The 100,471-nt window shown below is 58.3% G+C and carries 75 protein-coding genes and 3 pseudogenes; 33 read left to right on the top strand and 45 right to left on the bottom strand.

Annotated elements, in window-relative coordinates; genetic code table 11:
- Positions 1–1,126 precede the first annotated feature (1,126 nt).
- Genes BLS41_RS39465 through BLS41_RS37560 form a run of 5 tightly spaced genes read right to left on the bottom strand, consistent with a single transcriptional unit; the run spans position 1,127 to position 8,111 of the window.
- The gene (locus BLS41_RS39465; protein WP_216350665.1) at positions 1,127–2,770 is read right to left on the bottom strand and encodes a hypothetical protein; all 1,644 of its coding nucleotides are present in this window, start codon (positions 2,768–2,770) and stop codon (positions 1,127–1,129) included.
- Complete coding sequence (locus BLS41_RS40350; RefSeq protein WP_143026514.1) at positions 2,767–3,867, bottom strand: lysozyme inhibitor LprI family protein; 1,101 nt, start codon at positions 3,865–3,867, stop codon at positions 2,767–2,769. Before BLS41_RS40350 ends, BLS41_RS39465 begins: the two co-directional genes overlap by 4 nt.
- Positions 3,821–5,260, bottom strand: a complete 1,440-nt coding sequence (locus BLS41_RS37550; protein WP_074774673.1) for an ATP-binding protein — start codon at positions 5,258–5,260, stop codon at positions 3,821–3,823. Before BLS41_RS37550 ends, BLS41_RS40350 begins: the two co-directional genes overlap by 47 nt.
- A gap of 2 nt (positions 5,261–5,262) precedes the next feature.
- On the bottom strand, positions 5,263–7,752 hold the full coding sequence (locus BLS41_RS37555) for an Hsp70 family protein (RefSeq protein ID WP_074774676.1): 2,490 nt from the start codon (positions 7,750–7,752) through the stop codon (positions 5,263–5,265).
- Complete coding sequence (locus BLS41_RS37560; RefSeq protein WP_074774679.1) at positions 7,749–8,111, bottom strand: hypothetical protein; 363 nt, start codon at positions 8,109–8,111, stop codon at positions 7,749–7,751. The genes BLS41_RS37555 and BLS41_RS37560 overlap by 4 nt, the downstream gene beginning before the upstream one ends.
- A gap of 1,289 nt (positions 8,112–9,400) precedes the next feature.
- Between BLS41_RS37560 and BLS41_RS37570 the strand changes: the two genes are divergently transcribed.
- The 10 genes and pseudogenes from BLS41_RS37570 (at position 9,401) to BLS41_RS37610 (ending at position 18,739) form a co-directional block, all read left to right on the top strand.
- Entirely contained in the window at positions 9,401–10,561 is a 1,161-nt protein-coding gene (locus BLS41_RS37570; RefSeq protein ID WP_074774971.1) for an IS30 family transposase, read from the top strand.
- A 173-nt stretch (positions 10,562–10,734) separates the two neighbouring features.
- On the top strand, positions 10,735–11,634 hold the full coding sequence (locus BLS41_RS37575) for a hypothetical protein (protein ID WP_074774685.1): 900 nt from the start codon (positions 10,735–10,737) through the stop codon (positions 11,632–11,634).
- A 228-nt stretch (positions 11,635–11,862) separates the two neighbouring features.
- Positions 11,863–12,126: a hypothetical protein gene (locus BLS41_RS37580; protein ID WP_074774688.1), complete on the top strand. Its 264-nt coding sequence runs from the start codon at positions 11,863–11,865 to the stop codon at positions 12,124–12,126.
- Positions 12,127–12,159: 33 nt separating this feature from the next.
- Entirely contained in the window at positions 12,160–12,549 is a 390-nt protein-coding gene (locus tag BLS41_RS37585; RefSeq protein WP_253189940.1) for a helix-turn-helix domain-containing protein, read from the top strand.
- Positions 12,549–13,901, top strand: a complete 1,353-nt coding sequence (locus BLS41_RS37590; RefSeq protein ID WP_083380297.1) for a type II toxin-antitoxin system HipA family toxin — start codon at positions 12,549–12,551, stop codon at positions 13,899–13,901. The genes BLS41_RS37585 and BLS41_RS37590 overlap by 1 nt, the downstream gene beginning before the upstream one ends.
- A 522-nt stretch (positions 13,902–14,423) precedes the next feature.
- Positions 14,424–14,798 (top strand): IS66-like element accessory protein TnpA, encoded by a 375-nt coding sequence (tnpA, locus tag BLS41_RS37595; protein ID WP_083379920.1) that lies wholly within the window; start codon positions 14,424–14,426, stop codon positions 14,796–14,798.
- On the top strand, positions 14,795–15,133 hold the full coding sequence (gene tnpB, locus BLS41_RS37600; protein ID WP_074762618.1) for an IS66 family insertion sequence element accessory protein TnpB: 339 nt from the start codon (positions 14,795–14,797) through the stop codon (positions 15,131–15,133). Before tnpA ends, tnpB begins: the two co-directional genes overlap by 4 nt.
- Positions 15,134–15,196: 63 nt before the next feature.
- On the top strand, positions 15,197–16,777 hold the full coding sequence (tnpC, locus tag BLS41_RS37605; protein WP_074762619.1) for an IS66 family transposase: 1,581 nt from the start codon (positions 15,197–15,199) through the stop codon (positions 16,775–16,777).
- 60 nt (positions 16,778–16,837) lie between these two features.
- A pseudogene (locus BLS41_RS40355) lies at positions 16,838–17,128 on the top strand (hypothetical protein); the annotation flags it as partial.
- Between the two features lie 453 nt (positions 17,129–17,581).
- The gene (locus BLS41_RS37610) at positions 17,582–18,739 is read left to right on the top strand and encodes a hypothetical protein (protein WP_366487253.1); all 1,158 of its coding nucleotides are present in this window, start codon (positions 17,582–17,584) and stop codon (positions 18,737–18,739) included.
- 187 nt (positions 18,740–18,926) lie between these two features.
- On the opposite strand, the gene BLS41_RS37615 is transcribed toward BLS41_RS37610, so the two are convergent.
- Positions 18,927–20,084, bottom strand: a complete 1,158-nt coding sequence (locus tag BLS41_RS37615) for a PDDEXK nuclease domain-containing protein (RefSeq protein ID WP_074774697.1) — start codon at positions 20,082–20,084, stop codon at positions 18,927–18,929.
- Positions 20,085–20,798: 714 nt separating this feature from the next.
- Positions 20,799–21,830: a DNA-binding protein gene (locus BLS41_RS37625; RefSeq protein WP_074774699.1), complete on the bottom strand. Its 1,032-nt coding sequence runs from the start codon at positions 21,828–21,830 to the stop codon at positions 20,799–20,801.
- Between the two features lie 822 nt (positions 21,831–22,652).
- On the opposite strand from BLS41_RS37625, the gene BLS41_RS37630 reads away from it, so the two are divergent.
- A complete protein-coding gene (locus BLS41_RS37630; RefSeq protein WP_253189941.1) occupies positions 22,653–23,006 on the top strand; it encodes a hypothetical protein in 354 nt (117 codons plus the stop codon).
- Between the two features lie 478 nt (positions 23,007–23,484).
- Here the strand turns inward: BLS41_RS37630 and BLS41_RS37635 are convergent, their stop codons facing one another.
- From BLS41_RS37635 to BLS41_RS37655, 5 genes are all read right to left on the bottom strand, one after another.
- Complete coding sequence (locus BLS41_RS37635) at positions 23,485–23,916, bottom strand: hypothetical protein (RefSeq protein WP_143026515.1); 432 nt, start codon at positions 23,914–23,916, stop codon at positions 23,485–23,487.
- The gene (locus tag BLS41_RS37640; RefSeq protein WP_074774709.1) at positions 23,909–25,444 is read right to left on the bottom strand and encodes an efflux transporter outer membrane subunit; all 1,536 of its coding nucleotides are present in this window, start codon (positions 25,442–25,444) and stop codon (positions 23,909–23,911) included. The genes BLS41_RS37635 and BLS41_RS37640 overlap by 8 nt, the downstream gene beginning before the upstream one ends.
- The gene (locus BLS41_RS37645; RefSeq protein WP_074774712.1) at positions 25,441–26,499 is read right to left on the bottom strand and encodes an HlyD family secretion protein; all 1,059 of its coding nucleotides are present in this window, start codon (positions 26,497–26,499) and stop codon (positions 25,441–25,443) included. The genes BLS41_RS37640 and BLS41_RS37645 overlap by 4 nt, the downstream gene beginning before the upstream one ends.
- Before the next feature lie 41 nt (positions 26,500–26,540).
- Complete coding sequence (locus tag BLS41_RS37650; RefSeq protein WP_074774715.1) at positions 26,541–28,148, bottom strand: MFS transporter; 1,608 nt, start codon at positions 28,146–28,148, stop codon at positions 26,541–26,543.
- A gap of 193 nt (positions 28,149–28,341) precedes the next feature.
- On the bottom strand, positions 28,342–29,238 hold the full coding sequence (locus BLS41_RS37655) for a LysR family transcriptional regulator (protein WP_074774718.1): 897 nt from the start codon (positions 29,236–29,238) through the stop codon (positions 28,342–28,344).
- Positions 29,239–29,639: 401 nt separating this feature from the next.
- On the opposite strand from BLS41_RS37655, the gene BLS41_RS38855 reads away from it, so the two are divergent.
- Both BLS41_RS38855 and BLS41_RS37660 read left to right on the top strand, forming a co-directional pair.
- Positions 29,640–29,987: a hypothetical protein gene (locus BLS41_RS38855; protein ID WP_143026516.1), complete on the top strand. Its 348-nt coding sequence runs from the start codon at positions 29,640–29,642 to the stop codon at positions 29,985–29,987.
- 646 nt (positions 29,988–30,633) lie between these two features.
- Positions 30,634–30,933 (top strand): hypothetical protein, encoded by a 300-nt coding sequence (locus BLS41_RS37660; RefSeq protein ID WP_074774721.1) that lies wholly within the window; start codon positions 30,634–30,636, stop codon positions 30,931–30,933.
- 749 nt (positions 30,934–31,682) lie between these two features.
- On the opposite strand, the gene BLS41_RS39335 is transcribed toward BLS41_RS37660, so the two are convergent.
- Entirely contained in the window at positions 31,683–31,985 is a 303-nt protein-coding gene (locus tag BLS41_RS39335; protein ID WP_171910401.1) for a hypothetical protein, read from the bottom strand.
- A 786-nt stretch (positions 31,986–32,771) separates the two neighbouring features.
- Between BLS41_RS39335 and BLS41_RS37670 the strand changes: the two genes are divergently transcribed.
- The 5 genes from BLS41_RS37670 (at position 32,772) to BLS41_RS37690 (ending at position 44,422) form a co-directional block, all read left to right on the top strand.
- Positions 32,772–34,595, top strand: a complete 1,824-nt coding sequence (locus BLS41_RS37670; RefSeq protein ID WP_074774728.1) for an AAA family ATPase — start codon at positions 32,772–32,774, stop codon at positions 34,593–34,595.
- A gap of 3 nt (positions 34,596–34,598) precedes the next feature.
- On the top strand, positions 34,599–35,243 hold the full coding sequence (locus BLS41_RS37675; RefSeq protein WP_074774731.1) for a 4Fe-4S single cluster domain-containing protein: 645 nt from the start codon (positions 34,599–34,601) through the stop codon (positions 35,241–35,243).
- Positions 35,244–35,260: 17 nt separating this feature from the next.
- Entirely contained in the window at positions 35,261–41,572 is a 6,312-nt protein-coding gene (locus BLS41_RS37680; protein WP_074774734.1) for an AAA domain-containing protein, read from the top strand.
- Positions 41,569–42,915, top strand: a complete 1,347-nt coding sequence (locus BLS41_RS37685; RefSeq protein WP_074774738.1) for a hypothetical protein — start codon at positions 41,569–41,571, stop codon at positions 42,913–42,915. The genes BLS41_RS37680 and BLS41_RS37685 overlap by 4 nt, the downstream gene beginning before the upstream one ends.
- 508 nt (positions 42,916–43,423) lie before the next feature.
- Positions 43,424–44,422 carry an ABC transporter substrate-binding protein gene (locus BLS41_RS37690; RefSeq protein WP_074774741.1) on the top strand — a complete coding sequence of 333 codons (999 nt, stop codon included), beginning with the start codon at positions 43,424–43,426 and terminating at the stop codon, positions 44,420–44,422.
- A 277-nt stretch (positions 44,423–44,699) separates the two neighbouring features.
- Here the strand turns inward: BLS41_RS37690 and BLS41_RS40265 are convergent, their stop codons facing one another.
- Positions 44,700–45,263, bottom strand: coding sequence for a MarR family winged helix-turn-helix transcriptional regulator (locus tag BLS41_RS40265; RefSeq protein WP_083380298.1), 564 nt, complete (start codon positions 45,261–45,263; stop codon positions 44,700–44,702).
- 192 nt (positions 45,264–45,455) lie between these two features.
- On the opposite strand from BLS41_RS40265, the gene BLS41_RS37700 reads away from it, so the two are divergent.
- The 4 genes from BLS41_RS37700 (at position 45,456) to sseA (ending at position 49,908) form a co-directional block, all read left to right on the top strand.
- Positions 45,456–46,727: a porin gene (locus BLS41_RS37700; protein WP_253189943.1), complete on the top strand. Its 1,272-nt coding sequence runs from the start codon at positions 45,456–45,458 to the stop codon at positions 46,725–46,727.
- Positions 46,728–46,781: 54 nt separating this feature from the next.
- On the top strand, positions 46,782–48,107 hold the full coding sequence (locus tag BLS41_RS37705; RefSeq protein ID WP_143026517.1) for an LLM class flavin-dependent oxidoreductase: 1,326 nt from the start codon (positions 46,782–46,784) through the stop codon (positions 48,105–48,107).
- A gap of 99 nt (positions 48,108–48,206) precedes the next feature.
- The gene (locus BLS41_RS37710; protein ID WP_083380299.1) at positions 48,207–49,007 is read left to right on the top strand and encodes an alpha/beta fold hydrolase; all 801 of its coding nucleotides are present in this window, start codon (positions 48,207–48,209) and stop codon (positions 49,005–49,007) included.
- Between the two features lie 43 nt (positions 49,008–49,050).
- Positions 49,051–49,908: a 3-mercaptopyruvate sulfurtransferase gene (sseA, locus tag BLS41_RS37715; RefSeq protein WP_074774748.1), complete on the top strand. Its 858-nt coding sequence runs from the start codon at positions 49,051–49,053 to the stop codon at positions 49,906–49,908.
- Between the two features lie 600 nt (positions 49,909–50,508).
- Here the strand turns inward: sseA and BLS41_RS37720 are convergent.
- Together BLS41_RS37720 and BLS41_RS37725 are read right to left on the bottom strand one after the other, a co-directional pair.
- Positions 50,509–50,964 (bottom strand): nuclear transport factor 2 family protein, encoded by a 456-nt coding sequence (locus BLS41_RS37720; protein ID WP_171910402.1) that lies wholly within the window; start codon positions 50,962–50,964, stop codon positions 50,509–50,511.
- A gap of 332 nt (positions 50,965–51,296) precedes the next feature.
- A complete protein-coding gene (locus BLS41_RS37725; RefSeq protein WP_074774751.1) occupies positions 51,297–52,703 on the bottom strand; it encodes an MFS transporter in 1,407 nt (468 codons plus the stop codon).
- A 500-nt stretch (positions 52,704–53,203) separates the two neighbouring features.
- Between BLS41_RS37725 and BLS41_RS37730 the strand changes: the two genes are divergently transcribed.
- Positions 53,204–53,473 carry a DUF4148 domain-containing protein gene (locus tag BLS41_RS37730; protein WP_074774754.1) on the top strand — a complete coding sequence of 90 codons (270 nt, stop codon included), beginning with the start codon at positions 53,204–53,206 and terminating at the stop codon, positions 53,471–53,473.
- A 55-nt stretch (positions 53,474–53,528) separates the two neighbouring features.
- Here BLS41_RS37730 and BLS41_RS37735 read toward each other — a convergent pair whose 3' ends face one another.
- The 3 genes from BLS41_RS37735 to BLS41_RS37745 form a co-directional block, all read right to left on the bottom strand.
- Positions 53,529–53,825: a DUF4148 domain-containing protein gene (locus BLS41_RS37735; protein ID WP_074774757.1), complete on the bottom strand. Its 297-nt coding sequence runs from the start codon at positions 53,823–53,825 to the stop codon at positions 53,529–53,531.
- A 229-nt stretch (positions 53,826–54,054) separates the two neighbouring features.
- A complete protein-coding gene (locus BLS41_RS37740) occupies positions 54,055–55,254 on the bottom strand; it encodes a porin (protein WP_074774760.1) in 1,200 nt (399 codons plus the stop codon).
- 294 nt (positions 55,255–55,548) lie between these two features.
- The gene (locus BLS41_RS37745; RefSeq protein WP_253189944.1) at positions 55,549–56,385 is read right to left on the bottom strand and encodes an ABC transporter substrate-binding protein; all 837 of its coding nucleotides are present in this window, start codon (positions 56,383–56,385) and stop codon (positions 55,549–55,551) included.
- A 247-nt stretch (positions 56,386–56,632) separates the two neighbouring features.
- On the opposite strand from BLS41_RS37745, the gene BLS41_RS37750 reads away from it, so the two are divergent.
- The 3 genes from BLS41_RS37750 to BLS41_RS37760 all read left to right on the top strand — a co-directional run bounded on the left by BLS41_RS37750 (position 56,633) and on the right by BLS41_RS37760 (position 61,081).
- Entirely contained in the window at positions 56,633–57,553 is a 921-nt protein-coding gene (locus tag BLS41_RS37750; protein ID WP_171910403.1) for a LysR substrate-binding domain-containing protein, read from the top strand.
- A 277-nt stretch (positions 57,554–57,830) separates the two neighbouring features.
- The gene (locus BLS41_RS37755; protein ID WP_074774770.1) at positions 57,831–59,492 is read left to right on the top strand and encodes a thiamine pyrophosphate-binding protein; all 1,662 of its coding nucleotides are present in this window, start codon (positions 57,831–57,833) and stop codon (positions 59,490–59,492) included.
- Positions 59,493–59,500: 8 nt separating this feature from the next.
- The gene (locus tag BLS41_RS37760; RefSeq protein WP_074774773.1) at positions 59,501–61,081 is read left to right on the top strand and encodes an aldehyde dehydrogenase (NADP(+)); all 1,581 of its coding nucleotides are present in this window, start codon (positions 59,501–59,503) and stop codon (positions 61,079–61,081) included.
- Between the two features lie 172 nt (positions 61,082–61,253).
- On the opposite strand, the gene BLS41_RS37765 is transcribed toward BLS41_RS37760, so the two are convergent.
- From BLS41_RS37765 to BLS41_RS37820, 13 genes and pseudogenes are all read right to left on the bottom strand, one after another.
- A complete protein-coding gene (locus tag BLS41_RS37765; RefSeq protein ID WP_253189946.1) occupies positions 61,254–61,550 on the bottom strand; it encodes a DUF4148 domain-containing protein in 297 nt (98 codons plus the stop codon).
- Between the two features lie 157 nt (positions 61,551–61,707).
- Positions 61,708–62,892 (bottom strand): twin-arginine translocation signal domain-containing protein, encoded by a 1,185-nt coding sequence (locus BLS41_RS37770; protein ID WP_074774780.1) that lies wholly within the window; start codon positions 62,890–62,892, stop codon positions 61,708–61,710.
- Positions 62,893–62,969: 77 nt separating this feature from the next.
- Positions 62,970–63,608, bottom strand: coding sequence for a 3-isopropylmalate dehydratase small subunit (gene leuD / locus BLS41_RS37775; RefSeq protein ID WP_074774783.1), 639 nt, complete (start codon positions 63,606–63,608; stop codon positions 62,970–62,972).
- A 3-nt stretch (positions 63,609–63,611) separates the two neighbouring features.
- Positions 63,612–65,051: a 3-isopropylmalate dehydratase large subunit gene (locus tag BLS41_RS37780; RefSeq protein WP_074774786.1), complete on the bottom strand. Its 1,440-nt coding sequence runs from the start codon at positions 65,049–65,051 to the stop codon at positions 63,612–63,614.
- A gap of 89 nt (positions 65,052–65,140) precedes the next feature.
- Entirely contained in the window at positions 65,141–66,061 is a 921-nt protein-coding gene (locus BLS41_RS37785; RefSeq protein ID WP_074774789.1) for a substrate-binding domain-containing protein, read from the bottom strand.
- A 5-nt stretch (positions 66,062–66,066) separates the two neighbouring features.
- Positions 66,067–67,557 (bottom strand): MFS transporter, encoded by a 1,491-nt coding sequence (locus BLS41_RS37790; protein WP_083380301.1) that lies wholly within the window; start codon positions 67,555–67,557, stop codon positions 66,067–66,069.
- 432 nt (positions 67,558–67,989) lie between these two features.
- Positions 67,990–68,793 (bottom strand): annotated as a pseudogene (locus BLS41_RS39915) (IS5/IS1182 family transposase); the annotation flags it as partial.
- Positions 68,794–68,887: 94 nt separating this feature from the next.
- Entirely contained in the window at positions 68,888–69,733 is an 846-nt protein-coding gene (locus BLS41_RS37795) for an NAD(P)-dependent oxidoreductase (RefSeq protein WP_074774792.1), read from the bottom strand.
- Between the two features lie 94 nt (positions 69,734–69,827).
- Positions 69,828–70,601 carry a formylglycine-generating enzyme family protein gene (locus BLS41_RS37800; RefSeq protein WP_171910404.1) on the bottom strand — a complete coding sequence of 258 codons (774 nt, stop codon included), beginning with the start codon at positions 70,599–70,601 and terminating at the stop codon, positions 69,828–69,830.
- 84 nt (positions 70,602–70,685) lie between these two features.
- On the bottom strand, positions 70,686–71,168 hold the full coding sequence (locus tag BLS41_RS37805; RefSeq protein WP_074774798.1) for a YybH family protein: 483 nt from the start codon (positions 71,166–71,168) through the stop codon (positions 70,686–70,688).
- A gap of 40 nt (positions 71,169–71,208) precedes the next feature.
- Positions 71,209–71,988 carry an SDR family NAD(P)-dependent oxidoreductase gene (locus BLS41_RS37810; RefSeq protein WP_074774800.1) on the bottom strand — a complete coding sequence of 260 codons (780 nt, stop codon included), beginning with the start codon at positions 71,986–71,988 and terminating at the stop codon, positions 71,209–71,211.
- 44 nt (positions 71,989–72,032) lie between these two features.
- Positions 72,033–73,253 (bottom strand): MFS transporter, encoded by a 1,221-nt coding sequence (locus BLS41_RS37815; RefSeq protein ID WP_253189948.1) that lies wholly within the window; start codon positions 73,251–73,253, stop codon positions 72,033–72,035.
- Positions 73,254–73,678: 425 nt separating this feature from the next.
- On the bottom strand, positions 73,679–74,146 hold the full coding sequence (locus BLS41_RS37820; RefSeq protein ID WP_253189949.1) for a winged helix-turn-helix transcriptional regulator: 468 nt from the start codon (positions 74,144–74,146) through the stop codon (positions 73,679–73,681).
- 77 nt (positions 74,147–74,223) lie between these two features.
- Here BLS41_RS37820 and BLS41_RS37825 point away from each other — a divergent pair, with 77 nt between their 5' ends.
- A complete protein-coding gene (locus tag BLS41_RS37825) occupies positions 74,224–75,096 on the top strand; it encodes an SDR family oxidoreductase (protein ID WP_074774806.1) in 873 nt (290 codons plus the stop codon).
- 412 nt (positions 75,097–75,508) lie between these two features.
- On the opposite strand, the gene BLS41_RS37835 is transcribed toward BLS41_RS37825, so the two are convergent.
- Positions 75,509–76,510, bottom strand: a complete 1,002-nt coding sequence (locus BLS41_RS37835) for a LacI family DNA-binding transcriptional regulator (protein ID WP_074774813.1) — start codon at positions 76,508–76,510, stop codon at positions 75,509–75,511.
- A 251-nt stretch (positions 76,511–76,761) separates the two neighbouring features.
- Between BLS41_RS37835 and BLS41_RS37840 the strand changes: the two genes are divergently transcribed.
- The 5 genes from BLS41_RS37840 to BLS41_RS37860 all read left to right on the top strand — a co-directional run bounded on the left by BLS41_RS37840 (position 76,762) and on the right by BLS41_RS37860 (position 83,268).
- The gene (locus tag BLS41_RS37840; RefSeq protein ID WP_216350666.1) at positions 76,762–77,490 is read left to right on the top strand and encodes a gluconate 2-dehydrogenase subunit 3 family protein; all 729 of its coding nucleotides are present in this window, start codon (positions 76,762–76,764) and stop codon (positions 77,488–77,490) included.
- Between the two features lie 60 nt (positions 77,491–77,550).
- Positions 77,551–79,323, top strand: a complete 1,773-nt coding sequence (locus BLS41_RS37845) for a GMC family oxidoreductase (RefSeq protein WP_074774818.1) — start codon at positions 77,551–77,553, stop codon at positions 79,321–79,323.
- Positions 79,324–79,333: 10 nt separating this feature from the next.
- Complete coding sequence (locus BLS41_RS37850; protein ID WP_074774825.1) at positions 79,334–80,629, top strand: cytochrome c; 1,296 nt, start codon at positions 79,334–79,336, stop codon at positions 80,627–80,629.
- Positions 80,630–81,976, top strand: a complete 1,347-nt coding sequence (locus tag BLS41_RS37855; RefSeq protein ID WP_083380304.1) for a carbohydrate porin — start codon at positions 80,630–80,632, stop codon at positions 81,974–81,976.
- Positions 81,977–82,050: 74 nt separating this feature from the next.
- Positions 82,051–83,268, top strand: a complete 1,218-nt coding sequence (locus BLS41_RS37860; RefSeq protein ID WP_074775007.1) for an MFS transporter — start codon at positions 82,051–82,053, stop codon at positions 83,266–83,268.
- An 88-nt stretch (positions 83,269–83,356) separates the two neighbouring features.
- Here BLS41_RS37860 and BLS41_RS39920 read toward each other — a convergent pair whose 3' ends face one another.
- The 4 genes and pseudogenes from BLS41_RS39920 to BLS41_RS37885 form a co-directional block, all read right to left on the bottom strand.
- Positions 83,357–84,550, bottom strand: coding sequence for an efflux RND transporter periplasmic adaptor subunit (locus tag BLS41_RS39920; RefSeq protein WP_253189956.1), 1,194 nt, complete (start codon positions 84,548–84,550; stop codon positions 83,357–83,359).
- Between the two features lie 42 nt (positions 84,551–84,592).
- A pseudogene (locus BLS41_RS37870) lies at positions 84,593–87,787 on the bottom strand (efflux RND transporter permease subunit); the annotation flags it as partial.
- A gap of 874 nt (positions 87,788–88,661) precedes the next feature.
- The gene (locus BLS41_RS37880; protein WP_074774828.1) at positions 88,662–90,095 is read right to left on the bottom strand and encodes a heavy metal sensor histidine kinase; all 1,434 of its coding nucleotides are present in this window, start codon (positions 90,093–90,095) and stop codon (positions 88,662–88,664) included.
- Entirely contained in the window at positions 90,092–90,775 is a 684-nt protein-coding gene (locus BLS41_RS37885) for a response regulator (RefSeq protein WP_074774832.1), read from the bottom strand. Before BLS41_RS37885 ends, BLS41_RS37880 begins: the two co-directional genes overlap by 4 nt.
- A 469-nt stretch (positions 90,776–91,244) precedes the next feature.
- Here BLS41_RS37885 and BLS41_RS37890 point away from each other — a divergent pair, with 469 nt between their 5' ends.
- Positions 91,245–91,811 carry a helix-turn-helix domain-containing protein gene (locus BLS41_RS37890; RefSeq protein ID WP_074774835.1) on the top strand — a complete coding sequence of 189 codons (567 nt, stop codon included), beginning with the start codon at positions 91,245–91,247 and terminating at the stop codon, positions 91,809–91,811.
- Positions 91,812–92,879: 1,068 nt separating this feature from the next.
- Here the strand turns inward: BLS41_RS37890 and BLS41_RS40270 are convergent.
- From BLS41_RS40270 to BLS41_RS37930, 8 genes are all read right to left on the bottom strand, one after another.
- Positions 92,880–93,149 carry a DUF1488 family protein gene (locus BLS41_RS40270; RefSeq protein ID WP_074774838.1) on the bottom strand — a complete coding sequence of 90 codons (270 nt, stop codon included), beginning with the start codon at positions 93,147–93,149 and terminating at the stop codon, positions 92,880–92,882.
- Positions 93,150–93,218: 69 nt separating this feature from the next.
- Positions 93,219–93,608, bottom strand: coding sequence for a RidA family protein (locus tag BLS41_RS37900; RefSeq protein ID WP_074774841.1), 390 nt, complete (start codon positions 93,606–93,608; stop codon positions 93,219–93,221).
- 123 nt (positions 93,609–93,731) lie between these two features.
- Positions 93,732–94,694, bottom strand: a complete 963-nt coding sequence (locus BLS41_RS37905; RefSeq protein WP_074774844.1) for a VOC family protein — start codon at positions 94,692–94,694, stop codon at positions 93,732–93,734.
- An 18-nt stretch (positions 94,695–94,712) separates the two neighbouring features.
- Positions 94,713–96,203, bottom strand: a complete 1,491-nt coding sequence (locus tag BLS41_RS37910) for an aldehyde dehydrogenase (RefSeq protein ID WP_074770844.1) — start codon at positions 96,201–96,203, stop codon at positions 94,713–94,715.
- A 44-nt stretch (positions 96,204–96,247) separates the two neighbouring features.
- Positions 96,248–97,078: an aspartate dehydrogenase gene (locus BLS41_RS37915; protein ID WP_074770845.1), complete on the bottom strand. Its 831-nt coding sequence runs from the start codon at positions 97,076–97,078 to the stop codon at positions 96,248–96,250.
- Positions 97,071–98,729, bottom strand: a complete 1,659-nt coding sequence (locus tag BLS41_RS37920; protein ID WP_074775013.1) for a thiamine pyrophosphate-binding protein — start codon at positions 98,727–98,729, stop codon at positions 97,071–97,073. Before BLS41_RS37920 ends, BLS41_RS37915 begins: the two co-directional genes overlap by 8 nt.
- Positions 98,722–99,528, bottom strand: a complete 807-nt coding sequence (locus BLS41_RS37925; protein ID WP_074774847.1) for an SDR family oxidoreductase — start codon at positions 99,526–99,528, stop codon at positions 98,722–98,724. The genes BLS41_RS37920 and BLS41_RS37925 overlap by 8 nt, the downstream gene beginning before the upstream one ends.
- The gene (locus BLS41_RS37930; RefSeq protein ID WP_074774850.1) at positions 99,528–100,385 is read right to left on the bottom strand and encodes an IclR family transcriptional regulator; all 858 of its coding nucleotides are present in this window, start codon (positions 100,383–100,385) and stop codon (positions 99,528–99,530) included. Before BLS41_RS37930 ends, BLS41_RS37925 begins: the two co-directional genes overlap by 1 nt.
- Between the last annotated feature and the right edge of the window lie 86 nt (positions 100,386–100,471).

Raw genomic sequence — 100,471 nt, forward strand, 5'->3', positions numbered from 1 at the left:
ATTGAGGTATTCGAGGAACCCGACGATTTGTTCGCCCTAAATTTTCATTGCCGCAGAAATCACAGACGTTCTACGTTGCACGGGCTGTGTATGCTTCTCTTCGTAGACGGAATGACGCAGTCTTCCCTTACTGGACGCCGATACTCCAATTGCGTCAGCATGGAGCACGATCATGACGACGCGCTAAGGTACCGGCTAGCAAGCGCCCTCGTTGATCGGCGGTGTACATAGCCAGGAATCTTGTTCTATTGGTGCCGCGTCTTCTTGAACAAATCTGTAACTCACTGCAGTCGGCTGATACGGCAGGCCAATCAGCCTGTTTGCCAGGGAAGAGACTGGCGAATTGCGCTAAGGCGTTGCACTCTACAACTGACTTTTTTGCTTCGGTAACCCGAGTGTGTAAGGCAGTAATGGTCGCAAGCAGAGCGACGGCAGCGCTTTGCATAGTTTTGAGCGCGCTCGTAGGAACGTTTTAATTGCCGTAGACCTGATACCGTCAAAGGCAGCCAGTTCTCCGCTAATGGTGAAATCAAGTGAGTTTGCGGCCGGACAAGAAGGCCGGCCGCAAACGGTCAACTGCATGGGCGCCAGTCTTCCGGGGTGTCATAGATCTCGCCGTTTAATTTCATTTGCGGGTCTCCGTCGGTGGTCAATATTTTCAGTCATACCGCCAAGCGTTGTGGACCGAATCGAATTGATGCGGATCCGGATCGTGGTAGGTGTCGTGGTCTCTGTAAAGCCGCCTATAAGATGGCTCGCTTGAGCGCCCTGCCCGTACATCAGCCGGCCGAACCTGGTGCCCAGAACCACTCGACTGATCCCTTGGTCCGTCAGGCATATCTAGTTGCCAACAACGCGGTCCTGTTCGATCGTAGCGGTATTTGCTGACTGAGATTCAGTCGCTGTTTCTCGATGACCTGGAGATGAGCATTACGGGCGTAACCTCTCGCTCGGAGATCGCTGCGAGTAACGCATTACGGGCCGCAAGCTCGCCTTCATAGGCGAGCCGTGTTTCCCGACAACCTAGCGACTTCCTCGACAAGGGCGAGTCCCTTGCTGAGATGCAATTCTACTTCCGTATGGACCGCGCCCCGTATATCTATTGGAGCGAACGCGAGGCCGCTCGCTACCCATTCAAAAGAACGATTAACATTAGGCCAAGAAAGACGCCAATATGCCATTTATCGAATGCCCGCAACTTGGCCTTCCCCAGGAATCTATACCCACGACCAGAGGAAATTACGCGGTACCGGGCAATTGGCCAGATCGGAATGAAAAAGAACACAAAATAGTAGGTTGCCATATACGATCCCCCAGGCTTTGAATCGGTTTTCCCGTAAAGAGCAAAGCCAATCCCGTTAATCGTACGTAGCGATGGCGCGCTCCCGATCGGCTCAAGGTCTCCAAAGTTATCGGAGTTCCCTTTGGCGATAACCAGATTGTCGCTAATTCTCTTTCGAAGGTTTGTATCCGAAGCAAGTTCCAGAGCCCTTTGCAGAAGGGAGACGCAAGGAGCCCATTGCGAAGTTTTATTTCCAAAAGCTATGGCACATTGCATCGCACCGGCTGCGATTATGTCTTTTCCTTCACAATACGTCGCAGATTCCGCCTTGATGGGTGACGCATCTAGAAGAGCCATACCTTCGATTAACAAACGCTCTCCATCGGCGCTTGCCGTGTCAGGACTGAGTTCGATACTTTTCAATACTTCCTCGACAAGATCCCTCACGGGATTGATCGCTTCCGCTTCATTTCGACGTTGCTGAATATCCGTGAGGACCTCGGAATCCTCGCTCACGCGATCAGAAACATCCGGCACTTCCGAAAAAAGTTCTTGAATCAGGCTTGTGAGTCGCTGAGACTGCTTCAACATGTCGTGACCGTTGAAGATATCAACCGCCAAGCTGCGAATGGCCCACCCTAATTCACGGCTCGGTTCGTGATCAATACCGCGAGCTTTGGAGCTAAGTTGAATTGGCTGTGCAACGTTGTCCCAATTCCGCACCACGGCCTCAAGCTTGTCCACATAAGGTTTGACGGCAGATTCGCCAGCGCCAGCTGCATCACGGACTGCTTTGATCAGCTTGCGGACGATTTCGGCTTCGCTCTGAAGAAAACCTTGAGCTTCCACCTCATAGCTATCGACAAGATCATCAATCAATTCAGGAGCGTGATTCTCACCGCCGGCTGTAACCCGATTGACAACGTCCGTCATGACCTGAACGAGTGCCATTGTCGGCAAGCTATCAAGTGCGCTTTTGATGACGCTGCAGTAGTAGCGCTTGCGCTCTGCAAGTTCGATTTCTATCTGATCGACGGATCGTACTTCCGGGAAGCCGGAGACGGCGCGATCTTCATTGATGTCCCGCAGAATAGCTTCCGAATTAAGGTTATCGGCGAGATACGCAATCTCCTCTATGAAGCCAACCAAGTCGTCCGCGTTGTATTCTCCGTTCACCGGTTCGAGCGCAGCAGCCAGCAGATTCAGGTGTGGGAGCGTAGGCAGTCCCGACTCCTGCCTTACCGCCATTCGCTTGCTAAGCAAGCTTTCGAGTGCCTGGGTCGCTTTACGTGGAGAAACGCCGGGAAACCACGCGATTTCCGCGATCAGTCTGTTCCGCGGACTTGTCAGGTCGGAACGCGCCTTCTGGCAAACGTCGGGATCCAACTCCAAAGACATCTCTTCCGCTACCGCGACTATGCGTCTGCGGTCATCGCGAGTCGTTACGCCTAATATGGCAAAAGGCGACATATGTAGCGTTGTCTTCATTTGGAAGTTACATCCCCAGTCTGCGAAATTTTGGTCAGAACGTCTATTTGATAGGCATACCATGCAGCAACGCACTGCTTGTCGCGGCAATGCTTTTCCCTATAGTTCCATTGCTTGCGTGTTCTGTCTGCAAAGGCCTTCTGATCGTAAGCAGCCGCTTTCGCCTGTTGGTAGATAGCGGACAACTCCACGTCGTCCGCGGCTAACTCGGGGTCGTGGCAGATAAGGTTTTCAGGAATCGAGCGCGCTTTCGTGCAATCAAAACTTGTGGGATATGTCGCTTCGGTACTTTCCATGGTTACGGGAGCCGAGTTGAGACTGGAATTAGCGTCAAGCTGACCTCCGTTCGCAAGCGAGGTTGTGGCCGGCGCTGGAGAGAAGCGCATCATCCCTTCGACGCGAAGCTGGTTTCGGTACGGCTCGATATCTCGCCGAGCACTTTCCAGCGCACTATTTCGGTAGCGGAAATTCCCACAACGGTTGTTGTAATCGCCCACCATTGCATTGAACCTGTCCACGTCGTCGTCACTGTAATTGTTGAGAGCGGATTTCGCTCCGTCCATGCGGATGTTCTCTGCCATGCAATACCGGATTTGCTCCGTCGAAAAGACGAGAGCTTGGCCGATCGGGGGCATCGACTCAGCCGGACGTGAAGGCATCTGCTGAGATTCAGAAGAAGGCGAATAACTGGGCGTCTCTGTCTGCGCAGGGGGCGAGTATGTGGGAGCCGGTGGTGGAGCAGTCTTATCAAGTATGCCAATGAGCGCCGACACCCCGACCACAGCGACGATTGCAATTACCCATTTTCCACCGGATGAACCGCCTCCGGATTGTTTCGTCGCTGTGTAAGGCCGCTGTGGGATGGATTGCGGCGCGGGGGGCGTTGGCTGGGAAGCCGGAAATTTAGCGTCCGAGTCTGCTTCAGAGCGGCCACTAGCTACCCTCTGTCTAGCAGGCGAAAGCGTCGTATCCACGTCGGATACAAGTTCATTCAGACCCCCGAAGCCTTTGCCCAGCTTCTTATCGTTTTTATCCACTGCCACGAGTCTCCTAAATGAACCCGATTCGATGAGTTGCGATGCTACTTTGGTGATCACGCACAGGTGCCAGTTCGAGCGCAGCGAGAAGACTGGGCTGATCTAACTTGTCCTTTCCGGACCGGGCGGCAAGACGAGCACCTTCGCGAACAACAAAAGTGACATCAGACAAGGGTCTGCCAGTTAGCTCTTTTGCCAGCGGTTTGGAATCCACGCACGACTGCTTCGGCAAAGCGGAGAGCAACTTTTCTAGTAGTTCCTGCACTTCGACTTCACTGGCGAAGTCCACCTTGATGACGTGATCGAAGCGTCCCCGGCGCTGGATCGCTGTGTCGATCATTTCGATTCTGTTCGTCATGGCGATGATCAACACGTCTCGCTGCACAGCCTCCGGAATACGGCGCAGAAACTCGGCTACTTCCTCGACACGGTGATGGCCTGTCCCCATCTCCCGATCTGCAAGGAACGCCTCCATCTCGTCGATCACGAGGACAGATGGCGCGTTCGCCATCGCGTTATCAAACACCTGCGCTACCTTCTTGCTGGTCTCGTGGATGTAGGGACTGGCAACGCTCGACGCGTCGATCTGGAAACTCGGCCAGCCAAGGAAATCCACTAGCTGGTCGACAGCAAAGGTTTTGCCGCAGCCCGGGGGGCCGTGCAGAATCACTGCGGACGGGAACTCGATGCCAAACGCCTTGTAGCGGTCGCGGTGCACGACGATGTCTACGACGTGCTCGTTGAAGAAGGCCGCGAGTTCCGGACGACCTGCCAACTCGAACACCTTGTTCGGCTCTGGGCTGGTGCGTCTGGCTTCCACCTTTTCGTCGGCGGGAGACGCTTCGGTTTTCTCGGACGGCGTCCCAGTCTCGCGTTCGAGCGGAATGATCTCGCCGACCTCGAAACCTGCTGCCTGCACGACATCCTTCAAGTGACTCGCGCCGAGCCAGCTCATAGTCTGGCGCAGGCGTCGGAACGAGGTTGCCGGAATACTTGTGCCTCCCGTCAGCCAGTAACCGAGCACAACGTCGTCTCCAATTCTGGAACTGATGCTGTAGGTAGGCAACAAGCGGGTGATTTTCTCGACGTAGATCGCATCTTGAAGTGGCGATTCCGCATCGATGTCGCGCGTCGCTTTCAATCCCAAAGCAAACGACAACGCCTCGGATTTGCTGTCCGGAGACTTTCCTTCACTAACCGGGCAGAGTGTCTGACTTGGTGCGCAGGAAATCACCCGAAGCTGGAGCGCGCCGAACTGGAAAACGTCCAGCGTCCCTTCAGCGACCAAGCCCGACTGCAGCCAACGTTGCGCCAGAGAGTCGTGTACCACCAGCGCGCGACCACCTCCCATCGTCTCGTAAATCTGCCAGTCTGTGCCTTCGAACAATGCGATCCGTACCTTCGCGCCATCAGGCAACATAAGCCCGACAGGCAGCCACGATTCCACGGCCATGGTCAGCTCCGCACGATGTTTGCGCCCGCCATCATGTCGGCTTCGCCCGCGGAACCGATGCGGATAGAATCGAGATGAGCAACGGCGGTACGCAGTTTGTCGATGTCGTTGGCTTTCAGAGCCTCTGCACCGACAGCGACCAACTGTGCGTGCTCGCGCAGGTCGGCGAAGAGGTGGGTCCCCTGTGCCAGCCATTTGAAACGATCGATCACGAACCAGTCCTGACGCCACAGGATCATAAAGCTCCGACCGCGTAAATCGTCCAGATGCGATTCAAAGTCACCGCTTGGATTTGGAATAGCGCGCTGCGCCGTTTTCACCAGGTTGTCGAACGACGTGATTTCGGTCACGCCCGCGTGTTGACGCACATTCTTCTCAAAGAAGTCGACGGACTTGTCCAAATCAAGCTGGCGAATCTCTTTCAGATTCTCTTTGCGACTCAACGCCAACAGACGCTTGGCGTCCTGAACGTTGTCCATAGCCTGCTTGGCCGTTTCAGGATCAGTCTCGCCAGGTTTAATTCCGCTCGCCTTCTGCAACTTCTCACGGGCCTGTTCCAGACGCGAGTCGTCCAGCTCGGATGCCATCTCTTCAAGACGCCCCAACGTAATCGCCGACTGCTCCTTAATGTTCTTGGCCTGACTGGTGTAGTCAATCTTGCCTTCCTGACTGGAGTAGTAGTTGTGCCCGCTCTGAAACGAACCGCTGATGGAAGGCACTGAGACTTCCAATCGGATATTGCCGGAGTCGAGCACTTCAAACTCACAGATCAGTTCTGCGCCAGCGGTGATTACACCGTCGTCGAAGTCTGTACCCTTAATCTCGAACATGCCGATGAAGCGGTTGTCATTGATGGAATCGGAGATTTCGCCTTCCCACAGCTTGAACTTGAGCGAGCCAGCGCTTCCGGCTTTGAGCGACTCGCCCGCCTTGAAGGTTTTTTTGCCCTTCTTCGGCAATTGCTCGCCCTCGCGCACGAGGTAGTCCAGCAACAAGCGGCCGCCGACTTTGTCACGAACTTCGACGCTGACGGTGTGGGATGCTGGAATCGCATCGACGCTGACGGCGGTACGGGCGATAACGATCTTGTCTTCGCGCAAGTCAACAGGTGCGCCGTTCGAGTCGAACACGAACACCTTGAAGACGTTATCACCGGGTTTGGTCAAGCTGAGTTCGATGCTTGCGCCATCCTTCAGCGCGACGCGCCCAGACGACCAGCCTGTGTCGAGACTGTCGATCTGAAGCTCGACGCCGGTATGAGCACGCAATAGCCTGGCGACGATCTTGGCCCTGGGCTCCGGCGTGCGGGCAATATAGTTAAACGAAAGGTCGAGTGCGCCACCAGCGCTGAGTGCACCACGGGAACTCTTGCGCCCACGACTCTGCGAGTCCCAGTCGATGGACTCGGCAAACACGGCCGCACCTTCGGCGACCGCTGTCATCGGGTTCGCCTCGGTCGACGACGCAATACCAAGCTCAAAGGCGACCTTGTCTCGCAAGTTTTTGTATTGAGCAGGGCCGCCCACAAAGACCAGCCGCTCCACATCATGAGGGCTCAACCCAGCCTTTTCGAGACTCTCTCGGGTAGCCTGGATGGATTCATCGAGTTTTGATGCAATCAAACCGTCGTACTGGTTTCGATCGATGGGAATATCAAGGTAAACCTCCTCACCGGCCAAGTCACGCGCTCCAAGCTCGCTTTCGGCAAGGCTGATAACAGCCTCATCATTTTGCGACAACGCGATTTTTGCTCTTTCGGCAGCCCACGTCGCAATGGTACGCAGTGACCTGTACTTTGGATCGGATGCCAAATCTACTGGCAGGTCAAAGTTTTCAAGCAACCACGGCTTGACGACGTTATCAAAAAGAATTCGGTCAAAATCTCGTCCACCACACATGGCTATACCGCCATGTGACAACAGATTGACTCGGCCAGAGATGCTCTCGGCAATGGCAACATCTAGAGTTCCGCCACCGATGTCGTACACGATAAAAACACCGTCGTTCTTTCGCTGGCGCATGATGCTCATCACGGCTGCCACTGGCTCCTGCATCAAAGCAACGCGCCCGAGGCCAGCCATATCGGCAGCGGACATCGTGGAGTCTTTCTGCATTTGGTTAAATGCGGCAGGAACTGTGATGACCGTACCTGTGTTGCCATCAGCGCGGATTTCTTCCGGCAAGTAGCCGAACAAAGTGCGGAGTACCTCGGCGGAGCATTCTTCAGGCGTCAAGGTAAGGTCGACCGCGGGCATCTTCACCGGTGTGCTGGTGCCCATAAGTCGCTTGAACAACGTCGCAGCGCTATCCGGATTGCGCGAAGCATTGTTGTAAGCACGGGAACCCACGTACTTGTTGCCACGACGATCGATAAAGATCGCAGAAGGAGTGACGTCGTACTGCTCTGGGCTTTTATGTAGGCGAATTGACTCGCCATCGAATGAACAAATGGCACTGTTGGTCGTGCCGAGGTCGATTCCTACGTATTTCATGCGCCCACCTTTTTCAACATCACTGTGCCCTCTTTGCGTAAGCCATCTCGGCACATGATGATCGGCTCCAGCATTTGATCTACCAGCAAGAGATCTTCGGCACCGAAGTCGCCTAGATTCAAGGCGGAGGCGGCCATCCCGGGATCGTAAGGGTGTCCCTCGACGTTGACCAGTTTGAGATCGTTGGCGTCGAGGATTTCGTCAACCTTCTTCTGGAAATAGCGAAGTTGATTCAGGTAGCGAGTGGATTCGCCTGCGTCGAGTTTGCTGACTACTCGCGCAAAAAGGCGGGAAAAACGCCAGCCTTCTACTGCCATGTCGATTAAAGACTGCTCCGCTTGGTTATCCCCGTTCTTCATCACCGAAATCCCCTATTTGAATAACTTCTATTGTCATGCCCGACATAAGTTCGTGGAAACGCGGCATCTGACGAACAGTTTTTTGATGTTTGCTATTTTTTTGAGCTATCGCCAAGTTCAACGTCGGAGTGAGTCGGAATGCAGTTCCTCGCTGTACCCTCGTGTAACCGACATATGGCCTGCGCTCTTCTGATCGACGTTACATATGCTTACAATATAGTAACATGCGAGGCTATGCACGAGGGGGTCGGTGATGCATTCGCGTCGCCGACCCCACGAATGCATCCTATCTTCCTGCTCATTTGAGTACACCGTCACGTTCAACAAGTGCCGACAGGGGGAAATGAGCGAACAGAAAGGAGGGTTGGAGAGTCGTCTGGTAGCTGATTTGAAGGGTGACGGGCGGCGCAAGCACGAAGAGCGAATGGAGCGCGAGCTGATACAGGATGTCTTAAGCCGGGCTTATCGACAGCGCGTACCGAGATGGATCACGGTATCAGTCCAAGCCTCGTGCGGACCCGGATTTCGCAGTACCAACGCGAGTGGAACCGGGTCGGAATTGCCGGGCCTGCGAGTGAGCCTGTCAGTCGGGCCCAGACCGAGATTGTTCCCGTCGCGCAGTCGGATGACCCGGTCTTCGTCCAGATGGAGACTCCTTGCCAGCCGCTGGCACGGGCACCAATCGAATGAGCGCCGGCGTTCCTGTTGATTGCCGCATTGCCAAACGGCGTCCGCCTCGAGGTTGGCCCAGCAGTCCTAGATGAGTTGGAGAGGGTAGTCCTGATGCCAGGGAGGCTGCCGTGCTCCGGTTCGACGAAGGGCTGGTCAGGATCTTGTGAAAATCAACAGATACCGTGCAATTATCTTGTCCACGCACAGTGTTCCCCGCTCTCTCTCGTTCGCCGGGTCCATACATGCACGGAAAAGATGATCATCCCAATTTGGCCGAATCCGGAAGATCGCGCGGATCGATGCGAGATGGATTGGGTTGCGTCGTCACCTTCCGCAGGCGACCCGATCCAGCCTTCCGACCAAGTGCGACCGCAGTGGCTGTTTGCAAGGTACAAGAGCCATCGGCGCGGGCACGCCGGTCGACAACTGCCGTTGATGTTCACGCAGAACTGACCTACTGGGGATACGGACAAAATCTTGGACTACTTTGGAGGTAGTCCATGTATTCATACGAAGACCGCGTTCGGGCGGTCGAGCTGTACCTGAAACTCGGGAAGCGCATCAAGGCGACAATCTGCCACACACTGAAGACTGCGCAAGCAGTGGGAGTGTTGCAGATGAAACAGCGACGCCGGATTTATTACAGCGATACGCAGAAAGCGCTGATGTGGGAGCGCTGGCAGAAGGGCGAATCGCTTCAGCATATTGCCCAGCTTTTTGATCGAAACCACTCCTCTGTGCAACGGATTCTGGCCGAAACGGGCGGCATCCGGCCAGCGCAGCGACATCGATCGCGGCTGGCGCTAACATTAGCCGAACGCGAGGAGATATCGAGGGCGCTTGTTGCTGGCGATTCGATCCAGTCCATTGCCGTGCGGCTTTCACGCGCGCCCTCCACCATCTGTCGTGAGATCCAACGTAACAGTGACGCAGACGGCTATCCGGCAAGCCGTGCCGACCAGCTTGCCTGGGATCGGGCACAGCGGCCCAAAGTCTGTAAGCTGGTTGAACACTGGATGTTGGCACGCATCGTGGCAGACAAACTCCAACTGGAGTGGTCACCCCAGCAGATCGCCGGATGGCTGAAACGTGCGTACCCGGGCAACGAGGATTACCAGGTGTCACACGAGACCATCTATCGCAGTCTGTTCATCCAGGCCCGTGGTGCCCTGAAGAAGGAGTTGCTGGAACATTTGAGGCGCACCCGCGCCATGCGCCGCTCGCGCCATCACACGCAGAAGACGGATGATCACGGCAGGATTCGCGACACGGTGTCGATCAGCGAACGCCCAGCCACCGTTGAGGACCGCGCGGTACCGGGCCACTGGGAAGGGGATCTGCTGTGCGGCAGCGGGAGCAGTCAGATTGCGACGCTCGTTGAGCGCCAGACACGCTATGTGATGCTGGTGAAGATAGCTACCAGGGACAGCGAGACGGTCATTAATGCGCTTATCAAACATGCCTGCAAGTTGCCGCAGGAACTCTACAAATCGCTAACCTGGGATCGGGGAACGGAGATGGCAGAACACAAGCGCTTCACCGTCGCCACTGACATTGCCGTCTACTTCTGCGACCCGCAACATCCATGGCAGCGCGGATCGAATGAGAACACGAACGGACTGCTGAGGCAGTACTTCCCGAAAGGTACTGATCTGTCGGTGTATTCGCAGGCCAAACTCAACGCCGTGGCAAGGCGCCTGAACGAGCGTCCCAGGAAGACGCTGAATTACGAAACGCCAGCTGAACGGTTCCAGCAAACTTTTGCATCCACCGGTTGAATCCGCCAGGTTGAATGGTCATCCGCGCCTCTGCGCTGGCCGAGGGCCGGCTAGCGCCCCTGACTTTCAAAGCCAGGCATCTATTTTCCGGAGCCCAGTTGGCTCCGCATCGAATATGAGCGATATGACACAATGCGATTGCAAAACAATCCCTTGAACTCGGCTTGAATGACATGAATCTGCCCTCGCTCACAGAAGAACAGCTCGCCATATTTCGTTGGATTCACGAACGTTTCGGTGACGATGTTCTCCTGCCATCCGCCGACGACCACTTGAAGATGACGGATACGGACGTCTGGATCCGGGTAGTGAGTCAGGTCGTTGTGGTTGGAAAAGCGGAGCCTGCTAAGAGACTCAAAGATACGGACATCCGAGCGAAGTTGGACTACAGCTTTCTATGTTCGATTTCGAAGGCCGAGGCGGCGAAAGAGATCGGGAAAGTATTATCCGAGATCAAGGCTCGATACGTCCCCGATCTCAATCCGGAGTCGTCCCCGAAGGTTGTAGCCCTAATCAAGAACCTGGCCGTCCTCAAGGCTTACAAAGGCGGCCCGAGTGGTTTTATTCGCGACGTCGCGGCATTGGAGACTTCGGAGCAACGCTGGAATTACGTCGCGAAACACTTGTCCTACATAAAGAACAAGGGAGCACGCGATTTTCTTACGACCGGGTTTGGCTTGGCGACGGATCGGATCGCCCTGGACAGCCGCGTAATGGGCGTGGTGAGCCAAATCGTGCCGGAGTTACCCGCCAAGGTTCCGCCGGCCGCATACGCCGCTATCGAGGAGTTTCTTGTTAAGGGCGTATGCAAACCCCTCAAGATCACACCCGCGCATTTGGACCAACTACTCTTCAAGTATCAGCCCCAGATCCTCGCGGAACTCGGCTCGATGGCGCCGGCTAGGGATCTGACTTCCGTAAGCAATGAAGCGTTGCTACGCCAGCACGGCCAGATACTCGCGGAGCTCAAGCGCCGCGAAGTCCTGCGGGCGGAAAACGATCCGACCGGCAACTACGCCAAATGGCTCGCTGCTCAGAAGCCATTCAGTCCAGACTGTGGTGACCAGTCGTAGACCGACTTCGGTGGAAGGAAATCCTCTCAACTTCACCGTAGCGTGACACGCCCGCTACCTACGACGGTGTTGGCCGTTTTGCGCCATCCCTAATCGGCTTTGGAGTGGTGGTTTTGCGGGTAAACCGGACGCCCGAACGTCTCCGCAGGGAAGGTACCGAACGACTCTTCATGGCCGAGATGGAATGGACACCGGAAGTCAGCAATCAAGCAGTGGCAGACTAGCCTGATGTTTCCTCGAACTGCTGAAGTCGTATCGCTGGCGTCGTTCGCAGCACTGCGCGCCGACTATGTCGCGATATACGCCAGCGCATCCATCCCCCTTCAGCGTCTCGTCTGTCACCAAACGCGATGCATCAAGGACGGGGTGAAAATGTCCTCGCTCCGGCGCATCGGGCACTTTTCCGGCGGGACCGTTGCCAGCACCAGAACAGCCTTGATGCTCGATAAATCGAACACTATGGCGTTAATGCTCGATTTATCGAGCATTTGAATTCACGCTGGTTACCGACCATGTGCTACACTGATGCTCGATAAATCGATCCTTAAGCCGGTACGGCTCGTTTTAACGATCATGAAAAGCAAACAGAGCGTCATCGTCAGCCCCGCGATCCTCAAACAAACTCAGCGCTTGGGTCAGTCGCTCGCGCGACTTCGCGTCGCGCGACATGTTCAGCAAAGTGAAGCCGCCGTGCGCGCGGGACTCTCGCGCAATACCGCGTACCGGCTCGAAACCGGCGATCCTGGGGTCGCGATCGGTCAATGGCTACGCTACCTCGAAGCCATTGCACCTGGACTCACCCTGCTCGATCTGATTACTGCCCGGGACCCTGCGCTAAAAGCGCAGACGGAGCGCGAGCGCACCCAGCGCGTGCGCAACCTTTCAACCGAAGAACTTGATGATCTGGATTTTTGATGTCCGCGTCAGAAAAACGCCTTTATGTGTTCGCGTCTCTCTCCGATGGCGAATGGGCTCCGGCCGGCCAGCTCCTCATGACGGAGGACGATGCAGATCTGCAGGCGTCCAGCTTTGCATATGGACTGCGCTATATCGATCGCGCTGACGCGATTGAGATCGACCCGGTCAGCCTGAGTTTGTCTGATAAGGACGCTGTCCGCGCAAAGCGCCTCTTCCCCGCGAACGGGCTGACGCTTTTTGGCGGCATTCGTGACGCTGCGCCGGACGCCTGGGGCCGGCGAGTGATTGAAGCGAAGCTGAAGGTGAAGGCAAATACGCTTCCAGAATCGACGTATTTGCTTCATGCGGGCACGCAGCGCATCGGCGCGCTCCACGTCAATGGAGATCTCGCGTGGCGCCCTGACGATGCTGGCGGCGCGGGTGTCGACTCACTTCAGTATCTCGTTGAATCCGCCGATCGCATCGAAGAAGGCATTCCAGTACCCGCGACCCTCGAGGCGATTTTCGTACAGGGAAGCGGACTGGGTGGCGCGCGGCCAAAAGCGACCGTACGCGATGACGCAGGGGTCCTGTGGCTCGCGAAATTTCCGAGCAAGACCGACCGAATGGCCGTGACCGCGATCGAGGAGGCCACGCTTCGACTCGCAGCTGACTGCGGCATTCGCGTGCCCCCGACCCGGATAGTGTCCCTCGGCAAGCGCCAGGTCATGCTGATCCGCCGGTTCGACCGCTACTGGAGCAACCCGGAATTCGCCACCAGCGTCGGCGACGACGGATTGTATCTCGCACCAGGCAAAGGCACGCAGGAGCGCCGGGTGCCGTTCGCGAGCGCCCTCACCCTGGTCGGCTGCTCAGAGGTCGAGTCGATCACGAAAAGCTACCAGGACATCGCAGACTCCATCCGCAAGTATGTGCATGTCGGTATGGTCCGTGCGGATTTGCGCGAACTCTTCAAGCGCATGATCTTCAACATTTTCGTGAGCAACGACGACGATCATCTGCGCAACCACGGGTTCATCTGGGATGCGAGACTGCCGGGCTGGCGGCTTAGCCCGCTCTATGACGTCATGCCGCGCCCCAGCAGCGCATATGAGCGCACGTTGCATCTCGGTATCGGCCAGCAGGGACGCGCCGCCACGCTCGACAACGCATTGCCGGGTGCTGGCGCCTTCGGACTCTATGGAGCAGATGTGCTCGAGGCGATCAGCGAGGTCTGGACAAAGGTGCGTGAGTGGAAAGTCTTTTTTGAGGGCCATGGCGTAGCAGCAAACGAGATGGACAACATCCAGCCTGCTTTCCGGCACATCGACGATGTATCGACTGCTGAGCTCCGCAAAAAGCTCCCCTGAAGATAGGTGATCCCACGTACGTCAGTGCGAGACAAAAGATATTCAGCCGCCGCGCATCGGCGCGCGAGTCGTCTACGCGCAGCCCCGTAAATACGGTTTCAAGCCTTCTCGCACAGAGCAAGGACTTGTTCATAGTAGTTGCTTTGGCCTTCCTGTCATGTAGCAACAGGAGCGTCGCGCGATACCTACAAAGGAAACGCGGGCATTCAAAGCCTGACCAGCGAGCCGCTCGCACCTGAACGCGCGCTCGAGCGTACGTCAACAAGCGCTCAGATTTATGGCGCCGGTCCTTCGATGACGCGTCGTCAAACGGCGGGTCTTCCGTTATCAAGAGACATTCATTGTGTGTTGGCCGCAGGCCGCTTGATCCGCTGGCTAGCAGAGAACGTCAGCGAATGAGTCAGCAGCGGGAGCCAACGACAGTAAGCGCCCGGTCATCTCATCTTGAGTTGCGCTGAAAGTCGTGGGAGCATCGTGTGCACTTAAATAGGTGGACACGTGAACACTATTGAAGAAGGAGTAGTGCCTGGCCGTCGACGACGCCGGCGCTACAGTATCGAGTTCAAGGCTCAGGTTGTGGCAGCTTGCCAGGGGCCGGGGGTGTCGCTCGCGGCTATCGCGTTGCACCACAAGCTGAACGCCAATCTGCTTCGACGCTGGGTCGAGCAGGCCGAAACGAACGATTGTGTGCTTGTGGCCCGTAGCGACCTGACAGCGCCCCCATCAGCGGCGCGGACACCGACACCGGAATTTGTACCGCTGCCACTTGAGATGCGAAACACGCGTACAGCTGAGATTCGCGTCGAGGTGCGTCGCGCGGACCTGTCGATAACGGTGAGCTGGCCAACCTCAGAGGCAGCGCAATGCGCCGCCTGGCTGCGCGAGTGGCTCGCATGATCCGTATTGATCAGGTGTGGCTGGCAGTTGACCCGCTGGACATGCGGGCCGGATTCGATACGGCACTGGGTCGGGTGATCAACGTGTTCGGCGCCGCGCATCCACACCATGCGTACCTGTTCGCCAACCGGCGGGCCAACCGCCTGAAGGTCCTGGTTCACGATGGGATTGGCATCTGGCTGGCCGCGCGACGGCTGAATGAGGGCCAATTCGTCTGGCCGCGCGCCGGTAGCGAGCCCAGGCAATACGCGCTCACGCAGGAACAGCTCGAAGGTCTGGTAGTGGGTTTGCCGTGGCAGCGCATCGGCGCGAACGGTGTGATCCGTGTCATTTGAAGACGCCAGGGACGTAAACAGTCGCGCTTTCGCGCTCTCCGGGGTTCTGGCAGACTCGTCTGCATGGACCTGCCAGCCGACCTCAATGCTCTTAGCCCGGAACAGTTGCGTGCGCTCGCCACACAATTGATTGCGCGCGTCGAAGACAGGGACCGGGAGATCGAGGAGAAGACCCGCGAGGTCGGTGAGAAAGAGCGGGAGCTACGCTACCGGCAGACCCGGATCGACCAGTTGACCCACGAGATATCGATTCTCAGACGTTATCAGTTCGGCAAGCGCAGCGAGCAGGTCAGCCGCGATCAGATGAATCTGCTGGATGAGGCGATTGACGCGGATCTCGCCGCCATTGAAGTTGAGCTCGAGCAACTTCAGCCACAAGACACCACCGGGCCGCTACCCCAACAGCCGAAGCGTGCCGCGCTGCCGGCGCAATTGCCACGCACAGAGATTCGCCACGAACCGCAGAGCACCGTATGCCAGTGTGGCTGCGAGCGAGTGCGCATCGGCGAAGACATCAGCGAGAAGCTGGACTACACGCCGGGCGTGTTCACCGTGGAGCGGCATATCCGTGGGAAGTGGGTGTGCAGACACTGCGAAACACTGATTCAGGCTGCGGTGCCAGCGCACGTCATCGACAAGGGCATCCCGACCGCGGGACTGCTGGCGTCAGTGCTGGTTGCCAAGTACGCCGACCACCTTCCGCTGTACCGTCAGGAGCAGATCTTTGGGCGAGCAGGCGTCGCGATTCCGCGCTCGACATTGGGCGCATGGGTCGGCACGTGCGGCGTGCAGCTAGAACCGCTGGTCGACGCGCTGCACCAGGAAATCCTGCAGCAGGGTGTGCTGCATGCGGATGAGACGCCGGTACAGATGCTCAGTCCGGGCAAAGGCAAGACACATCGCGCGTATCTGTGGGCATATACGCCGACGCATTACAGTGAACTGCGCGCCGTGGTCTACGACTTCGCCGACAGCCGTGCAGGCGAACATGCCCGCGCGTTCCTCGCTGGCTGGCAAGGCAAACTGGTATGCGACGACTACAGTGGGTACAAGGCTGGATTCCAGCAGGGCATCACTGAAATCGGATGTGCGGCGCACGCGAGACGCAAGTTCTTCGATCTGCACACTAATCACAGCAGTCAGATCGCCGCGCAGGCGCTGCCGTTCTTCGCTGCGCTTTACGACATCGAGCGTGATGCCGTAACACTGCAAGCTGAGGAACGCTACACCCTCCGGCAAAGTCGGGCCAAACCGGTTTGCGACGCACTTCACGAATGGATGACGGCGCAGCGCAAGCTGGTGTCGGAAGGCTCGGCAATTGCCAAAGCGCTGGATTACAGTCTTAAACGATGGGATGCGCTGACCCGCTATCTCGATGATGGTCACGTGCCTATCGACAATAACTGGGTTGAGAACCAGATACGCCCTTGGGCTATTGGCAGGTCGAACTGGTTGTTCGCTGGTTCACTTCGAGCCGGAAAACGAGCCGCAGCCATCATGAGTCTGCTACGTTCAGCGCAACTGAATGGGCACGAACCACACGCCTATCTGAAAGACGTCCTCACACAGCTGCCAACCCACAGGGCCAGCGATATCGCGACATTACTGCCTCATCGCTGGCAACCAGCGGACCCTGTTCGATAATTCAATTCGTCAAGGCGGGTTTGCCGGTCGCTTACATTTCATCAACGGAGAGCCCACTTTATGAGTCAGCCACGCGGCCGATATCCGGGATCTCGGGACTACGGAGGGCGTCCTTCGCGCCAGCCCTCAACGACATCCCACCGTCAAAACAAACCGTACGCAAAATCTCGTCCCACGCGCGAAGCGGCGCAGACCGCGTCCATTTTCAAAACGCGTTCATTCAAGTGGCTGGTCGATGCAGTGGGCGCAGAGAACATCGCGCTCGGCCTCGACTCGAACCTGTCGCGGGTGGCCGAACTGATCAACGGCGAGAGATTCACGCCCGAGACGGCCTTTCATATTGAAACCACGCATTGGGAAGACGGTCATTCGATTGCCGCACCAGGCCACCGACTGCACTCAGCCACATTGCTGACCTTACAGTCGGCCCGTCCTAGTGTCGGCAAAGGCCGACGAGCGGCCTCCCCCCCGCGTCAACCGACTGCTGAATTAGAAAGGCGCGTCGCGTCCGGTCGCCATTCCAACCGCGTTTGTGACGCGTCATCCGATTGGGCAGTTTGCCTCCCTGCCCCTCGCTTATAATCCCCGCATTGATAGTGATTTCACCAATGGAGAGCCCACTTGATGAGTCAGCCACGTGGCCGATATCCGGGATCTCGGGATAAGGGGGGGCGTCCAACCCGCCAGCCCTCAACGACATCTCACCGACAAAACAAGCCGTACGTAAAGTCTCCACCCGCTCGCGAGCCGGGCCAGACCGCATCCATTTTCAAAACGCGTTCATTCAAATGGCTGGTCGATGCAGTGGGTGCGGAGAACATCGCGCTCGGCCTCGACTCGAACCTGTCGCGCGTGGCCGAACTGATCAACGGCGAGAGATTCACTCCCGAGACCGCCTTTCATATTGAAACGACGCTTGGACTGCCTGACGGTTTTTTCGATCAGCCCAACCCTGCCCTCCCATCAGAGACCATCAGTCGTCTGAAGGCGCCGCTCGATTTCATCCACGCCAATGTCGAACCCGAAGCGGCGGACGAGCATGTACCTTTAACGCTTGCGAACCATCGCACGCCTGCTGACCGTTTGCCCAAGGAACCGGAAATGCCCAAGAAAACTGATGGCGGCTCGCCACAGACCATCGCGAAGAACAAACCTGCCGCGGATAAGTCAGTTACAGCGCCGTCGCCGAAACCGGCAGCGACGAAAACCAGGGCACACATGAAGCGCGGGGCTCAGCAATCGCTGCCGCTGAACGACGAGGCCGCGCTGCAGAAAATCCGTCGCGCCAACCTGCACGTCCTCACCTCACGCAAGGGATCGAAAGTGCGGCTTGCCGTGGTGGTTGAGATCAGCGCGTCGAATCTGGACAACCGTCTGTATGGCCAGAAGCGCATGGACGACGCCGAAGCGCAACGCTTCACTGAGCGCCTTGGATTGCCAACTGGCTGGCTCGACGTTCCGCGGCTGGTCATGGATGTTCCTGAATCGGTCTCGGCTCTGCTCGATCCGCAATCGGGTCGGCCTGCATCCGTTCAACATGCGCCGCTTGCGACAAAGCCGGAAGCGGCGGTGACAGGAAAGGTCTCGACCAGGAAGGCGAAAAACGCTAGCGCCTCACAGGCTCAATCGTCTGGGACCGAGCAACATAGCGGCGAAGTTGCGACGAAGAATGTCGTGGAGCAACAAGATGCGACGCCCGCATCGGTTACCGATCTGGCGATCAGCCAACCTGCCGACAACGACGTCCCGGCGTCCGCTTCCCAACCGGAGGCTGTATCAGCCGCCTTCACCGAAATCGTCACGGAGCCGCGCCGGTCTGCGGCTGTGACCAGCCTTGACGATCTGATCGGTATTGCACCGATCGCAGAGGCGCTGATCAAGACGCTCGCCGGTAAAGCGCGTACCGGACGGCTGGACGAAGTGAAAGCGCTGGCGTTGTTGCAACAGATCGTTGCGCTCTGATTTCAATCGACTGTTGAACGGGACATCCCTACTTGCGGCTGAGCTGAAAAGCGCCGCCTCGTGCACCGTTAAGCACTTCATAACCGGCAAGTGCCGGTGAACGCAGGCAGGAACATTCCTCGAGCAAATGGCCGGGTCAGGTTGGGTCCTGCACTCGAGGCACGCAAGACCACCCCGCGCGTTTCGGCTAAGTCTTGCGACCGCCCCGCTTTATCGACGGTAGAGCTGGATGCTGCGCCTCCCATTGACGACGGGTCTTCTCCAACTCCTGAGCAAGCATTTTCTCGTCGGGGAGCACCATGTTGTATTCGGCGGCCAGCACCTTGTTCGGTAGTCCGTCCAGTGCGTATCGCGCGATTGCTGCATTCGTCCTGGCGCACAGTATCAGGCCGACTGGTGGATTTTCGCCAGGTAGCGTCCAATGCTCCTTTGCATAGTTGCAATACATGTGCATCTGCCCAACATCGGCATGACTCAGCTCGGTGAGTTTCAGGTCAACGATCACAAGACATCGCAGACGCCGATGGAAAAACAGGAGATCGACACGAAACCAACTGTCACCAATCCGCAACCTTCTCTGTCGTCCAACGAAAGTGAAATCGCCGCCTAATTCGAGCAGAAAGTCTTCGAAACGGTGAATCAACGCGTCTTCCAGGTCGCTTTCGGAATATTCGTCTTTCAGATCGAGGAACTCGAGCACATACGGGTCCTTGATCGCTTCCTCTGGGCTGACTGCGTCGCCCGGCTGCTCAATGTTGCCTTTTTCAAGCATTGCCTGCTTGTTTCTGGACATCAGGGTGCGCGAATAGAACTGACTTCCGATCTGTCGCTCCAGTTGGCGCACGCTCCAGCCGCCGCGCAAGGCTTCCTGTTCGTAGAACACCCGCTCTTCTGGCGAACGCGTCCTTCGCATCAGGCGCACGTAATGCGTCCACGACAGAGGAAACCGTTCGGCGAGTTCATGGAGCCGAAATTCCCGAATCGGTGATTCGGATTTTGGCTGTGCTACCCGACTGCGAGATTTCCGAATCGCAGGTTCGGAAATCTCGCCTGGTTGATAGCTCAAGTAGAACAGGCGCATCAATTCGAGATTATCCGCTCCGAAGCCGCGTCCCAACTGCCCGGTTAGATCGGTCGACAGTCGCTGCAGGACCGCCTGTCCGTACGCGGCGCGTTCCAGGCCGCCTTGCTCCGATTCAACGATGCGCCGGCCGACCAGCCAGTATGTTGCCGTTATGAGTGCATTGACGCTGCGCGCCGCAGCCCGCCTTCCTTCCTCAAGCAATGCGATCACGTCGCTCAGGGTACTGTCGTAGTCGTCGTCCGGCGGAGTATTACCGCTCATCGATTCAGTCCAAAATTCATATTGAGGAACGGAGCCCCGACTGGGTATTCCCCGTCTTCGTTTTACATAGGGCTGTCTTCGTTCAGGTTAACCGCCGTAAAGACTCCGATTCTGACGGTTGCACCGAGATCTGCAAAGTCTGGCGTTTTGTAATTGATGATCGTGGCCACCAAATCTGTGTCGTTGCGCGTGGATGGCCACCACGGCGAGTAAAAACTAACGAGATCCCGTTGCCGCACACCCGCACCCGTACTGCATCCACACCCCGCCATCCAGCGGCTTGTCAGTCACGGGAATTCAATGAACGGTCGTCACCCTCACCATCGCCCGCACGGTGTCGATGAAGGAGCGCTCGGTGTCTTCGATGGTTTCACATTTCGGCGCGCACGATTGATTTAGCGATCGTACGGAATTCCCGCCATGGCTGCCGTCGATCGCGATCCCATACGACAGCCCGAACAGAAAAGTATGGCCTTCAATCTCTCGGGCTCGTGACGGCGCACGACGTCATGCCATCGGACGATTTCGCCGCAGTACCGCCGCAAGCGCCTGTGTCGCAAACACCCTTTTCGTGCACTGACGGATGTTGACAGTCGATCGAGTGTTTCACGTCGCATCCCGGGGCTGGGGGGATGCCAGCATGGGTCAGTCCGAAAGACGAAATTTGCGCCTTTACTGCGCACAGATTGCCGTGTGATGGGGCTCACGTATTGCCTACCCTACCTTCCTGCGACGTGTGAGCGGTCTGGCCGGCCCGCTCCGAGCAGGCCCAACCGCACGTAGCGGCCGGCGATCAACGGCGGAGGCAGTGCGTTCACCGGTGCCGGGAGCGCCCGCTTGTGCTTCCCGCAGCGTGACAACCTCAGACTGCAGCCGTGTGTTCTCCGCTACGGCCGCGTCCAGCCGCCCCTGCAGCACGCCCGTCTGATGCCGTGTTTCGCCCAGTTGCGTCTGCATCGTTTCGATCACACGTCGATGCTCGGCCTCTCTCTGCTCTGCTCGGCGTGTCACGTCCTCAACCTCCTTCTGCAATTTTGCCGCCGTGCTGCGCTCCCGATCGATCTCCAGCAGAGCGCGCTTTTCCGATGCGCGCAGCCGTTCCTCTGCACGCTCCGCCGCTTCGCGCAGCTTGTCGAGATCGCGCGAAAAACCTTCCCTCACCTCCACCAGTTCGCGGTCGCATGCGGTGAGTGCCGCGCGGCTGCGTTCCAGTTCGGCCTCGAGCGCCTGACGTTGAGCGTGGCCTTCGGCCTGCGCCTTCTCCAGTTCCCGTACTTCGACCTGGGCGGCGAGCAACGCTGCGGTGCGCTGCTCGAGCGCGATCTCGACCCGGCCAAGTTCATCGCGGGCTGCCGCCACCGATAGCTGCGCGTCCGCCCTTGCGCTCTCTACTTCATCGCGCAGCGCGTCCAGCGCGGTCGCGGCCGACGCGGTCGCACGCGTCCAGAGGGTCGCCACCAGTTCGCCTGCTGCCGCGCCGAGATCAGCCGGCAAGTCCGGGTGTTCGATACGCACGCGGCTCTTTTCGCGCAACTCCGTCCAGAACTCGCCGAGCACCTGAGTCGGCGTACCCATGCTGCCGCGCCGGACCAGCTGGTACAGCCGGTTCGCAGTGGGCGTGATGCCGTAGCGGAAGAACAGCAGCGCACACACCTCGCGGTACAACTCGCGCGTTTTCGGGTGCGAGAGCTTTACGCGCTCGATGTCGGCAGCCAGAGCGGCATCAGGGGAAAGGTCGGCGTCCATGGGGAAATCCGTAATTCGCTGGAGATAATTTTACTACGTAAAACGACCGATATATCACTCATTTATTTAAATTTGCGACATTATTACTATAATGTCGTGTGAAATATGTCGACACGCCTGCGAAAACGAGCCTCTCGACGTATGGCAAGGAAATCGCAATTACCAGCACTGCTGCGGGACCGTTTTGAACCACGCGGTAGACGGCCGCTATGGATAGGTTCGCAAGAGATATAAAATGTCTCGAAAAATGGGTGAGGTTTTACAGGAGTGAGGAATGCCGGCGTGCGCGCCTAGATTGCAAGAGCGCGTTTGGGATCATTGCCAATACCGATGCAGCTGAGCGGGCGGCCGCCGCCACCTTGGGCGCATGCCGGCGGCCTGTGCCACGCCTCTCGCGAACGCCCGCACGCAAACGCGATAAGGCGACCTCACAGTGGAGAGCAGAGATCTGGAACCCGCTGCGAAGGACTTCCAGCGGCCGCAGACCACACAGCGACACCGCAGCATCGCAGTCCACCGGTTTGCCGTATCCATTGCCGCATGGCATCCCGGGGTGGTGCGATAGACGCGTCGTGGCAGCAGATCCGCGAACACATGGGTGCTCGAACGGCGCACACAGCCACAGAGATGAACGTTAGCGTGCGGGATTGGCTCCGGAAGCCGGCCACCGGTTTTCATTGACCGGCCCTCGCCCCCTCCTGCTATCGTTGCGCACCGACAATCCCCTCCGACACAATGCCCCGAAACAGATCATCGCGCCCCTCCGCCGCGCGCTCCAAAGCCCTTTTCTTGCCTATGCCTCGCAAGGAGGCATCAGCTCTCGTGCTTCGTACCCGGCTAATGCTTGTGCGATTCCATAGCGGCGATACCGATCGATCGCTCGTTAATCACCTCGCCCAGGTCCTTATTCTTACCCGCTTTGTGCGGCAGGCAGGGTATGGGGACCTCGAACTTAAGACCCTCGACGACATCGAGATGGCACTCGGCACGTTACTGGTTGAGTTCGATGAGACCGGCAAGTGGGCCATCGTCAGCGATGGGGTCATCCACGGCCTGACTAAGATCATCAACGAATACGACCGCCTGCTCGGCACGGTGCGGATGGAGATATTGGTGCGGGCGAGCGCGTATCTGGACCGTCTCGTGGACGCAGCCAGACCGACAGATGCGAGCTGACAAAGCGACGGCGTGTTTCAACAAAATGATCCCATGCGAGGCGCAGCAGTCGACCGCGAGTAAGCGCAAGCTTCATTCATCACCCCAGTGCGAAAGTCCGTTCGTCATTAACAGCAATGCAATCGACGCTCCCTTCCGGTGCGTATGGTGCCGTTCGCATTTCTCCTATGGCCGCTTGTCGATTCTGTCGACTACACCTGCGATGTGCAGGCGAGACCACCTCGCCATCAGGCGTCAAGTGCTTCTCCGACTAGGCATTGGTGCCCCGGGTATGTCGAACTGATAATCGTTGCAGTCGGAGGTATCGGACCGCCCCTCCCCCTCCCGTTCTGGTTTGTGGCGAAGCGACTGGGCGGGTCTGCCGTGGCTGACGATTAGTTACATTTATGCTTCGCTGACGCGAGGTGACACATTTAATGACGCAACAGAGACAAAATTAATACGTTCTACGTTTAACCATTGAGCGCTCGCGAAACCCTCACGAAGACCGCCGCCCCAAACGACCGTTTCCGGAAAACATCGGCGCGCGGTAAGACACCAGATCGAGCGCCTCTGCCAGCGTACCCACCGCGCGGTGCGGGATACCAAATGCCCTGGTGGCACCCCGGCCGCGCACCCTCGCCTCCTCGCGCCGGTCGTCATCCGGCTCGACGGTAATCAGCATCGTGCAGACGCGCGCCAGTGCTTCCTTGTTCTGCTTGAGCCACTGTCCCCGTTGCCGGAAGTCTTCATGGGCCTCGTTGTCTGGCGGCTCGACATACAGCATGACGAAAGGTCTGCCATGCGCAACCAGCACGTCCATTTCACGCGCCCACTGCATTGCGTAGCCCGCCCGGATCGCGTAGTTACGTACCGTGATAATCGGGAAATGCTGAATATCGAGTACCTTGAAAGTCGCCGTATCAAACATGATCATGGTGTCCTGACTGGCCCGATCTGGCTTCCTGTTCACCGGCTCTGTTGCGATCCGGCTGCACTGGAAACACGCTTTGCCACCCGCCGCCCAACGCCTTGTAAAGACTGACCAGCGACACCGCCACGTCAGCCGAACTGGAGGCGAGCGCCTGCTGCGTACCGAGCAAATCTTTCTGCACGGTCAACACGTTCAGAAAATCCGTTGCACCGGCGATGTACTGCCGCTGCGCGTTTTCCAGCGCAATCTGGTTCTGTTCGACCGCTTTAGCCAGTTTGTCGCGATTGTTCTGTCGCGCTTCGTATTCGGTCATCGCATTGTCCACGTCATGCCATGCGTTCAGGACCGTCCGCTGAAAATCGATTGCGGCTTCCTGTTGCTGCGCGTTGCGCAGCGCGAGTTGTCCCTTCAACCGGCCGCCATCGAACAGAGGCACGCTAAGCGCTGGACCTACTCCGAACATGCGCGAGTCCCAGCTATCGAGATCGCTGAAATGCATCGCCTGCAAACTGAAATTCGCCGACAGAGTGATGCGCGGATAAAAGTCGCCGACCGCGACTCCGATGTTCGCCGTCGCCGCATGCAGCCTCGCTTCCGCCACGCGGATGTCGGGGCGCCGCTCAGCCAGTTCCGACGGCAGCCCCGCGGGCACCCGGGACGGCATCGACGGAATCGGAGCGTATTCGCGCAATTCATTGTCGAGCGTGCGCGGAGGTGCTCCCATCAGCAGGCTCAGCGCATTGACGAGATGCACGCGCCGATTGTCGAGCAACGGTAATTGCGCTTCGATCGTGCTGACCTGTGCCGAGGCTTCCGCCATGTCCAGACGCGTCGCAACGCCATCCGCAAAACGGATCTGGGTGAGTTCCAGGCTATGACGCGCCATCTCAAGATTCTGTTCAACGATCTTCTGCTGCGCCTGTATCCCGCGCAACTGCATGTAGTCGCTGGCAGTGTCCGCGAGGGTCATCAGCAAGACATCGCGGCGTAGATCGGCGGCGGCTTCGACGGCCGCGTCGGAAGACTCGACTTCGCGGCGCACACGTCCCCACAAATCCAGTTCCCACGACGCGTCGACGCCAGGCTGCCACACGTTGTAATCATGCTTGCCCTCCAGTCCGGATATATCGAGCACCCCGTTCTGACTCGATCGCGCATGCTGCCAGGACGCCGTCCCTGCAACCGACGGCAAAGCGTCGGCTCCGCTGACCCCGCGCGCCGCGCGCGCCTGCAGCAGACGGGCAGCCGCAGCCTTGACGTCCAGACTCGACGCGGTGACACGCTGAATCAGGGACGTCAATTCCGCGTCATGAAAAACCTCCCACCACTGCGAATCGGGCGTACCGTCGACCACTGGCGATAACGTGCCGGCAATGTCAGCATCAGGCTGTCGAGTATCGGTACGCCAATGTGCGGGCAACGCGGCAGCCGGCCTCTGAAAGTCGGGACCCACTGTGCAGGCCGTCAGTCCGGCCATGGCGAGCAGGCTAACGCCCGCTGCGAATCGTGAAGTCAGCAGGCTCATCGCGCGACCACCTCCGGGGCGGTGTCCGTGTGAACCGTCACCTCCGCCGACATGCCGACGCGTAATCGGTCGAGTCCCGCCTGCCCGGCGCGCAACGCTATCTTGACGGGAATTCGCTGGACCACTTTCGTAAAATTGCCGGTGGCGTTGTCCGGCGCGATGGCCGAGAACGTGACGCCGGTTGCAGGCGCGAAACTGTCGACCGTCCCGGTCAGCACGACGTCGGAATAGGTATCCACGCGAACCTCGGCGGCCTGGCCTGGCCGCACATGCGCCAGTTGCGTCTCCTGAAAATTGGCCACGACGTAGGCCTGTTGCAGCGGCACGAGCGCGAGCATCGGCGTGCCCGGCGTCACGAACGCGCCCACGCGAACAGCGCGCTGACCGACCACGCCGTCGATAGGCGCGACGATGCGGGTCCATGAGAGGTTCAGACGCGCGGTGTCGAGCGCGGCCTGTGCCCGCTGCAGCCCGGCCTCGGCGCGCGCACGCTGCGTGGTGAGAACCGCCACCTGCTGCTTCGCGGCGCTCAGACCCGCCTCGTCACGCGACACATCGGCGAGCGCGGTGTCCGCGCGCGAGCGTGCCTGCTGCTCGTTTTGCCGGCTTCCGGCGCCGTGTTGCGCAAGATCGGTGTAACGGTCATAGTCGGCACGCGCGAAATCGCGATTGGCATGTGCCGCGTTCAGCGCCGCAGCGGCCTGATCGATCAGCGAGCGCTGCTGGACGATGCTCGCCGACACGTTGTCGATAGCCGCCTGCGCGACCGCGACATTCGCCTGGGCGGCCGCCACGGCCGCAGCGTAATCGCGGTTGTCGATCTGCGCGAGCAGGTCGCCTTTGCGAACCACCTGGTTATCGTCGACGCTCAACGCCGTGATCTGTCCGGCGACGCGCGGCGCGACCACGGTAAAGTCGGCGCTCACAAATGCATCGTCGGTGCTCTGTCCTGCGGGTCTCATCACGCCGTAGGCCAGTGCCGCCGACAAGCCGAGCGCGACGATCACCAGGCTGCTCGTGAGATAAATTTTCCGGTTTGATTTCAACTCAGACATAGATCAGCTCTTTGAATTTCTGCGAGGTTCGATGAAGGGATTCACTGCTTCGCAGCAGGCGCAGCGCTGCTTGCGCGCGGCGGATAAACCCGCGTGGGTAGAAACGGAATCAGCAGAATCAGCGCGAGCGCGATCAGCGCCATCAGACGGAACACGTCGGCCGATGCGAGCACCAGCGCCTGCTCGCGGATGCGCTGATCGAGCAACGCAAGCGCGGCATGCGGATCGATATGCACGCCTCGCACGAGATTGAGCGGCAAGGCTGCAGAGGCCAGTGGCCGGTTGCCGTACTGGTCGACCAGTACATTCGAATGGAAATGTTCGCGCATCGTCGTCAATCCTTCGACGGCTCCCGTGCCGACGACTGCGGCAAAACCCTTGACCGTGTTGAACCACGCCGATGCGAAAGGACCTTCCATCGGCGTCATTCCGTTCGTGGCGAGCAGCAGCAACGGAATCACCGCCATCGGCTGCGCGACGATCTGCATGATCTGGATGACGTAGAAGTTGTCGCGAATCCAGTCGGCGGTCATGAAACTGCCTGCTGCGCACGAGAGCGCGATCAGGCCGAGCCCCACGGCCAGCACCCAGCGGCAATCGACGCGGCGAATATTGCAGAGCGCCGCCACCGCCGGCAACGCAATCAATTGCGGCAGCGCCACGCACAACGCGAGAGGCGTCAATTGAAGCGGCCGATAGCCGCGCACTTCGACGAGATAAGCGGCAGGCACACCCGCTACCGCGACCAGTATCACCAGCACGCCACCCAGCGTGATCAGCGCATGTGTGAGATTGCGGCCCGCGAGCAACTGCAGCTTGAAAAACGGCAAAGGATGAAACCATTCGTTGACGAGAAACAGCACCATCGCGACGACGCCACCCGCTAACAGAGCGCAGATCAGCGGCGAATCTGTCCAGCCGAGGCGCGCGCCCTGCTCGAGCGCGACCACCAGCATCCCGGTGGCCGGGACACCGAGCAACACGCCTCGCCAGTCGAACTGACGAAAGCGCTCGAGTCGCAGCGGATCTTGCGGGAGCCCCCACGCGACCATCGCAATCGATACGAGCGCGAGCGGCACGATCTGCCAGAAGAGAAAGCGCCAGCCCACGTAGTCGCTCCATAACGCGGCGAGCGGAATGCCGAGATTGGGCGCGAAGGTCGCTGTCAGCGCATAGGCGGCAAGTCCATAGAGCTTGATGCCGGACGGCAGGAAGCGCAGTGCGACGGTCATCAGCATCGGCGGAAGGCAACCTCCCGCCAGTCCCTGAAGTGCCCGGAGTAATAACAGCTCGCTAAATGTCGTCGCGAATGGAAAAGCGATGCCAAGCAGCGCGAACACCGCGACGGCCGAGATCGTAAAACGCCGCAGCGAGAAGGTGACGGAGAACCATGGCGCGAGCATCATCGCCGACACCTGCATGACCTGATACGCAGAGCCGAGCCACGAAGCGCCGTCGTGACTGACGCCCAGTGCGCCGCGAATGTCGGCCATGGCGATATCGGTGACATGGTCGTTGATCTGCGCAACCACGACGGCAATCAGCACGCCCACCAGTCCGGTGATCACGCGTGCGTTGAATGCAGGCGCTGCGGCTGTCGGCGCAGCACGTGTTTGAGCGGCTGACGGCTGAAGGACGGTCGCGTTCACGCTGACCGCCCGGCGCGATTGCGCGCGAGATTAATCAGCGAGCCCGGTCGGGCCGCTTTCGAAACATGCATGAGACTGGCTCCGCGAATGACACAGCAGCCAGTCTAAGAACAGACCGTAGTTTCGAAAATTGCAATGTTTGCACATGATACGTGCTTCAAACGCACGCATCAATATCAACTAGCTACAGTGCTCAACCGGTACACACCTCCCTCACCACTCGTCGCAACCATCGATGCGCGGGATCGTTCTGCCAACGCGGATGCCACGCCTGAACCACGACGATGGTCTCCAGCGGCAAGGGAATTTCGAAAGAACGCACGCGCATTCCCAGTTTCTTTGCAGCAGCGGCAACGTGCTCGGGCAGTCCGGCAATCAGGTCCGACAGGCCCAATGCGAAGACGCCCGAATGAAATGACGGCACGACCAGCGACACTGTTCGCCGCAGACCGAGCGCGTCGAGCGCGGCATCGATCGGACCCACGGTACGACCGCGACGCGACACGCTGATGTGATCGTAAGACGCGAAGCGCTCAGGCGTTATCTCGTCGCCGAAGATCGGATGATCTTCCCTCGCGAGGCCGACGAAGGTCGTGGTGAACAGCTGTTGCACACGGATATCAGGTCCCAGGGGACGCATCGCACTGATGTAGAGGTCGCTTTCTCCGTCCAGCACGACGTGGGGCTCCGTGTCGCTTTCGGGCTGAAAGCGCAACACTGAGCGGGGCGCGTCCTGCCGGACCCGATCGAGCAACGCACTGCCAAACGACCCTGAAAACGTGTCGTTCGCGTGCAGGACGAAATGGCGCTCAAGGGTCGCCAGGTCGATGTCCCGCTCGGGCCGCAACAGACGCACTGCGTTCTGCACGGAGTCCCGCACCTGCTCCCTAAGCGCAAGGGCTCGCGGGGTCGGCACCAGACGCCGGCCGATCTTGACGAACACCGGGTCACCCAGCGCGTCGCGAATTCGCGCCAATGTGCGACTCATGGCGGGCGCACTCAGATGCATCCGTCTTGCGGCGCCGACCACGGAGCCCTCTTCAAGAAGTGCGTCGAGTGCGATGAGAAGGTTGAGATCGGGTAGTTGCATGGAACGCAATCATGGATGGCGAGCCATGTAGTTTGCGGTATAACTGGAATTTTTTCCCGGATTTGCGTACCTCGGGCGGTGGGATGGGTTGATTCAGGCGGCGAACCTGCGGTGACTTGCCGGAACATCGTGATGAACCCGCTCGCACTGTTGTCGCCGATCGGGTCCTGCTTCGAACGATGCGACGAATCCAATGAACGGCTCTGCCTTTGCTTCGCTGAAGCTCCGCAAGCGAGCCGCAGCGTCGTGGGCCCCAGTAGCCCAACTAGAGCAGTGATTATTTGCGGATCGAGTCAATTCTGTGCGGCAACGCGTCGAGCGTCTCCAGAATCATGCAATCAAGTTGCTAAGAAATACGAAAAACATTCACTTCAGACTCCGTAACAGCACTCACTTATTTTATGAGCCACGACACTGATATCACCACAAGTTTCCTGCACACCGCTGAAGCGTGGGCGGAGGAACACAACCGAAAAATCGCAAATGGCGAAAACCCCTGGGAAGGCATTCCCGAACCGCGCACATATGAACCACTTCCCGACGGCTCTTGGAAACGACATATTGACCTCATCTATGAAACGATTGAATTACAGCGGCCAATAATGACGGTTCGTAACAACGCCTTGGACAAGCAGACGTGGGAAAATTCTCATCGTGCCTATTACTATCTGCTCACGGCAGAAAGAAATCGCCTGCTCTTGGGCGTCCTGAAAGGTGTCGATCTCGGTGACGACGCCGATTCTTATTGACGTTGGATTTTCCCATACTACGAATGTTCGAATCCGGGATAGCCACGCGTTGGCCGATCCAAAACTCAAACGGCGACGCTTCCAAGCTCTATGGAAGCCGGCTCCTTCGTATGCGCAACAAGGATCGAAGGGCCTGTGTTCAATCATGCCGCCGTTCAACGGGCGACCCTGACTCGTCTTCGAGGTCTAGCTCGGCGAAAAGCGATTCAACTTCTCGTCTGCGGCCGGCTTTAATGTCGGCTTGGCCTATGGCAAGAATCGCCGCGAGCGTGGCACGCTGCTCCATTTCATAAGACGAACAGTCCTCTGCGCACATCTGGCGAATCTCCCGTGATGCCCCTGCGATGATAAGACCCCGATAGGGGGAACGGAAACCCCCTCTGACGCGCATCAATTTCTGAAAGTCGCCTCAACCCCACTACGGAAAAGCGCCGGGTGCGTCAGCGACAGTCCCTTCAGTCGCGAAAACCATTTCCGAGGTCGAACTCGCGAAGCACGCGATTCCAGTTCATCTACATCCATCGAAGGTAATGGTGATGGCGGGTAAGGTAGCTGCTCGCGTTCGCACGGCACGAATGGGGCGCCACCCTCCTTGCCTCGCAATTGTCAATCTACGAAGCTGCAACGAGGACTCGGAACAAAAGAAATGGATTCGCTCAGCCTTGAACTCCTGCAGGCATGTGAAGACTATCGCCGATATATCGACGCGATATTTCAACCCGCGATGAACCGTCTTGAGACAGATATCAGCCGGCGGCAGGTTCGCCTGCACGAGGTATTTGGCGCCAATCTGTTTGTGGCGCATGCTATCGACTACGTCCAGGCAATCCGGAGGTTCGATGAAGTCGCTGAAATCGCCAATATCAGCTGTGTCAACGGCGAGCGTTCTGACGTCTCTATCGAGCATCAGTCCGCAATTGGAAAAGCGCGACTTGCCATTCGATAACGGCATCTCTTTGTCATTCTTGACGCCGATCTACAACAAAACGAATATCGGCGCCGCTCGCCGCTTGACCTTCCGGCGCTTGCGACGGCATCCCGTAAAGGCTCGCCGTTCACGGCCTCCAATACTCCGTGCCCCTGCCGCACCTTCGGACCTATGCTCACCGCTCCAAACCGAAGTTGCCCCCGCAGCGTAGTCTATACGTCGACCATCAATGCGGTGAAACACGCAGCGCGACGGGGCTGGAGTATTCAGGCTGGCTCAGCGGGCGTCATCGTCTAGCGCGGACAGAAGTTGACTGAACGCCTGCCGCGTGCCGGCACGGTGATCCGCGTACCGGTACGGGGTCGCCATCACGCCCTCAAGCTACCTGCAAGGAAAGGCCGGGATTCGGGTGTGATCGATTAGTGCAGTGTTTATGCGGTGTAGAGGTGGTGTGGCGCGTGAGCGCTGGCTTGCCACCCGGGGCGGCTTGCCGCGCCGGCGTGCGAAAGGCGCCACCGGCGACGGCGGCAACGCCGCTCCCTCAGCAGGAACCACCGCTACCCCTGCGACAAATATCTGCAGGTGCAAATTTGTGCACTATTAAGATAGCGGTAGATACAAGGGGAATGGACAGTGGTGATTTGAACATCTCTAAAATCATCGCCTCGTGTGTCGTCGTTACATTGAAATTCTATCGCGCAACCTTGATTTGCCAAAAACAGACATTATTTAGTGGGCGCTGGGCCTTCTGATTTTTTATCCACCCGCTATGATTGAAAGGGATCGCTATGGCCTTCTACGCTGATAAAAAAAACGTCAAAGAAAGCGACAAACCTGAGAGATACAATAAATTGCGAAAACCTGGCGAAGCCCCGGGCGGTCCGGGTATTTACCGATGCCAAAGCTGCGGCTATGAAGATGTAATCAACCGCGAGTGCGGTGTGCTGCCGCCATGCTCGAATTGCGCCACGAATGGCAAAAATCGCAACGAGCATTGGAAATGGCTGGTCCGCGCAGAAAACGCGTAAATCTTTAGCCGCCGCTAGGCGGCTTCTTTCGTCCATATGCATTTGGGTCACATTCCGGCGCGGCTGGCAGAACAAATGGACCACAGTCCGCACCGTGGCGCAATGATTCTTGACGCCTGTTGAGACGTTAGTCACCGTTTTTACAAGTTGGCTGTTATCGCCAACGCCATTTGTTCGCTTGCGACTACCGCAATCCCCCAGTTAGCTGAGTGTTCGGTAAGGGCTCTATGCACGCTTTTCTGATGCACTCGACACCGTGTACCTGTCAAAGGCGTGCGCCGTCAACCTACCTCGTGGAGACTACGTATAGATGCAGTTATTGCACTGATTTTGAGGACGCGATGTCTCGTTTATCGACTAATATTTCGACAACCGCCTGATGCTACTCCGTGGCTGCTGCGTTGGCATGAAATATAGGACTCAATTTAGGCAGCGTCTCATTCGCGAACGCGGCCACAACACTTGCACTTCAAATCCGCACGGTTCAGTCGGCACCTGTGGTGCACTCGAACATTTGCTTGCAACGACCGGCAGTTTCCGTTGGAAAGCGCCCGAACCGAACGCCCGGCCTACTATCACCCGTGATAACTTTACTCTCCGGCACGAACACACGATGTCAGCGCTCGAACAGCCAGAGCGATTCGTCATCGAATATTCAACTCCCGGCGAATGAATCACCCGCAGGGATAATTTAGAGCCGGCTCGAACTTTGATTGAGTCTTCGTGCTGATTTACTCCAATGGAAATCAGCAATCTCATTCAAAACGCATATCTACGAGTGCCGCTTATGGTAGCGTCTTGCTTTCTGATCAAGCGACTTCCGCAGCCATGTCCGTTTATGTAAAACCCCGCTGGTTACGGGATTTATTGCGATTTCTCCCTTTAAAAAGTCAGTTTGTTCTCTCCGGGAACGTTCGCGACTTGCAAGCGTGCGAAATCGCACCGGACGTGGTGACAGCGCAGCCGCTTGTGAGTATGTTGAGCCTAAACCTGCGCTCGGAGGGCTATCAGCAGGTGGTTGTATGGAACCCTGTAGCTGGCTTTACCGTCCCTGACAGCCATGTCCCGCCCACCGAGTCAGCAGAAGACACCCTGCGGCGCCTAGGTCTCACGGCTGTCGAAGGCGCCGCGCCCGGTGGCTTGGATGCATTGACGGCTTGTCTGGAGCGGATCGCCACACTATCCGGCGAACCTGTCGCGCTTGTGGTGGATTTCGCCTCGCGACTGGCTGTTCGAACAGAATCGCTGACTGCCGCCGAGCACAACCTTTTCACGCGCGCCCTTGTGCACGCGCACACCATCGCCCCCCGCCCTGCTGGCCAGCACCGGCGACCGTTTTTCAACACAGTTGTTTGGGTGGTCGACAAGGAGGGAGACCTCCCCGACTGGATGCTCATCGATAATCCGCGCATCCGTCACATCCCGGTTTCGAAACCCGACAGCATCGCTAGAAGCGCCCTGTCTTCTGCGCTCTTGCGCGGAGTCCCGGCTGCGCCGCAAGCGTCACCCGAGACGCTCTCGGAAGCCAACAAGGCTTTCGTAGATGGCTGCGAGGGCCTTCTCCTCGCGGATATGAACGCCATTGCGACACTCGCACGCGTCGAAGGTGTCACCGTGGACAAAATCGCCGACGCGGTCCGGCGATATAAGGTCGGCGTAACGGAAGACCCCTGGCGGCAGATTGACCGCGACAAGATTCGCAACGCGGAGGCAACTGTCCGCCAGCGCGTCAAAGGCCAGTCGCATGCCGTCACGCACATGCTGGATCTCGTCAAGCGCGCAATGACCGGAGTGGGCTCGCAGCGCAAGGGCAACCGCCCGCGCGGAGTTGCCTTCCTCGCGGGCCCCACTGGCGTCGGCAAAACCGAACTGGCAAAAACGATTACGAGCGTGCTGTTTGGTGACGAAAGCGCGTACATCCGCTTTGATATGTCGGAATTCAGCGCCGAACACGCTGACCAACGCCTCATCGGCGCGCCGCCGGGTTACGTCGGCTACGACGTCGGCGGCGAACTCACCAACGCCATCCGCGAGCGGCCCTTCAGTGTCGTGCTGTTCGACGAAATCGAGAAAGCGCATCCACGCATTCTCGACAAATTCCTCCAGATTCTGGACGACGGCGTGCTGACATCAGGGCGCGGCGATCGCGTTTATTTCTCCGAAGCGCTGATCATCTTTACGTCCAACCTTGGCATCTATCGTCAGGATGAGTTCGGCGCGCGGGTGCCGAACGTGCTGCCCGGCGAGGACTTCGATGAGGTTCAGGAGAAGGTGCTCGGTGAAATCCAGCGGCACTTCAAACTCGTGCTGAACCGCCCCGAAATACTGAACCGCATCGGCGAGAACGTCATCGTCTTCGATTTCATCCGCGAAGACATTGCGCACGAAATCTTCGAGCAGATGGTATGCGCCGTCCTCGACGACATTCACAACCAGGAGGCGGCGGTCGAAATGGTAAGCGAATCGCTGGACGCCCTGCGACGGCAATGCCTAGCCGATTTGTCCAACGGCGGGCGCGGAATCCGAAACCAGATTGAATCTCGACTCATCAATCCGTTGGCGCGCGGTCTTTTCGACCACGATGCGAAGCCGGGCGACCGCTTCGCTATCACCGGTATTGATACCGGCGCATTCCATCTGGAAAAGCTGTAATTCATGGACATCCGGCTTTCTCGACTGCATTTCCCTGTCACGACCCTTGGGCCAGGGAAGCGCATCGGGATCTGGTTCCAGGGTTGCAGTATTCGCTGCCCGGGCTGTATCTCTGCGGACACCTGGTCGAGCTCAGGCGGCGAGACTACCGTCCAGGCGGTAATGGAGCAGCTTGAGAGCTGGCTGCCCCACGCCGAGGGCGTCACCATTTCCGGCGGCGAGCCGTTCGAGCAACCGGATGCGCTATCTGCCCTGCTTTCGGCACTGAAAAGTCGATGGCGGGGCGACGTTCTCGTATATAGCGGGCACCCGTTCGAAGCGCTAACGGACACGCTTGCTGGAATTGAGGGATTAGTCGATGCACTTATCACCGATCCGTTTGAGATACAGACACCGCACACGCGGCCACTGCGCGGAAGTGACAACCAGCGCCTTCACCTCCTGACAGACGTTGGACGAGCTCGATTTGGCGTCTACGAGCGGCGGCTTGTTGAAAGCGACAAGTCAATGGACGTCATGTTTGACGGGGACGGAAGTGTCTGGTTCGCAGGGATACCGAACCGGAATGACTTTCAGCGTTTGAGAGACCTATTGATTGATCAGGGCCACGACGTCCAGATCAGCGCCGACAAGGCGAAAATCAGATAAGACAGGAAATGTCAGCAATGATGCGTTTTTGCCCGAAGTGCAAGACCGAGCGGCCCCCTCAGGAGCTCTATTGCGAAGGCACCTTCGCCGATGCCAAGTGCGACTGGGACTTGTCCAGCCTGCCCTTTCGCCAAAGCGGCTGGAGACCGCAGGAAGTCTTGACCGCCGAGTCGGCTACCAGCATGAACGAAGCGGCAGCCGGGCACGCGCAGCCGCCACATAGTCAGGTCCTGTGCACAAACGGCCACCCGATGAACGACGGGGATCTGATGTGTCTGGAGTGCGGCGCAGATCCGGCGGCCCAGTCGACGGGCAGTGAGGCCGAGGTATCGGAAGGTACTTCGACCCCGCATACCGTGGAGCCGACACCGCCAGCCACTGAGACGCAAATCGAAGGCTGGCGTTTGATGCGTCAGATTTCCAGCACGGACGGCGTTCGCGAACGTTACATCGCCCAACATTGCGATACCAATCGCCAGGCGGTCCTGACGCTCTACCGCCAAGGCGCGGAGCCCGACCCATCTGTCTACGACGTGGTCAAACGCCTGCCCCGCGAGCACGTGCCGGAAATCATTGCCACGGGCCGCTGGGATGGACGCGCGTACGAAGTCGCCGAAGAACTCAGTGGCGGAACACTTGCCGACGTTGGCATCGCCGTGCGCGACCTGGCGACAATTCGCCATGTGGTCGACGAACTTGGGCAGGCTCTGCACTCGTTTTCGGAGGCCGGCCTGCGCCATCGCGACCTGCGGCCCGGCACCCTGCTCGTTCGCAGCCGCGAACCACTCGACCTTGTGATCAGCGGCTTCGGCTCCGCCCGTCTTTCCGAGTTTGACCTCGACATCGTCTCGCCGCTGGAGACAACGCGATACATGGCTCCGGAAGCCATCGCTGGAGGCGTTGCAGCTGCTTCCGATTGGTGGAGTCTCGGCATGATTCTGCTCGAGCAGTTGACTGAAGGTCGCTGCTTCGAAGGCATCAACCCGCACGCGTTTCTGATTCATGTCCTGTCCAACGGCGTCAGCCTGCCGGACGACATCGACCCGTCACTGCATCTCCTGCTACGTGGCCTGTTGGCGCGCGATCGTCACCAGCGCTGGCAATGGGCGCAAGTCAAAGCGTGGCTCAACGGAGAACAGGTTGATGCCCCTGCAGCGGCGACGTCGGAATCCGACACGCCCGAAGGTGCGAGCATTGCCCTCGGCGCGAAGCAATACCATAAGCCGACTGTCTTCGCGCTCGCCGCCGCCGAACGGGAGAATTGGGAAGAAGCCCGAGAGCATCTGAGCCGTGGTGCACTCGTCACATGGGCCGAACAGGCCGGTGTTACTGTCAAAGCGCTCGCTGGGCTCCGCCAAGCGGCACGACTGGAAGAATCGGACGAAGACTGCCGCCTCATGATTGCGCTGAAGCTGCTCAATCCCGAGATGCCGCTGATCATCCGGGGCGAAATCGTCACGCCGGGTTGGTTGTTGCAGAACCCGCTCGAAGGCTACGACCTGATTACCGGCTCGGTACCGACCTTCCTCGACCGGCTGGAGACGGAAACGTGGCTGTCCCGTCTGCGTGCGCGTGCAGAGGAAGTCCGGCAGCGCGCCCACAATCACAGCATCGAGCTCGACGAAGACACAGCCCGTGTCAGCATGCTATCGACGTCCCGCGCACGCCTTGCAGCACAGTGGGAGGAAAAGCGCCTGCTCTTCCCGGACTCGACTCACCCGGGACTGCTTTCGCTGGCAGAACGGCGTGTTATCAGCGAAGAAGACCTCATCGTTCTTTTGAGCGCCGCCATCAGCCAGTTCCGTTCGGTCGAAGAGATTCTCGACCAGGCGTCGAATCTCGCGCAGAGTGAACAGATTCTTGCCTTTGATCGCGAAGCAGCGCGAGCCGAGTTGGCCCTGTCGCGTATCGAGCTCTTCCGCAAAATCGACGAGCGCATCGAAGGCTTCTCACGCACAGGCAATCAGACCATCGACGACTGGGCCGAGCAGTTCCGGCTAGAGCGCCGATTGGCACTGCACGAGGCCATCGTCCTGCTGTCGGTGCCGGCAGAGCAATGGCTTGAGCCTCAGAAACAGCAGTATGTTTCCCAGATTCTCGACTTCTTCGAGAAGAAGGTGGCAACGGCCGTCATGCGCGGCCCGCTTGTGCGCATGACGATCGGCAAGACTACCGGTCGCGTTGACGTCCATGAGCTACATGGCGAACGCCATTCGAGCACGGCGCTCGTCGAACACCTGGTACAGCGCAACGTGCAAGCGGTGTCCATCGACCCGGCAATCTTCGGCGCCAACGTCACACTCGAAGGCCGGCTCAACGCGCTTTACCGCCAGACGTCGCTCTACAAACGAGACACGGGTATCGATGGCCTCTATCTCGGCTTCCCGTTTCTCGTCTACAAGGACACCCGTAGCAACACAAAACCGCGCATTACACCGGTGTTGCTGTGGCCTGTCAAACTGCTAATGGAGCTTGGGACGCGCGGTCAGGTAGCGCTCGCCTTCGACGGCGAGCGGGAAGAAGTCCGCCTGAACCCTGCCCTCGAAGGACTGCTGGGGCGCGACGCAATCAAGGCCTGGCGCGCAGTAGCAGATGATGTACTGGGCCGCTCCGCGCTCAAGGCCGCTGATGTCATGGACGCTTTCGGCATGCTCGCCAACGTGGAGCGTCGGCAGGTCAGCTCCCTGCCTTCGCCGGGTGTGGAGGTACCTGTGGGTGAGATGCGTCTCGCCTGCTCGGGTGTGCTGTTCCACGTCACGTTCATTGGCCAGGCGATTGGCGAGGATTTGCGCCAGCTAAAGGTGTTGTCGCCATCGGGGACCGCGCTTGAGTCTATGCTCCGCCTGAAAGACAAATCGGCCTACGAGCAATCCGAAGTGGCAGGCACGGAACTCGAACGCTTCCTGACCGTCGCGAGCGACCCCTCTCAGGAATCCGCTGTTTTGCAGGCACGACAAGGACCCGGCCTGTTGGTCGAAGGGCCGCCGGGAACCGGCAAGTCACAGACCATTGTCAACATGGTCTCGGATGCGATCGGGCGGGGAAAAAGCCTGCTGATCGTCTGCCAGAAGCATGCGGCGCTGGAAGTCGTGCATAAGCGTCTTGTCGCCGAAGGACTGGGCGACCGTATCGTCATGGTCAACGACGTCAACAAGGACCGCGAACCGACGATCCGCGCGGTGCGCGAGCAACTCGACGCAATTTTCCGTGGCTCGAATTTCGACAACGGCTGGGTACGTCAACGCGAGCGCATGGCGGCCCGGATTGAGACGCTGGAGGGCGAACTGGACCGCCAGCACGAGGCCATCCATCGGGTTGACGAATCGACAGGGCTGAGCTATCGCGCGCTTCTGGGCGAACTGATCAAGCTAGAGGCCGGCGAACCGCCTGCCAGCGTGCCTCAGTTGCGCACAAAGCTCTCCGCACTCGACATCTCAGCGCTCACCACGCTTGAAGAGCAATGTGCGCCGCTCGCCCGCTACTGGCTCCCTGCAAAATTCGAGGGCAGCGCATTTGCGCAACTGAAGTCGTTCGCGACCGATCGGGCGACAATCGAAGAATTCACCGCTATCTTCGCCGCGTTCTGTGAAGCGGAGCGCCTGCGCATCGAAACGCTAGCAGCGCATCCGGCTCGTTTTGACGTCGATGACCCCGCGCCGTATCGCGCGTGGCTCGATGCGAATGCCAGTCGCCTCGTCGCCCTCGACGAGACACAACGCAAACGCCTGGCTAAATGGCTGCCGCTTTTCCGTCCGGCGGACGATGCTAACGCGGAGGGTCATCGTCATTACACCGGCCTGAAAGAGCTGCATCGCGCGCTTCTGGCAGTTGACGGGACAGCCTTCGATAGCCAGCTTTCGCCGGCTCTCGCCCGTGTGCAGGAAGCCGAACTGCGTGAAATCGAGTCGCGCGCCACACTGGCCACGAAAGCACCGACCTTTTTCAGTCGTCTGAACGCTGCCACCTATATTCGTCGCGGCAAGCTGATGAAGTTCGCGGCTGGTTGCGGCGCACCGGCCACTGACGAAACACTGGTCAAGCTGCTAGCTGCAGCTCGCCTTGAACTCAACTGGCGACCGCAACGCCTTGCGCTGGACACCATCAGCCGCGCCCTGAACCTAAAGACGGTTGATCCGACGTGCGGCCCCACCCTGGCCGATGAATGTTTAATACGCCTTCGCCAGCTCGAAGAGGTTCGGGAGCTGGCGCAGCACCTCGCTATCGCACCGCGCGGTGATGAGTTCGACTCGGCGGTGCTCACTGGCGACCGCGCACCGGTCGAGCAACTGCTCGACGGCTTTGAAACGGCGTTCGTGCGCCACAATGCGCGTCAGCACAGTCTGCGAGCACTCCAGCTACTTGATGAGTGGATTTCTGGCGAACTCGCCGATGCCTGCCGCCGCGCCATCGCGGAGAACATCAGCTACCAGGCACCGCTCAATCGCATCCACGATGCGTTGCCGACGCTGGCTGCCTACCAGCAGTTCAGGACACGCTCGAAGCACGTCACGCCTGAAGCACTCGATGTCTTTGCCGTGATGCGTACTCATGAGGCGACGCTCGCTCGTGTTCCGCCTGAGGATCTCGACTGGGAAGTTCGCCGGATGATCAACCGTGAAGCGCGCCTCGGCTGGAAGCGACGAATGGAGCAGGAAACGCCGGAACTGTTGCTCGATCAGACGGAAACATCGGCGAAGATTGGTGCGCTTGCAGCCGCCGACGAAGGAATGCGCCGGCTCAATCGCGAAGTCCTTCGCAACGGCATTGAACGCAACCGGCTCGGAGCGCAGAGAGACTGGGACGACGTGACGCGCCTGACTGGCCGGCGCTCAAGGCGCTTGCGGGAATTCATCGAGATGGGCGCCGGGCTCGGTCTGATGGCTTTACGCCCGGTGTGGCTAATGAATCCCGATGTCGCGAGCCGCGTGCTGCCGCTAAAATCCAACCTGTTCGACTCCGTCGTCTACGACGAGGCATCGCAGATGCCCGTCGAATACGCAATCCCGACGCTGTTCCGGGGCACTCTTTCCGTTGTCAGCGGCGACGAAAAGCAGATGCCTCCCACGGCGTTTTTCTCCGGAAGAACGGACAGCGATGAGGCAGATGTCTACGACGGCGATCAGCCCGACGAGGACGCAACCGAAGAAGAGCGCGAACTCTTTGAGGACACGTGGAATCGCCGCGAGATCAAGGACTGCCCTGACCTTCTACAACTGGCGCGCACGGCGTTGCCGGCCTCGACGCTACAGATCCACTATCGCTCTGCTTATCGCGAGCTTATCGGCTACTCGAATTCCGCCTTCTACGAGAACAATCTCAGCGTGCCTGTCCGCCACCCGGATGCGACCGTCCGCGAGGTCAAGCCGATTGAACTCATTCAGGTCAATGGGCTTTATGAGCAGCAAACGAACTCAGACGAAGCAGATCGCGTGGTCGATTACCTTGCCGAAGTCTGGCAACAGCCGTTTGAAGAGCGCCCGTCCATCGGCGTAGTGACATTCAACCGCAAACAGGCCGACCTCATCGAGGAGCGTCTTGAACTGCGCGCCGAGACCGATGAGGAGTTCCGCACCGCCTACCGCGAGGAAAGCGACCGTGTCGATAGCGGCGAGGACATGTCCGTCTTCGTTAAAAACGTCGAGAACGTTCAAGGTGACGAGCGCGATGTCATTGTCTTCTCGACGACGTTCGGCCGGAATGGACAAGGCGCTTTCCGTCGAGCCTTTGGCGTACTGGGGCAGAAAGGCGGCGAGCGCCGTCTGAACGTGGCCGTGACTCGGGCACGCAAGAAGGTGGTCCTCGTGACTTCAATGCCGATTCGCGACATCTCCGACATGCTGAACACCCAGCGTAAGCCGGCCATCCCGCGTGACTATCTGCAAGGCTATATGGAATATGCGCGCGCCATGTCGAATGGCGAACTGCAGACCGGGCGTGCGCTCCTCGGACGCATGACGAGCGAGCGGGCGCACACCAAAATCCAGCAGGACGGCGCACCCGACGGGTTCGCAGGCGATGTGCTGGCGTTTCTCCGAAGTCTTGGCCTCTCCCCTGTGCCTGCGCAGGAAGGTGACGCCTTCGGACTGGACTTTGCCATTGCGAATCCGGAAACCGGGCTGTACGCAATCGGCATCGAATGCGATGCGCCACGCCACCCACTACTGCGCCATGCCCGGGCACGGGAAATCTGGCGCCCATCGGTTCTGAGCCGCGCAATTCCCACGCTTCACCGCGTGTCGTCGCAATCCTGGTATCACGACCCGAAAGGCGAGCGAGCCCGCCTCAAGGAGGCCGTGGAATCTGCGCTGGCCATGGAGGTCACAGCATGAGCGGCCCGAAAGTCGTGCGAATCGTGACTCGCGAGGAAATTCTCGCGATATGCGAAGGCCATCTGCAACGCCTTGATCAAGCGATTTCGGCGTGGACCACAGTCGGCAAGCGCATCGGAGAGCTTACGCAATCGGAAATCGATGCGACGCATGCGCGTCGGAAAGCGCTCGCGGCACTCATTGCTACCGAAGCCTTTCTCGACCTGCAAAAGCGTGTACCTGAGGAAATCGGGTTCCTTCACGCCGACATTGAGCGTCGGCGAATGCTCGCGGTCGACAAGGCTGAGCAAGCTCAGAAGCGTCGACGGCAAGGTCGGGCCAGTGCGAGTACGCTCCTTCACTCGCTGAAGGCAAAAAATGTGGACGTCCCAGCAGACCTGGAGTCGCAACTGAAGCAAATCGCAAACGGCGGCGAGTTTGCCAATGCAGACGCCCTCCTCGCGCGCGCATTTGCCCTCATCCCAACCGAAGGATCTCGTGAAGTAAGCGAAGCACAGCGGCAACTCGCAAGCCGCTTGCAAGGCGACCAAAAGGTACAAAGCGTTGAGAGCTGGAAAGCCGCGCAGACAGTCGTCCCGCCTCAGCTGGCTCGGGTCGACAGGCAGATCGCGGAAGCTCACGTATTCATCGCGGCCGAGGAAACTACAGCATTCACGTCACGTCTGGGCGTCATCGAGGGCGAACCCGTCGAGGCCCGACGCAATCTCCTGCTGGATAGCTTGATTCTGGACCTCTCCGATGCAGTCTCGCGCTCACGAAAACGCCTCACGGTGCTTGAGGAAATTCAAGAACTGGCTGCGGAGCTCCGCACGCACGATAGCGATGAAGCCAAGGCGATCCTCGCGAGAGTCCAGCGCTGTGACGACCTCGAGTCTATCGAAGCGGCCTCAGCGCTTCTAGAAGACTGCAAGAATGCCATCATCGCTGAACAACAACGCGAAGCCGCCCACGCGCGTCGGGCCGCCATTCTTCAAGGCCTGTCGCGGCTGGGCTACGAAGTCCACGAAGGCATGTCAACCGCGTGGGCCAACGAGGGGCGCATTGTCGTCAAGAAGCCCTCGCTGCCGGGCTACGGAGTCGAAGTCGGTGGACAGGCGCAAGCAAGCCGGCTACAGGTCCGCGCAGTTGCACTAACTGCGAACCGCGATGCGACTCGCGACAAGGATGTCGAAACTATCTGGTGTGGTGACTTCGGCAAACTTCAGGCGCTCCTCGCTGAGCATGGCGACAATCTGCTGATTGAGCGCGCCATCGGCGTTGGACAGGTGCCGCTGAAGATAGTGGACGATAGCGCGCATGAACAGGCCGACTTAAATCAGCGAAATACACGTCAGGGCCTTTAGGAGCCGATGTGACGGCCCGAACGACCATTCGCACAGTTGGCAGCCGCTCACGATAGCTATTGAGCGCATCCAGAACCCAACTGGCGGATTGTCGCCTAGATGCGCTTTCCGAATTTCAGGTACAGGTTAACCGCCCGAATGCGGTCGTCGTATGGATACATGGACTACCCTCCAAAGTAGTCCAAGATTTGGTCCGCACCCCCATTGCGCCGCTCCGGCTGGCTGCTGAGATAAAGAACTCGCATTTTCGCCAATCACCGTCTATGGCAGCCCATCGGTCCGGATACAGACTCATTCAAGAACAGTCTCCTCGAAAAGATTACGTCTCCGGCGCCGATGCGAGGCCCGGGCGTATATGTCTCACTGAGGCGCCTTCAGTCACTCTTAGCATGTTTGCATGAAAGCATATGAAAATTCGACACTAGCCGACGGACTACACTGGCTCTAGAATTCCAGCGAAATTAAGCATACGTCTGAGCATTTTTTCGCAGTTGTCTGGAGTGATGTCATGGAAGGGAAACGCCGAAGGTTCTTGATTCAAACAGCTGGCGCAGCAACAGGGATTGCAACTGCGTTGCTCGCATCGCGAAAAACGGAAGCCGCACCCTCCGACACTATTAAGCCGAATTCGGTATTGAATGTTGGCGTCGGCAGTGTGTTGGGGCCGGACGTGCAGATGCGAGTCTCCGGCTTCGAACGTGACCTCCCGTACAGCCTGAAGTGGGCAAACTTCGAAGCATCTCCGCCTGCGATGGAAGCACTCGCTAATGGACATCTTGATATCGTTCTGGGTGGCGACACTCCGTTGCTCTCTTTAGCAACCTCACCCGGCCGGATGGTTGCCGTACAGGCACGTGCTCAAGCACTCTTCGCCGCTCTACTCGTGCCAGCGGGCTCATCCATTCACAGCGTAACGGAACTCAAGGGAAAACGCGTTGCTGTCTATCACGGTGCCGGTTTCCAAGGCAGCCTGATCCGGATTCTTAGAGAGGCCGGTCTCCGCTGGAGTGACATACAACCTATTTATCTCGCGCCTGGCGACGCAATGGCTGCCTTCACGACAGGTAAGGTTGACGCCTGGGGCATATGGGACCCCAACGCTGCTATTGCGCAAACGCAGTTTGGGGCCAGCATTCTCTCGGTTCCAAAACCGTCAGGTTATGGATTCCAGTACGCAAACGCCAACAGCATTGCAGACCCGAACAAAAGGGCAATGATCCTAGATTATCTGACCCGCAGTCAGCGGGCAGCTGACTGGATTCGCACTCACCCGGCGCAGTGGGCTCAGGAAGTGATAAGCAGCTCACATATGCCGAAGAATGCAGCGTTGCTCTCGGCAGGACGAACCGGCGGAAAGTACACACCGATCGACTCAACGCTTGTCGAAGACATGCAGCGTGAGGCTAATGACTTTGCGGAACTCGGAGTTCTGCCACATCGCGTCGATGTGCGGAACGCCTTCGACACCCGCTTCGATCCGGCACTGGAGAAGGTGTTTCACGGTTGAGACAGAGGACTTTTTCTCCGAGCTCGAGGAGACTCCTTTTATATGCGGACTCAAGGCGGGAGGACACATACGCTTGCAACTATGAGGCTGGAAAGAAGCTACCAGCGTGACAACGCTTCATTGCACTCACGAACGCGCGGCCCAACTTGATGCACTTGCAGCCTAATCGACGAGGAAAAAGCTGGGTTGGGCCCATAGACTTCCGTCTTTGGTTCAATCTTGAGCAGCGCTCGCGCGGCCGTGACATCTTTCCTGAGGTGAGACCCCCAAGATGCTACTAGCACCCAGGCGGATCAAAATGATTGATGAGTTTTCCTAGCAGAGAGATCAAAGCCTTTCGCTCAGTGCTATCCAACGGGGCCAATAGGTGCGTCGCCGATGATCTGGCTAGCTCGTCCGAGCGTGTGAAGGCGGCCAGGCCCTTGGTCGTGAGTGTAATTAGCGCTTTCCTTCGATCGTCGCCGTCCCTTCGTTTCTCAATGAACCCTCGTTCGCTTAGGATTTTTACTATGAGCGCCGTAGTGGACCGGTCAAGCGACGTGTACTTTGAAATGCTTGCCTGATCCGCACTGCCAAGCTGATTTAACACGAACATTACCGCATTCTGACTCGGCGTGACGTCCATCTCCTTGCACGTGTTGATGAAGATTTCGGACGCTACCTGATGTGCCCGGCGGATCATGAATCCTGGTCGCCAGTAAAGATCGTCGAAAATCGCACCGTCAGTCCGGTCGTTGTCTACATCAGACGACGGTGCCCCGTTATGCGTCGACTCCTCAATACTCAGGGCGGTCTTCCTAGACGCGTTTTTTGGCTTGCTCGCCAGCATTCTTTCTCTCATATTCCACCTACGAGGTAGCTTTTCTAAATAAGTTGTTTCGAATTCGACAGACGTCTGTGCAATTATAGATCATCTAGGTTTTTAAAGATCATGCACCATGCTGGCGATCGTAGGCTGAAATAAATTTCGATACAACTTCTTTCTCCGCTCTGTGATTAGTTATCCATATCAAAGTGATGTGCGGACCGATACATGGCATCTGTCTTCGTCATCGATATGCGCGCACGTTTAGGCGATCAACGCATCAACATCCAACAGTCCATCGGAATGATGGGTAGGTTGACAATTTTAAAATTCGAGCTTGAAAATATGTCAAAAACAACAGCAACTACAATGTCTTCTAAAAGTGTGACGGGGATTTTCTGGCGCGTCTTCTTCCCGGCATCTATCTTCGCCTTTGTATGCGCTCCGGTTCACGCACAAAGCAGCGTCACACTGTACGGAATCGTTGCAGAGGGAATAGGCTATATAACCAACCAGGGCGGAAAATCGGTAGTCGGTATGTACAATGGACTGCTGCAAAATTCTCGCTTTGGCATTCGAGGAAAAGAAGACTTGGGTGGCGGTAACTCCGCTATCTTCCTTCTAGAAAATGGATTTTCTGTCACCACAGGTGCATTAAGCAGTGGAAAACTGTTCGGACGTCAAGCGTGGGTTGGATTGTCCAACGATAAATTTGGAAAGATCACACTCGGCCGGCAATACGATGAGATGTCTCAGCAGTTGTGGTGGTCTGAAGCGTCCACGCAATTCGCAACGGCTATTGCAACACACATAGGTGATCTCGACAATATTTTTAATACCACAAGACTCGACAACAGCATCAGATATGCATCGAGAGACTATGACGGATTCACCTTCGCCGGGCAGTATGCATTCTCCAACTCCACCGCCTTTTCCGACAACAGCGGCTATAGTCTCGGTGCAAATTATGTCAGAGGATCCCTGACAGCAGGGGTGGCAATGGTACAACTCCTGCACCCCGCATCTTCCAATACTGGCGGCGCTGTCGGTGATACTTACGGCTTCACTTCACCATTTACCCAAAGCCTCAGCGGTTCAAGCGTCGACAGCCAACGAAACGTCGCCGCCGCAGTAACCTACGATTTTGGCTGGGCGACGACAGGCCTCAGCTATTCCAATGTACTTTTTAATTATCAAAATTCAACCGGCCTGCGACTGCAAAATGTTGAATTCATGGCATACAGGCATCTGACACGCACATTGCTCGTCGGGGTCGGCTATGACTATACGTTCGGATCGTATTCAACGGGACAGGCAATTCACTATAACCAGATCAACTTGGGCGCTATCTATTCATTGAGTAAGCGCACCGATCTTTTTCTCGCTGCAATTTACCAACGAGCAGGTGGTGCCGCAAAGCACGCGCAGCTTTACAGCCTGTCACCGTCGTCTTCTCGAAGTATCGCTGAAGTTGCCACCGGCATACGTGTCAAATTCTGACGTTATCGAGAAATACCGTCATAGACGCACACATACATAAACTGAGCCAATGCTATGAGTCAAGCCCGACAGATTCGCCTCGCCACGCTGTTCAACGCAAATGGATTTCACATAGCCGGATGGAGGCATCCGGACACGCAATCCGAATCTGCCTGGGATATCGACCACTATGCTTCCATCATTAAGACAGCGGAACGCGGGCTGTTCGACCTGGCATTCCTGACGGATAGTGTTGGGATGCTTTACGATGGAGACCTTGAAGTCGCGTCCAGGTTTGCCCCGATCAATTTCCTTGAACCACTAACTTTGTTAAGTGCACTCGCGCCCCAAACAACCCATATTGGACTGGTCGCAACCGCCTCGACTTCTTACAATCATCCTTATCATGTTGCGCGAAAATTCGCATCGATCGACCATTTGAGTAAAGGACGTGCGGGCTGGAATCTCGTGACATCTGCCACAAACGCTGAAGCCCGGAACTTTGGTCGGGATTCTCATCTGGAGCACGCCGATCGCTATGTAATCGCGAAAGAGTTTTTCGATGTTGTCGTTGGCTTGTGGAACAGTTGGACTGACGACGCGGTGCTTGCTGATAAGGACGCCGGTGTCTATTTTGATCCCAATAAACTTAAGTTACTGAATCACCGAGGCGACCATTTCTCTGTGAAAGGACCGTTGAACGTATTCCGGTCTGCGCAAGGCCATCCGGTCCTGGTCCAGGCGGGGTCGTCCGAAGCCGGGATAGCGCTTGGTGCGGAGACTGCTGAGGTCATCTTTACCGCACAACATGAGCTGGACGGGGCGGTTCAGTTTTACTCCGACGTAAAGTCACGTGCTGTTCAACATGGCCGTGCCGCCGAAGACCTGCTTATCCTTCCTGGAATCGTGCCGTTTATCGGAAGATCGCGCGAAGAGGCGCAGGAAACTTTCGAGAAAATACAGGGGCTGATCCATCCGGTGGTAGGCGTAAGACTGCTGTCTGAACTGCTAGGTATTGATCTATCGACTTACCCAGTCGATGGACCATTGCCTCCTCTACCGGAAAGCAACGGTCACAAAGCGCGTCAAGCGTTGTTAATTGAAACCGCGCGTCGAGAAAACCTCTCGATCCGCGCTCTATATGAGCGTGCCGCCGGAGCTCGTGGGCATCGAATATTGATTGGGACGCCAATCGACATTGCAGACGATCTGGAGCATTGGTTCACCAGCGCTGCCGCGGACGGGTTTGCTGTAATTCCGCCAATACTCCCCTCCAGCCTCGAAAGCTTCGTGACCCTGGTCGTTCCCGAGTTGCAGCGAAGAGGACTGTACCGGCAACGCTATCAGTACACCACCTTGCGGGAGAATCTTGGCCTACCAACGAAGACGCAACACTCATAGCCTACAAGTCAGCTAAGTTAAATCTTCCAATACGTCGTATGCGGGCGGGAGCACTAGGATATCGCGCGCTGCAAAATCAATTCGCACATAGGGCTCATCATGATCAACCACATCAGGTCAAAAGACGGTACATCAATCGGCTATTCGCGCACCGGCGCAGGACCCGCGCTTGTATTGGTACATGGCACGACGGTCGATCGCCATCGTTGGCGGCCCGTTCTCGCTGCATTCGAGCGACACTTCACCGTGTTTGCACTCGACCGACGCGGACGCGGCGATAGTGGTGACAGTGCGGAATACGCTATCGAGAAGGAATTTGACGACGTCGCCGCGTTAGTCGACGCAACTGGCGAAAGCGCTGTATCAGTGGTTGCTCATTCATTCGGTGCGGTTGCCGCACTGGAGGCGGCGACCCGAACTTCGAGTGTCGACAAACTCGTCCTCTACGAGCCGCCGTTTCGCCTCGGCGAGCCCGATCCGGAGACGGAACGGATCGTCGAAACATTACGAGCACACATCGATGACCAAAATAACGAGGCGGCATTGGCGACGTTTTTTAGCCAGGTGCTTCGCCTGCCTGAAGCGGAGATCAGTCGCTTACGCGTTCTACCAAACTGGTCCTCGCGGGTCGAAATTGCGGCCACAATCGCTCGAGAAATGGGCGCGCTACAAACCTATCGACCCTCAGCGACAGCGCTCGAAAAGGTAGCCGTTCCCGTGCTGCTGTTGCTGGGTAGTGCCAGCCCACCGAAGTACATTGAGGCCTCCGATTATTTGCTCTCAATTCTAAAGACCAGCTCGCGCGTCGTATTGGAGGGCCAAGGCCACGGCGCTATTGATGCCGACAGCGCGCTCTTTGGACGAGAGGTGCTCTCGTTCCTGCTCGCTGACAAACGCTAGAGCGCGCGCACTTAATCTCCACTCAATTGAAAGGAAAGCTCGTATGTCACCGGTGGTTACTGGCAAATGGCTGCAGGCGCAGCTCGGCAGCCCCGATCTTGTCGTACTCGACGCGACTTGGTTTCTTAATCCGCAACAGCTAAGCGCCCGGCGACGGTTTACGGAAGCGCATATCCCGGGAGCACAATTTTTCGACATTGATCATGTCTGCGACGCCGGCTCACCGTTGCCACACATGGCGCCCGGTTCGGCACAGTTCGAACTATTTGCGCGCGAGCTGGGCATTAGCAATGATAGCCGCGTAGTGTTCTACGATCAGCAAGGTCTGTTTTCCGCAGCGCGCGGATGGTGGCTTTTCAAACTTTTCGGGCACGAGAACGTATATCTGCTCGATGGCGGCCTGCCTAAGTGGCGAGACGCCGGTTGCCCCCTCGAAGATGGCGCATCTCCGAAATTTCAAGCTACCGGCGATGTCGAATACCGAGCCAGGATCAACCCACAGCGCGTGCGTAAGATCGACGATATGCTCGACAACTTGGTGACGCGTAGCGAGCAAGTACTCGACGCACGTTCGCTAGACCGCTTCTCCGGAAAAGTGCCTGAGCCGAGAGCTGGAGTCGCTTCAGGTCATATTCCAGGCAGTGTGAGCTTGCCTTATACCGACGTTCTCAACGATGACGGCACGTTCAGGCTCGTCGGTGAAATTCGACGCTTGCTGGCAGCACGTGGAGTAGACTCGTCATCCAAGGTCGTCACGAGTTGCGGTACCGGTGTCACTGCGGCCGTCATCGCCCTCGCAGTGGAAGTGGCGGGCTATGCGCCAGTTGGACTGTACGACGGCTCATGGACCGAGTGGGGCAGCCGGTCCGACACACCGAAAGTTGCTTTAGAGCAATCATGAATGCTCGATCCGTACAGAATCTGCATGGCAGAGCACGGGGAGCAGATCGTTCATATGCGTGTCGCGGGCCGACAGCGGACTGGACCATTCGGAGCACCAGCTAGCCCGTAACGATCTCCACGGACAAAACTTGCGATACCCGGCAATCGTCCGTGCTGAGGTCCGTTCTACCGCTCCTCGCCCCCCTCTCCCGTGGGGGCAGGTGCTGATCACTCCGACCGGCATGTTCAAATGGCTCATTGCCGCGCAATACCTGCGCGACAATCCCACGGCACACCTGAAGCGCTGCGGGCGCGCAGTCTCGCCCCCGGGGGCATTCGTTACCCGTCCAACACGCGCTGGCGCTCCGTGCCCGTACGTCGGCCGGTCGCCAAATGCTCGATTATCGCGCGCGCCTGTCATATGCGGCGGCGCCCGCTGACGTTTCGCTTCTACCGGCCGAGCATGCAGACCTCCGGCGCGTCATCTGGCACCCTTTGCAAGTCCTGGCGCTTTCGCGCTGACGAAGACCTAGCTCACTGATAGCTGAAGGTCCCCGAAAACGGAGATCGACACCACGGGATCGCGACCTCGCAGGGCATTTCCTTCGGCCACTTCCCACTAGTCAAAATGCTGGAAGAGTTCAAAGGAAATAAGTCGGTGCTTAATCCTCCAGCCACTCTCGGTACGAGTGAACGTATCGTCAAATCGCCCCAGAATCTGCTTACCCCGTGCCGGACGGCCGGCCGGGCCGATTTCATCTTCTTCGGATCCCGCCCAAAGCAAGACACTCGTTACAGCGAACGCTTCATCATCGAGGATCTCACTGAAAAGTGAGTCCGTAATCAGGTGCCGGGTGATCCGATCCGCTGAGGGTTCGGAGTAGAAATCGACAATAGCAGGATGACCCTCAACAAGTGAACCAGATGGATTTTGCAGCGTTGCATCTTCAGCGAAGACGTCCGTAAGCCGTGCCGCCTCATTATGGTCAACAAACCATGCAGCACGCAAAAGTAAATTTCGGCACTCTGCTTCGCAGGAGAGTCGCGACATCATTTCCTTGTTGGACTGATTCATTGATGCTTCCCCTTGGCGCTTCGGTGATCTCATTGGACAACTGTTAAAGAATTGCATGCAGTAACGCAGAAATTACGATACCCCCTCTCAAAGTTATCACTAACGTAGTGCTCTTAATTGCTTGACGCACACCCGATGGGCTTTTTCATTTCATTAAAATCCCTTGCTTCAGATTAAAGAACCGAGTTACGGACGGTTGGGACGACTACGAGCGACGAAAATCACTCGCCAGAATTCGGCAACTCAAAAAGCCCGTGAATTCGCGTACGGATCTAGAAATTCAGACCATGCGATCAAACCACACGCGTGTACCTGACACTGCTGTCATCCGTCTATCCAACGGACTGCATGGGACTGACGCCAAGCCGCGTCAAACTGACGATGCAAGCTCCGCCTGCAAGTACCGCCCCACAAATCAGCGCGACCGCGACCCCGTGAACATGCATCCTATCGAGAACCAATGCAACGATCGCCGTTCCCAATGCTTGACCTGACAGCCGGGCGGTACCCAGCATCCCACTAGCCGCACCACTCCGGCTTTTCGGCGCAGCACCAATCATCGCGCGATTGTTCGGCGACTGGAACAGGCCGAACCCCGCACCACAAATCATCATGCTCCAAACAATATCGTGCGGATGTGGTGACACCGACAATGTCGCAATGCAAACAAGCCCAACAGCCATGGTCGCGAGTCCCAAACCACCGAGCAAGCTCGGCGAAATGCGATCGGATAGACGCCCTGCCAGCGGCGAAACAATCGCACTGACCAGAGGCCATGGGGTCATCAAGAGACCGATCGCCCCAGGAGAGTAGCCGAGTGTGCCATGGAGATAGAACGGTAACGCGGTCGAGGCCATCATCTGCGCCGCGAACGCGCCTGCCGATGCCCCCAACGACAACGAAAACAAGCGAATACGCAGCAGATCGAAAGGGAACTGGGGCCGCTTCTTTGATGCCTCGCGTCGTACAAGCAACACGCCCGCAATGGCGCAAACGACCACCTGCCCGGCAATGCCAGGCCACCGCATGCCATGCCCGAGGCTCTCAACGCTTGTGATCATCGCGCCAATCATCACCGCTCCCAGGAGAGCACCGTACACATCGAACGCCCGATGGTTGCGATCGTTATCTGGCAGGTTGCGGCGTGCAAGCAGCCCCGCCACGATTCCAAGAGGCACATTGATAAGGAACAGCCACGGCCACGACCCGACCGACAGGATTGCACCTGCAACCGTTGGACCGATCGTGACCGCCGTGCTGGCAACCAGCGCGTTAATCCCAATGGCGCTACCCAACCGGTCACGCGGCATGATGTAGCGTAGTAGCGCGGTGTTGACGCTCATTACTCCTGCAGCACCGACGCCCTGAACAACGCGACACAACGTCAGTGCGAGCATCGAATGAGACAGCGCGCAAGCAAGCGATGACAGCGTGAAGAGCACGAGACCCGATCGATAAACCGTCCGATAGCCGTGCTTTTCACCAAGCGCCGCGAATGGCAAAAGGCAGACGGCCAGTGCTAGCTGATAGCCATTGATCACCCAGATAGAGGTCGACGCACCCGAATGCAGATCGACGGCAATCATTGGTAACGCGACGTTTGCCACCGAGCTGTCCAGTAAAGCGAGCGCCATGCTGATTGAAATCGTCGCTTGCGCGAGAAGCCGTTGGGCCGCCGGCAGACCATCGGTCGCTGTTGCTTCATTGCGCCCTTCAAGCGCGGGCAATTCCGATTTCAACCCCGTCTCCCTTCGATCAAATAGCTCAACCGCACAAGCAGTCCCGCCTCGTTCGTCCCCACCTTCCATCAGCAGGACCAACACTAGTATCAATCTCGATTGATTGCTGCGGCACGGCCCAGGCACGCCTGGCTTGTGACCGCTCAGCCGCGCCGCATCCATACCTCACTCTCAATTCATTTATTGTGAGGCGCAGCGATCGCGCCCGCGTTGCGGGAACCACAATTCAGGTGTGCGTTGCACGACGACGTGCCGCCCTGAAACGATCGAATCGCCACACTTTCAGTGCGCCCGCCCTATCAAGAAGACGTTTGCACATCCCAATTCACCCAAGAACGCTTCTCTTCGACCAACATGCAAAAAACGCAAATCGGAATTGCAAACATTGCGCACCCGGCAGCCCAACTCAGCATTAGACTTTGTCAACTCAGTGCAAACCCTAGTCGATCGAATGACCGACGACCGGTGCCCTAACCTCCAAACCATTTCACGGATCAGCCATGTCTTTCAAAATCGCTCCGTACGTCATCGCGATCGCACTCGTCCTACCGGGCCTGTCATTTGCATCGCCAGCGGACCAAGGTGTAACGCGTTCGCAAGTCCGCGCAGAACTGTCTCAGCTCGAACAGGCCGGCTTCCAGCCTGGCGGAGCCAATATCGAATATCCGCGCGAACTGCGTCACGCCGAACGCGTACTTCGGGAATCGCGTACTGCGACGACAACTGACAACCCAGCCACACTCGTTACTGCTGATAATCAAGGTCTGTGAAGTTAGCTGAATTAAGCGGACATTCTCTCGTCCACTGCATTCCGCGATAACTAGGCTATTGGACGGGAACATAGTCCACGTTTGTTGCTGTGCCACTTAGCAGTTCGCCTGAGCGCACCGGATTTGCGGTCCCTCCGTCAATCGCTATCCGCGCTTGCGCAGCCTGCATGTCTGCCGGGTAATACGGGTCTACTGCCACTGCTGGATTGAAACCAGCCCGCTCGAAACGTGCCAGATCAGCTTTGATGTCCGCGCGAGTTCGGGCATGGTCGCTATCTGACGATTGAGCAATCGACGCCATTGATGTGAATAAAACTGCAACTGCACCGACTATCGTGACCATCGATTTCATGATTCACCTCCGGAAGTGAGACGGGTCGGATCGTTACGTCCGACAGTACAGTCTACTCACTCCAATGGAGGGACACAGGGACTGGAAATGATCGATCAACAGCAGCCAAATCGTAGACAGAAGCGCGGCCTATGCCGCGCAAACGTCCCGAAGATAACCGAGGGCCTGTTGAAACTGGCTTCCGCGCAACCGCTAGACGGCTGCACGTGAGGCAGCCCAAACTGGCAAATCAGAAGCGGTGAAGAATACCTACGCCAGCGGCGAACACATTGGTACCTGTCCCCGGTGTGCCGTTGAAACCGTCGCCAATCGTCGGCGTCGCACGGATCACCGTGCCCGTCGCACTCAGTGTTTCACCGCTTGCATGCGTCCACGCAGCTAGCGCATAGAGTCCCGTCGCCTTCGACAATGAGTAATACAGTTGCGTGGTTACCTGATGGTAATTCGCGCCGTCTGTACCGTTGGCTTGCGACGCATGCACGAAGGCGTAGCCGGTTGCGAAGGACCACGCAGGTCCGAACATCCAGTGACCCACAAGGCCCGCGGAATTGAACACGGCCTCAGTGGAGAAATGTGAGTTGATGCTCGGAATGTACTGCGTATTAGACAGAGAACCCGACAGATCAAACGACGGCGTAATTTGCCAGCCGGCTGTGACGGCAATGCGCTGCTGTGCCTGCGCATACTGATAGCCGTTGGTCAGCGCAGAAATCGACGGTTCCGCCCCGTTGTTGCTCAAGGTCGTGTATTGACCCCATGCACCGCCACCCGACGCAGAGTTATTGATCCGGAGAAAGCCGACAGCCAAGCCTCCGGGACCAGCGTTGTACTGAGCCGCAAGGCTATAGGTTGAACCGCTGTTGATGCTGCCCGGCTGACCACCCAACGCGTACGAGCCTGCAACGGTAAAGCCGTGTACAGTTGGCGACGTATACGAGATCTGATTGTTCACGTAGTTCAGATCGAGCATGTCGATGTCGCCAGGGTGCGCACCGAAGAAGCCGGTCAACCATTGCGTCGGACTCCATCGCGACAACAGGATCACATATTGCGAAAAACCGCGACCCACGATCAACGAGCCGTAGTCCGGATTCGTCAGCCCCATGTTCGCCTGACGTTTGAATGCGAGGCCCGCTGTGGTCATTGCACCGTTCGACGCGTTGAAACCCTGCTCGAGCCGGAACACAGCCTTGGTCCCACCGCCAAGGTCCTCGATGCCCTTTAAGCCCCACACTGTCGCACCGCGCACACCATTGACCATCGTCACGGCAGAATGGCCACCGGACGTTTGACCCAATGATCCAGAACTACTTTGATATGCGATACCCGCGTCGACGAGACCATAGAGCGTTACGCTGCTCTGCGCGTTTGCGATGCACGGGGTGATAGCGGCCGCAGCGGCCGCGGCGAATGCCGAAAACCTTCTCATGCTGTCTCCTGATGGATATTAGAATTTTTTAAGGTCGGCATTGTATGCTGACCTTTCGAATAGGGATACTTAATAACTTTCTTTTTGTTATCTCTCAGATTCGATATTGCGTTTTCGGTGTCCGATGCATCCCTCTTCAATGCACGCTATCTTTTACCGAAGCATGCCATAGGCAAACCATTAGCAGGATGCAATAAATGCACAGCAGATTTCGAGTGACATCAATTCAGCGCAAGTTCGAATTCGACTGTCCACATCACAAACCAGATTCGCAGAACAACCAGGCCGAAACATTTAAAGTGGGTTCGGCGGAGCGACCTTGCCGCTGTCGACCCTGTGCTCCACGAGTGCGCGACTGACGAAACCGGACGCCTTCATCACTTCGACAAACGCTGCAACGTAACGTGCAGCTTCTGGCCGTCCCTTCGGAGTCGCCATAGCCTGACGGATTTCCATGAAGTTACCTTCAAGCATCCGCAATCCGCCGATCCGCTTCGCGTCCAGTTCACTACGTGCTTTCACGCCGGCAACCACATCGAGATTCTGTTCGATCAGCATATCGGCGATTTTCGTGGGATCGTCGCCTCGCACCAACTCAGCGTGAAGAATCTCGCGCTTGAGAAAGAGGTCGTACGCGCTATCACGGCTGACCGCGATCCGGTGACCCGTCCGATCGACGTCTTCGTTGGTGCGGATGAGCGACTCAACGCGTACCAGATAAACGCCTTCGATCAGTAGATACGGTCCCGAGTAGTCCATCTCTTTGGCCCGCTCGGGATCGATACCGCTGAACGCAACGTCCCATACCCCCTCTTTCGCAGCGTCCACGACACTGCGAGCCGACGAGAACTCCACCAGTTCCACAGGCACTCCGAGGTGAAATGCGAGCTCTCGGGCAAGATCGACAGATACGCCACTCAGCTCTCCTGTTTCGGCATTTCTACAGGCGAGTGCGGGATTACCATAGTTGATCGCGGCACGCAGAGCACCCTTTGGTGCAAGTTGTGTGATTACATCACCGGATGGTTTAGGAAGACTTGTCATGAAAGCTCGAGGCAACTGGTTAGCTGGATTTCCAAATAGTTTGGAAACGAAGGTCGGCGGTCTGTCCGCATAAACCTCCCGACTCATGCAGAAAGTATCGCGCGCAGTTTCTAACCAGATCAATCAGCCAGGTGCAAACCAGCTTTGTGCATGACGCTGACTCGCTCACCGCAGGTTCGCTGCGAACGCTCGTTCGCGCTTAACCGCATATCTGTCGCGGTCCCAGAACGCTATACTGCTCTTCCCCCCTACTACAACGAGACGGCTACGTTCCCCCAAGGGAGTCCGAGCGTGCCCCCGTTCCGGTCATACAATGCATTCAGAAGATCTCTTGATGTTTCTTGGTGTTGCTGAGAACGGCAATCTGTCGCGTGCCGCGGCGGAAATAGGGTTATCGCAGTCTGCGTTGAGCCGACGCATCTCCACACTCGAATCGGAACTGAACACGCGGCTATTCCACCGCAGCGGACGAGGCTTGATGCTGACCGAGAGCGGCAATCGGCTGATAGCCTACGCACGCACTATCAAGAAGACGCTCGACGAGGCGAATGCAGACCTGCATGCTCCTGCACACCAAGGCCCGTCGAGCATCATTCTTGCCGCTCCGCCGACCATTGCCAAGATCCTGTTCGGCTCGATAGGCAAGTCCCTTCAGGAGCGCTACCCCGGCATCAGGATGCGCGTCAAGGAAGGTCTGGCCAGTCACATCCACGACTGGATCACCAGCGGCGAAGTCGACGCGGCAATCGCCTATCTCCCGGAGAATCGCGCGTTTCTGGGTGGCGTCGACGTGATCCTGCGCGAGCGCTTGAGCTTCATTGCGCCGATGCAATTCGGCCCGCTTCCGGCGGCGTTCCCGCTCGAACGCCTAGCCGATGTGCCATTGATCGTGCCGTCTCCTTCGCATGGCATCCGCACGCGAGTCGAGGCATTCGTGGCCCAACATTCGAAATCGCTAAAAATTGCGATGGAATGCGATTCGTCTGTCTACATCACACGCCAACTGGTTGTGGAAAACTGCGGCTGTACGATTTTGCCGGTCGCGGCGGTCTACGAAGAATTGCAGGCCGGGAAACTTCAGGCAACCCGTCTTGAACCGGACATCGTTCGTGACGTCGCCATCATTTCGGGGAAAAACCGACCACCGATTCCCGCGCAATGGGATGTCTTGCGTGCGATCCGGCAAATCATGATCGAACTCGTCGAAGGTGGCATGTGGCCTGACGCCGAAGTTGCCGAGGGCAGCTCAGCGTAGAGTCGCTGCGCCTCGGCAGCCACCAGCCCCAGATAACACTCTCAACATCGACGAATCGGACGCAATCATCAGCGTCCCTCGTCGGTTGTTTCCCTCTCCTATTCGCCTTCTACCTCGGCTCCCCGCCTCGCAAAGCTGCTTTGCAAGTTTCGCAACGAGTTCGCCGAAGTTTGCCCCGCATAATGAATGCATGCTCGATGCCGCGCTGTGCGCATCGTGGGCAACATCGAAATGAGACGGCAACGCGCAGTGCCGCCACACAAGGAGCTTGAAGTACATGTCTGAAACTGTTGAGCGGCGCAACGGCGGCCGCATTCTTGTCGACGCCCTCAAGATCAATCACGTCGATACCGTCTACTGTGTTCCTGGCGAGAGCTATCTGCCAGTGCTCGATGCACTGCACGACGCCCCCGGGATTCGCACGATCACAACCCGCCATGAAGGCGGCGCATCCAACATGGCCGATGCGTACGGCAAGCTGACTGGCCGCCCAGGCATCTGTTTCGTCACGCGCGGCCCCGGTGCGACACATGCAAGCAATGGCGTCCACACTGCCAGCGAAGATTCGACGCCGATGATCCTGTTTGTCGGTCAGGTCGACCGTCAGATGATCGGACGCGGCGCATTCCAGGAAGTCGACTATCGGCAGATGTTCGGCGGAATCGCGAAGTGGGTAACCGAGATCGACAGCATCCAGCGTATCCCTGAGATCGTCGCAAAAGCGTTCAGTATTGCGATGTCGGGCCGTAAAGGCCCAGTCGTCGTCGCGCTACCCGAGGATGTGCTGTTTGGCGCTGCTGAAGTTCAGGACGCGGCCGCTACCCGCGTCGCGCACGCTGCGCCGCAGCCTCAGGCACTCGAAGCTCTGAAGACGCGTCTCGCAGCAGCGTCACGACCGCTTGTGATCGTCGGCGGTACGGGCTGGGATACGCAGGCCACTGCCGCGCTCCAGCGTTTCGTTGTTCAGAACCGGCTGCCGGTCGCGGCTTCGTTTCGTCGTCAGGATCTGTTCGACAATCGGAACGCTCACTATGTCGGCATGCTGGGGCTCGGCATTTCGCCCAAGCTCGCCGAGCGGGTTAAGCAGGCCGACCTGCTCATCGTGATCGGTTCGCGACTCGCTGAAACCACGTCGTCCGGCTATACGCTGATCGAGAGTCCGACGCCCCGTCAAACGCTAGTTCATGTTCACCCTGATCCGCAGGAACTCGGCCGTGTCTTTCAGGCGGATCTGCCGATCGCGTCGGATCTGAGCGCATTCGCGCTGTCGCTCGATGCGCTGGAACCCGTGTCCGCCCCGACTTGGCAGGCATGGACCGAAAGCGCTCGCGCCGACTACGTCGCGCATTCGACACCGCCCGCAACATCCAACGAAATCGCTGGCGTCGACCTCGCCCAGGTTATCGCTCATCTCGACGAAGTATTGCCAGACGATGCCGTTCTTTCGAATGGCGCGGGTAACTACACCGTGTGGCTGCATCGCTTCTATCGCTATCGACGCGAAGCCACTGAACTCGCGCCGACTAACGGCGCGATGGGCTACGGCTTACCCGCTGCAATCGCCGCGAAGATTCAGAACCCCGAGCGCAGCGTTGTCTGCCTGGCGGGCGACGGCTGTTTCATGATGTACGCACAAGAACTTGCAACCGCCGTTCAATACGGTGCGGCAATGATCGTGATTGTCGTGAACAACGGCATGCTCGGCACGATCCGGATGCATCAAGAACGCGAGTACCCCGATCGCATTTCGGGGACCACGCTGACGAATCCCGACTTTGTCGCTCTGGGCCTGGCGTTTGGCGCGTTTGCATCACGCGTCGAGAGAACTGAAGATTTCCCCGCGGCATTTGCCGCGGCCCAGGCGTCGGGCCGGCCGGCACTGATCGAGTTGCGCACCGACCCGCGTCAGATAACTCCCAACCTGCGACTGACCAAGTGAGCATGCCGATGGATATTCAAGGAAGCATGATCATTGGATGCGAGACGGTCACGGGTCAGGGCGGCTTCATGCATGCCTATGCTGCCTCAACCGGTGAGCCGATAAGCCCTATGTTCGGCTGTGCAACGCAGGAAGACGTGGAGCAAGCGTGCACGCTCGCGGCGCAAGCGTTTGACTCTTACCGGCGCCTCTCCGATGAACGTCGCGCCCAATTTCTCGACGCGATTGCGTGGGAAATTGCGAGTCTAGGTTCGGTCCTGTCCGAGCGGGCGCACGCGGAAACCGCGTTGCCGCTCGCCCGACTCGAAGGCGAACGGATGCGCACGGTCAACCAGTTGCGCCTTTTTGCGACGGTCATTCGCGACGGCCGCTGGCACGGGGCGGTAATCGATAACGCTCAGCCCGAGCGAACGCCACTGCCGCGCTCCGACTTGAGACTGCAGCATATCGGCATCGGTCCTGTTGTGGTTTTCGGGGCAAGCAATTTTCCGCTAGCGTTTTCTGTTGCAGGCGGCGATACCGCGTCAGCACTCGCCGCGGGATGTCCGGTTGTCGTGAAAGCTCATCCGGCACATCTTGGAACATCCGAACTGGTCGCCCGTGCAATCGCGAAGGCGGCACAGGATACAGGCATGCCCGCCGGCGTCTTTTCGATGGTCATCGGTGAAGGCACATGGATTGGCGAGTCACTCGCGAAGCACCCGGCGATTCGGGCGATCGGCTTTACCGGCTCGCGCCAGGGCGGTCTCGCCTTGACGCGCATTGCACAAGACCGCCCGACGCCGATTCCCGTCTATGCCGAGATGAGCAGCATCAATCCGGTCGTCGTGTTTCCCGCCGCACTCGCAGCGCGTGGAGAGATAATCGCCCGAGACTACATTGATTCGCTCACGTTCGGCGCTGGGCAGTTCTGTACCAATCCGGGCCTTGTGCTGGCAATCGCCGGCGATGCGCTCGACGCCTTCTGCGCAAACGCGGCCGAAGCGATTGCAGCGAAACCGGCAGCCACGATGCTCACTCCCGGTATCCATGCCGCTTTCCGTCGTGGCATCGGGCAGCTCGTCGCGGCGACCGGCGTCGCGCAGGTTGCGAGCGGCCAACCTGCAAACGGCCCGTACGATGCGGTCCCGATCCTGCTGCGCACGACTGCCGACGACTTTCTCGCCAACGCGGTACTCGAACAGGATGTCTTTGGACCGGGCTCACTGATCGTCGCCTGCCGCGATCTCGCTCAACTCGAAGCTGTGCTGAGCCACATCGAGGGACAGTTGACGGCCACCGTTCAACTTGACGATGACGATCATGCACATGTGCGCGAGGTGCTCCCACTGCTCGAACGCAAGGCAGGACGCATCCTCTTTAACGGCTTTCCGACTGGTGTCGAAGTGTCATACGCGATGGTGCACGGCGGTCCCTTTCCGGCGACGTCGGACGGGCGGAGCACATCGGTGGGCGCCAGCGCAATCGGGCGCTTCCTGCGTCCGATCTGCTATCAGGACGCGCCCGATTCGCTTCTGCCGACGGCACTTCGTGCCGACAATCCGCGCGGGATCTGGCGCCTCGTTGATGGTGAATTGACGCGGGAATGAAACGGCGTTTGCTGCTCGGCGACGGACAACTGGCGACCGGTTCGTCCGTCGTTGCACTACTCCAAGCTTGACTCATTGGGCGGGTTCACGTCGGGCGATATCCTGTTGACCACAAGGGAGGCCGACATCCCACAACGCCGGCCATGCTCTCAACGCGTCAATCGCCGACCGCTTACTGACTGGCCGCCTGCCCCGCTGCGGCCTTCCTCTGCGCCTTCTGCAGGTCTTGCGGATAGTTAAGATCGGAGCGCGCAGCGGGGTTATAGCCGTTCTGCTCCAGTTTCTTGAGTTCCGCGTTCTTGCGAGCCCGCGCCTCCTTGCGAGCCGCCTTGCGCTGTGCCTTGGTCGGCTTCGATGTGGCTTGGGCCGCATCGGAAGCCGGCTGTGCACAAGCCAGATGCACAAGAGAGGTCAGCGAAACCGCAAGCGCGGCTTTGACTATAAAAGAGCTGACTGATCTGATCATCATTTTTCGCCTCTAATTGAAAGGTTGTGACTCTTCAAGTTGAATCTGCCTGCATATGCGAATCGAGGAGGCGCCACAAAGCGCTGCCTCGATTCGACGTAGACAATTCCTGAGATTTTGTGAGAGATCCGCGCGAGAATCGTGCGAACCCGAGCAAGCGTCAGACCGGACGGCCTGTGATCGCGTCGCCGAGCGGAATACCGGCGAACTCTTTGGGCAGGTCAACCACGAAGGTCAAATACGGGCGCTGTGTGCGATCGGTGCCACCGAACAGCGCAGTGCGTTCCGTTTGCGGCGAAGGCACGTAGAGCTTCCGGTCGGCGCTAATAAACGAAGCATCTGCACTGAACAGTTGCGGATGCGAAGCGAGCACAGCCTCCTGGCCCGAAGGAGAACGCAAGATCACCCGCTGGCCGTGAATGTCCGACAGATAAAGGTTACCAAGCGTATCCATCGCCGAGCCACCGACGAGCCGCGTGTCGAACCACGTTTCAACATGCGTAGCGAGAACGTCATCGGTGATGCTTTCGTCCCACAGGTACTGGGTCCGGATACGACGGAACGGACCAGTCGGGGATGCCCACGCCAGCCACTCGCCGTCTGGGCTGATCTCGATCAGATCCGCCTTCGGCGTCACATGATGCGATCCGGGCCGCGGCGGCTCCGGAGACGCGAGCATTTGCGGGTAGCCCGAGAGTCGGCGCAGCGTCTTGCCCGTGCGCTGATCATGAACGATGACTGCCCCAAGCCCGGAATCGGTGTTGTAGATCAGCGGACCATACACGCGCAGATCGTTGAGCTTGGAGCCCGGCGGCAGAATCTTGTCGTCGTAGCGGATGATCTTGAGCACCTTGCCGCTATGCGCGTCCAGTTGCACGAGCTTCTGCGCGCCCGGCAATGCCACCTCCGTTCGCAATGCTCCTTGATCGACGGCCCAGACGGTGTCGTCTTCGAAGATATGCACCGAATTGACGTAGACGAATGCATTCGATCCGTCTGCGCCCGGCTGCCAGTTGTTCCAGTCGCCACCAGGAAACGGCCACGCCGTGCCGTCCGCCGCCATGCGTGCGACCGACGGCGTGACTTCGTGACCGGGCCAGCGCGGCAAGCCAAGAAACACCGTGTTATTGCGGGTAAGTGCGACACCGTTGGCCATCCAAGGCGAATGGATAACGGGCTTCATCGGCAACTGCTCCGCCGGCAGGAAGCGCGCGGCGTCAGCCGCGAGCGTAGCCGACGCGGCGCTATCTTCAGCCGCCAGTGCATATCCGGTCTTTCCGACGGTTGCTGCTGCCGCACCGACCGCAGCGGCCCCCCGCAAAAAATTGCGACGAGTTAAGGGCATTATTGTCTTCCTCCTGTCATTGATATTAAGCGCGGCTTTGTATAAGACAGCCGCTGTTAGATGTCATGCCGAATACTTCATCTCGCGTCGCTTGCTTTTCCCGGTTCATAGACCCATGGCCGGAGTTGCTGGTCGCGTGACCAGAACGCTTCGAGTTCTGCACGCATGCCAAGCGTGAAATCGATCTCGTCGAGTCCGTGCAGCAACATCGTTCGCTGCTGCTCCGGCGCCGTAAATGCATACGCCTGGCCCGCGTTGTCGGTGACCGTCAACGCTTCCAGATCAACCGTGAGCCGCGCGCCATCGCCGGCGTGATCGGCATCGTCCGCGAGATGGGCAACAACCTCCTTCGGCAGTACCACCGGCACGATTCCGTTGCGAAAGCAGTTGTTGAACAGAATCCCGCCGAAGCTCGGCGCTATCACCGCGCGGATGCCAAACGCACGCAATGCCTTGGCCGCCGCCTCGCGCGATGATCCACAGCCGAAGTTCTCACCGACGACAAGGATTTCCGCCTTATCCCACGGTGAACGGTTCAGCACGAACTCCGGATTCAGCTCTTCTCCCGTCAGGTAGCGCATGTTCCGAAACAGCGCCTCGGCATGTTTTTCCTTCGGCGTGTTCGCCGCGAAAAGACCCGGTGCGATCTGATCGGTGTCGATGTTGTTGCGCTGGATCGCCGCAGCCACAGCTGTCGTTCGAACGAATGGTTCCATCTGTCAGACCCCTACGGTTTCAAAGTCCCGGACATTGGCAATACGGCCAGCGAGTGCGCTCGCGGCGACGGTGGCCGGACTGGCGAGATGCGTTCGGGTTTGCAGACCGCCCCGATTCTCGAAGTTTCTATTCGCGGAACTGATCGTCCTTGCGCCTTGAGCACTCGGCATCCCGGTGCAGCCAAAGCAGCCCGATTCGTTCCACACAAAGCCCGCGTCGATAAAGATCTTGTCGATTCCCTCTGCTTCTGCTGCCGCCCGGACCGAACTGGAGCCCGGCACGCACACAGCCTGAATGCCGGCAGCGACCTTGTGGCCCTTCAACACCTTCGCGGCTTCGCGAAGATCGGACAGCCGCGCATTCGTGCAGGTGCCGATATAAGCAACGTCGATCGGCAGACCGACTACCGGTTCACCCGGCGTCAACTGCATGTAGGCAAGCGCACGCTCCATCGCCGCACGGCGCATCGGATCGGCCTCTTGCGCCGGGTCCGGCACATCTTCGCCGAGGCTCACTGTGTGCTGCGGACTCAGCCCCCACGTGACCTGCGGTTTCAGATCCGTCACGTCCAGATGGATTTCAGTGTCGAACACCGCGTCATCGTCGCTGCGCAGCGTGCGCCAGTGCCGCACCGCTTCATCCCACTTGGCGCCCTTCGGCGCGTACTGGCGGTCTTTCAGGTACGCGAAGGTCTTCTCATCAGGTGGCACGGAGGCCATCTTCGCGGAAAACTCGATCGCCATATTGCACAGCGTGAGGCGCCCTTCGATCGGCATGTCGCGGATCGTGCTGCCGGCGAACTCGACCGCGTAGCCCACACCCGCCTGCGCGCCGATCTGGCGGATCAGGTGCAGGGCAATATCCTTTGCTGTGGTGTTCGGACCGGGCACGCCGTCGATCGTCACGCGCATCATCTTCGGGCGAGTTTGCAGAATGGTTTGCGTGGCCGCGACATGTTGCGCCTCCGACGCGCCGATGCCCCACGCGACCGCGCCGATTCCGCCAATCGTCGACGTATGGCTGTCACCGCACACGATCATCAGACCCGGCAACGCGATACCCGCCTCGGTTGCCATCACGTGCGTAATGCCCTGGTTGCGGCTGCCGACGTCGGCGAAGTTCACACCGAACTTGTTCGACAGATTGCGCAGAATCGCCATGCGCTCGACGCCCGCGCCCTTGTTCGAACCGGTGCCGCCAGTCGACACCGGGCGCTCGTCGTTGGGTCCGCGCCCCGGAAACGTCGCGATGAAATGGTCGACCGTCGAAAACACCATCTCCGGCTTGATGGGTACCCGGCCGGACTTGTCGAGTTGAAATAGCGCTTCGCTGCCGCTCATGTCGTGCAGCACGAGCCGGTCGATCGCCAGCAGACATTCACGCTCGCTGAATGAGTGAATGATGTGTTCGTTCCAGACCTTCTCGAAGAATGTCGAGCCCATGATTGGTTCCTCTCGTGAATCGCGCGGCGCTTCAGAAGCCTGCCGCCGTGTTGTTTCTGCCATCCGGCGTTGCGTGCGGTAGCGCTCGCTCAGACAGAAGTTGTGGCTTGGTCGGCGTCGCCCGAAAGCGTCTGCGGCCATGCGGCGAACAAATCGTCGTATTCGAAGAGCTTGGTGGTCATCTGCTGTTCGTACGCGTAACGCAACATCAGATCGATCGAGCGACGATTGGCCTTGTCGCCGTACGGTGTAAAGCGCTTGCCGTCCTGCACATCGCGCAGCGCCAGTTCGCGTGCCTCCGTGAAGCAGCGGGCGAGTTCATCGACCACCCACGGCGACTGTTCGATCAGCGCGGTCCGCACCGACAACACATGATTGACCCCATGCACGCCTTCGCGTTGCGCCCATGCCTGAGCGACGGTCGCCGCGTCCTCGATGACGGCTCGCAGATCTGTCGCGCCCTTGACAACATGCGGTGACGCGACGATGGCGTCGACTTCTTTACGCCTCAGAAGAACGAGAAGGTCTTTCTCGTCTACACGTTGAACATTTGCTGGATCGACGAAGCTCGCCACGTGCGAATCCTCGGTGGTCACCCAGGTTAGTTCGGCGGGCGCTACGTCGTATTCGTGTTGCAGCACACCGCGAATCCAGACGCCTGTGGTCTGCGCATAGGCGCGAATTGCAATACGCTTGCCACGCAGCGATGCTGGACCGTGGATGTCAGAGTCCTTCAGACAGACCAGCGCGGCGTGCGGCAGTCCGCCGCCAGCGATCACGATTGGCATCGCGGTCAACGGCGCGCCTGCATCGGCAAGCAGAAGTTGCGTCGCAACAGGCATTTCGGCGATGTCGTAGGCGAGATCGCGCGCCATGCGTCGGAAAGTTTCGGTATAAGGCGTTGCGCCGCACGGCTCGATCTTGAGTCGGCCGCTGTGGACGCGGCCATCCAGCAACGGTTCGGTCAGCGGTACCGCGCGTAGGCCGGCCCGCAGGTTCAGGAGAGTCATTTTGTTCAGATTTCCACGGAGGAAGTTTTCGAAACGGTGCCCGGCGCATTGGACTCGCGGCCTGAAGGTGCCGATGGCGCGGCCGCCGGATCTTTAAGATCCGTTGCCAGATCCACGCCGCGCGTTTCCGGAGCGAGCAGGACGCCAATGGCGGCGAATGCGTACAGCGATATGGCAACTGTGATCATTGCCGTACCAAACGCCGAGCGCCCTGCCAGATAGCCCACCACCGCCGGCGCGACGGCGGCCGTCGCCCGCACAAATGCATTGTTCAGACCGATTGCGCGACCACGGATGCGGGTGCCGAAAAGCTCGCCGAGCATCGGCTGAACCCCTGTCGCCAGCCCACCTTGCAGCAGCCCCACCAGCAGACCTACGCCCAGCGTCAGCGCCAGAGAGCCGCTGACCGACAGGTACACAGGCACTGCGGCAGCCTGCATCGCCAGGAAGAGAAGGAACACCGGTCGCCGGCCATAACGGTCACTCACCGGCCCATAGAGCCAAGGGCCGACGAACGAGCCGGCGATATTGAGCGCAAGGTAGCCGCCAGTGTGCGTGACGTCCAGGTGGAAAGCGCTTTGCAGATAGGTCGGGAGCCAGAAAATCATCACTTGGGCGGCGCCGTAGACGCCCACCGAAATCATCGCGGTGACGAGCGTGTTCCGTGCATTACTGCCCCGAAACAGATCAAGCATTGAAGTACGATCCTGCTCGACCGGCGTTGCTTTCTTCGCAGCGAGAAATAGCGATGACTCACCGACGAAGCGTTGCAGCAGGATCACGTAGAGCGCCGGGATAATCCCCAGACCGAACAACACTCTCCACGCGTATTGCGCCGGCACGACAGCATGCACGGCCAACATGCTGCAGACCGCAATCGCATAACCCATTGCATAGCCGCTTTGAGTACCGGAGACGGCGCGGGCGCGGTAACGCGAGCGGATCATCTCGTTGACGAGCGTAGAACTCGCTGTCAGCTCAGCGGCATAGCCTATGCCCTGAATCGCGCGCATGACCGCGAGATAGGTGAAGCTGTGCGCAAATGCTGCGAGAGCGGTCGATACCGCGCTGATCGCGATCGCTATCTGCAATACACGCAGGCGCCCGAAGCGGTCTGCCGCCGCGCCGGCAAGCAGCGTGGAGAATGCGGCAACCACCGTGGTCAGACTGCCAAGCAGGCCGGCCTGCCCACGGCTTAACGCGAAAACGCCGATCAGCGTCGGCAGCATCAACGCGTAGACCTGGGAGTCCATCGCGTCGAGCACGCGACCACCGAAGCAGGCTGCCCAGGTGACACGTTCGCGCCTGTTCAATGAAAATAACCAGAAGCCCTGACGTTCGCCGTCAGGGTCATGTGTGTGCGCGTTGTCGTGCAAGGACACGGTGTCGTCTCCGCCATCGGTTAGGTTGCCGGGATCGTTATTGCAGCCCCCGCTCAGTGAACCGATCTTGCCACATGCCTCTATGTGACGGATGCACACCAGTTTTCGCACCATTGCAAGACAGGATCACTGCATCACGGCACATGACGTTCGGACGGAAATGGCCGGTCACCAGGCGATGCGAAGCCGATTGTTGCAATCATCTCCGTTTAATGGCACCTAGGGGCTTCTGGGTTCCTGCCATAAGATTGTTGATCTGTTGCCTCAGTTACTCGCGATGTGCCATTGCGGACGTACGTAGGGAGTTGCGCGATCGGTTCTGCCCCCAATTTCTTTAGGCGAACGATCTGCGAGAAGAGGCTTTGGCACCTCGCTCAAGAAAAGGTTGACCATATTTCAAGGCGGAGGGCGACCGAGAGAGTCTGGAAGGTCGATTTTTGCCGCTAATGGCACGATTGCCGATAGGGACAATCAACTCAAGTGCATCGAGCTTGGCTGGTCGAACAACAGAGGCGCAAGAAACCCATCCGGGCATCTGCTTCCAGTCCTCATCACCTCCATCATCCTGGCAACTCCGAGTATATTCATGACCCTCTCAAGGCCGTAGGCCTATACCTGGAGACTCATCTCGGTGCTCCCCCCCCGACGGCCAGGGTCATACAGTGCGCGGCACCCATCCAATGCTCGAGCGTGCCTAAGACGTGGTCAACAACGCCCCTTCGAATCGTCATCGCATCAGGTTTCCTGTCGAGGCGACGTCGCATGGATTCAAGTAAATTTTTGTGCTCCCATGGCCTGATGCGTGGATAGTCGCTGCGAAAACATCGCTCGTCGAGATGGCTACGCGGGCATGCATTGGATGAGTACACGTCCAGATTCATTCCATTTTTAATAGTTTTGAATCAAAGAATCGCGCATTCGCCGGCGAGGCATTGATACTCATCGTTGGAAACATAGATAAGTCCCGCCTGGTAGTAGCTAGCCCCGTTCTTCATTGACACCGAGGTGAGTGGTTTGGGGACATACGTCTTGATTCCGCTAGTGAGCACCCTTGGATATCCGGACCGCTGAAGTAGCCGCGATCAGCCAGCACTTTCGGCTTTGGCTTGCTCATCGCGTCTTTCGCCGATAGAGCCGTTTTGCCAAGTTGACCATGATCGCCTCCGATATTAATCACCTCGTGATCGACGATCAGATGATGTTTTGTATGAACTGCTAGCTGGACGTTGTAGTCGACGGTGCCGGCTGTTTTGCCGCCTGTCATGGATCGCGATCCGAGTCGGTGAGCGACAGTTGTTTATCCGATCCTTCCTTTAGTCGCGCCCTGATCTGGTCGAGCTCACTCATTCGTAATCACCTAGATTGTCCGCCGTTCGAAGCAAGTTCGGCCAGCTTAGGCCCGACTGCGAGCCGCAGTTTGCCCTTTTGCATATCGGTCGCCATCTCAGACCCGAGTAAAAAAGGCGGCCAGAACATCAATCTCCGTTTGATCGCCGCGCTCGTCGGCTGCCAACCGCTCAAATAGCGCACTCGCACCAGCAAATATCTCATGCTCGGGCCGATCACCCATCAGCGATTCCACTTCATCTACCTCGGCGACCCAGCGGTGGCTCTTTCTAAACATGTCGGGCACCATACGTTGCAGCCATGCGAACAGATGTGGTTGAGTGGCCTGCAACTCGGAGTTCAGCGCATCCATCGAACCGGTGCGCTGCGCCGCGAGGATGAGCGCCGACCCGAGCGCGACCAAACCCTTGGTGAGGCCGCCGTAGCACATCTTCAACGACGAAGCAGCGCCCACCGGTGCATCGAGCACCCGGATTTCCAGACCGTATTCGCCGAGTACCTGGAGACTCGGAGCAAGCGGTCCGCTGGCAAAAATCTTCGGGCCGCCCGTCGCGCCAGGTTTGGCCGGAAAGCCGATGATGCTTGCATCGACGAAACTTCCGCCATTCTCTTCGATGTTCTTAGCAATTCCGAGTGCTGTGTCGGGGCTAATTGCGTTGCAATCGACATAGAGGGGACGGCGCGGCGCCCGGATCAGCGCCGGCGCGATACGCCGTGCGAATCCGGCTGCGTGCGCGGGTGGCAAGACAGACAGCAGGAAATCCGCATCGAGTAGCTGATCGTCGTCCTTTGCGCTGGTCATACCCGCAAGCTCGGCACGTCGACGGTTCGCTTCACTGCGCCCTTCGAGCATCGTCAGAACTTTGACACCGCGTGCGGTGAGTTGCGCGGCCAAAGCGGCCCCCATCTCACCCGCGGATGGGATTGCAACGATCGGTTTCATACCCTTCTCTCCGCTACAGGTTGACCGTACCACGACTAGAGCCTCGCCGCTGACCACCAAAAGACTCGACCGTTGCCGGTGCCCGCCAGTGAGGCTATGGCAGCGCTCGCGCGAGGCGAAATCCGATATTGTCGTCACGGTGATCGGCACCGTCGCCGCCGCGATAGGAGAAACGCGCGCGAGACGCTGCGCGATTCCAGCCGCCACCGCGTGTAACCCGGTCGTCGCAATCACCGGTGATCCAGGCGCTGCCATCCTTGGGCGCACCTTCATAACTGCTGTGATAACAGTCTTGCGTCCATTCCCATACATTGCCCGTCATGTCGTACAGATTCCAGGCGTTCGGACGCTTCCCGCCAACGTCGTGGGTCGTGTCATCGCTGTTATCCGAGTACCACGCCAGTCCCGCGATATCGCCGGTGCCGCAATAAACGTCCTGCTGCTCGCCGGCCCGACACGCGTATTCCCATTGCGACTCGCTGGGCAGGCCGATTCTGGTTCCGCTCTGTTTGGCCAGTTTCTGCGCGGCGGCCTCTGCGTCGACCCAAGAAACTCTTTCGACCGGTCGCTTCGGGCCTTTGAATTCGCTCGGATCGGAGCCCATCAGTTTCTGATATTGCGCCTGGGTCACCTCGTACTTGCCCAGATAGAATCCCTTTACGCACACTTGATGCACGGGCTGTTCCTTGTCCGCCCCATTCGTCGCGCCCTGATTGAAACAACCACCCGGCACCCAGACGAACTCCATGCCCGTGGTGGGCTCCGTCCACGCTGTGCCCGGGGCCGGATCGGCTTGCGCTGTCACCGAGACAAATACCGTAATCAGCAGCGCCATTACCCGACTACCCAGGTGTTTCTCGAAACGCATGATCTCTTCCTGTATGTTTGAATTCTGATTCTTTGTACGCTGACTGCCGACAGCGGGAGGGGCACTGTCGCGCATCCTGGACGCCTAGTTCCCGCTTTTTGGCGGAATACTCGGTTCGATCAGACGAAAATGCCAGCCATCTGCACTCTTGACGAAGACGGCCACCAGATTGCCGGTTTCCGTATGCAGTTCACCACTCGGATCTTTTGATTGAATGGTTATGTGGGCGACTCCATAGCCCCCATTCCCCTGAACATGCACCTCCTGCATCTCGATGTGATGCTTGACGGCACCATTGGCGAAGCGGTTCCTGTAGTACTCAACCAGCGCGTCATGGCCATGGATGATATTTCCCGCTGGCGAAACCAGCACGCCGTCCGGCGCATATAACGCCGCCATTGCATTCGGATCTTGAATGGCATAGTTGGCGTCGTACTGTGCACCGAGCCTCGTCGCCGCGTCGAGCAACTCCGATTGTCGAGGCGTCGCTGCATATGCAACGGGGAGTACTGTCAGAAGGGAAGCGCTCAGCAGCACACTCGCAAAATTGTCTTTCCAGCTCGTCATGGATCTTTTACCTCTTCGACAAAATGGCGGAACAGGGGGACTACATGACCGGCGACATATTTCCATCGACATTGATCGAAGTACCGGTCACATAGCTCGCAAGATCCGACGCAAGAAAGCACGCCACGTTGGCAAATTCTTCGGCTGTGCCGACTCGTCCCAGCGGTACGCCTTTCGCCATGTCGGCGAGAAAATCATCATAGGAGCCGTTGCCCGTCTGCGCATGTTTGCGTGCCCACTGATCGCTGTCGATCAGTCCCACGTGCAGCGCATTGACGAGGATGTTGTGAGGTGCGCCCTCTCCTGCCAGAACTTTCGTCAAGGCCATGCCAGCGGCACGAGACACGGACGTGGGTGCGGATGCGGCTTTCGGTGCCTTCGCGCCGATATTGAGCACGTTGATCACGCGGCCCCAGCGGCGCTCGATCAGTTGCGGCCATACGAGCCGGGTCAATCGGATCGCAGCGAATAGCTTCAGGTCCAGATCGGCCTGCCATGTCTCGTCCGAAATCGACGCGAACGGGCCCGTCTGCGCGATCCCCGCGTTATTGACCACGATATCGATCTTGCCGAACACGTTCATCACATCCGAATACGCGGAGGCGATTGCGTCGGCTTTTGTCACGTCGCAAGGGACAATATGCACCCGTCCCGTGGCCGTGCCGGACACGAAAGTTCGTGCCTGTTCGAGCGCCTCGGGTCGGCGGGCAAGGAGCGCAACATCGGCACCGCTTTGAGCCATCCGCGCGGCTATTGCCCGACCGATGCCTTTGCTCCCGCCAGTAATGACTGCCACACGCCCTTTCATATCTATTTGCATGTTCCTGGTTCCTTAAAAAATTCAATGAATGGATTCGAGTCGACTCAAAGGCCGGATTCCAGTTCCTTGTTACGAGTCTCCGGCGTCAGCAGCGCACCGATAAACACGAGCGAATAGGAACCGACCGCCCAGACGCCGATGGACGGCGCAAGGCCCCACGCGGCACTCGTCAATCCGACGGCTGCGGGAATCAGCGACCCAACTCCTCGCCCAAAGTTATATGAAAATCCCCCCGCACTCGCACGGATATGTGCAGGAAATAGTTCAGAGAAACAGGCACCCATTCCAGACACAATGCCGGACTGGAACATACCCAGTAAGTAGCCCAGCAATAACATCAGCGGTCCATTGATTGGCGTCATCGTGTAGAGAAGCACGGCTGTCACCGCGCAAAGTGCCGAGATGACGAATGTCTTTTTGCGGCCCAGTGCGTCGCTCATATAAGCCGCCCCCATATACCCGCAAAAAGAACCGAAAATATTCGCGGCGATATAGATCGTGGTAGTACCCACGCTCATTCCATGGTTCTGCTTCAGAAACGTTACCAGCCACGTGAGCATGGTGTAATTGCCGCCGAGTGCACCGGCAGCAAGCAGTGATGCAGTCGCGGTCCTGCGAACGATCTTCCTGGAGAAGATCTGACCGAATGTCTGTCTCACGCTTATCGTCTCGCGTGCTTTCGCTGCCGCAACGAAGGCGGGCGATTCAGGGACGTTTCGCCGAAGCCATAACACCGATAACGCCGGCAGCACACCGATGAGAAACAGCACTCGCCATGCCCATGCGGGTGTGAGCAAAGTGAAACTCACGAAATAAAAAAGTGCAGCGACGCCATAACCCACGGGCCACCCTCCCTGCACACTGCCAACAGCGCGCCCGCGAGACTCCTTGTTAGCGACTTCACCGATCAGAATCGCACCGGCGGCCCATTCTCCGCCGAAGCCCAGACCTTGCAGACTGCGCGTGATCAACAATTGATGGAAGTTATGCGTGAAAGCGGAGAGGCCGGTAAAGGTTGCGAACCACAAGATCGTGATTTGCAGCACGCGCATTCGTCCAAAGCGATCTGCGAGCACGCCCGCCACGATGCCGCCTATGGCCGAACTGACGAGAACAGAGGTACTGATGATCCCTGCCTGAGGCTTCGTCATTCCCCACAGCGTGACAAGCGCAGGAATGACGAACGCAAATATCTGCACGTCCATGCCATCGAGCGCCCATCCGCCCCAGCATGCCCAGAACGTGAGCTTCTGGACCCTGGTCATGCGTCGGTACCATGATGTCATAGGCGCTCATTGGAGTAAGGCTCGAACAGGGTAGCCGATATCGCCAGGCAGCAAGCCGACGCGAAAATGGCATGACTGCCATATTGAACGTGCGAGACGGAACATACAGCTGATGCAGGCCACCACAGACGCCACTTCGCGTGCCACCAACCACGCGTCGCGCCCAACTAAGTATCAGGCCTAGTTAGTGTGAAACCGGACGGTTGCATTTGTGTTAACAAATCACGCACACAATGTTTTTAGCCCATATGCACTAAGCCAGACAAACAGTGCAAGTCTGAGACCGGAAACAATCGCCCTCAATATCGGCCAGACAAAATCAATCGAAGCGATACACACACCATGCCCAACAATGAAAGCATCACGCGTTGCAGCTTTATGGGCGTCCCACCGCTTTCGAAACTCTACTTCTGCGTCAGCGCGCCCGTCGCTTCATCAATAACGTTCGCGTCAAATTGCTGCCTCGCTCGGGTAATCGTCGCGAAGTGGGTTTCTGCCCAGCCGACCAGTCTGTCAAGCGGCTCGAGCACTGATCGTCCGAGTTGCGATAACCGGTATTCGACGCTAGGTGGCTTGGTGGGAAAAACGTGTCTCGTAACCAAACCGTCGCGTTCGAGCGAGCGTAACGTTTGTGTGAGCATGCGTTTTGAAATGTCCGGCACCGCGCGAATGATCTCGTTGAATCTGCGCGGGCCGCCGGCGAGAGACATCAGAATCAGCGTGCTCCATTTGTCGCCGATGAAATCCAGGACATTGCGCACGGGGCAACGGTTGGCATCAAACCCCATCTCCTGCCACGCGCGAAAGCGGGTAGCCGCAGTGTCGAGCGGTACGGCGGTCTCTGTCAGGTTACTTTCCTGTAACTTAGGCACGAAAAACTGCCTCCTTTTGCGTTTGCGATTAGGTCTCTATGATATACCTACCCTCAGTTAAAGACCAAAGGAATTCAATGCCTACCCAAGCCAGCATTCTCATCACGGGCGCCGCAGGCCAACTCGGCCGCCTCACCATCGAAGCATTGCTCAAGCGCGTTCCGGCCGCGCAGATCTATGCGCTGGTGCGCAGCGACAAGGCCGCCGCCGACCTGAGCACATTGGGAGTCAATGTGCGCATTGGCGATTATCGGGACGCGGCATCGCTTGATACTGCGTTCCATGGGATCGATCGTGTATTGCTGATTTCATCGAACGATCTTGGCAACCGGAGCGCGCAGCACGCCAATGTCATCGATGCAGCACGCCGTCAGAAAGTCGGACTGATCGCCTATACGAGCCTGCTACACGCCGATGTTTCGAAACTCGGTATCGCTGGCGAGCATCGCGAAACCGAAGCTGCGCTGGGCGAATCGGGAGTGCCGTACGTCCTGCTGCGCAATGGCTGGTACACCGAGAACTACGCGGCGAGTATCCCTGCAGCGCTTGCACACAATGCCTTGGCGGGTAGTGCAGGCGAAGGGCGTATCTCGTCCGCCGCGCGCGCGGACTATGCCGAAGCCGCGGCCATCGTCCTTTCGGCGGATCAGATCGACTCCGGACGTATTTATGAACTGGCAGGCGACGATTCGTACACGCTAAGCGAATTCGCGCAGGAAATCGCCACGCAGACGAAGAAAGAGATCGGATACGCAAACCTTCCTGAGTCCGAATTCAAGGCGATGTTGTCAGGTGCTGGTCTTCCCCCGGCGCTCGCCGAGCTGCTGGCCGATTCTGACGCATGTGCCGCCGAAGGCGCGCTATTTGATGACAGTCGCGCATTGAGCAAACTGCTCGACCGCCCGACTACGTCGTGGAAAGCGACTATTACCGCCGCGCTGGCAGACTGATAGTCGATTTGCAGCAGGCGGCATTCAGCACAGGAGTGTTTGCAGTCCGGGCATTCAGGATGCTCAGGTTCCTCTGTTAAAAGCGATGATGATCCCGATCCGCCTTATGCATGTGAATCGAGGTTTATGTGTAGCCCCATACCTGTCACCCTGACAAGAGATACGGGCTCACACAAAGAGGTGAGCGCCGCGGATCGCAAAGTCGCGGCGCTCATTCAGGAGGCGGTCGTTCAGGCGTTTTCTGACGATATGTTTCTCGGCGGTGAATGCGATCACGCGATGCCCGTCGTCAATAGAAACAGTGTGGCTACATTGCAGGGCATTGAGCGATTCGGTCTATTTGTCCACGTTGCAGTGATAACTCACGCGCGCCTCCAGCCTCACCCATTGCGCACACAGCCGTGATTCAGCTTTAATTCCGCGGCGGTCCTGCAGAACGACGCACCACGAGAGAGACTGGAAGTACTTTGCGGATTACCTTGCGAACCGTTGAGAACGCCAGCAATTGAAGTGCAGCAACCGCTTCCCGCGCCTGCTGGTCGACATCCTGCCGGACAGTGGTCAGCGCCAGCATTTCGCTGGTCGCGTCGGGAATATCGTCGAAGCCGATCACGGAGACATCCTCCGGCACGCGCAGACCGCGTCCTTTGAGTCGGTCTATCGCGCCAAGCGCAATTGCATCGTTCGACGCAAAAATTGCAGTCGGAAATTCACCCTGCTCCGCGAGCGTGTCAACGCCACGTCGGCCCGACGCCACATCGTGTGTGCCCATCACGACGTTGGCCGCGAGGCCTGCATGGCGCATCGCCGCGCGATACGCGGCGGTGCGCTCGCGAGCAGAGATTTCGACCGTGCCCGCCAGATGCGCAATGCGGCGATGTCCCAGCGCGATCAGATGGCCGATCGCCTGCTCAACGCCGCTTTTATCGTCGATGTCGATCGTCGAGACGTTCGAGTGATTCACGCGCTTGCCGAGATAGACGCACGGCAACTGCTCGGCGAGCGCGGCGAGCGCTTCCTTGTTGCGCGGCTTCGAAATCAGGATCACACCCGCCACGCGCAGCCGCAGCAAACGGTCACCTTCGCGCAATGTCGCGGGATCGTCTTGCGCGCGCAGCGATACGACCGAGTCGAGACCGACGCGCTGCAGCTCTGCATCGATGGCCTGCGCCAGCTGGATGTGAAACGGGTTGGTCGGCTCGCCGATGATGATCCCCACGGTATCCGGTTGCGCGGATACGAGCGCGCGGGCAGCGATGTTCGGCTGATAGCCAAGCGTCTTCGCCACTTGCGCCACGTGCTCGCGGGTTTCCGGCTTCACGCCCGGATCGCCTCGCAACGCGCGCGAAACCTGGGCGCGTGACATGCCTGCGGCCAGCGCCACATCTTCCAACGTTGTGTATTTCCGCGTCACGTGTCCTCTCCTCCAGCGCACCTCACCAACGAGGGCCGCACATTTTACCGCTTCGATGCCGCGCAAATGCCTCAAAAGTACCTGGCGTCACATTGACTGCACATATTTTAAGTATTTGCTAAACTGCCGCCGAATCGCAGACCTCATTCGTCAAGCACCAAATTGTCGCATTTAGCACCTCAAGTATGTGCAGACATACTTTTTTATTGCAATTTAATGAGAGCGCTCTCTTTAAACACAAAGGCTGATCCATGATCAATCGACGCACCGTGCTCAAGGCTGGACTGGCGCTGATCAGCACCGCCACCGCTGCCGCGATCTACCGTCCGGCGGGCGCCGCGCAGCGCATTCTGTTCGGCGGTTCCCGATGGCTGGCGAAGGAAACGCCGCCGCCAGTCCCTGTCGATCCAACCCAGCGCGTTTTTTTCACCGACGCCGAAGCCGCGCAAATCAAGGCCATTTTCGATCGACTGATTCCCGCCGATGAACTCAGCGTCAGCGCGTCCGAAGCGGGTTGTGTTGCGTTTATCGATCATCAGTTGGCGGGCTCATACGGGGACGGTGCATGGAAATACCAGGCGGGTCCCTACGCGAAAGGCACCGGCTCACAGGGCGATCAGTCGCCACTGACGCCCGCGCAGTTGTATCGCAAAGGGCTCGCGGAAATCGACGCACATTGCCGTCAGACCCTTGGCCATCCATTTGAGGCGCTCACCGCCGACCAGCAGGACCATGTGCTTGAACAGATGGACGCCGGCAAGTTGCCGATGAACACCATCGACTCCGGCACCTTCTTCAAGCAACTGCTTGCAAACGTGCAGGAGGGCTTCTTCGCGGACCCGATCTATGGCGGTAACAAGGACATGGCGGGATGGAAGATGATCGGCTTCCCTGGCGCGCGATACGACTATCGCGACTACGTGGAGATGAAAGGCAAACCGATGAATATCGAGCCGGTCAGCCTCGCCGGTCGCATCTGACTCACAGCACCCGCCACACCCCAACGCTACGAATAACGCACCCACAAGAAGGCAGATGACATGAACTATTCACGACCCAAGGCCGACGCGGTGATCGTCGGTCTCGGCTGGGCAGGTTCGCTGATGGCAGAAGAACTGACACGTGCGGGACTCCATGTCGTCGCCGTAGAGCGCGGAGCCTGGGAGCAGACCAACAGGAATTTCTCGCCCAATATTGCTGCCGACGAATTGCGCTACGGCGTGCGCCGCGAAGTCCTGAAGCCGCCGCGCGTCGAAACGCTCACCTTCCGGAACAACCCGAATCAGACCGCACTGCCGGGCCGTGACTGGAATATCTGGCAGATGGGTTACAGCGTCGGCGGCGCCGGTAAGCACTGGGCCGCCAACGCGTGGCGCTTCAATCCGTCCGACTTCGAAATGGCAACGCGATGGCGCGAGCGCTATCACAACATGCCTCTGGATGAAGGCCTCATTGTTCAGGATTGGGGCGTGAGCTATGCCGAGCTCGAACCGCACTACGATCGCTGGGAAAAGATCGCGGGCATTTCGGGCAAGGCTGGCGTGATCGACGGTAAAACTCAGGCGGGCGGCAATCCATTCGAGGGATCGCGCACGAATGAATATCCTACGCCGCCGCTCGTTCGCTCGCACTGGAACGACATGTTCCATCAGGTCTCCGAACGCATGGGCTATCACCCGTTTCCGATCCCGGCTGGCACCATCGGCGCGGCCTATACGAACCCGCTTGGTATCAATCTCGCGCCTTGTACGTATTGCGGCTTCTGCGGCTTTTACGGATGCGGCAATTTCTCGAAGTCGTCGCCGAACATCTGCACGGTTCCCACACTGATGACGCGCACGAACTTCACGCTGCTGACCGAATGCACCGTACTCAAAGCGGAAAAGGCGCCGGACGGCAAGACCGTGACGGGCGTGACGTTTCTCGATTCCGACGGCAATACTGGATTTCAGCCAGCCGATATCGTCGTGTTCTCAGCCTATCAGCTGGACAACGTGCGGCTGCTACTGCTCTCGGGCATCGGCACGCCTTACGATCCGGCCACGCGTAGTGGCACGCTCGGCCGTGCGTATAACTATCAGACGATGTCATATGGGTTTCTGTATTTCGAGAACCAGCACATGAATCCGTTCATCTCGACGGGGGCGCTGTCCACGCAGATCGATGATTTCAATGGCGACAATTTCGATCACACCAACCTCGGCTTTCTCGGAGGCGCGGGTATCCAGGCGCTATCGGATCAGGGCACGCCGATTGGAATGACAGACCGCGTGCCTCCCGGCACAAAGCTCTGGGGCTCGGAATGGAAACGCGCGTTCAAGCAGAGCTATCAAAACTACGCGAAGATCCAGGGTCAGGGAACCTCGTATTCGCATCACGATTCGTATCTGTCGCTCGATCCGACCTACAAGGACGGCAATGGTCAGGCGTTGCTGCGCATGACCTTCGACTACAACGAAAACGACCGCAAGATGGCGCGCTTCGTGCGTGATCGCATCGCCGATATCTGTCGCGCAAGCGGCGCCAAAACATGGGAAGCGGTAGCGTTTCCCGATCAGCCCAACTCGCCATTTCGCGCGTACGACAGCTCACATACCATCGGTGGCGCCGTCATAGGGCTTGATCCGGCAACCTCCGTGCTTAACCGTTATCAGCAGCACTGGGACGTGCACAACCTGTTCGTGCTGGGCGCGTCGTCCTTTCCGAACAACGGCGGCTATAACCCGACCGGCACGCTCTCGGCGCTGACGCTCTGGACCGCAAAGGCCATCGTCAACGATTATCTGCGCCAGCCTGGCTCACTCACACGCTAACGGAGAAGCCATGGCCATCAACTTCAAACGCATCGCCACGACGATTTTCGGGCTCGCAGGGATTGCCGCCGTGATTTATGGCGTGGGCGTCACCTGGGACCTGCATCGCACCTATACATCGACCGCGCAGGACAGCGACGCTCCTGACGACGCGCAACTCGCGCGCGGCCGCTACGTCGCCTACTCCGCCGATTGCGCGGCATGCCATACCGCGCCCGGCGCAGCGCCGTTCGCGGGCGGCTATCCGCTCGCGACCCCGTTCGGCAAGATTCTCTCGTCCAACATCACGTCAGACAAGGACACAGGCATCGGCAGCTGGACGCTCGCGCAATTCGACCGCGCGGTACGTCACGGCCAGGGCTCGCATGGCTATCTGTATCCGGCGATGCCCTACACCAGCTATGCCCGCATGACCGATGCCGACGTGCGCGATCTCTGGGCTTATGTGCATTCGCTTGCGCCGGTGAACCATCGCGTCGTCGAAGATCAATTGCCGTTCCCCTACAGCCAACGCTGGTTGCTGGGCGGCTGGAATCTGCTGTTCTTCCGCGCGCAACCTTTCAGGGACGATTCGACGAAAAGCGTCGAGTACAACCGCGGCGCGTATCTGGTCGAAGGCGCGGGACACTGCGCGGCGTGTCACACGGCGAAGAATTTTCTCGGCGGCGATTCGGCCGCATTCCTGCAAGGCGGCTCGCTCGCCGGCTGGTATGCGCCGGATCTAACGGCAAACCCACATGTCGGCGTGGGTGCGTGGAGCGTCGACGATATTGCAACGTACCTGGCGACGGGGTCGAACGAGAAGGCGGTGTCGTCGGGCCCGATGACCGAAGCGATCGAGAACTCGACGCAACATCTGACGTCGGCCGATCTGCACGCCATTGGCGTCTATCTGAAAGCTCAGCGCTCGAGTAGTGATGCGCCTGCGCAACCCGTCGCGGCAACCGACGCGGCGATGGTGCTCGGCAAACGCGTGTATGAAAGCCAATGCATTGCATGTCACGTGTCAAACGGCAGTGGTATCCGCCGCATGATTCCGGCCTTCGTGAACAGTCCGACCCTCCTCTCGAACAATCCGGCGACGCTTCTGCATATCGTGCTGATGGGCGAGGACGGACCGCAGACCCACGCGAATCCGACCGGCGCGGGCATGCCGCGATTCGACTGGAAGCTCTCGGACGACGAAGTGGCCGCCGTGCTCACCTATACGCGCAATTCATGGGGCAATGCCGCACCGGCCGTGTCCGCCGGCACCGTCGCGCAGGCACGCAAACAACTCGTTTCACAGAACTGGATCGGGCATTGAATGGCGAGCACCTCGATCTCCTTCACCGCGCGCCGTCTGACGCGTCACGCGATTCTGACGGCGGGTACGTGCGGCTCCCTCATCTCGATGACATCCGCTCTCGCCGGTCCGCTCGACTACCTTGCGACAAGTCCGTACCTGCTGGGCTCATGGAACGGGCAACGCGAACGTCTCGCCGATGCTGGCGTGACGTTCGAATTCACCTATACGAACGAAGCGGCGCACAACCTCTCGGGCGGCACGGATCGTCTGACGCGGGCCGCGCAGCAGTTGGCGGCGGGCGTCTCTGTCGATCTCGACAAACTGTGGGGTGTGCGTCACACGACCTTCAACTTCGAACTGACCGATCGCTTCGGCCGCAGTCTTGACGCCGACGCGAATCTCGGCACGAGCCAGCAGACCCAGGAAATCTATGGACGGGGACAAACGGTCTGGCTGACGAAGATGACGCTCGACCGCACGTTCATCGACGGGCGGCTGCTCGTGTCGATAGGACGCGACAGCGAGGGACAGTCGTTCGACGTATCGGACTGCAATTTCCAGAACCTCGCGCTGTGCGGTCCGCAGGCGTCGAATCTGTACGGCGACTACGCAATGAGCTGGCCGGGCAGCGTGTGGATGGGCCGCGTGAAGTACGACACGACTGCGTCGACGTATGTGCAGGCGGGCGTCTACCAGCAGAGTCCGACGTACTACGAAGCCAGTTGGGAACGACGTAACGCGTGGTTGCCCACTGGTGCCGGCGGCACCGACGGCGCGGTGCTGCCCGTCGAATTCGGCTTTACACCGACCCTGAATGGGCTCAAGGGCACTTACAAGCTCGGCTTCATGTATAACACTGGCGGCCAGCCCGATCTCGTGCGCGACGTCAATGGCAATCTGCGCGCCCTCACCGGCTTGCCTGCCGGGCAGTCCAGCAGCAGCTACAACGCGTACATTGCGGTCGCTCAACAACTCACGGGAAAGGACGGCGGCGAAGGTCTCACGGTCAACCTGCGCGGCGTGTGGGGCGATCGCGCGACGTCAGCGCTCGACCGGCAGATGTCGTTGGGTTTCGAGTATAAGGAGCCTTTCCATCGCGCGGGGGACCGGATAGGCGTGGGTATGGCCGCCACCCATTCGAGCAGTCGCGCGGCGGACTATCAGGCGACATACAACGCGCTGCATCCCGCCGACGCATCGGCTGTGGGACGTGGTTACGAAACGACTTATGAGCTGTTTTACAGCTGGCGAGTCGTACCGACGGTCAGTCTGCAACCGGACCTGCAATATATCGTGCATCCGGGCGGCACATCGCAGAACGCCAACGCGTTTGTCGTCGGGCTCAAATCGACGGTTTATTTTTAAGGGCATTGAAGTTTATGAGCGGCGTAGGAACAGATTCGGCTTCAGACGCCGACACGCAAATTCGAGCATCGAAGGTGACCGAAGCCGGCCAGTCAGACCTCACGCTTCCGACACCTGCAGCCGCGCCGCCGCACGGCCTCGGGCTGAGCGAATTCGCGCTGGCGCTCGGCGGTTTTGCAATCGGCACCGCGGAATTCGCGGCGATGGGGTTGCTTCCCGACGTCGCCAGCGATCTGCATGTGAGCGTGCCGCAGGCCGGCCACATGATCAGCGCGTACGCGCTCGGCGTGGTGGTTGGCGCTCCGTTGATCACTGTCGTGTTCGCACGCGTGCCACGGCGGGCACTGTTGATCGTGCTGATGCTGCTGTATGCGATAGGAAACGGCGCCACCTCCCTGTCGCACAATTACACGCTGACGATTCTCAGCCGCTTCATCGCGGGATTGCCCCATGGCGCTTATTTCGGGCTCGCTGCCCTTGCCGCAGCGTCGCTCGTGCCGCCCAATAAACGCGGCGTGGCGATTGCAAAGGTGATGCTCGGCCTTAGCGTGGCCAACGTGATCGGCGTCCCGGCTGCGACCTGGCTCGGTCAGTTACTCGGCTGGCAGTCCTGTTTCGCAGCAGTTGCCGTGATCGCAGCGATCACGGCCGGGTTGATCGCATATGCGCTTCCGGCTCTGCCGAAGCCCGCGCATGCGAGCCCTCTTTCCGAACTCGGGGCATTGCGACGTCCACAGGTGCTGCTTACCTTGCTCGCATCGGCCGTCGGCTTCGGGGGTGTGTTCTCGGCCTACACCTATGCGGCGTCGACACTGACGCACGTCACCGGACTCGCGCCGCACGAGGTGCCCTGGGTGCTCGCGGTGATCGGTGTCGGCATGGTTTTGGGCAACATCGTGTGCGGATGGCTCGCCGACCGCTGGCTCAAGCAGACAATGATTGGCATGTACGCGTTTTCCGCGCTGATCCTGATCGGCTACGTGTTCGCCGCTCCGTATCTGTGGGCCATCGTGCCGATGCTGTTCGGTGTCGGTATCGGCTCCGCGCTCACGCCCGCATTCCAGTCGCGTCTGATGGACGTCGCGCAGGACGCGCAGGCGCTCGCAGCCGCCCTCAATCACAGTGCGTTCAACGTCGCGAACGCAGCAGGTGCGTGGCTTGGTGGTCTGGTCATTGCAGCCGGATGGGGCTGGCAATCGACCGGCGGCGTGGGCGCGCTCCTCGCGATCTCGGGAATCGGGGTGTTGGCGGTGTCCTTCGTGCTAGAAAAGCGCAAGACCGCCAATGCGTAGTTGCCTCGAACGCGACGGCGCAGGCGCTTCTCTGACAGAACTCCATGAGGTATCCACCAAACGTCGCCGAAGCGCACAGGCCCGTGAGCTACGAATGGAGGCCGTTCACGAACGGAGGCGATTTAACCACGACTCCGTCCCCGTCCTCGATGAAATCGCTTGGATTCGCGATCACTTTGTCCGAAGCCTTGATACCGCTTGTGACCTCAAGCGATTCACCTAGGTCCCGTGCAATGACGATACGCTGCAACCGGACTTTTCCGTCGTGGCCGACAACCGCCAAACGCGGGCCATTGGCCCGAAATAGCAATGCACTACTCGGCACCAATAGCGGTGCTCGTGTAGCGGTTGCTAGCGAAACCTCGACGTAAGCACCAGGACGCAACACGTTACCGGGATTGCTCAAACTCACTTCCAGCTGTAGCGAGCGCGTGGGCACATCGATCGCGCCGGACACATGCGAGACGAATCCGTGAAATTGCTGCCCCCCCAACTCCGGTTGAGTCACGGTAACCTCCTCGCCCTCCCTCACATTTTGCACATACGCTTGAGGAAGCTGGACATAAACCCTCAGCAGCTCCGGCTGCGCCATCCCAAACAATGCCTGCCTGCCGCTCCCAGCTTCGACAAGATCGCCAACGTCCACATTGCGCTGAGTGACCACACCTGAAAAAGGTGCCTCGACACGTTTGAACGATTCCAGCTGCTGCAAGCGTCGCACGTTGGCATCGGCAGCCGCCAGGTTAGCGACGTTCTGATCAAAGCTGTTTTTGCGCTCGTCCAGTGCCTGCTGCGACACGTCATCGTGCTGGCGCAACTTCTGCCAGCGCTCGAACGAACTTCTGGCAAGCGAAAGACTCGACGTCAATTGGGAACGTTGAGCGACAGCCTGGTTGAGTTCCTGATCTACTTCAGGCGTATCGAGGTCCGCCAGTAACTGACCCGGCTTCACACGTTCGCCGATATCGACATACCGGTGCAACACATAGCCCGTTGCGCGCGCAAAGATAGGTGACTCGACCGCACCCCGAATAGTACCTGGCAAATTAATGCTTATATTGTCCGTCGATGTGGACGGCACAATGACGCTGACATATTGAAGCGAGTTCCGGGCAGTGATATTCGCGACGTTCCTGGAATCGTGGATATTCTCTGATACCGCTCGCACCGCAGCTCCGGCAAGTACGAATATCACTACAACAACACCAATCTTCAGACGCCTCACTACGAGCCTTTGAGGCGGCAGACTGTCGTCCACGTGCTGAGCGTCGATTGCATTCACCGATGTCGCGGATGAGTGCCCGTTGGGCTCAAGTGTTTCGCCATCAGGCCCTATCTGCCGGCGAGGATCACCACTCAGTTCATTGGAGAGCCCAGTTCTGTGCTTCCGCCTAAGACGACTATGGATTCCCGCGAACATCACTGGCACGAACAGCAATGTGGACGCAGTCGCGAATAAAAGCCCTCCAATAACCGCTCGACCAAGCGGGGCGTTCTGTTCCGCCCCCTCTCCAAAGCCAAGCGCCATCGGTATCATTCCGATGATCATCGCGGCGGCGGTCATGAGCACAGGCCGCACTCGCGTTGCGCCGGCATCGAGCGCAGCACGCAGCGGAGTCGCTCCCGACATGAGACGCTCGCGAGCGAAGGCCACCACCAGAATACTGTTGGCCGTCGCCACTCCTACAGTCATGATTGCCCCCGTCAGCGCGGGAACACTTAGATGAGTTCTGGTTGCGAAAAGCATCCAGATGATTCCAGCGATCGCCGCTGGCAAACCGCTGATGATAATGAGCGGATCGATCCACGACTGGAAATTGATCACCATCAGCAGATACACCAACACCACAGCCACCGCGACGCCCACTCCCAGTCCTACAAACGAAGACCGCATCGTCTCGACCTGACCGCGTACAACCAGATCTGTGCCTCTGGGCAACGAAGCGCGAGCCTTGTCTACAAGACGATCTATTTCGGCTGCAACAGACCCGAGGTCACGGCCTTCGACACTGACATAAAGATCGATAGCAGGCCGAATATTGTAGTGCGTCACGATTGCCGGTTGAACACCCGGTTGCGGCACAGCGAGGTTGCCGAGCAGCTGCGGCGCCACATTTGCGTCCGGTGATACCGGCATCCGTAAGATGTCATCTATTGTTGCCAGATCGTACTGTGGCGTCTGCACCGACAGCGGGTACTCAACCCCGTTTTGCGGATTGACCCAAAACGACGGCGACGTCTGAGAACTTCCTGAAAGTGAGATCAACAAATTGCGTGCGACAGTGTTGGCCGTCAGCCCTACTTGCTGGAGCCTTGTACGATCCATGTTCATTAGAAATGCTGGCTCGTTGTTCCGCTGTTGTATATGCGCGTCGACGGTTCCTGGGATCCTCCGTATGTCCTTCATGAGGTGACTCGCAATGCTCATATCGGATACCAGGTTCGACCCGACCACCTGAACATCGATGGCTGCCGGCTGACCGAAATTCAATATTTGCGTGACCATATCGGCCGGCTGAAAGAAAAATTCGACACCGGGAAACCGCTCTGGCAGAACTGTCCGCAATCGAGCAACGTAGCTTCGCGTGGAGAGATGACCGGGTTTAAGCGCGATCTGAATTTCACCATCAAGACTGCCTATGGTTCCCGCATTGCTATAAGAAAGATTGATGCCGCTGTACGGTAGGCCAAGGTTATCGAGAATGGTGTCAAGCTCCGATTGCGGAATCACCTCTCTCACGACTTTTTCGACCTTATCTGCCAGTCTCGCAGTCTCTTCGATTCGAAACCCGCTAGGGGCCCGCATGTGCAGACGAATGCCGTCCCCATCAACTGATGGAAAAAAATCACGACCCAAAACCAGTATCAGCGCGGTTGAGGCAATGCAAAAGCCGAGAAACGCCGCCGCAAATATCCGACGCCTTGCGAGCAGAATTCCAAGAATAACTACATAATTTCTTCTAACACTTTCGAAACCTGCATTGAATCGCTGGTGAACCTTCGCGAATACGGACTCGTCCAATTTCTCCTGCACGGGCCTCACATGTCTCATCAACAAAAACGCAAGGGTTGGAACAAGCGTCCGTGATAGCAGATATGAGGCGATCATCGCAAAGGCAACGGCCTCCGCGAGTGGCACGAAAAGATAGCGGGCAACGCCGCCCAGAAAAAACATGGGCACAAACACAATACAGATACATAGTGTCGAAACCAGCGCGGGCGTGGCAATCTCGCCTGCCCCCTCCAGGATTGCTGTCTCGAGACTTGAACCCAGATGCAGATGCCGCTCGATATTTTCGATCGTCACCGTCGCGTCGTCGACAAGAATACCGACGGCCAACGCGAGGCCACCTAGCGTCATAATGTTGATCGTCTCGCCTAATGCGTGCAGCACAATCAACGACGAAAAAATCGACAGTGGAATGGAAACAGCAATTATCAACGTACTGCGCCAGTTCCCCAGAAAAAGCAGGATCATGACAGCGGTGAGTCCCGCAGCAATTAGAGCCTCCCGAATAACGCCGTTAATGGAAGCACTAACAAATACCGACTGATCGAATAGTGGTGTGATCTTGAAGTCCTGAGGCAGCGCTTCACTGACATGCGGAAGCAATGCCTTAAGACTCTTCACAACTTCGAGCGTGGATGCATCCCCGCTCTTCAGGAGGGTAACCAATACACCCCGAACACCATCCTGACGCACGATGTTTGTTTGAGGAGAGAACCCGTCACGCACATGCGCAACTTCCCGCAAGTAAGTCGTCGCACCATTCAGCGTGCGGACCGGTATGTTGTTTAACGCTTCAATCGTGGCTGGTGACCCGTTCATCCCGAATGTGTATTCGGTCTGTCCAATTTTCGCAGTGCCAGTTGGCAAAATCAGGTTTTGCGCGGTGACAGCGTTGACGATGTCAGTCGGTGTCAGCCCCTTTTCCAGCAGAGCTCTCGAATCGAGATCGACTGATGCCACGCGCGTCTTGCCACCGTATGGAACCGGAACCTGAGCTCCGGGGATAGTTACCAGTTGCGGACGCAAAAAGTTGAGCGCAACGTCCGCTACGGCCTGTTCCGTCATACTTCGACTCGACAGCCCTAACTGAATTGCCGGGATGCTTGAGGCGGAATACGTGATAATCAACGGTGGCGTGGCGCCCGGAGGCATTTGCCGTAACTCGAATTGCTCCAAAGCAGCGGTCTGCGCTATCGCCGTCTCTACACTTGCTCGCGGCTGCAAAAACAGTTTGATAACGGAAATGCCGGGGAGCGATTCTGATTCGATATGCTGGATGTTGCTCACTGTCGTAGTAAGACCCCGCTCGTTCACAGCGGTAATCCGGGTCGCAACATCTGAGGCCGACAACCCGCTGTAACTCCAGATAATGCTGATCACAGGGATATCGATCGACGGAAAGACGTCCGTCGGCATGGTCAACAGAACAAAGGGCGTCGCCAATAAAATGCCTATCGCCATTACGATAAACGTGTGCGGCCGGGTGAGTGCAAGTTTGACGATCCACATTGCAGGTCAGGCGCCAAGCCTATTAGCGCAGCTATTAGTAGAGCCAGCGATATTAGAGGGTACGTCAGGCGCCACAATGTCAGATGACGGGCAATGCTGACAGTCAGTTGTGACGGACTATATCGAAGTGAGCAGCCCGTCATCCGTCTTTACCACGAGGTCATATCGTCTGCGCTCTTTTAGACGACGTGTCGGAACATTCTTGAGGTATGAGTAAAGTTATGGGATGTTGAGTTACGCCGACTTTCGGATCTTGCAAGTTGCGTCACGGTAACTTCAATCAGTTTCGATGAAACATGCCGGAAGCGCTGTAACGGAGCGCACAGGCACCTTCACAATCAAGGCAACAGGTATCTGTGCGTGTTTGATCTGCAGGCTACGTAGTTACTGAAGTGAGCTGCGTCTAGCTCCCTTTGTAGACCGTCGAATATAACGTCTGAAGCTCGCCGCTACGCTCAGCCCTGGATAATTCCCTTTCAACCTGGGCGCGAGTGAGTTCTGCGCGGCCCCCGGCAGCGCTCTGGCCATTCGCTTCCATGCCGAGACCACTGTCGCTTACTGCATTCGAATCCTGCCTCGTCGCATTCGAACTCGCGTCAGTCTTTTCGTTAGTCTCCTGCGCGAACGCAGACGTGGCACAGGCCATGCAAGTGACGGCTATTGCAACATAGGCTGATCGAATCATGACCGACTCCTTCGTAGATTAAGAGTGCAAGTGGATTCCGGTCTGTCATGCAACGCATAACTTATCCCCAGACTCCGACTTCAGTCTACGTGTTAGCCATGGCCAAACGCTGGCGCAACATGGGCAAACCTGTCAGACAGATGGCGCTTACGCTAAGCGCATCTGTCATCCCTGTTACCCTTTCTACGGCTAGATTTCCATTCGTAAATCCTCAGCGTAATTGCTGGACTCAGTCGAACGGATTCCATGGTAAGCAGACTGGCTTCCAGGAAGCGAAATGGAAAAGCTATTCAAACCATTCGCGCTTCTCGCCATGACTGTACCGCCATGCATTGCTGCAACAGCCTTGACTATAGCCAAACCCAGTCCATGATTTCGATTACTGTTTGTCCGTGCTTCTTCAACCCGATAGAAGCGTTCGAACAGGCGACCAATCTTCCCTTCCGGTATTGCCGATCCGACATTCGAAACCGTCAGATTGGCGGTTTCATTAAGATCGACAATGTCTATTTTCAATTCGGTTCCCGCAGGCGCATGCTCAATAGCATTTTGCAGTAAATTAGAAAGCGCGCGGTGAAACAGAGATACGTCTAACTCGACATGTGCGTCTCCCTCTACCAGCACGCTCAATGCGGCATCTTCTATCAGCGTCTCAAAGAATTCCACCAGGTTCATGCACTCGTCTCGCAACGATACCGAACGGAGCTCTTTGACGTGTTCGCCGCGATCAGCCTTCGCCAGAAAAAGCATATCGTTCACAATCCTCTTGAGTCGCGCGAATTCTTCGAGGTTTGACTGCAGAGTAAAGCGAAGTTCGTCAACCGATCGGTTTCGGGCAAGCGCCACCTCGGTTTCTCCAATAACGATACCGATGGGCGTCCGCAACTCATGAGCAACGTCCGCGTTGAACGACGCGAGACGCGCAAATGCTTCGTCCAGGCGGGCAAGTGCAGCATTGAAAGCGACCGCGAGATTATGCAGTTCGCGAGGTAGACTTTCGACACCAAGTCGGTGACTCAGGTTATCAGGACGCAGCCCCTCTACTTCATCCGAAAGCCGCTGCAGAGGACGCAAACCGATCCGTGAAAGCGTAAAGCCTAGCAGCACGACGACACAACTGGCCACAATGAAAAGAATCGACATCGACAGGAATAATGCATGCACCGTTCGCGCACTATTGGCACTATCTATCGCTACGGTCAGTTGAAGCTCAGGTCTCTGGCCATCGGCTTTCACGCTGATCGTTGTGACAAGCATCGGGTAGGGACGCCCGATTACGTAGATCAATTTGTAGCCATTTTCAAATCGCTGACTGACATCGCCCTGAATCGAAGGGCCATAGGCGAATCTCGGGTCGCTTGAGGCGATATGTATTAAAGTGCTTCTGTCGGGCAAGCTAATGTCTGCGAGGCGATCGCGGACAACAGGCCATTTTTCCAGTGTAGTGACGTGCTGCACGATTGATTGAGCGATTGCGGCACGCGTTTCGAGTGATTCCCATAGATTGTCTCGGGACTGCGTCCGCATCACGAAATACAGTCCTCCAGCTACAACTGTAAAGACACCCACTGCAGCCGCTGCGAACAGAAGTGTCAATCGGACAGTGATTGATGGGCACTTCATACGTCGGTCCGCATTCGTTCTTCCAGTAAGTAGCCCATCCCCCGGATGTTATGCAACATTTTGCTGCGGAAGGGAGCATCGAGCTTTGCGCGCAACCGCTTCACCACCGATTCCACCACGTTGCCATTAGTTTCGAGATTGAGGTCCCACACATACTCCGTGATGGCAGTTTTAGAAACAATTTCACCCGCGCGTCGCGCCAATAGGCTCAGGAGCAAGAATTCTTTTGACGTCAAATCGAGGCGAAGACCGTCACGCCAGGCCTGCCGTTTAACAAAATCAACTACCAGATTACCCACGGTGACGGACATCGTCTCTTGAACCCGATTACGCCGTATCAGGGCAAGAAGGCGTTCCGTAAGTTCCAGGAAGGAAAACGGTTTAATTAAATAGTCGTCTGCGCCATCGCGAAAACCCTTAACTCGATCGTCCACCCTCTCGCGAGCGGTCAGCATGATCACCGGCGTCTGCTTTTCCTCCCGAATCGACCGCAAAACGGCGAATCCGTCCATGCCGGGCAACATCACGTCAAGAACGATGACGTCATAGTCAAAAGTGAGTGCCTTCTCGTGACCGTCATGCCCATCTGCCGCGCAATCTACCGTCCAGCCATGCTCTGCAAGGCCTTTGCGAAGATAGTTGAGAACCTTTATTTCATCGTCGATCACCAGTACTTTCATTACATCGATCCGAATTGTGTGGCCGATTCATCGACGGACTTGCTGCCTGAAGTTCGCAACACGCGACATTCTCTCGGGCGACTCAGTGCCGGCATCGCGTTGCCGATGATATGGTTATGCTTGGAGAAAATGCTTGAGCCTACCCTGGAATACAGGGCATGAACTTGTCATGAAACTGGCAAACGTGACATTTTTGGAAGCGAATCGCGCGCAACGATCCGTTGGCGCTTGGAGTAGATCACACTTTGCAATACGTCGATCAATTTCGTAATATCTTCCCTGCTCGCGACACAGGCTGTCGGCGACAGCTGGCAGCCACCTCTAGCCCAGCAGACTCAAGGCCGAACGAGATCGCTCGCCGGCTTCGTTTGATCCACCTGGTGTGTGACGAAGTTATAACGTTCAAGAAGAGCTTAGCATCGAGACTTTTCTTTCCACAACCTGATGTCGACCATAGTGCCTACACAATATGCAATACGAAACCGACGATTTATCCGTCGCTCTGGGCAGGAAAATCCGTGCCTTACGGCAACGTTTAAAACGTACCCTTGACGATACAGCCACTGCGGCCGGCATTTCAAAACCGTTTCTTTCGCAAGTTGAACGGGGCATGGCCAGTCCTTCCCTAACATCTCTTTCCGGCATTGCCCATTCACTTGGAGTGACTGTTCAATACTTCCTCGACACGCCAAGCGAAGAACGTACGATATTCAGGAGCGGGAATCAAAAGTTTTTTTGCGTTACAAAGTCGTCAAATTTACTGGCCAAGATTACCAATTCAACTCAAGCCGGCAAGATGGAATCATTTTTGGTACGAATGCCGCCGAGACGCCCATGTTCTGAGGTAACTACGCACGCCGGCGAGGAATTCATTTACATTGTCGAGGGTGAATTATCATTGACACTAGAAGAAAGAAAGTTCGAATTGCGAGCGGGAGACTCCGCTCACTACGAGTCTACCTTGCCACATAGCTGGAAAAATATCGCGCCAACTGAAACGGTGATTGTTTGGGTCGGAACTCAAAAACTATTTTAGTCCGCACACTGAAACTCTTGCTTTCCGAGCTACACCTTTGTCTACGGCATTTCACTAGATTGAAGCCGACCGCAGATCAACGCCATGACCATTCGCGCCTATCATTGATAGCCAGCCCCTCCAACATGAACGGTTGGGAAACAACGCGGCGGCAGCCGGGCGTCTGACAATTGCCTTGACTCCGGTTGCACAGATACTCGCCCCTCTCGCCTCCCACCCTTCTAGGCTTCGGGACTCCCTCAATGTGTGATGCCGTTCAGGCGGGCCGCCTTTCCGAAGCCGGTGCAAATATCCGCGAATGGATGGCGTGAAAGCCACAACTCTCCTACACCCGATACTGCGATATGTGTTCGTGGCAAGATGGTTGTGATTTTTTGTCAAACCACGTCTCGAGGCGTTCCTGCAGCGGCGTTTTCCAATAAATCGAACCTCTCGTTTCGCTTGGTGCAATGGACATTGAAATCCGACCAATTAGCACGGTGAACCGATCCGTAGGGGAGATTCTGTTGAAGCCTCCGCTCCTTAAATTTTTGTTAGCTTATACAAAAAATCAACTCATATCGTTCGCATTCACCAATCAATCTGAGGACGTCACTTGGAAGCTAACAGCAATCAGACATTCCCATTTTGGGTCTCTCGACGCTCCGGCGCATCACCGAGATAGCGCTGCTCGTGAGCCAGTTCCCACTTCGCGAGCGGCCGGTTGCACTGGTGGCAATCGTCATGCCTCTCTTGTAGTTGCCCCGAGAGCAATCAAGAGGCCGACTTTCCCCGTATGGCATTGCGCAGATGAAACCTCATGAAGTCTTGAACGGTCGGCATCGAGATGCTGATCGCAGCAGCGCACCTGCCAGGTCTTGAGCAGCCCGAGCTTTTCACTGAGCGACTGATGGTGATACCTTCAGATTGCTAAAACGATGCGATTAGACCAGAAATATGACTGCTATCAGCGCTCGAATTGTCCTATATCCCAAGTCAGGGCCGACCACGAAAGCGGCGATCCCGATGCGTATGTTTGGCACGATCCGGTCAACAGCTCGGCCCCTCTATTGCGACTTGAAACGCACTCTAAGGTTCTCCAAGATCCCCTGCCGTCAGCAAAATTCGAGCGCTTTCTACGGCTTGATTTTTCCGTTCTGCGGCATCCAGGATTTGCCGACGTCCGCGCTCAAAAGCCGATACGAGCGCTGCGTCATCGGCCTCCCGTTGATTCAGGAGATGTCGCTCTAGTGCATCGCGAGTTACTGCGCACGCGATATCTCGGCCTTGCACAATCAAAGTGAAGGTCAATAGTAGCCCTTCACCGAAAAATCCGGGCCTCCCTCTTATTGCGAGCATGCCATCCTCATTCTTTCATCAAGACGTTGTGAGCGCATCAGCCGGAAGCGAAACACCGCTTCGGCGTTCTTAGGAGCCGAGGCCTGCGGGCGCGGAGGCATAAACGACGATTTCAATCTTCATTCCCGGCACCACCAACCCTTTTGCTATAACAGTCGAGCGATTCGGATAGGGTTCTTCGAAGAACTCGCGATAGACGGAATCGACTGTCCGTACTTCTTCGACGTCGATAAGGTAGATCAGCACCTGAGCGACATCTTTGAGCGACGCACCTGCGGCCTCCAACGTAAGCTTGAGGTTCTGGAACGTAAGACGGGCCTGATTTTCGATTGGACCGATATCGATCGACCCGTCTGCTCGTATGGGACCGTGTGCCGTGTAAATTACGCCGGATGCGTGTGTCGCCCATGAAAATGGCTGGCCGATTTCGGGCAAATGGGTTTTGATAATTTGGGTCATTTCTTTGCAGGTCGCTCAGGCAAAATAAAGGAATTAACGGAAAGCTTGCCGCATCTGTTACAGAAACACATATCTACTGCTTCTCTGCTGTAAAATTGAAAGTACAGCTACAAAGAAAGTCCATCATTTCTTCTGCTCCGTCATGAACTTGCCTTCCGGCGCCTTCGCATTTTTCTGCCGACGCGTATTGCCGTCGATGCCGCCGTCGATCGCCCATTCGGCGAACACCGTCGGACCCGGTTCGAAATCGCGCGGTTGCCAGTCGGGCGTGAGCTGGTCTTCATCGGCGTAATACTCGATCAAACCGCCAGCCGGATTCTGGAAGTACCAGAAGTACGCCGACGACACCGGATGACGTCCCGGCCCGAGTTGCGTATCCCAGCCGCAGCGGCTGATGTGCATGCCGCCGCCAAACACTTCGTGGATATCGCGCACGGTGAACGCGACGTGATTGAGACCGCGCTTTCCGTTGGGCAATGCCAGCAGGAAAATGTCGTGATGGCCGCCGTGCGGCGCGCAGCGCATGAATGCGCCACGACCCGGATAGCGGTCCGACATTTCGAAGCCGAGCAGTTCCTGGTAGAACTTTTCCTGTTCGGCGAGCTTGTTCGTGAAGAACACGACGTGTCCCACTTCGACCGGCTCCGCGCGTTCGTAGATCGGCGAAGGCTGATCGACACGCAACGTTTGACCCCACACGTTCGACGGCGAACCGTGCACGTCGAGCGCCCGCTTGCGGGTCACTTCGACGCGAATCGCCATACCGTTCGGGTCGATGCAGCCGACCGCGTTGTCGGTTTCGAAATGGCCCGGCTGACCGGCGAAGCGGCCGCGCAGTTCGTCGAGTTCGGCTTTCGTCGCGACGCCCCAAGTCACTTCGCGCAGCGTCGGACCTTCTTCGAACGCGGGCGGCAGCGACGGATCGTTGGCCTCGACGGCGAGAATCGTGCAGCCGTTCAGCGTTTCGAAGCGCGCGTGGGTTTCGTCGTGCGCGGTTTCTTTCAAGCCCCAGTCCGCGAAAAAGCGGCGGCAGGTGGCGAGATCCGTCACGCCGTAAATAATCTGTTCAATGCCGAGAATCGTCATAACGTGCCTCTTGCGTATTCAGTTCGCCCACGCCAGCGGCGCGTCGTTCAAGCCCCAGTAGAGGCTCTTTTGTTGCATGTATTCGCGGATGCCGAGCCGGCCTTTCTCGCGTCCCATGCCGCTCTCTTTCCAGCCGCTGAACGGCGTCGAGATCGAGAACAGCTTGTACGTATTGATCCAGATGGTGCCGGCTTCTAGCGCGCGGGCGATCCGGTAAGCGCGCTTGTAGTCGCGCGTCCAGATGCCGGCGGCGAGGCCGAACACGCTGTTGTTCGCGTCTTTCAGCAGCGACGCTTCGTCGTCGAACGGCATCGCCACCAGCACCGGTCCGAAGATTTCTTCCTGGCAGATGCGCGCGTCGTTGGTCAGGCCTTCGAGAATCGTCGGCTGGAAATACGTGCCCTGCTCGCGGCCGTCGCCGACCGGACGCTCGCCGCCGCACAGCAGACGGCCGCCTTCTTCGAGACCGAGGGCGACGTAACGCTCGACCGTTTCGCGATGCGCTGCGGTAATCAGCGGACCCATTTGCGTTTCCGCACGCGACGGATCGCCGACGCGCAGCTTGCGTGCGCCTTCAGCGAGGCGCTTCATGAACGTGTCGTAAATCGAGCGCTGCACGAACAGACGCGAACCCGCGATGCACGCCTCGCCCGACGAACTGAAGATGCCGTACAGCACGCCGTTCACGGCGTGGTCGATATCGGCGTCGTCGAACACGATGGTCGGCGACTTGCCGCCGAGTTCGAGCGACACCGGCATCAGCTTGTCCGCCGCGATGCGCGCAATGCCGCGGCCCACTTCGGTGCCGCCCGTGAACGACACCTTCTTCACCAGCGGATGACGCACCAGTACGTCGCCGATCACCGAACCTTTGCCCGGCACCACGCTCACGACACCCTTCGGCACACCCGCCTCTTCGCAGATGCGCGCCAGCGCCAGCGAGATCAACGGCGTGACTTCAGCGGGCTTCAACACCACCGCGTTGCCGCCAGCGAGTGCGGGAGCGAGCTTCTGCGCGTCGGACGCGATCGGCGAATTCCACGGCACGATGGCCGCGATCACGCCGATCGGCTCGTAGATGCTCATCGTCAGATAGTCGCCGCGCGACGGCGTGACTTCTTCGTCCAGTGTTTCGAGGCAGGCTGCGAAATAGCGGAACGTGTTCGCCGCGCTCGCCACCAGCACGCGCGTCTCGCCGATCGGCTTGCCGTTGTCGCGGCGCTGCAATTGCGCGAGCGCTTCGTGACGCGCCATGATCAGATCGGCGATGCGGTACAGAATCAGCGCGCGTTGATGCGGCTTCAGACCTGACCAGTCCGCTTTACGCCACGCGATATCGGCGGCTTCAATGGCGTCGCGGGCGTCGTCGGCATTCGCCGTCGAGATTTCCATGTTGACCGACTGATCCGCCGGATACAGGCTTTTGTACGGGTTGCCACGCCCTTGCCGCCATTCGCCGCCGATAAAAATATCGCCGTTGGGCACGAGGCTGGTATCGAAGTGAGTCATGTCGGTCGTTCCGGTTTGCTTCAGCTAATGTCTTAACTCGGGTCTCAAATCACGCAGCGGGCTGCACGATTGCGCAACGCGCGAATCGCGCTGTACGCGGTCAACGCGGACGTCTTCGGGTTGTCCGGCAAAGGCTTGCCGCACATTTCCAGCGACATCTCGCCGAACACGCCGCGCGCCACGACGCGATGCACGTTGCGCGTCACGTTCGGATCGGCGATCAGGCGGACCGTGGTGTGGTCGAGGCCCAGACCCGCGAGCGCGATCGTCGCCGCCACGTTGGCGTTCTTCGGATAGAGTCGCGCCGCTTCGCGCGCGCTGCCTTCGAAGATCACCGTTTCTTCGGTGAGCGCGTTCAGATCGCACACCAGTTCGGCGGGTGAGCCGAGCCAGCCCGTGGGCGGCTTGCGGCCCGTGTACAGCACTTCGTCGAGGCCGCCGAGCTTGGCTGCGGCCAGCGCGTCCACGCCGCCAATCGCGCCGGACAACAGCGTGAGCGTCGCGTCGCCTTCGTCGGCGGCAGCAGACAGTGCGTCGAGCAGCATCATGTCGGACAACGCACCGATCGATGCCACCGCGCAATCCGTGCCGCCCTTCAGCAACGGCACCACGTGATCGACCAGTGCGCTATGGCCCGCGCATTCCAGCGCGAAATGCGGCTGGCTGCTCAACGCGGACACCGACGTGACCACGTCCACCGAGTCGCCTACCACTTCGCGCACCGACGCCATATGACGCTCCGACACGATCACGTGCGACACGCGCACGGTCGGATCGGCGGCAACCGAGCGATACACCGCCTGGCCGATCGCGCCGAAGCCGATCATCGCGACATCGACGGGAGCGTGGTGACCCGCGTAGCCGGCGTCACGCATGTTCCGGCTCCTGTTCCTTGACCGGCGGGCCTGCGAACGCGGTAGCGAACGAGCCGACCGACAGCATGTCCACTTCGACCAGCACCGGACCCGCCTTCGCGATGCCTTCGCGAATGATCGCGTCGGCCTGATCGAGCGACTTGATGCGGTAATGCGTGAGCTTCAGGCTCTCGCAGAACTGCGCGAAATCCGGCTGATGCAGATCGACGTAGCAACGACGGCCGCCGTATTGCGCGTCCTGAATGTTGCGGATCACGCCGTAGCACTGGTCGTTCATCAGCACGATCATCACGTTGGCGTTTTCCTGCACGGCCGTCGCGAGTTCGCCGACGTTGACCATCAGGCCGCCGTCGCCGACCAGGCACACCGTCTTCGCCGCATTGCCCGCGAGCGCCGCGCCGATGCCCATCTGCATCCCCTGGCCGATACCGCCGCCGAGTGCGTGGACGCCCGCGCGCGGCGAGAAAATCTTCAGCATGCGGTTGCCCCACGTGCTGTTCGAGATCGTGACGTCGCGCACCCAGTTGTAGTCGCGGCCCACTGCGGCTTGCAGCGCGTCGACGAGGCGCTTGTACGGGCCGAGACCCTTGCCCACGTCGGCGACCGCGCTTTCGCGTGCTGCCGCCAGGTCTTGCGCGAACTTCGGATCGACCTTGAGGCGGCCTTCGAGCAGCGTCGCGAGTTCTTCGAGCACGGCCGATGCATCGCCGTGAATGAACATCTCGTTACGGTAACCGCGGTTATCGGCGAGCGCGTCGGCGTCGATCCGATACAGCGGTTGCGGCAGCGCCAGCTTGTACTTCAGCGTCTCATTGCCACGCAGACGCGAACCGACCACCACCAGCGCGTCGCACGTCTTGTAGAAGCTTTCGACCGCTGCATGCACGTTGAACGCGCCGAGCGTCGCCGGATGATCTTCCGGCAGCACGCCGCGGCCCTGCACGCTGGTCACCACGCCGAAGCCCAACGCCACCAGACGCTCGACCGCCTTCGCAGCATGGCGCGTGCCGCCGCCGAGCCACAACAGCGGACGCTTCGCGTTGACCAGTTGCTCGGCCAGTTGCGCGACGCGCTGGCTGCAATGCGTGAGCGTCGTGACGTGCGGGGCGGCCAGATCGGCGGGCCACTCCACTTCCGCAGCCTGAATGTCGATTGGAATTTCGACGCTGACCGGACCGCTCGGTGCGGTTTGCGCTACGCGCACGGCTTCGCGGATCGTCGGCAGCGCGGTTTCGACCGAGCGCACACGGAACGCAGCCTTCGAAATCGACGACAGCATCGACAGTTGATCCGGTGCTTCGTGGATATACGCGAGGTCCTGATCCAGATATTCGGTTTCGATCTGACCGGTGACGTGCAGCAGCGCCGTGCCTGCCGTCAGCGCTTCGACCATTGCGCCCGCTGCGTTGCCCGCTGCGGTGCCGGTGCTGGTGAACGCCACACCGAGGCCGCCCGAGACACGCGCGAGGCCGTCGGCCATATTGACCGCGCCGGCTTCGCCGCGCGCGCCGACATAGCGGATCTTGCCGCGGTTATGAATCGCGTCGAGGATCGGCATGTTGTGAATCGAGATCACGCCGAATGCGGTTTGAACGCCGCATTGCTCGAGGAAAGCGGCGATCAGTTCGCCAACGGTGGTTTTGTTAGACATGTCGTGCAACGCCTCCAGAAACATCGATGTGACTGCCCGTCGTGTACGACGACAGCGTGGTAGCCAGATAAAAGAGCGCTTGAGCGGCCTCTTCGGGTTTGCCGAAGCGACCCAGCGGAATGTTTTTCTTTTTCGCCAGTTCGGCGGTCCAGTCTTCCCAGCTCTGGCCCGGCTGCGCTTCCGCAGCGTGACGGCGGCGCCACTGACCCGATTCGACGATGCCGATCAGAATCGAGTTGACGCGAATATGCTGCGGCGCGAGTTCCACGGCGAGCGACTTGATGAGGTTCTGCACGCCCGCGCGCGCCGACGAAGTCGCGACCATGTGCGGCTCCGGTTGCAGCGCGAGCAGCGAGTTCACGCAGACGATCGCCGCGTTGCCGCCGCCAGCCGCATCGCGCAGCATCGGCAGAAACGCGCGGGTCGGGCGGATCACGCTGAAATACTTCAGGTCGAGTTCTTCGCGCCAGGCGTCGTCGGTCGTGTTGGCGAACGTCGAGACGCGACCCTGGCCGGCGTTGTTCACCAGCATGTCGGTGCGGCCGAAGCGCGTTTGCACGGCTTGCGCGAAGGCGTTGACGTCGTCGGCGTCGAGTACGTCGCAGGCTTGAGCGAGCAGTTGCGCGGCGGGAAACTTCGCTTTCAGCGCGGCTTCCGCGTGCGCGAGACGCTCGGTGTTACGGCCGCAGATCGCAACCGATGCACCCGCCCGCAAAAAGAGTTCGGCAGTCGCGAGGCCGATGCCGGACGAACCGCCCGTCACCACCGCCACCTGTCCGGTCAAATCGATTTGGATCATCAGAGCCCCAGTGCCTTCATGTATTGGCTGCCCGCGTTCGGCGCGTTCTTCGGCCGATAGTTGAGCCGCTGCGAAAGTTCGTCGGCCGCGCGGCGGACCTTGTCGATCAGGCCGCTGTCGAGCAGCGACGCGTCGATCTCGTGGCGCGGAATCGTCGTCGTGATGACCGCGACGATGCGCCCCGTGTCGTTGCGCACCGGCACGCTGACCACTGAAATACCGCGTTCGAACGACGACTCGCTGATCGCGAAACCACGCTGCGCGTCGTCGCGCACACGCTCATACAAGTCTTCGACGGTGGCGGGCGTCTGCTTCGTGAAGCGCTCCAGTTCCGGCTCGGGATAGAGCTTCTTCAGATCGTCGAGCGTCATGTCGCCCATCAGCACCCGGCCGTGCGTCGTTGCATAAGCGGGCAGACGGGTACCGACATTGACCTTCAGCGAACAGAAGATTCTGAGACGACTTTGCGCTTTGGCAACGACGACGACATCACGTCCATCACGGACCAAAATGTGGCTAGTAAGCCCTGTCTCGTCGCACAAAGATTCGATAACCTGTAATCCGATATCAGTCTTTTCCCTAGAACTGAGGGATTCAAATCCCAAACGCAGAACGCCCACGCCGAGACGAAATGTACGGCCATTATCGGTTCGCTCTAGGAAGCCGAGAGATACCATTGTGTGAAGCAACCGAAACAGAGTCGTGCGGGGAATCTTGAGACGCCGCGAGAGCGCTGGCGCGCTCATCGGGCAGCCATGGCTCGAGAATTCATTGAGGACCTGCAGGCCACGAGCTAGGCTCGGCGCCCTGAGGACGTCATGCCGCAGTTCGTCATTCACGTGTTCGGCGTCATTCATGTTAGGAGTCGTCCAGTGCCTCCACTGAACAGTTTTAGTATTGAACCTGGCAAGGGCGTAATCGAAATGCCGGCTCGCATACTCTT

Source organism: Paraburkholderia fungorum, from assembly GCF_900099835.1.
Classification (GTDB): domain Bacteria; phylum Pseudomonadota; class Gammaproteobacteria; order Burkholderiales; family Burkholderiaceae; genus Paraburkholderia; species Paraburkholderia fungorum_A.

Excerpts from the sequence above, each read along its gene's own strand:
- BLS41_RS37795 (WP_074774792.1), bottom strand. The coding sequence starts at position 69,733 with ATGAAACCGATCGTTGCAATCCCATCCGCGGGTGAGATGGGGGCCGCT.
- BLS41_RS37885 (WP_074774832.1), bottom strand. The coding sequence starts at position 90,775 with ATGAAAGTACTGGTGATCGACGATGAAATAAAGGTTCTCAACTATCTT.
- BLS41_RS37890 (WP_074774835.1), top strand. The coding sequence starts at position 91,245 with ATGCAATACGAAACCGACGATTTATCCGTCGCTCTGGGCAGGAAAATC.
- BLS41_RS39465 (WP_216350665.1), bottom strand. The coding sequence starts at position 2,770 with ATGAAGACAACGCTACATATGTCGCCTTTTGCCATATTAGGCGTAACG.
- BLS41_RS37915 (WP_074770845.1), bottom strand. The coding sequence starts at position 97,078 with ATGCGTGACGCCGGCTACGCGGGTCACCACGCTCCCGTCGATGTCGCG.
- BLS41_RS37710 (WP_083380299.1), top strand. The coding sequence starts at position 48,207 with ATGATCAACCACATCAGGTCAAAAGACGGTACATCAATCGGCTATTCG.
- BLS41_RS37675 (WP_074774731.1), top strand. The coding sequence starts at position 34,599 with ATGGACATCCGGCTTTCTCGACTGCATTTCCCTGTCACGACCCTTGGG.
- BLS41_RS37685 (WP_074774738.1), top strand. The coding sequence starts at position 41,569 with ATGAGCGGCCCGAAAGTCGTGCGAATCGTGACTCGCGAGGAAATTCTC.
- BLS41_RS37575 (WP_074774685.1), top strand. The coding sequence starts at position 10,735 with ATGAATCTGCCCTCGCTCACAGAAGAACAGCTCGCCATATTTCGTTGG.
- BLS41_RS37625 (WP_074774699.1), bottom strand. The coding sequence starts at position 21,830 with ATGGACGCCGACCTTTCCCCTGATGCCGCTCTGGCTGCCGACATCGAG.
- BLS41_RS40265 (WP_083380298.1), bottom strand. The coding sequence starts at position 45,263 with ATGAGAGAAAGAATGCTGGCGAGCAAGCCAAAAAACGCGTCTAGGAAG.
- BLS41_RS37920 (WP_074775013.1), bottom strand. The coding sequence starts at position 98,729 with ATGTCTAACAAAACCACCGTTGGCGAACTGATCGCCGCTTTCCTCGAG.
- BLS41_RS37680 (WP_074774734.1), top strand. The coding sequence starts at position 35,261 with ATGATGCGTTTTTGCCCGAAGTGCAAGACCGAGCGGCCCCCTCAGGAG.
- BLS41_RS37855 (WP_083380304.1), top strand. The coding sequence starts at position 80,630 with ATGGCGAGCACCTCGATCTCCTTCACCGCGCGCCGTCTGACGCGTCAC.
- BLS41_RS37770 (WP_074774780.1), bottom strand. The coding sequence starts at position 62,892 with ATGCCCTTAACTCGTCGCAATTTTTTGCGGGGGGCCGCTGCGGTCGGT.
- BLS41_RS39335 (WP_171910401.1), bottom strand. The coding sequence starts at position 31,985 with ATGCATATGGACGAAAGAAGCCGCCTAGCGGCGGCTAAAGATTTACGC.
- BLS41_RS37730 (WP_074774754.1), top strand. The coding sequence starts at position 53,204 with ATGTCTTTCAAAATCGCTCCGTACGTCATCGCGATCGCACTCGTCCTA.
- tnpC (WP_074762619.1), top strand. The coding sequence starts at position 15,197 with ATGGACCTGCCAGCCGACCTCAATGCTCTTAGCCCGGAACAGTTGCGT.
- BLS41_RS37905 (WP_074774844.1), bottom strand. The coding sequence starts at position 94,694 with ATGACGATTCTCGGCATTGAACAGATTATTTACGGCGTGACGGATCTC.
- BLS41_RS37590 (WP_083380297.1), top strand. The coding sequence starts at position 12,549 with ATGTCCGCGTCAGAAAAACGCCTTTATGTGTTCGCGTCTCTCTCCGAT.
- BLS41_RS37910 (WP_074770844.1), bottom strand. The coding sequence starts at position 96,203 with ATGACTCACTTCGATACCAGCCTCGTGCCCAACGGCGATATTTTTATC.
- BLS41_RS37780 (WP_074774786.1), bottom strand. The coding sequence starts at position 65,051 with ATGGGCTCGACATTCTTCGAGAAGGTCTGGAACGAACACATCATTCAC.
- sseA (WP_074774748.1), top strand. The coding sequence starts at position 49,051 with ATGTCACCGGTGGTTACTGGCAAATGGCTGCAGGCGCAGCTCGGCAGC.
- BLS41_RS37640 (WP_074774709.1), bottom strand. The coding sequence starts at position 25,444 with ATGAGCCTGCTGACTTCACGATTCGCAGCGGGCGTTAGCCTGCTCGCC.
- BLS41_RS37800 (WP_171910404.1), bottom strand. The coding sequence starts at position 70,601 with ATGCGTTTCGAGAAACACCTGGGTAGTCGGGTAATGGCGCTGCTGATT.
- tnpB (WP_074762618.1), top strand. The coding sequence starts at position 14,795 with ATGATCCGTATTGATCAGGTGTGGCTGGCAGTTGACCCGCTGGACATG.
- BLS41_RS37735 (WP_074774757.1), bottom strand. The coding sequence starts at position 53,825 with ATGAAATCGATGGTCACGATAGTCGGTGCAGTTGCAGTTTTATTCACA.
- BLS41_RS37805 (WP_074774798.1), bottom strand. The coding sequence starts at position 71,168 with ATGACGAGCTGGAAAGACAATTTTGCGAGTGTGCTGCTGAGCGCTTCC.
- BLS41_RS37755 (WP_074774770.1), top strand. The coding sequence starts at position 57,831 with ATGTCTGAAACTGTTGAGCGGCGCAACGGCGGCCGCATTCTTGTCGAC.
- BLS41_RS37745 (WP_253189944.1), bottom strand. The coding sequence starts at position 56,385 with ATGAGTCGGGAGGTTTATGCGGACAGACCGCCGACCTTCGTTTCCAAA.
- BLS41_RS37700 (WP_253189943.1), top strand. The coding sequence starts at position 45,456 with ATGGCATCTGTCTTCGTCATCGATATGCGCGCACGTTTAGGCGATCAA.
- BLS41_RS37705 (WP_143026517.1), top strand. The coding sequence starts at position 46,782 with ATGAGTCAAGCCCGACAGATTCGCCTCGCCACGCTGTTCAACGCAAAT.
- BLS41_RS37790 (WP_083380301.1), bottom strand. The coding sequence starts at position 67,557 with ATGGTGCGAAAACTGGTGTGCATCCGTCACATAGAGGCATGTGGCAAG.
- BLS41_RS37810 (WP_074774800.1), bottom strand. The coding sequence starts at position 71,988 with ATGCAAATAGATATGAAAGGGCGTGTGGCAGTCATTACTGGCGGGAGC.
- leuD (WP_074774783.1), bottom strand. The coding sequence starts at position 63,608 with ATGGAACCATTCGTTCGAACGACAGCTGTGGCTGCGGCGATCCAGCGC.
- BLS41_RS37660 (WP_074774721.1), top strand. The coding sequence starts at position 30,634 with ATGGATTCGCTCAGCCTTGAACTCCTGCAGGCATGTGAAGACTATCGC.
- BLS41_RS37880 (WP_074774828.1), bottom strand. The coding sequence starts at position 90,095 with ATGAAGTGCCCATCAATCACTGTCCGATTGACACTTCTGTTCGCAGCG.
- BLS41_RS37785 (WP_074774789.1), bottom strand. The coding sequence starts at position 66,061 with ATGACTCTCCTGAACCTGCGGGCCGGCCTACGCGCGGTACCGCTGACC.
- BLS41_RS37925 (WP_074774847.1), bottom strand. The coding sequence starts at position 99,528 with ATGATCCAAATCGATTTGACCGGACAGGTGGCGGTGGTGACGGGCGGT.
- BLS41_RS37635 (WP_143026515.1), bottom strand. The coding sequence starts at position 23,916 with ATGTTTGATACGGCGACTTTCAAGGTACTCGATATTCAGCATTTCCCG.
- BLS41_RS37645 (WP_074774712.1), bottom strand. The coding sequence starts at position 26,499 with ATGTCTGAGTTGAAATCAAACCGGAAAATTTATCTCACGAGCAGCCTG.
- BLS41_RS37550 (WP_074774673.1), bottom strand. The coding sequence starts at position 5,260 with ATGGCCGTGGAATCGTGGCTGCCTGTCGGGCTTATGTTGCCTGATGGC.
- BLS41_RS37930 (WP_074774850.1), bottom strand. The coding sequence starts at position 100,385 with ATGAATGACGCCGAACACGTGAATGACGAACTGCGGCATGACGTCCTC.
- BLS41_RS37765 (WP_253189946.1), bottom strand. The coding sequence starts at position 61,550 with ATGATGATCAGATCAGTCAGCTCTTTTATAGTCAAAGCCGCGCTTGCG.
- BLS41_RS37720 (WP_171910402.1), bottom strand. The coding sequence starts at position 50,964 with ATGAATCAGTCCAACAAGGAAATGATGTCGCGACTCTCCTGCGAAGCA.
- BLS41_RS37560 (WP_074774679.1), bottom strand. The coding sequence starts at position 8,111 with ATGAAGAACGGGGATAACCAAGCGGAGCAGTCTTTAATCGACATGGCA.
- BLS41_RS37585 (WP_253189940.1), top strand. The coding sequence starts at position 12,160 with ATGCTCGATAAATCGATCCTTAAGCCGGTACGGCTCGTTTTAACGATC.
- BLS41_RS37825 (WP_074774806.1), top strand. The coding sequence starts at position 74,224 with ATGCCTACCCAAGCCAGCATTCTCATCACGGGCGCCGCAGGCCAACTC.
- BLS41_RS37900 (WP_074774841.1), bottom strand. The coding sequence starts at position 93,608 with ATGACCCAAATTATCAAAACCCATTTGCCCGAAATCGGCCAGCCATTT.
- BLS41_RS37845 (WP_074774818.1), top strand. The coding sequence starts at position 77,551 with ATGAACTATTCACGACCCAAGGCCGACGCGGTGATCGTCGGTCTCGGC.
- BLS41_RS37670 (WP_074774728.1), top strand. The coding sequence starts at position 32,772 with ATGTCCGTTTATGTAAAACCCCGCTGGTTACGGGATTTATTGCGATTT.
- BLS41_RS37690 (WP_074774741.1), top strand. The coding sequence starts at position 43,424 with ATGGAAGGGAAACGCCGAAGGTTCTTGATTCAAACAGCTGGCGCAGCA.
- BLS41_RS40270 (WP_074774838.1), bottom strand. The coding sequence starts at position 93,149 with ATGCTCGCAATAAGAGGGAGGCCCGGATTTTTCGGTGAAGGGCTACTA.
- BLS41_RS37850 (WP_074774825.1), top strand. The coding sequence starts at position 79,334 with ATGGCCATCAACTTCAAACGCATCGCCACGACGATTTTCGGGCTCGCA.
- BLS41_RS37840 (WP_216350666.1), top strand. The coding sequence starts at position 76,762 with ATGATCAATCGACGCACCGTGCTCAAGGCTGGACTGGCGCTGATCAGC.
- BLS41_RS37555 (WP_074774676.1), bottom strand. The coding sequence starts at position 7,752 with ATGAAATACGTAGGAATCGACCTCGGCACGACCAACAGTGCCATTTGT.
- BLS41_RS37615 (WP_074774697.1), bottom strand. The coding sequence starts at position 20,084 with ATGAGCGGTAATACTCCGCCGGACGACGACTACGACAGTACCCTGAGC.
- BLS41_RS37655 (WP_074774718.1), bottom strand. The coding sequence starts at position 29,238 with ATGCAACTACCCGATCTCAACCTTCTCATCGCACTCGACGCACTTCTT.
- BLS41_RS37740 (WP_074774760.1), bottom strand. The coding sequence starts at position 55,254 with ATGAGAAGGTTTTCGGCATTCGCCGCGGCCGCTGCGGCCGCTATCACC.
- BLS41_RS37750 (WP_171910403.1), top strand. The coding sequence starts at position 56,633 with ATGTTTCTTGGTGTTGCTGAGAACGGCAATCTGTCGCGTGCCGCGGCG.
- BLS41_RS37815 (WP_253189948.1), bottom strand. The coding sequence starts at position 73,253 with ATGACCAGGGTCCAGAAGCTCACGTTCTGGGCATGCTGGGGCGGATGG.
- BLS41_RS37760 (WP_074774773.1), top strand. The coding sequence starts at position 59,501 with ATGGATATTCAAGGAAGCATGATCATTGGATGCGAGACGGTCACGGGT.
- BLS41_RS37580 (WP_074774688.1), top strand. The coding sequence starts at position 11,863 with ATGTTTCCTCGAACTGCTGAAGTCGTATCGCTGGCGTCGTTCGCAGCA.
- BLS41_RS37570 (WP_074774971.1), top strand. The coding sequence starts at position 9,401 with ATGAAACAGCGACGCCGGATTTATTACAGCGATACGCAGAAAGCGCTG.
- BLS41_RS38855 (WP_143026516.1), top strand. The coding sequence starts at position 29,640 with ATGAGCCACGACACTGATATCACCACAAGTTTCCTGCACACCGCTGAA.